The sequence below is a fragment of the Streptomyces sp. NPDC001941 genome, from assembly GCF_040296945.1.
Classification (GTDB): Bacteria; Actinomycetota; Actinomycetes; order Streptomycetales; family Streptomycetaceae; genus Streptomyces.
In genome coordinates, this window is record NZ_JBEOYE010000036.1 from 1 (window position 1) to 88,123 (window position 88,123).

Genomic DNA, 88,123 nt, shown 5'->3' on the forward strand with positions numbered 1-88,123 from the left:
GCCACGCGTCCCCTCCGCGTGGCGGCGGGCCCGTTCGCGCGTCCGCCGAGCCTTCGCTGTCGTGACCGCGAACGCGCGCCCGCGGCGGGCCGTGCGGCCGCATCCGCGACGGCACAAGCGCTTGCACGTGCCAGTTTCATGTGACCAAGAACGGATCGCGAATTTCCGTTTCTGCTTTTGCTCCCGCCTGACGATCAGTAGCCTCGGCTCGAACACTGGTCACACACACGGCCGCACGTCCGTGGCGACTTGTTGGAGACTGTGATGGACCGTCCGGCCTGGGCCCCGCCCGGCATCGACATATCGGTGCCCAGCGTGTCCCGCATCTACGACTACTACCTGGGCGGTTCGCACAACTTCGAGGTGGACCGGGAGGCGGCCCGCAGGGCCATGGAGTTCCTGCCCGGGCTCCCCAAGATCAGCCAGGCGAACCGGGCGTTCATGCGGCGCGCGGTCCGCCACGCGGTCGACCGGGGGATCACCCAGTTCCTCGACATCGGCTCGGGGATCCCCACCTTCGGCAACGTCCACGAGATCGCCCGCGCGGCCACCGAGGAGGCCCGCGTGGTCTACGTCGACCACGACCCGGTCGCCGTCGCCCACAGCCGCGCCGTCCTCGACGGCGACGACCGGACCGGCGTCCTCGCCGCCGACCTGCGCAAGGGCGCCCAGCTCCTGGAGACCCCGGAGGTCCGCCAACTCCTCGATCTCCAGAGGCCGGTGGCGCTCCTGCTGGTCGCCGTGCTTCACTTCCTGGAGGACGAGGACGAACCCCAGCGCGCCGTGGCGGAGTTGCGCGACGCGCTGGCACCCGGCAGCCTCGTCGTCGTCACCCACGCCTCGTACGAGGGGATCCCGCTGCCCGAGGAGCAGGCGGGAGGGGCCGTCGGGGTGTACAGGAACATCCGCAATCCGCTGGTGATGCGCACGCGCGAGGAGATCGCGCGTTTCTTCGAGGGATACGACATGGTGGAGCCCGGCCTGGTGTCCATGCCGCTCTGGCGGCCCGACACCCCCGCCGAGCAGGAAGATCCATATGCCTTCTCGGGCTTCGCAGGGGTGGGGCGCAAGGCGTGATGGCGCCGTCGCAGGCACCGGGTCCCGCGGGGGACCCGGACGGCCTTGAGGACAGACTCCGCCGGTTCGCGACCATCTGGAGCCGGGCGGTCTTCCCGGTGACGGCGACGTCGATGACCCGGCCGGAGGTCGAGCGGCACCTGCTGCCGCTGGCCCGGGAGCTGGGCGCCGCCCTGCACGCCCGGCCGTTCGACACCGCACCCGCCCAGCGGGCCGGCGCCGCCCTGGTCGCCGCGCACTGCACCGACCCGGAGGCACTGGCCCGTACCCTCGGCGTCGTCGAGTCCTACCTGGTGCTCTACCTCGGCGAGGGGACCACCGGCGCCGCCGGTCACGGCGCGGAGGAGCTGCGCGCCCGGTGCGCCCGGCTCCAGCACGCGCTGGCCGCCGGCTTCGCCCAGGCGCTGCGCGAGCGCACCCTGACCGAGCAGGAGGCCATAGCGCGCTCGGCGCTGGCCGCCCGCAGCGACGCCGAACGCGCCCTGCACGCCACCGAACAGCGATTTCGCGCCGTCTTCGAGGGCGCCGCGATCGGCATCGGCATCGCCGACCTGGACGGCAACGTCCTGGAGGTGAACGACACCCTCACCCGTATGTTCGGCGGCCTGGAGCACCACGTGCGCGGCCGCCGGGTCAGCGAGTGGGTGCACCCCGAGGACGCCCCGCAGGTGTGGAAGCTGTACGGGGAGCTGGTGCGCGGCGAGCGCGAGAGCTACCGGGTGGAGAAGCCGTACTACCGCGGCGACGGCACCGTCCTGTGGACCAACCTCTCCGTCTCCCTGCTGCGCGACGCCGAGGGCACCCCGCAGTACCAGCTCGCGCTCCTGGAGGACACCACTGAGCGCCGGCTGCTCAACCTGCGGCTGCGCTACGAGGCCACCCACGACGCGCTCACCGGGCTGCCCAACCGCACCCTGTTCTTCGAGCGCCTGGAGAAGACCCTCGCGGCCACCGACGGCTCCCGGTTCGCCCTGTGCTACCTGGACCTGGACGGCTTCAAGGCGATCAACGACAGCCTGGGCCACGCGGCCGGCGACCGGCTCCTGGTGGAGCTCGCCGACCGGCTGCAGAGCTGCGCCACCGGACCCGGCGAGATGGTGGCCCGGCTGGGCGGCGACGAGTTCGTCGCCCTGACCACCGGCCGCGACACCCGGCGTGCCGCCGACGCGCTCGCCCACCGCATCCTGTCCGCCCTGGCCGTCCCGGTCCGGCTGGACGGCCGCGAGCTCACCGTGCGCGGCAGCGTCGGCGTCGTCGAGGGCCCGGCCGGCGAGCGCACCCCCGCCGAGGTGCTGCGCAGCGCCGACATCACCATGTACCGGGCCAAGTCCCGCGGCGGCAACCGCTTCGAGCGGGCCGACCCCGAGGCCGACGCCCGCGCCATCACCCGGCACGGCCTGACCAACGCGCTGCCGGCCGCCCTGGAGCGCGGCGAGTTCTTCATCGAGTACCAGCCGCTGGTCCACCTCGACGACGGCAGCGTGCACGGCGCGGAGGCCCTGGTGCGCTGGTGCCACCCGCAGCACGGCGTCCTCGGCCCCGACCGGTTCATCCCGCTCGCCGAGCACACCGGGCTGATCGTGCCGCTGGGCCGCTGGGTGCTGGCCGAGGCGGTCCGCCAGGCCCGCTACTGGCAGCACCGGCACGCCGACGGCGGCCCGCTGCGGATCAACGTCAACCTCTCGCCGACCCAGCTGCACCACCCGGGCCTGGTCGCCGACACGGTCGAGGTGCTGGAGCGCTCCGGCCTGGAGCCCGGCGCGCTGTGCCTGGAGGTCACCGAGTCGGCGCTGATCGGCGCCGACGAGGACCTGCTCAAGCCGCTGCGCCAGCTCGCCGAGATGGGCGTCGACATAGCGCTGGACGACTTCGGCACGGGCTACTCCAACCTGGCCAACTTGCGCCGGCTGCCGGTCAGCGTGCTGAAGCTGGACCGTTCCTTCACCCAGGGCATGCAGCGCCACCCCTGCGACCCGGTCGACGTGAAGATCGTCGAGGGGATCGTGTCACTGGCCCACAGCCTGGAGCTGGCCGTCACGGTCGAGGGCGTGGAGACCGCCGCGCAGGCCGAGCAGCTGCGCGCGCTGGGCTGCGACACGGCCCAGGGCTGGTACTACGCCCGCCCGGGCGCCCCGGACCGCATCCACTCGCTGGTGCTGGCGGACGCGGTGTGATCAGGGCGCCGGGGAGGACGGGGCGGAGGGGCTCGCCGAGTCGGTCGGCTTGGGCGGTGGTGGCGCGGGCTCGGTCAGGCTGCTGGCCCAGGAGGTCGCGAGCACGGTGACCGCCGCGGCGACGGCCGCGACGAGCACCGTGCTCACCGGCGCGGCCAGCGAGGACAGGCGCCGGAAGTTGCGCACGTGCCCCCACAGCAGGTCCCCCTGGCGCACCAGCCGGACCTCCCAGTAGAGCCCGAGCCCCAGGGCCAGGAAGGCGCACTGGGCGACCATCAGCACCACGTACACCGCCGCCTGCCCGGCGGGCAGCTCCAGCTGGGGTGCCAGCAGCAGCGTCTGCAGCGGCGCGGCCACGGCGAACAGCGCCCCGGCCTTCCCGATCGGACCGCGCCCGCGCAGCCACGGGTACAGGTAGCCGTACGTGAATCCCAGTGCCACCCACAGCCCGGTCGCCGCCCCGGCGGCGGTGAGCGCTTCCGGGACGCCGCTGTAGGAGCGCCCGCGCCAGGCGGGCCAGGCCGTCCACGGCAGGGTGAGCAGGAAGCTCGCCGCCGCGGCGACGACCCCGTTGGCCCAGGCGGAGGAGCCCGCCGAGTTGCCGAGCGCCGTCCGGCGCAGGCGGGCGGTGGCCCGCGCCTCGTCGGCGACGGTGCCGGCGGAGAGGTCACGCCACTGCTGCTGCCAGGTCTGCGAGGTCAGGGACGCGTCGGCGAGGGTGCCGCGCGAGCCGGTGAGGAAGCGGTGGCGGCCCTCGGCGAACAGCAGGGTGCGGGCGAGGGACTGCACCAGCCGGGCGTGCGCGGCCCCGGACAGCGCGTGCAGCCGCCGGGCGCGGGCCTCGCGCCCGAGGGGCAGCAGCCAGAGCGGCCCGAGCCAGCCGAGGAGCAGGGCGGCGCTGGTGGTCCACTCCTCGATCCGCGCCGGGGTCCCGAACAGCGGCGCGAGCACGGCGAGCCAGACGAGCGCACAGCAGGCGGGCCGGACGGTCGGGTGCCAGAGGCGGGGCGTGCGGGCGGTGGAGCGCAGGTGGAGGAGCAGCAGGACGGTGGCGGTCAGCAGGCTGATCTGGAGGGCGGGGGCGAGGACGGCGAAGCCGGTGTCGGTGGAGATGGCAGGGGCGTTGCCGGTGAGCTGCGTGAGTACGTCGGCGGCGTGCGGTGGGTCGTAGCCGGGGTTGGCTTCCGGAGCGTTCCAGGGGACCAGCGCGGCTACCGTCGCGAGGGCCAGGAGACCGGCGACGGCGACGTGCGGGCGCCGGGTCCGGGGCGCGTAGCGGTAGGCGCTCAGCACCAGGAGCAGGGCCCAGGGCGCGAGGACCACGAAGGACAGGGGCCACAGGGTCGCGAGGGTCGCGAACGCGTAGTCGGCCCTGCCGGAGAGCGAGCTCGGTGTCGCCGGGACGTGGCCCAGGCACGTCGAGGCCGCGACCCAGGTGCCCGTCGCCACGGCCGCCGTCGTCGCCCACCGGCGGCCCGCCGGCCCGGTCAGGCGCAGCGCACGGGCCAGGACCGTCGCGCAGACCAGCGCCGAGACCAGGGTCAGCGCGATGGTCGCCGACCACTTCGGCCCACCCGTGACCCGTGCCAGGGCCGGCAGCACCACGGCGGGAGCGCCGACCAGCAGCAGCCGCGGCAGCGCTGAGGGGTGTCCGGTCCGGAGCCTGTCGTGCAGCGAGAGCACGACCACGGGCAGTGCGAACAGGGCGAGGCCGATGAGGACCTGGCCCACGCCCCTGAGGAACACCTCGTCGGACCAGGGGTCGATGTCCCTGGCGGGGGTCCCGCTCCAGCCGTTGGTGAACTTCACCAACAGCCTGCCCCAGTCGGACGGGTGCGCCAGGGTCCACAGGACGGCCAGCAGCGGCAGCACGAGGGCCGTCAGGGCCACGGACACCGTCCAGCGCCTCCGTACGGCAGCGGGGAAGGCCGCCCGGCAGCAGAGCACGAGCAGCGCCGCGGCGGTGCCGAACAGGCAGAGCAGGCCGAGCAGTACGGCCGTGCCCCGCACCTCGTCGGACCGGACCGTACGCGGAGTGCCGGTCATGTCGGGCTCCCGGCCGAGGGCGACCTTCGAGACGGCGGCCGGTCCGTTCGCAGGCACGGTGACTTCGTGCGCCGTCTGCCGCAGCGGCCGCCCCTCGACGCCGATGCTCCAGTTCGCGGGGACGGTGAACGTCCAGGTCCAGTCGCCGCCGAGCCAGGGAACGGAGTGGCCGTACTCGTCCCGCAGCCCCTTGGAGAGGCGGTAGGACCAGTTGCCGAGAGGCACTTCGCTCGCCTCGGCCTTCGCGGTCACGGTCACCAGGCCGTCGCGCGAGGCCTGGCTCAGCGTGCAGTGCCAAGGATTGAGGGACCTGAGCTTCAGCGTGGCTTCCCTGTCGAGGAGGTCGGGCGGCACCTCCCGGCCGGGCAGCAGTCGCGTGAGCGAGTGGATCAGGTACGGAGAGCGCCGGAGCCTGTCCGCCACGGGATCGGACGCGGCGAGCCGGAACCGGTACTCCACGGAGATCGCGACCGTCCACCGGCCGTCCTCGCGAAAGCGCACCCGCGTGCTGCCGGGACCGACGGTGCGGGGCATCAGCGCGTCGACGTACTCTTCCTCGGTCCGGACGACCTCGCTCTCGCTGGCGTCGTACGCGTACGGAGCCCGTGCGGCCGCCCGTGCGCTCTGCTCGTTCACCGCGTTCCGGGCGGTCCCCTGCCAGAAGATCCCCGTCGCGTTCGCCGCCACCACGACCCCGACGACGACCACCAGCAGCACCGGCCAGCGCCAGCCTCGCACCCCCGCCATGCGCACCCCCGCCCCCAATGTAGTTCCGGGGCCACTTCCCGCACAGGCGAACGGTGTTCACGCCCGCCGCAGCAGCAGCCTCATCAACTCCCGTGCCGCGCGCGGCGGGTCCACGTCGCTGCGGTGGGCCAGGGCGATGGTGCGGCGCAGGCCCGGGCGGGCCAGTGGGGTGACCCGGGTCTCGGGGCCCGAGCGGGCCGCCACCATGGCCGGGACCACCGCCAGGCCCAGGCCCGCGCGGACGAAGCCGAGGACGGCGTCCATCTCGCCGCCCTCCACCGTGAACGACGGCTCGAAGCCCTCCGCGCGGCACGCGGCGACCGTCAGCTCCCGCAGGTCGTAGCCGTGCCGGAACATCACCAGGGGCTGCTCGGCCAGGTCCGCGACCCGTACCGGTGAGGGCGGCGCGGGGGCGGCCGCCGAGGAGACCACCACCAGGTCCTCGTGCAGCAGCTCCACCGTGGTCAGGGCGGGGGAGGGGGTGGGCAGCGGGAGCACGACCAGGGCCAGGTCCAGCTGGCCGCGCGCCAGTTCGCGCACCAGGTCGTGCGAGCCGCCCTCCTCGATCAGCAGCCGGATGCCCGGGTGCAGGTCGTGGAAGGCGCGCAGCACGTCGGGCAGCAGGCCCGTGCACAGGCTGGGCGTCGCCCCGAGCCGCACCCGGCCCCGGCGCAGCTGGGCCAGCTCCTGCACCTCCAGGCGCGCGGTGTCGGCGTCGGCCAGGATGCGCCGGGCCAGCGGGAGCAGGGCCTCGCCCGCGTCGGTCAGCGCGATGTTGCCCCGGGCCCGGCTGAACAGGTCGGCGCCCAGCTCCTTCTCCAGGGCGCGGATCTGCTGCGACAGCGAGGGCTGCGCGACGTGGACGCGCTCGGCGGCCCGGGTGAAGTGGCGGGTCTCGGCGACCGCGACGAAGTAGAGGAGCTGGGTGAGCTGCACCCCACCACGATAGGCCATGCCTATCGAGATCAGCCGGATCATGTCTTGGACCTCTGGTGCCCTTCGGCCCTAGCGTCGGGGGCATGGCTCTGGCAACGCGCTCGGCACGACCGCGCACCGATCGGCGGCCCGGCGGCGGTCCCCGCGGCTTCTGGCACTCCACCCTCGGCAAGAAGACCGTGATGGCCCTCAGCGGGCTCGTCATGCTCGGCTACCTCTGCGCGCACGTCCTGGGCAACCTGAAGATCTTCTTCGGGCCCGAGGAGTTCAACGGCTACGCCCACTGGCTGCGCACCATGGGCGCCCCGGTGCTCCACCACTCCTGGGCCCTGTGGATCGTCCGCGTGCTGCTGGTCGCCGCCGTCGTCGCGCACGCCGTGTCCGCGTACCAGCTCAGCCGCCGCGACATCGGCGCGCGCCCGGTGAAGTACGTCCACCGGCGACGCGGCGCGAGCTACGCCACCCGCACCATGCGCTGGGGCGGGATCATCCTCGCGCTGTTCATCGTGTGGCACGTCCTGGACCTGACCACCGGCACCGTCCACCCGGGCGGCTTCGAGGAGGGCCGCCCCTACCAGAACGTCGTGGACACCTTCTCCACCTGGTACGGCAACGTGATCTACCTCGTCGCCATGGGCGCCGTCGGGCTGCACGTGCGCCACGGCTTCCGCGCCGCCGCCCAGACCCTCGGCGTGCGCAGCGCCGCCCGCGAGCGGGTCTGGAAGGTCACCGCCGACGTCCTCGCGCTGGTGCTGACCGCCGGATTCGTCTCCGTACCCCTCGCCGTGATGACTGGAGTGGTGGGCTGACATGAACAGCTACAGCGACTACACGACCGGGGAGCCGGTCACCGACACCAAGGCGCCCGCCGGGCCCGTCGCCGAGCGCTGGGACACCCGCCGCTTCGAGGCCAAGCTGGTCAACCCGGCCAACCGGCGGGGCCACACCGTCATCGTCGTCGGCACCGGCCTGGCCGGCGGCTCGGCCGGCGCCACCCTGGCCGAACAGGGCTACCACGTCGTCCAGTTCTGCTACCAGGACTCCCCGCGCCGCGCCCACTCCATCGCCGCGCAGGGCGGCATCAACGCCGCCAAGAACTACCGCAACGACGGCGACTCCGTGCACCGGCTCTTCTACGACACCGTCAAGGGCGGCGACTTCCGCGCCCGCGAGTCCAACGTGCACCGGCTCGCCCAGATCTCCGTCGAGATCATCGACCAGTGCGTCGCCCAGGGCGTCCCCTTCGCCCGTGAGTACGGCGGACTGCTCGACACCCGCTCCTTCGGCGGCGTCCAGGTCTCCCGCACCTTCTACGCCCGCGGCCAGACGGGCCAGCAGCTGCTGCTCGGCGCCTACCAGGCGCTGTCCCGGCAGATCGCCGCGGGGAACGTCGAACTGCACCCGCGCACCGAGATGCTCGACCTGGTCGTCATCGGCGGACGGGCCCGCGGGATCGTCGCCCGCGACCTGGTCACCGGGCGGATCGAGACCCACTTCGCGGACGCCGTCGTGCTCGCCACCGGCGGCTACGGCAACGTCTTCTACCTGTCCACCAACGCCATGAACTCCAACGCCACCGCCGTCTGGCGGGCCCACCGGCGCGGCGCCCTGTTCGCCAACCCCTGCTTCACCCAGATCCACCCCACCTGCATCCCGCGCACCGGCGACCACCAGTCCAAGCTGACCCTGATGAGCGAGTCGCTGCGCAACGACGGCCGCATCTGGGTGCCCAGGGCGCAGGGCGACACCCGCCGCGCCGCCGACATCCCCGAGGACGAGCGCGACTACTACCTGGAGCGGATCTACCCCTCGTTCGGCAACCTGGTGCCCCGCGACATCGCCTCGCGCGCCGCCAAGAACGTCTGCGACGAGGGCAGGGGAGTGGGCCCCGGCGGCCAGGGCGTCTACCTCGACTTCGCCGACGCCATCGCCCGGATGGGCCGTGCGGCCGTCGAGGCCAAGTACGGCAACCTCTTCGACATGTACCAGCGGATCACCGACGAGGACCCCTACGAGGTCCCGATGCGGATCTACCCCGCGGTGCACTACACGATGGGCGGACTCTGGGTCGACTACGACCTGGCGACCACCGTGCCCGGCCTGTTCGCGATCGGCGAGGCCAACTTCTCCGACCACGGCGCCAACCGGCTCGGCGCCTCCGCCCTGATGCAGGGCCTGGCCGACGGCTACTTCGTGCTGCCGTCCACCATCAACGACTTCCTGGCCCGCAACCCCCGCACCGACGAGGTCACCCCGGACCACCCGGAGGTCCAGGAGGTGCTCGCCGCCACCGAGGACCGGCTCAACCTGCTGCTCAGCGTGGACGGCGACCGCACCCCGGACTCCTTCCACCGCGAACTGGGCGAACTGATGTGGGAGTTCTGCGGCATGGCCCGCAGCGAGGAGGGCCTGCGCAAGGCGCTGGACCGCATCCCGCAGATCCGCGAGGAGTTCTGGCGCCGGATCAAGGTCCCCGGTACCGGCGAGGAGTTCAACCAGTCCCTGGAGAAGGCCAACCGGATGGTGGACTACCTGGAGCTCGCCGAGCTGATGTGCCTCGACGCGCTGCACCGCGCCGAGTCCTGCGGCGGCCACTTCCGCGAGGAGTCACAGACGCCCGACGGCGAGGCGGCCCGCCGGGACGTGGAGTTCTCCTACGCCGCCGCCTGGGAGTTCACCGGCGCGGCTCCCGTCCTCCACAAGGAGGAACTGCGCTTCGAGTACGTCCACCCCACCCAGCGGAGCTACGCATGAGGCTCACCCTGCGCGTCTGGCGCCAGAAGAACGCCGACGCCGACGGCGCCATGGAGACCTACCAGGTCGACGACGTCTCCCGGGACATGTCGTTCCTGGAGATGCTCGACACCCTCAACGAGGACCTGATCCTGCGCGGCGAGGACCCGGTCGCCTTCGACCACGACTGCCGCGAGGGCATCTGCGGCGCCTGCTCGCTCGTCATCAACGGCGACGCCCACGGCCCCGAGCGCACCACCACCTGCCAGCTGCACATGCGGTCCTTCTCCGACGGCGACACCATCGACGTCGAGCCCTGGCGCGCCGCCGCCTTCCCGGTCGTCAAGGACCTCGTCGTGGACCGCGGCGCGTTCGACCGGATCATCCAGGCCGGCGGGTACGTCTCGGTCAACACCGGCGCCGCGCCCGAGGCGCACGCCACCCCGGTGCCCAAGGCCGACGCCGACTTCGCCTTCGAGCACGCCGAGTGCATCGGCTGCGGCGCCTGCGTGGCCGCCTGCCCCAACGGCTCGGCGATGCTCTTCACCTCCGCCAAGGTCAACCACCTGGGCGTGCTGCCGCAGGGCGCCCCCGAGCGCGAGAGCCGGGTCCTGGACATGGTCGCCGCCATGGACGACGAGGGCTTCGGCGGCTGCACGCTGACCGGCGAGTGCGCGACCGCCTGCCCCAAGGGCATCCCGCTGCCCTCGATCGCGGCGATGAACAAGGAGTGGCTGCGGGCCCAGCGCAAGGAGCGCACGGCCGGCCGCTGAGAGACGGCCGCCCCACGAGGGGGCGGCGCGGCCCCGGTGGACGTGGTGCCCACCGGGGCCGTTCCCTCTTCCCGTACGTCCGGTACGTCCCGTGCGCTCAGGCCAGGCGCTGGGCGAGCCGGTCGCGGTAGTGGTCCACCACCACCGCCAGCATGATCACCCCACCGGTGATCATCTGCCGCTGGAAGTCCGAGACGCCCATCAGCAGCAGCCCGTTGGTCAGCACGCCCAGCAGGCAGGCGCCGAGCAGCGTGCCGATCATCGAGCCCTTGCCGCCGGACAGCGACGCGCCGCCGATCACCACCGCCGCGATGGCGCTCAGCTCGTAGCCGTTGCCCAGGATCGGCGAGGCGATGTTCAGCCGCGCCATGTACGTGACCGCGGCGATGCCCACCGCGAAACCGGCGATCACGAACACCGCCACCTTCACCACCGCCGTGCGGTGCCCGGACAGCCGTACCGCCTCCTCGTTGGAACCGATGGCGAACACCAGCCGGCCGAACACCGTGCGGGTCAGCACCAGATGGCCCACCGCCACCATCAGCAGGGCGATCCAGAACAGCGCGGGGATGCCCAGGAACGTCGACGTGCCGAACCGGCTGAAGCCCGCCGGGAAGTCGTACAGGGTCTTGGCGTCCGTGTAGTCGAGCGCCGCGCCGCGCGCCACGTTCAGCATGCCCAGCGTCACGATGAACGACGGCACCCGCCAGCGCTCGGACACGAACCCGTTGACCAGGCCGCAGGCCATCCCGACCCCGGCCGCGACCAGCACCGCCAGCGTCACCGCGACCGGCGTGGACAGGCTCGGCGAGGTCAGCACCTCGCCCGAGACCACCGCCGCCAGCGCCATCACCGACCCCACCGACAGGTCGATGCCGCCGACCAGGATGACGAACGTCATCCCCACCGCCAGCATGGTGTTCAGGGTGATCTCGGTGGCGATGTGCGTGAGGTTGCCGGAGGTGGCGAACTTCGGGGCCGCCAGGGTGAACGCGGCCACGAGCGCGAGCAGCGCGACCCCGATCCCGGCCTCGCCCATCGCCTGGCGGGCCAGCGAGCCGGTGGTGGAACGCGCCTTGAGGGGGAGCGTGGGGGCGGAGGTCATGCGCTGTCTTCCTCGTCTTCCTTCTTGCTCGTGTACGCCGAGTACGCCAGGGTCAGGATCCGGTTGCTGTCGAAGTCCGCGCGGGCCACCTCGCCCGCGATCCGGCCCCGGGAGAACACCAGGATCCGGTCGCAGATCCCCATCAGCTCCGGCAGGTCCGAGGAGACCACCAGGAGCGCCCTGCCCCCGGCCGCCAGGTCGACCAGCTGCTGGTGGATCTCGTAGCGCGCGCCCACGTCGATGCCGCGCGTCGGCTCGTCCACCACCAGCACGTCCGAGCCCGCGAGCAGCCAGCGGCCCAGCACCACCTTCTGCTGGTTGCCGCCCGAGAGCGCCCGCACCGGGGTGCGCACCCCGGGCGTGCGCACCCGCAGCCGCTCCACGAACCCGGCCGCCAGCTCCTCCTCGTGCCCGCGCCGCAGCCAGCCGGCGCGCGAGACCTGCCCCGTCGCGGCCAGCGACACGTTCGCCGCCACCGGCATGTCCAGGACCAGGCCCTGGCCCTTGCGGTCCTCGGTGAGCAGGCTGATCCCGTGCCGCACCGCGTCCCGCGGCCCGCGCACGCGCACCCGCTCGCCCTTGACGAACACCGCGCCGCCCGCGGGCCGGTCCGCGCCGAACAGCGCCCGGACCGTCTCGGTGCGGCCCGAGCCCACCAGGCCCGCCACGCCCACCACCTCGCCCGCGCGCAGCGCGAACGACACCGGGGCGCCGCCCGGCGGGCGCAGGCCCTCGGCGCGCAGCAGCTCGGGCCCCGGCGCGCGCTCCACGTGCGGCGGGTACTCGCTCTCCATGTCCCGGCCCACCATCAGCCGGATCACCTCGGCGGTGTCGGTCTCGGCGACCGGTTTGGTCACCACGTGGGCGCCGTTGCGGAACACCGTCATGCGGTCGGCGAGTTCGAAGACCTCCTCCAGGTGGTGCGAGATGTAGAGCACGGCCGTGCCGCGCGCGGCGAGCGCGCGCAGCAGGCCGAACAGGGTGCGGCTCTCGCGGGGCGTGAGCGTCGCCGTGGGCTCGTCCATGACCAGGACCCGGCAGTCCTGCCACAGCGTCCTGGCGATCTCCACCAGCTGCATCTGCGCGATGCCGAGCCGCTCCACCTTGGTGCCGGGGCGTACGTCGAGACCCACCTCGGCCAGCAACTCGGTGGCCCGGCGCTTCAGTTCACGGCGGTCGACGACGCCGAAGCGGCGCGGCAGGTGCTGCAGGAACAGGTTCTCCGCGACGGTCAGCTGGGGCACCAGGTTCAGCTCCTGGTGCACCACCTGCACCCCGGCGCGCATCGCGGCGGCGGCGTCGGCGGGCGCGTACCGCTCGCCCGCCAGGCGCAGCTCGCCGCGGTCGGGCGGCTGGATGCCCGCGAGGATCCTCACGAGCGTCGACTTGCCCGCGCCGTTCTCGCCGAGCAGCGCGTGGATCTCGCCAGGGACCAGTTCGAGGTGCACCCCGTCGAGGGCGCGCACGCCCGGGAACTCCTTCGTGACGCCGGTGACTTCGAGGACCGGGGCGGTGGGACCGGCCGGGGCGGTGGGGGCGGTGCCGTTCATGGTGCGCCCCGCTCAGCCCAGGTCGGCGGCGGTGACGACCTTGACGTCGGTCTTCACCCAGCCGCTGGGGGCTTCCCCCTTGATCGCCTTCATCGCCTGGTCGATGCCGTCCGCCGCCTGCTTCGCCGCGAACTGGTCGACCGTGGCGACGACCGCGCCGCTCTTCACGTACGGGCGGATCGCCTCGATGTTGTCGAAGGACGCCACCTTCACCGACGCCTTCTTCGCGGCGATCGCCTTCAGCGCGCCCAGCGCCATGGAGTCGTTGGAGGCCAGCACGCCCTTGACGCCGGGGTGGGTGGTGAGCAGGTTGGCCACCACGTTGTACGCCTCGTCGGTCTCCCAGTGCGCGGTCTTGGAGTCGACCACCTCCAGACCGCCCGCGGCGGCGGCGGCCTCGAAACCGGCCTTGCGCTGCTGTGCGTTGGCGGCGCCCGGGTTGCCCTCCAGGATCACCACCTCGGCGCCCTTGCCGAGCGCCTTGGCGAGCACCTCGCCGGACATCCTCGCCCCGGCCTCGTTGTCCGGGCCGACGAACGGCACCGTGAGGCCGGCGGACTTCAGGGCCGCGTCGTCCAGCTTGACGTCGATGTTGATGACCTTCAGGCCCGCCTTCCGGGCCCGCTGGAGCGGCGCCACCAGGGCCCGCGAGTCGGCGGGGGCGACCACCAGCGCGTCGGCCTGCTCGGTGACGCACCGGTTGATCGCGGCGACCTGGCCGTCGATGTCGGTCTCGTTCTGGATGCCGCTGGACTGCAGCTTCAGGTCGCCGCGCTCCTCGGCGTGCTGCTCGGCGCCCTTCTGCATCACCTGGAAGTACTCGTTGCCCAGCGACTTCATCACCAGGCAGACCGTGGGCTCGCCGCCCTTCGGCTTGGCGGCGGAGGCGCCGTCGCCCTCCTGCCCGCAGGCGGTGAGGGACGCGCCGAGGAGCAGCGCCAGGGCGCCGATCCCGGCGGGGACCTTGTGGTTGCCGTGCTTCATCTCGTACTGCCTTCCGGGGACGGGGAGTCGGGGGACTGCGGCGGTGGAGGGGAGACGGTGGGCGGCCCGGGGGCCGGGGCGGTTCACAGCCGGTCCGCCTCGGCCGGCGGGACGCCGCCCGCCGGGTCGGGGCAGCCGCAGGAGCCGCGGGCCAGCAGGGAGACCGGCAGCACGTCGCGGGTGGCCGGCGCGTGCGGGTCCTTGATCCGGGCCAGCAGCCGTTGTACGGCGGTGCGGCCCAGCTCCTCGAAGGGCTGGCGCATCGTGGAGAGGGCCGGGCTGGTGTACGCCCCGGCGGCGATCCCGTCGAAGGAGACCAGCGCCAGGTCGTCGGGGACCCGCACGCCCAGCTCGGTGGCGGCCCGCAGCACCCCGGCCGCCTGCTCGTCGGAGGTGACGAACAGGCCGTCCACCGAGCGGTCCCTGGACAGCAGGGCGAGGCCGGAGCGGTAGCCGTCGAGCCGGCCGAACGAGCCGTGCAGCAGCGGCGCCGCGTCCGGGCAGGCCTCCCAGCCGGTGCGCCCGCCGGAGCCGGTGCCCGCCTTCAGGCCCGCTTCGGTGAGCGCGGTGCGCCAGCCCGCCACGCGGTCCACGGTCGGGTGGATGCCCAGCGGCCCGGCGATGCAGCCGACCCGGCGGCGCCCGTGGGCGAGGAGGTGGCGGGTGGCCTCGCGGGCGCCCTGGGCGTTGTCGACGAGCACGTGCGAGGCCTGCGTGCCGTCCAGGGCCCGATCGAAGACCAGGCTCGGCACGCCGGAGCGGGACAGCTCGGCGCGCCAGGCGCGGTCGCCGTGGGCCGGTATCAGGACCAGGCCGTCGACCTGGCGGTCCACGAAGGTGCGGATGTAGCCCGCTTCGCGGCCCGGGTCGTCGACGGAGTTGCCGACGAGCAGGGTGTACCCGGAGGCCCAGGCGTTGTCCTCCAGCGAGCGGGCCAGCTCGGCGAAGAACGGGTTGGCCGCGTCCGGCACGACCAGGCCCAGGGTCATGGTCTGGTTCATGCGCAGCGACCTGGCCACCGCGTTGGGGCGGTAGTCCAGCTCGCGCACCGCCGCGAGCACCCGTTCCCGGGTGGCCGGCGCGACGGTGCGCGGGCCGTTGTTGAGCACGTAGCTGACGACCGACGGGGAGGTCCCCGCGAGCCGTGCCACGTCCTGCCGTGTTGCCATGTGTCCGGCTCCCGGGGGTCGTCACTCTCGCTCCGTGCTGCGCAACACGAGTTGGCAACTCGTGTTGCGACCGGATTATGAGAAGCAACTGCCGCAACCGCAAGGGGTCTTGGCGTCCCGGATCGCACGGTCAAGCGGGGTCAGGGCTTCCGCATCAGCCCCGTGTAGAGGTCCCAGAAGCGCTCGTTGCGCAGCTTGAGGACCAGGGTCGCGGGCCGGGTCCCCCTGGGGTTACGGGGCGGGGCGAACTCGTCCGTCCCGTAGCCGAGCGCGCGGCCGTAGTCGGGACCGAAGGCCGCGTCCACGTCCACGTACCGCGTCTCTGCCTTCGCCACCACCGACGGGTCCAGCAGGTACGCGGCCGTGATCGCGTCCCAGACGAACGTGCTGTGGCCCGGGTCCTTCTCGAAATCCGGCCCCTGGAGGTCCTTGAACATCCGCTTCACCGGCGTCTCGCGCCCCGCCACGATCGCGTCGTAGCGCGCCTTGGTGTACGGGACCGTCACCGCCACGTCGTCCGGCACGACGACCTGCTTCGCGAACGGCGTGCGCAGCGCGATCCGCGCCGACTCCGGGTCGAACCACCAGTTGAACTCGGCGGCGGGCGTGATGTTCCCCGGCTTGTCGAACGCCCCGCCCATGTACACCACCTGCTTCACCAGCGGCACGATCTCCGGGTGCGTGCGCACCGCGAGCGCCAGGTTGGTCGCGGGCCCGGCGGCCACCACCGTCACCTGGCGGGGGTAGCGCTTGACCTGCTCGACCAGGAAGTCGGCGGCGGCCTGCGCGCGCGGCCGGGTCCTCGGGTAGCCGCCGTAGGGCGGTTTGGCCAGCCGGTCGTACGAGGGCGGGCGCGGGGAGTCGAAGGCGCCGGCCCAGGGGGCCTTGCCGTACAGGGCGTTCTCGGCGTCGAGGCGCTCCTGGCGGCCGGGCATCAGCGGCTCCCCGGCACCCGGCACCACCGGCACGTCGGCGCGGCCGACCAGCTCCAGCTGGCGCAGGGCGTAGGCGGTGCCCTCCTCCACCCAGGTGTTGCCGCTGACCACGGTGACGCCCAGCAGGTCCACGCGGGGGTCGCGGGCGAGCATGAACATCGTGACGGCGTCGTCGTTCAACTCGCCCATGTCGGCGTCGAGGACGACCTTGAGCGGGCGGCTCGCGGCGGCGGGGGGCGGACCGGCCGGGACCGGGGCCGCGGCCGGGACGGCCAGGACGGTGGCCAGCAGGGCCACGAGTGCTCTCACGCGCATGTCACTCCTCTGGTAGGGGGTTGGGTGCGGAGTACGGGAGCGCGTGATTATGGGAAGCAACCCCGTCAACGACAAGGCCCTTCCGGTCAACTCCCCGGAGTGAGGGCCGCCACGTTTGCCGGAGCCGTGCGAAAGAATGTGCGGTGAAAGGGAGTTGGAGCAGCGGAATATTTCGCTCCATCGCGGTTTCAGCGAATCAGCAGAAAGATCAACTTTGTTCAACTCTGCACTTCGAATCGGGACATGTCCGCATCGCGGCCAACCAATGCGCCCCGATTTCCCCGCCGTTCGCACCTCCCGGTAGGCATGGCCAGGTCACGGCCGGTCACCCCGGCCGCGACCCCCACTCGACCACTCCACCCCGAAGGGTCCCTCCGCCATGCCCGAGATCACCCGCCGGCACGCGCTCTCCGCCGCCGCCGGAGCGGCCGCCGCCCTCACCGTCGCCGCCACCGCGAGCGGCGCGCACGCCGCCCCCCGCCCGCGCGCCGCGACCGGCGCGCCCGCGAGCTTCGACGAGGTCTTCCGGGGCCGCCGCATCCAGGGCGGCCCCGCCCACGGCGGCCACCACGGCGGCCACGGCGGCGGCTACACCGTCCTGATAGACGGCGCCGAGCTGCACACCATGCGCAACGCCGACTCCACCTGGATCAGCGTCGTCAACCACTACGAGGTGTTCGCGACCCCGCTCGCCCTCGCCCGGGCCGCCGTCGTCGAGCTCCAGGGCGCCCCCCTGGTCCCGCTCGCCATGCCCTGAGCCGCGCCCCCGACCACCCGGGCCCGCAGGGCCGTCGACCGCACCCGCCCCACCCGATCCGGAGCACCCGCACCATGACCGTACGCAAGAACCAGGCCCGCCTGACCGCCGAGGAGAAGCGCCGCCTCGTCGCCGCGCTCGTCGAGCTCAAGCGCGACGGACGCTACGACGCGTTCGTCACCACGCACAACGCCTTCATCATGAGCGACACCGACAGCGGCGACCGGGTCGGCCACCGCTCGCCCTCCTTCCTGCCCTGGCACCGCAGATTCCTCCTGCAGTTCGAGCAGGCCCTGCAATCCGTCGACGCCACCGTCACCCTGCCCTACTGGGACTGGACCGCCGACCGCACGGCCGCCTCCTCGCTGTGGGCCGCCGACTTCCTCGGCGGCACCGGCCGCAGCCGCGACGGGCAGGTCATGGACGGCGCGTTCGCCCAGGGCGGCGGCCGCTGGCCGATATCCGTACGCGTCGACGGGCGCGGCTACCTGCGCCGCAACCTGGGCGGCAACGGGCTCCAGCTGCCCACCCGCGCCGAGGCCGACTCCGTCCTGGCGATGGCCACCTACGACACCGCGCCCTGGAACAGCGCCTCCGACGGCTTCCGCAACCACCTGGAGGGCTGGCGCGGCGTCAACCTCCACAACCGCGTCCACGTCTGGGTCGGCGGCCAGATGTCCACCGGCGTCTCCCCGAACGACCCGGTCTTCTGGCTCCACCACGCCTTCGTCGACAAGCTCTGGGCCGACTGGCAGGCCCGCCACCCGGGCTCGCCGTACCTGCCCGGCGGCGGCACCCCGGACGTCGTGGACCTGCGCGAGACGATGCGCCCCTGGAACGACGTCACCCCAGCCGACATGCTCGACCACACGCGGCACTACACGTACGCGTAAGGGGTAGGCGTCACGCGGCCCGGGCAGCCCCTCCCCGCCGCCCGGGCCGCACCACGCCGGGCCTCAACTCCCCAGCGCCCGCGCCAGGTAAGGCGCCGTGCGGCTGTCCGCCGCGCCCGCCACCAGGGCCGGGGGACCCGCCGCCACGACCCGGCCGCCCTCGTCGCCGCCGCCCGGGCCCAGGTCCACCACCCAGTCCGCGCCCGCCACCACGTCCATGTCGTGCTCCACCACGACCACCGAGTGGCCCGCGTCCACCAGGCCGTGCAACTGCCGCATCAAGACCTCCACGTCGGCCGGGTGCAGGCCCGTCGTCGGCTCGTCCAGGACGTACAGCGTGTGCCCGCGCCGCAGCCGCTGGAGCTCCGTCGCCAGCTTGATGCGCTGCGCCTCGCCGCCCGACAGCTCGGTGGCGGGCTGCCCCAGCGTCAGGTAGCCGAGCCCGACGTCGAGCAGCGCCCGCAGCGCGCGCTCGGCGGCCGGGACGCCGGCGAAGAACTCCGCCGCCGCCTCCACCGTCAGCCCCAGCACCCCGGCGATGTCCAGCCCGTCCAGGCGCACCTGGAGGGTCTCCTCGTTGTAGCGCGCGCCGTGGCAGTCCGGGCAGGGCGTGTACGTGCTCGGCAGGAACAGCAGCTCCACCGAGACGAACCCCTCGCCCTGGCACGTCTCGCAGCGCCCGCCGGTGACGTTGAAGGAGAAGCGGCCCGCCTGGTAGCCGCGCGCCCGCGCCTCCTCCGTCTGCGCGAACAGCTTGCGCACCACGTCGAACAGACCGGTGTACGTCGCCAGGTTGGACCGGGGAGTCCTGCCGATCGGCTTCTGATCGACCGTCACCAGGCGCCGCACGCCCGGCAGTCCGTCCGTGATCTCACCGACGAGCGTCGACTTGCCCGAACCGGACACCCCGGTCACCGCCGTCAGCGCCCCCAGCGGCAGCTCCGCCTCGAGGCCGCGCAGGTTGTGCCTCTCCACCGGGCCCAGCTTCAGCCACCCCGACGGCTCGCGCACCGCCCGCGCGGGCGCGGGCCCGCGCCCGTACAGGAACCGCGCGGTCGCCGAACCCGCCACCTCGCCGAGGCCGTCGGGCGGCCCGCTGTACAGCACCTCGCCGCCGTGCACGCCCGCCCCCGGCCCCACGTCCACCAGCCAGTCCGCGCGGCGCACCACGTCCAGCTGATGCTCGACGACGAACACCGAGTTCCCCGCCGCCTTCAGCCGCTTCAGCACCACGAGCAGGGCCTCGGCGTCCGCCGGGTGCAGCCCCGCCGACGGCTCGTCGAGCACGTACACCACGCCGAACAGGCCCGCGCGCAGCTGGGTCGCAAGACGCAGCCGCTGCAGCTCACCCCCGGACAGCGTGGGCGTCGCCCGGTCCAGGCCCAGGTAGCCCAGGCCCAGCTCCGTCACCGTCGAGATCCGCGCCACCAGGTCCGCCGTGAGCACCCGGGCCGTCTCGCCGCCGCCCGCCCCGCGCTCCCGCAGCAGGTCCGCCAGCGCGGTCAGCGGCAGCGCCGCGAGCTCCGCGATCGTGCGGCCCGCGAAGGTCACCGCCAGCGCCTCCGCCCGCAGCCGCCCGCCCCCGCACTCCGGGCACGGCCCACTGCTCAGGAAGCGCTCCGCCTTCGCCCGCAGCGGCTGGCTCCTGGAGTCCGAGAAGGTGTGCATCACATAGCGCCTGGCGCTCATGTAGGTTCCCTGGTAGGGGCGTTGGATGCGCCCCGCCTCCCGGACCGGGTGGACCGTCACCACCGGCTGCTCGTCGGTGAACAGGATCCACGCGCGGTCCTCGGCCGCCAGCTCCCGCCAGGGCCGGTCCACGTCGTACCCCAGCGCGTCCAGCACGTCGCGCAGGTTCTTGCCCTGCCAGGCTCCGGGCCAGGCCGCGATCGCACCCTGACGGATCGACAACTCCGGGTCGGGCACGAGCAGTTCCTCGCTCGTGGTGTGCACGAGGCCAAGCCCGTGGCAGCCGGGGCAGGCGCCCGCGGCGGTGTTCGGCGAGAACGCGTCGGAGTCCAGGCGCGGCGCGCCCGCCGGGTAGTCGCCCGCCCGTGAGAACAGCATCCGCAGCGAGTTCGACAGCGTCGTCACCGTCCCCACCGAGGAGCGCGAGGACGGCGCCGAGCGGCGCTGCTCCAGCGAGACGGCCGGGGGCAGGCCGGTGATCTCGCCGACCTTCGGGGCGCCCACCTGGTGGATCAGGCGCCGCGCGTAGGGCGCCACCGACTCGAAGTAGCGCCGCTGGGCCTCCGCGTACACCGTCCCGAAGGCCAGCGAGGACTTCCCCGAGCCCGAGACGCCGGTGAACACCACCAGCGCGTCGCGCGGCACGTCGACGTCGACGCCCTTGAGGTTGTGCTCGCGCGCGTCGCGTACGCGCACGAAGCCGTCGGGGTGCTCAGCGGGGGAGGGACCGTCGTACATACCGGGCAGTCTAGGTGCCGGTCCCGTCATCCGGCCTGGTCAGCCCGGTGGGGCCCGGCCCTTCGCACCCGGCCCGGTCAGCTGCGCCTCGGCCCGGCGGGACGAGGACCGGCCGGGTCAGCTGCCGCTCAGCCCGGTGGCCCGGGCGAGGCGCCGGTAGGAGTCGAGCAGCGCGTCGCGGTCGTACGTGCTCGTCGTGACCAGGACCTCGTCCGCGCCCGTCTCCTTCACCGCCAGCTCCAGGGCCGCCGCCACCTGCTCCTCCGTGCCGTGCAGGTGGCCGCGGAGCCCGGCCTCGTACAGGTCCCGCTCCTTGCGGGTCATCTCCAGCGCCTCCACCCGCTCCCAGGCGGCCAGCGGCGGGAAGTCGCCCCGGGTGCGCGCGTACGCCCCGGCCCACGCCTCGCTCACCAGGAGCCGGCGGGCCTCCTCCTCGGTCGCCGCCACCGCGACCGTGCCCGCCACCACCACGTACGGCCGCTCCGCCCACGCGGAGGGCCGGAACGCCGTCCGGTAGCGCTCCACGGCGGCCAGCAGCTTCTCCCGGGAGCGCAGGTCGCCGATGACCAGCGGCAGCCCGGCCGCGGCGGCGATGTCCGCGCCCTCGCCGACCGCGAGGACGAACGGCGGCACCCGCAGCCCCTCGGCGGGCAGCGCGTGCACCCCGGAGCGGCCGGCCGCGAACCAGTCGAGGAGCTCGCCCAGCTGCCCGGCGAAGTCCCCGGCGTCGTGCTTGTCGCGCCCCAGCGCCCTGCGCACCCCGTCGGTGAACCCCACCGAGCGGCCCAGGCCCATGTCGATCCGCCCGGGGAACAGCGACTCCAGGACGCCGAACTGCTCGGCGACGACCAGCGGCTGGTGGTTGGGCAGCATCACCCCGCCGGTGCCGACCCGGATGCGGGAGGTCGCGGCGGCGACCGCCGCGGCCAGCACGGTGGGGGCGGAACCGGCGACCCCGGGCACGGAGTGGTGCTCGGACACCCAGAAGCGGTGGTAGCCGAGCGCCTCCACCTCGCGGGCCAGCCGCACGGTGTCGCGCAGCGCCTGCGGGCCGCCCGCGCCCTCGCGGACCCGGGAGCGGTCCAGGACGGAGATCGGGGTGGTGCCGTTCAGTGCGCTCACCCCTGGTGCAACACCGGCGGCGCCCGGAGATTCCCGCCGGACGGGAAAGCGCGGCCCGGCCTAGGCTGGTCGCGTGACCACCACCGACCGGCCGCTGGCCGTCTTCGACCTGGACGGGACCCTCGCGGACTCCGGCCACCGCCAGCACCACCTGGAGGGCGGCCGGCGCGACTGGAACGCCTTCTTCGCGGCGGCCCCCGAGGACCCGCCGCTCGCCGAGGGCGTCCGCAGGTGCCTGGAGGCGGCCGAGGAGTGCGAGGTCGTCTACCTGACCGGCCGCCCCGAGCGCTGCCGCCGGGACACCGGGGCGTGGCTGGCCGCCCAGGGGCTGCCGCGCGGGCGGATCTTCATGCGCGGCGACTCCGACCGTCGCCCGGCCCGGCTCACCAAGCTGGAGGTCCTGCGCCGGCTGGCCCGGGACCGCGAGGTGCGGATGCTGGTGGACGACGACGAACTCGTCTGCGACGCGGCCGAGCGGGCGGGCTACCGCGTGGTGCGGGCCCGCTGGACCGAGCGGTCGCCGACGCTGGAGCGGGCCCAGGAGGGGGAGGGGCGGACCTGACGACGGCCCGCCCCGTCCCCGTACGAGCACGGCCGCGCCGTCCCCGTACGCCCGGGGCTCAGGACTCGTCGTCGGTGTCCTCCAGCCTGAACCCGACCTTCATGCCGACCTGGTAGTGCTCCACCTGCCCGTCCACGATGTGCCCCCGGATCTGGCTGACCTCGAACCAGTCCAGGCCGCGCAGGGTGCGGGCGGCGCGCCCGATCCCGTTGCGGATGGCGTCGTCCAGGCCGGTCGTGGACGTGCCGACGATCTCGGTCACGCGGTACGTGTGGTTCGCCATGGGTGCCGCACTCCTCCCGGGCCGCGGGGCCCTCGTGCCGTCTCGCCTTCTCGGCGGGCTCCCTCCACCGTGCCCCACGGCGCCCCCGGGCGCGAGACGTCGTCCCGGGCGCCGCACGTTTCACGCCCCCACCGGCGCGTACCGCGGGTAAGCGGGCGCTCGGTTACCCGGCCCCGGCGGACCCGAAACATTCCGGGGGTTGACCGCTCCTTTGGTCCATACCAAACTCGGGGCGCATACCCGTGCGAACGCGGTTCGCTCCCCCCACATCGGGTCCGCCGTCCCCTGCCGATGTGCCGAAGGTGAACTCGTGAAGAACCGCTTCCTGGCCTGTACCGCGACCCTCGTGTCCGCCCTCGCCCTGAGCGGCTGCGGCCTCGTCCCCGGCGGATCGGCGCAGGACCGCACGGTCAGCGTCTGGCTGATGAAGGACAGCGTCTCCGAGGACTTCCTGAAGCGCTTCACCGAGGCGTACGAGAAGGAACACCCGGACATCGCGCTGAAGTTCACCTTCCAGGAGTGGACCGGCATCGGCGCCAAGGTGACCACCGCACTCAGGGGCGAGAACACCCCCGACCTGATCGAGGTCGGCAACACCCAGGTCGCCCAGTACGCCGAGACCGGCCGGCTCTACGACCTCACCCTGGAGTCGCTGCGCGACCTCGGCGCCAAGGACTGGCTGCCCGGCCTCGCCCAGCCCGGCAGCATCGACGGCGCGCAGTACGGCATCCCCTGGTACGCCGCCAACCGCGTCGTCATCTACAAGAAGGACCTGTTCGCCAAGGCCGGCATCACCGCCCTGCCCAAGACCCGCGCCCAGTGGCTCAAGGACACCGAGAAGCTCAACGGGTCCGGTTCCGAGGGCATCTACCTGGCGGGCCAGGACTGGTACACGCTCGCCGGGTTCGTCTGGGACGAGGGCGGCGAACTGGCCGTGGACAAGGGCGGCGTGTGGCAGGGCACGCTCGACAGCCCGGCCGCGCTGCGCGGCATGGACTACTACAAGGAGCTCCAGGAACTGGGCCGCGGACCGCGCGACGCCGACGAGATGACCCCGCCCCAGTCGGACGTCTTCGCCAAGCGCGACATCGCCCAGATCATCGCCACCCCCAGCATCGTCCCCGCCGTCCTCAAGGCCAACCCCGCGCTCAAGGACCAGCTGGGGTTCTTCGCCATCCCCGGCAAGAAGGCCGACCGGCCGTGCGCGGTGTTCACCGGCGGCTCCGACCTGATCGTCCCCGAGAAGGCGCGCAACCGCGGCGCCGCGGTGGAGGTCGTCAAGGCGCTCGCGGGCGAGAAGTGGCAGACGGAGCTGGCCCGTTCGATGAGCTACGTGCCCAACAAGACCACCCTGGCCCGCGTCGTGGAGGACGAGGAGGCCACCCGCGTGATGGCGGAGGGCGCGGTGTACGGTCAGGCGACGCCCAACTCCGCGCAGTGGGCCGAGGTCGAGGCCCAGAACCCGATCAAGCCGTACATGACGGCCGTGCTCAGGGGCGAGGACCCGAAGAAGGCGGCGAAGGCGGCCTCCGAGCGGATCACCTCCATGCTCCGGTAGTCACTCCGGGGGATCGGTCCCGCTCCGGGGGATCGGTCCGGGGCCGTCGTCCGCACGGGCCCCGGGTACGGACCCGGTCCGGGCCCGTCGTCCTCAAGGGCCCCCGGGTACCCGGCCATTCAGCAGGCCCACACCCGCCTGCCCCCGCACGGTCACGTCGAATCCAGCCGGTCACGGAAGAAACAAGGGGCCGGGCCGCCGCAGCCGCGGTCCGCCCCCTTCCGTACGGCAGAGGAGACCGCCATGACCGCCACCAGCGCCGCAGTCGCCCCCGAACCGCTCCCCGCCGCCACCGGGGCCCCCGGCCGGTACGTCGTCGGGCTCGCCCGCGACCAGGAGGACGTGCGCGCCGCCCAGCGGCTGCGCCACCTGGTCTTCGCCGGTGAGCTCGGCGCCCGCCTCGAAGGGCCCGAACCCGGCCTGGACGGCGACGCCTTCGACGCGTACTGCGACCACCTGCTGGTCCGCGAGGAGGCCACCGGGGAGGTCGTCGGCACCTACCGGCTGCTGCCGCCCGAGCGGGCCCGGGCCGCCGGACGCCTCTACTCCGAGGGCGAGTTCGACCTCTCCCGGCTGGACCCGATCCGCGACGACCTGGTCGAGGTCGGCCGCTCCTGCGTCCACCCGCTGCACCGCGACGGCGCCGTGATCTCGCTGATCTGGGCCGGCATCGCCCGCTACCTCACCAGCAGCGGCCACACCTGGCTGGCCGGCTGCTGCTCGATACCCCTGGCCGACGGCGGCGCCCTGGCCGCCGCCACCTGGGACACCGTGCGCGCCAAGCACCTGGCCCCCGAGGAGTACTGGGTCACCCCGCACAAGCTGTGGACCCCCGGCGCCGCCACCCGCCCCGCCGCCCGTACCGAACTCCCCCCGCTGCTGCGCGGCTACCTCAGGCTCGGCGCCTGGGTCTGCGGCGCGCCCGCCCACGACCCCGACTTCGGCGTCGCCGACCTCTACGTCCTGCTGTCGCTGCGCCGCACCAACCCCCGCTACCTGCGCCACTTCCTCTCGCTCGCCCCGGTGCGATGAGCACCGCCGCCTCCGCCTGGCTGCCCACCGCCCCCTGCACTCCCGAGCGCTGCGCCACCCGCCCCGGGCTCCGGGCCGCCGCAGCGCCGCGCACGGCCGCCCGGCTGCTCGCCGGCCTGCTCACGGTGCTCGCCGGGGTCCTGCTCACCCCGCTCGCCCCGCTGGCGGGCGCCGCCGTCCGCGCCCGGCTGACCCGGCTGTGGTGCCGCGCGGTGGTACGCGCCTTCGGCGTGCGCGTCCGGGTGGCCGGCGCGACCCTGGCCCCCGGCGCGTCGCTGGTGGTCGCCAACCACATCTCCTGGCTCGACATCCCGCTCGTCGCCTCGGTGCTGCCCGGCCGCATGCTCGCCAAGCGCGAGGTGCGCCGCTGGCCGCTGCTCGGGGCGCTGGCCGCCCGGGGCGGCACCGTCTTCCTCGACCGGGACCGGCTGCGCGCCCTGCCGGGGACGGTACGGGAGGTGGCCGACGCCCTGCGCGGCGGCTCCCGCGTCGTGGTCTTCCCCGAGGGCTCCACCTGGTGCGGGCGCGAGCAGGGGCGGTTCCGGCCCGCCGCCTTCCAGGCCGCCCTGGACGCGGGCGTGCCCGTACAGCCCGTACGCCTCGGCTACGCGCCCACCGGACCCGCCGCGTTCGTCGGGGACGACCCGCTGCTCGTCTCGCTGTGGCGGATCGCGGCGGCCCGCGGGCTCACCGCGGAGGTCCGGATCCTGCCGCCGGTCCCCGCGGGCCGCCACACCGACCGCCGCGCCCTCGCCCTGGAGGCGCAGACCGCGATCGCCCGGTCGGTGGACGGCCGGAGCGTGACCGCCGCGGCCCTGGACGCCCGGTCCGCGAGGGGCCGGTCCGTGAACGGCCGGAACGGGGCGGCCGCGCCCGTGCGCGCAACGGCCGCCCCCGTCCGCCCGCCCGCTCAGACCGCCGTGGCGAGCGACAGCGCGAACCGGCCCGCCGCGTCCGTCCACCAGTGCGTCAACTCAAGCCCCGCCGTGACCAGTTCGGTGCGCACCCCGTCCTGACGGAACTTCGCCGACACCTCCGTGCGCAGCTCCTCCCCGGCCTCGAACGGCACCACCAGGTCCAGGTCGGGGACCTTCAGGGTCAGCGCCTCGCGGGCCCGCAGCCGCATCTCGATCCACTCGTGCTCGCGGTCCCACACCGCCACGTGGTCGAAGTCGTCCGGGTCCACGTCGGCGTCCAGCTCCCGGGCCAGCACCGCGAGCACGTTCTTGTTGAACTCGGCGGTCACCCCCGCCGCGTCGTCGTACGCCGCGACGAGCTCCCGCTCGTCCTTCACCAGGTCGGTGCCGAGCAGCAGCGCGTCCCCGGGCGCGAGCAGCGCCCGCACCGAGTCGAGGAAGGCGGCCCGCTCGGGTGGCAGCAGGTTGCCGATCGTGCCGCCCAGGAACGCGACGAGCCGCGGCCCGGGCGTCCCGGGCAGGGCCAGGCCCCGGGTGAAGTCCGCCTCCAGGGCGTGCACGTGCAGGCCCGGCAGCTCGGCGGTGAGCGCCTCGCCGGCCAGCCGCAGCGCGCTGCGGCTGACGTCCACCGGGACGTACGCGTCGAGCCCGGGCAGCAGTGCGTCGATGAGGTGGCGGGTCTTCTCGGACGAGCCCGAGCCCAGCTCCACCAGGGTGCGGGCTCGGGTCGCGGCGGCGATCTCGGCCGCGCGCGCGATGAGGATCTCCCGCTCGGCGCGGGTCGGGTAGTACTCCGGCAGCCGGGTGATCTCCTCGAACAGCCGGCTGCCCCGGGCGTCGTAGAACCACTTGGGCGGCAGCTCCTTGGGGGTGCGGGTCAGTCCGTGCAGCACGTCGCTGCGCAGTTCGGCTCCGGCGGCGTCCTCGGGCAGGGTCCTGGTCAGCAGGAACGGGCTCACGCGGTGGGCTCCTTGAGCGGGGTCAGCAGGACGTCGGTGGGGGTGGCGGCGAGCAGGCTGCGGTCGGGCACCTCGCGCCAGTGCGGGTCGTCGTCGTAGGGCTCGGAGGCCACCACGGTGCTCCGGCCCGGCTGCGCCAGGTACCAGAGGGTGTCGCCCCAGGCGGTCGCGGCGATCGTCGTGCCGTCGGTGAGCAGCAGGTTCAGCCGCGAGCCCGGGGCCGCGGCGGCGACCTCGTGGACCGTGTCGGCCAGCGCCTGGCCCAGCTCGTCGCCGTCGCGCAGCCGGTGCAGCACCAGGGCCCACACCAGGGCCGCGTCGCAGCGCGCCTCCAGGGAGAGCAGCTCGGCGGCGGGCAGCGCGGCGGCCGGACCGGCCAGCGACCCGGGCCAGCCGCGCACCGCGCCGTTGTGGCTGAACAGCCAGGGCTCGGCGGCGAACGGCGCGGCGGCCGCTTCCGCGTCGGCGCCCGGGGCGGTGGCGTCGCGCACCGCGGCGAGCAGCGCGCCCGAGCGCACCACCCGGGCCAGGTCGGCGAAGGACGGGTCGGCCCAGATCGGTCCCGCGCGCCGGTAGCGGGCCGGGACCGGGTCGCCCTCGGCGTACCAGCCCACGCCGAAGCCGTCCGCGTTCACCGTCCCGTACCGCTGCGCGCGCGGCTCCCAGGACTGCCGGTACAGGCCGTGCGCGGGGCGCACCAGGACCTCCTCCAGGGCCACCGGCGGGCCGAGGAAGGCGAGGTGACGGCACATCAGGCGTCCCTCGCGGTGCGGAACCCGCTGAAGATCTGGCGGCGCACCGGGAGGTCCCAGTTGCGGAAGGTGCCCCGGCAGGCCACCGGGTCCACGGCGAAGGAGCCCCCGCGCAGCACCTTGTGGGCGGCGCCGAAGAACACCTCGGAGTACTCGCGGTAGGGGAACGCGGCGAAGCCCGGGTAGGGCAGGAAGTCGCTCGCGGTCCACTCCCACACGTCGCCCACCAGCTGGCGCACCCCGAAGGCCGAGGCGCCGTCGGGGTAGGCGCCCGCCGGGGCCGGGCGCAGGTGGCGCTGGCCCAGGTTGGCGTGGCGCGGCTCCGGGTCCGCGTCGCCCCAGGGGTAGCGGCGCGAGCGTCCGGTGGCCGGGTCGTGGCGGGCGGCCTTCTCCCACTCGGCCTCGCCGGGCAGCCGGCGCCCGGCCCAGCGGGCGTAGGCGTCCGCCTCGTACCAGCTGACGTGCAGTACCGGCTCGTCGTCCGGGACCGGCTCGGTCACCCCGAAGCGGCGGCGCAGCCACTGGCCGCCCTCGCGGTGCCAGAAGAGGGGCGCCCCGATCGAGTGGCGCCGCACGTGCTCCCAGCCCTCGGGCGCCCACCAGCGGGCGTCGCGGTAGCCGCCGTCGTCCACGAAGTGCCGGTAGCGGGCGTTGGTGACGGGCACGGTGTCGATCCAGAAGGCGGGCACCAGACGGGGGTGCGCCGGGCGTTCGTTGTCCAGGGCCCACGGCTCGGTGGAGGTGCCCATGGTGAACGGGCCGCCGGGCACCAGGACTTCGGCGGGCAGGCCGCTCGTGGAGCCGGGCGGTGGCGGCGGCGCGTGCAGCGCGGGCGCCCCCTCCCGCAACTGATGGGTGATCAGCATGGTCTCGTCGTGCTGCTGTTCGTGCTGGGCGACCATGCCGAAGGCGAAGCCCGCGTCGAGCAGCGGGTCCCCTTCGAGGGGTACGCCGTCGAGCACGTCGAGCACCCGCTCGCGCACCTCGCCGGCGTACGCGCGCGCCTGGACCGGGGAGAGCAGCGGCAGTGTGGGGCGAGTGGCGCGCGGGTGCGCGAACGCGTCGTACAGCGGGTCGATCTCGGGGCGCAGCGGCGTGCGGCCTCCGACGGCCCGCAGCAGCCACTGCTCCTCCTGGTTGCCGATGTGCGCCAGGTCCCACACCAGCGGGGACATCAACGGCGAGTGCTGTGCGGTGAGGTCGGGCTCGTCGACGCAGGAGGTGAGCAGGGCCGTGCGGGCGCGCGCCGTCGTGAGCGCGTCCAGGGCCCGTCGCCTGAGGCGTTCCGGGTCCTCGAAGGGGTCGGTCATGTGCGGGCGTCCTTCCCGGTGAAGGCGAGTTCCACGTCGTCCGCGGGGCAGCGGCCCTTGGCCACGTACTGGTCGTGGAACGCGGCCACCGCGTCCACCACGGACGGGGACGCGCCCACCCGGGGCAGCGCCTCGAGCGCGATGCCGAACGCGGCCAGGGCCGCGCCGTGCAGCTCGGGGTCGCGCACGCCGTGGCGGGCCGCGTCGATCCACAGCGGGTTGCGCGGCGCGGGCAGCGGACCCGCCCGCTCCGCCAGCGGCGCCACCACCCGCTGCACGGCCTCGGCCGCCTCCGGGTCGTCGAACAGCGCCGTGCACACGGCCAGCGGCACGATCCAGCCCTGCTCGCCCGGCTGGGCGTCGATCATGCGGAACTCCAGGTGGCCCCGGGGGCGCACCGGCGGGAAGAGCGTCGTGCGGTGGTACTCCAGGTCCTGCGCGGTGGGCGGCCGGGGCGCTCCGGTGCGGATCCACTGGCGGAACGTCAGGTCGTGCGGCACGTCCCAGGGGCCCTCGGGGGTGCGCACGCAGAGCACCGGGGAGTCCAGCACGTGCCGCGCCCAGGCGTCGCGCGGGTCGCCGGCGTCGGTCGGGGCCAGGGTGCGCACCGCGTCCAGCTCGGTCCAGATCAGCTGCCGGGTGGACCGCCAGCCGGTCCTCCTGCCCTCGTAGCAGGGGGAGTTGGCGAACGCGGCGACCAGCACGGCACCCAGCAGGTGCGCGGTGCGCCAGCGCTCGCGGAAGCCCAGCGGCCCGGGCCCGTCGTGCCCGGCGTCCAGGCAGACCTGCACCGAGGCCGAGTCGCACATCATCGCGAGACCGCTGGGGCCGGTGCGGCCGAAGTAGACCTGGAGGGCGTCGAACCGGCGGTCGCGCACGGCGCGGCGGCGCGGCGGGGACCAGGGGTCGACTCCGTAGCCGGAGAGCACCAGCCGGTGGGCGGCGAACTCGCGGCGCACCGCCCGCAGATCGGCGGTGACCTGGTCCACGCAGCTCATCAGCGAGGACGCGGGCGGCGAGCTGAGCTCGACCTGCCCGCCCGGCTCGATGGTGAGCGGGGAGTTCAGGGGGAGGGCGCGGGCCTTTCCGAAGGCCGCCCACAGGTGGTACGGGACGACGTTCCGCCGGGCGGAACGCGCGTCATGGACGATGAGTTCGACCTCGACGCCGACGGTGCCGGGCGGGCCGGTCTTGAAGCAGATACATCGCAGTAACTCCTCGGCCTCGTCCTCGCCGATGGGCGGGCCGTCCGGCCCGGGGACCTGGCTCGTCATGCGCGACCTCCCGTGGGGTGGTGGTGCGTCCGTCGTCCAGTAAGGCCACTCGGGCCGGTTCGCACAAGAGTGCGTCCCCGGCCGGGCCCCGGACCATGGTGCGGACCTGCGAAAAGCGTTTGCCATACGGCGTCCCTCGCACGCACGATCGAGCCATGAGCGCACGACTGCGAGGGATCGCGAAGGAGACCGAGGCCATCGTCGAGGCGGGACGCTACCGCGCCCCCGACGGGCGTTCGGTCTCGATCGAGGCCGCGCTCGCGACGCCCCTCACCGGTACCCGGATGTACGGGCCCGAACCGCTCGGCGTCACCCCCGCCACGGACCGCGCCACCGCCTTCGAGGTCACCGGCGAGTCCAGCCTGGAGGCCGCCCGCCGGCTCACCCTCGCCTCCGGCGCACCGGTCGCCGTGCTCAACTTCGCCTCCGCGCGCAACCCCGGCGGCGGCTACCTCAACGGCGCCCAGGCGCAGGAGGAGGCCCTGTGCCGGGCCTCCGCGCTCTACGCGGCCCTGCTGACGGCCCCGGAGTTCTACGCCCACCACCGCGCCGAGCGCGACGCGTTCTACACCGACCGGGTCGTGCACTGCCCGGCCGTCCCCGTCTTCCGCGACGACCGCGGCGCACTGCTCGCCCAGCCGTACGCGGTCGGCTTCCTCACCTCGCCCGCGCCCAACGCCGGGGTGATCGAGGCCCGTTCGCCGGAGCTCGCCGACCGGATACCCGCCGCGCTGGAGCGGCGGGCCGAGCGCGTCCTGGAGAGCGCCGTCGCCGAGGGCTACCGGCGCCTGGTGCTCGGCGCCTGGGGCTGCGGGGTGTTCCGCAACGACCCCGCCCGGGTCGCCGACGCCTTCCGCGCGCACCTGGCCGACGGGGGCCGCTTCGCCCGCCACTTCGACCAGGTGGTCTTCGCGGTCCTGGACCGCACCGCGCGCCAGGGCACGATCCAGGCCTTCCGGGAGGCGTTCGCGGACCTGGCGGCGTAGTCCGGAGCCCGTCGTCCGGACCGCACACCAGGGCCCGGACCGTACGAGAACCGTACGAGCAGGACCCGGACCGCCACACGAGGGAGCGTGAGGGCGCGCCCCGGACCGTCAAGGCCCCCGGGCGCGGACCTCACCGCCCCGGTCGTCGCGGCACGCTCAGCTCCACCCGTACCGCTCGCACAGCCGGCGCGTCACCAGGTCGAAGCGCCCCCGGTCCAGCGCGCACGCCTCGCGCCGCATGCCCGCCTCGTGCACCCGGAGCACCCGGTCCAGGTCCACCCACGACTCGCGCCCCGCCGTGTCCCACGGCCCGACCCCGATCGCCACCCACTCCCGGTCGTGGTCGTGCCGCTTGCTGGAGAGCTGCACGGCGAGCAGCGTGCCGCACTCCTCGCGCGCCACCACCAGCACCGGCCGGTCCTTGCCCCGTCCGTCCCGCTCCTCGAACGGCACCCAGGTGCTTGCAACAGGTGCAAGCGAGGTGATTGGGTCACAATGGGTGTTATGCACGAAGAGGAACCGAAAAAGGCCATATGGGGGATTCTGGCCCGCAAGTCGAAAGTCCTCTCCGATTCCGACAGGCGGCGGGAACAGTCCACGGACGCGCAGGTTGCGCAGGGTCGCCGAGCTGCGGAGCGAGAGGGGGCCGAGGTTCCGCCGGAATACATTTGGGTCGAGCTGGGGTCGGCGTACCGGGAACGGCAGCGCGACAAATTCGATGACGCGCTGGCCGCGCTGGCGGCGGGCATGATCGACACGCTTTGGTGCTTCGACATCTCGCGGTACAGCCGTAAGGGTGCGGATGACCTGTTGCGGGTGGTCAAGCGAGACGGTTCCGGCGGGCGCGTGATCTTCGATTACGAGGGTCTGGACAGCGCCAACCCGCGTGACCGCAAGTGGATCATCAACCGGGCTGAAGAGGCTCGGGAGTACAGCGAGAAGCTGTCGGCAAACGTCAGGAACACCAAGCGCGACCAGCGCGACAGGGGCATGTGGCTTTCGGCTCCGCCTTACGGCCTGGAGGTCGAGCCTAAGACGCGCAAGCTCCGCAGGGGCCGCACCGTCGCGCGACCGGCGACCGAGGAGCGGCCGGAGGTCCTCACGTGGGAAGTGGCCTACCGGATCATCGCGGAGGCCGCCGACGGCGGGCGGGACAACTCGCTACGGAAGATCGCCGAGCGGCTGACCGATGACGGCCTACCGGGCCCCGCCAATGTGCCCTGGGGTATCTCGTCCATTCACCGGATCATCAAGCACCCCGCGTACCAGGGGTGGCAGATCATCAGTCAGTGGCGCACCACCCAATACGTACTGCCCTACCGCAACGCGGCGGGCGAGCTGGTGCCTGTTATGGCGGCGGGCGAGGAACCGATCACCACGGAGGAGTTGGCCAAGCAGGCGCGACGGAACGTCAGCAACCGCAAGGACTCCATGCCCAACAAGTTCGCCGGAAAGCCGGGAACGGGGGATGGACACCTGCTGACGGGCCTTGCCCGCTGCTACGGCTGCTTCGGCGGCGCGTCCTGGACCTCTCTCGGATATGCGTGCTCCAAGCACCGCCGGACGCCCGGGGCGTGCCCGGAGCCCGCCTACCTGCGCGCCGCGCTGGTCGAGGAGTACGTAGTCGAGCAGTGGAAGACCCGGGTTGCGTCCATCGACATGACCGACGAGGCAGACGCCGAGCTGATTATGGCCATCACGGCCCGCTGGGCGGCCCTTCAGAACCCGGAGGAGACCGAGGAGGGCCGGGAGGCCCTGGAGGCTCTGAAGGCCGCTGAGGCGGCGCTGCAAGACCTCGTGGAAGGCCGGTACAAGCGCAAGGAGTTCGAGGGCCCCCTGCGGAAGCTGTACGCCCCGATGCTCAACGACGCAATGACGCTGGTGGAGGCCGCGAAGGAGGCGGCGGCCCCGTACGAGAAGGCGACCCCTGTAGCGCCATTCGTCGGCGACCGGACGCTAGTGGACGAGGCGTGGGACGCGGCCGACATGCCCACCCGGCAAGACCTGCTCCAGCTCGCCATCCGGGCAGTCGTCGTGCGCAAGCACCAGGGCGCACAGCCGACCATCCATGAGCCCCCGAAGGTTGCGGAGCGGACGACGATCTACTGGCACGACGACCCGATGCCGGAGGGGCTGGTCAAGGCTCTTGCGAGCCGCAGGGGCGGCCGGAAGCGCAAGCGGCTGGCGTGACCCGACAACTCGACGGCCCTCGTTCCAGCGCGGAGCGGGGGCCGTCGGCGTGCCTGGTGCGGCCCTATCCTTCGGGTTCGGCGTGGATGCCCCGCATGGTCTCGATCGTCGCGTTCATCAGCTCGATGTCCGCCTTCTTGATCCTGGCTTCCAACTCGCGCCGCGTCTCGGGGTCTTTGGTGTTGTCTAGCCGCTCCTGGAGCCGTTTGCGGAGCCCCTTCCACTGCCAGTAGGAGAGCCGGTCGTCGGCGTAACTGCGCACGGCGGCGATCAACGGGGGAAAGAACACGACGACGACGATCGATGACCAAATGACGATCTTCCCGCCCCAGTTGTCGGTACCGACGTTGAACCCGATGGTGGTCATCAGGACAGCGATACCGGCACTGCCGACGTCATCGACAGTGAGCGAGCGGGGCCGTACTCGCACCTTAGGGGGCATCGGGGCCCCCCTCTTGGTCCTTGACGGGCGGCGGCTTCTCGATGGATTTGATCTTTCGCTCGCGCTCCAGGACCCTCCGGATGATCTCCAGCGCAGGCACCAACGTCGCCACTGCGGCAAGCGTGGAAATCATCGCGGCAACGTACGTGCCCCACGACATAGACATACGGTCAGGCTAGGGCAGGCCAGCGGAGCGTAGGCGGAGTTCCGGATCTCAGCGAGGACGGCGGGTGTAGCTGGGCTCCTAGCTACGGCCAAGTAACCCCCTTCTGACCTGCAAGAGTGTAGGAGTGTAGGAAAACACCCACATTCCACAATCCCTATGGAGTCTCTAAGGGAAACCGGGATGTAGCTCATTTCCTACACTCCTACACCCGTACCGGGCACGGGAGTTGTACCCCGCTCCCACTTAACCCTTATGCAGCCCCTCGCGCGCGCGTGCGCGCCTATGCGACGCCCCGAGGGCCTGCGGCCCCCTCGTGCGTGGCTCCCGGCCGGAAACTCTCTCCTCCGCCCGGTTCTGAGCCCCGAGGGGGCTTGAACTTGTCGTACGGGGAAGGGGGTTCGCGTCATGCGCGGCAGCGACTATCACGCGCGCGCTGAACAGGCGCGGGCGCACCGTCGGCGACTGGCCATTCGTGAGCGGGCAGGGTTCCGCTGTGAGTGGCTGGACGACCCGGCCGACCCTTCCACCCGCTGTGCCGCAGCCGGTCCCCGTGTCGTGGGTGACCGGTGCTTGTGCCCGGCCCACGAGCGGGCGGCGAACGTCGCCCCCTGCAAGGGCTGTTGCCTGCACGGTTGAGGGTTCCCAACGGGGGAGGGGTCGAAGGACCCTTCGCCGGCGGGGCCGAAGGTCCCCCGCGGGGCCCGGTCCCTGGAGCCCCCGATCACCCCCTAGGCCCGAACAGGGCTGTACAGCAGCCTTCTTGGCGCTGTTGTGGTCCACGGGCACCGGAGGTGGTGGGGCATGGCGTGGGAAGGGTCGGACCGTGGCTCACGGCTCCCCCCGGACTGGCCCCTACTGAGGGCCCGCATCCTGGCGGCGGCCGACTACCGCTGTCAGTGGCTACGCGTCGACACGGGCGCACGCTGCGGCCGGTACGCGAACCAGTGCGACCACATCGAGCCGGGCGACAATCACGACCCTGCGAACTTGCAGGCTCTGTGCCAGTGGCACCACGCCCGTAAGTCCAGCGCTGAAGGTGCACGCGCCCGCAACGAGACGCGCGTCGTCAAGCAACGGGCAGCAGAGCTGAGCCCGTTCGAGCGCAGGGCCCAACGCGCGGCCCGCTGACGGCCCATCGCATGCCGTCCCGCGCCGCTGCAACGCTCGCTCGACGCAAGCAAGTTCATCTTGCATGCGCTCGACCGTGATGCGCAGCGCGCACGAGCGGCGATGCGCGGTTGGGGTGAAGGAGAACTCTCCGGGTGGCTTCAAGACCCCTGGGGGGTGACCCCCGATCGCTTCCAGCCCCACCCGGGGCCCAATAGCAAGCGGCCCTCTGTACGGGTCTGGGGGTTTGCCGGGCGGTCACCCCGGGGCCCCTTCTGGCCTTGCGCTGCCAGCTTCGTGCCCGCCAACTACCGGCGGAATTCCGCTGGCATACGCGCGCGCACACGCGAGGCAAGATCAACGGCGCACCGAGGGAGGTACCCGCCATGGCCGGGTACGGACCCCCGCCAAAAGACGAGAAGCACGGGCGAACCCCGAACCTCGGCAGCGCTGTTGAGCCTGCCGACGTCGAGGGAGTCCCGGCCCCGGAGCTGCCGACGCCCCGCAAGTGGCTGACGGCGACGCGGGATTGGTGGGCGGCGTGGGTGGACTCCCCGCAAGCCGCTGTTTTCCAGGTCACTGACTGGCAGCGCCTCCTCGCGCTGCTGCCGATGGTCGACGGCTACAACCGGCTCATGAGCAAGGCGGGGGCGGACCCTCGCGCGCTGCGGGCCGGGAAAGACGTACTCGGCGAGATCCGGCAGAACGAGAGCCTGTTGGGCGCGACGCACACGGACAGGCTCCGTGGGCGGCTGACGACCGGCCAGGCGACCGGGGCCCGCGCGGAGCGCGTGGCCGACCAGGGCGAGGCGGAGAACGTCGTCGCGCTCTTCGGGGGTGCTTGATGCACGTCGGCACTATCCCGGAGTTCAAGCCGCGCGAGACGCACCCCGAGAACTGGCCGAAGCTCGACCAGTCCATCGGGTACGCGGCCATCGCGTGGATGAACCGCTTCCTGATCCAACCGGACGGCGACCGGGCGGGCGAACCGCTCGAACCGACCGAGGAACAGCAGCACTTCATAGCCTGGTGGTACGCGTTCGACGCCGACGGGAAGTTCGCCTTCCGGCGGGCGGCGCTGCGCCGCTCCAAGGGTTGGGGTAAGGGCCCGTTCGCGGCGATGCTCGCCCTATTCGAGCTGTGCGGGCCGTGCCTGCCGGACCGGGTCGTCAAGACCTCGCTCGGCCTGGCGGTGGCCCTCGGTCGGGAGCACCCGGCCCCGCTGGTGCAGTTGGCGGCCGTCTCGTACTCGCAGACCGAGAACACGTTCGCGAGCATCCGGGGCATGGTGTCGCCGCTGCTGCGCGAGGCGTACGGAATCGACGACGGCGCGACGCGCATTCTGATGCGGCACCAGACCGGCCGCCGGGTGCGCAGAGGCAAGCTGGAGCCGGTAACCACGTCCTCAAGTTCCCTTGAGGGCAACCGAACGAGCTTCTTCATCCTGGATGAGCCTCACCACCTGGTGAAGGCCAACGGGGGGCACAAGCTGGCGGCTGTGCTGCGACGTAACGCTGCCAAGGTCAACGGCCGGGGCATCGAGACGACGAACGCGCACTCGCCGGGCGAGGAGTCCGTAGCGGAAGCGACGTATGAGGCGTACCTCAAAGTCGCTGCGGCGCGGGCTGGTCATGCCGGGTTGCTCTACTCGGCGTTGGAGGCTCCGCCGGATACGGACCTTGGCGACGAGGAGTCCGTACGGCGGGCGCTGGCGATCTGCTACCAGGGGTGCCCGTGGATCGACATTGATCGGCTGGTTGATGAGATCTACGACCCGGGCACGTCGGCGGACGAGGCGATGCGCTTCTACTTCAGTCGCGTTGTCGCCGCGTCGGATGCGTGGTTGGACCCGGCGGACGTTGATGCCGCCGTGGCGGTCGACCAGGAGCCGACCGAGGACGGCGGGATCGTGGCGCTCGGGTTCGACGGCTCCCGGGGCAGCGATGCAACGGCCCTGGTCGCCGTGGACGTCCTCTCAGGGCATGGCTGGACCCTTGGGGTCTGGCAGCGCCCGGACGGCCCGCAGGGGGACGGCTGGACGGTTCCGACCGAGGACATTGACCGTGTTGTGCGGTCGGCGTTCGACCGGTGGCGGGTGGCGGCGTTCTTCGCCGACTACGCGTTCTTCGAGTCGTACATCGACCGGTGGGCCGAGGACTTTCACGAGTCCCTATTCGTCAAGGCTGGGCCCGGCCACTCCGTCGCTTTCGACATGCGTCGCCGCATACGGGACTTCACCTATGCGGCCGAGTCGGCATGTGCGGCGTTCGAGGACAAGTCCCTATCGATCGCGGACGACCCGCATCTGATCACCCATCTGAAGAACGCGCGACGGCGGCCGAATGCCCACGGGGTGGGGTTCGGCAAGGAGTCGCGCGAGTCGCTGCGCAAGGTGGATTGCGCGGCTGCTCTGGTGCTGGCGCGTGAGGCCCGACGGCGGGCTATCGAGTCGGGCGTCATTGAGCGGTGGGTGTCGGAGCCGGGGATCGTCTACGGCTTCTGACCGGCGGTATTCCGCTGGTGCCCCAACTGAAAGGCCCCGCCCTGTGGGTGACGTTCGTTCTGCCCTGGCGGGCGCAATCGTTCAGCGCAAGCGTGAAATGCCGGAGCTGGTTCGTGTGGACCAGTACAACCGCGGAATCCAGGATCGGCCCTACATACCGAAGCGGGCGGAAGCCGAGTTCGGCGTGATGGTGTCCAAGTCGCTGGAGAACTGGCTGCCGTTGGTGGTGTCGACGGTCGCTCAGAACCTCATGGTGGAGGGCTACCGGCGGCCGGATGAGCCGGGCGACCTGGACCCGTGGCGGTACTGGACAGACAACCTCCTGGACTCCCGTCAGGCGCAAGTCCACCGCGCGGCACTGACGTTCGGCAAGGCGTACGTGTCCGTCCTCCCCGGCGACACCGGTCCGGCTATCCGGCCCATGTCGCCGCTGGCGGTCACGGGAGTGGCCGAGGACTCTGACGCTGAGTGGCTTGACCACGCGGTCAAGTTCCTCGGGCGGGCCAAGCGGGGTGACGACGACTACGACCGCTGGGAAGTCTGGGACGCCGAGGCTGTCTCGGAAGTCTGGGCGCTGGACGGCTCGGAGGAGCCGACCGACTGGGAGGTTGTCAAGTCCGAGCCCCACGGCATGGGCCGCTGTCCCGTGGTCCAGTTCCGGAACCGGTGGGCGGACGCGCCGAACACGATGCCGCACGAGCTGGGCGAGGTCGCCCCGCTGATGCCCATTCAGGACCGGATCAACTGCACGACGTTCGACATGCTCATTGCGCAGTCGTTCAGTGCCTTCCGGCAGCGCTGGGCGACGGGCATCGAGATTCCGAGGGATCCGAAGACGGGTCGGCCGGTTGAGACGTTCCAGGCTGCTGTCGACCGCGTTTGGGCCACGGGCAACAAGGACGTCAGGTTTGGCCAGTTCGATCAAACGGACCTCGGCGGCTACCTCAAGTCGCGTGAGGCTGCGGTCAAGTCGATGGCGGCAATCTCGCAGGTCCCGCCTCATTTTCTACTCGGCGGGATGGTCAACATCAGTGCGGACGCGCTGACGGCGGCCGAGAGCGGGCTTGCCCGGAAGACGCACGAGCGACAGACCATCTTCGGCGAGTCGTGGGGCCAGGTGCTCCGACTGGCGGCCTACGCGGTGGGCGACAAGGACGCGGCCGAGGACACAGAGGCGCGTGTCATCTGGCATGACGCGGAGGCTCGTTCGCTGGCGCAGACGACTGACGCTCTCGGCAAGCTCCACCAGATTCTTGGTGTTCCGGCCGAGGTGCTTTGGGAGCGGGTGCCGGGCGTGACGACGTTCGACGTCGAGCGCTGGAAGACGGTGCGCGCCGAGCAAACGGCGTACGACATCGCGGCCGGTGAACTCCTCCTCGGCGACGACCATTCGGGGCGGGTCGGCACTTCGCCGGCGGGGAGCGAACTGGCCCGTGAGGCAGCGTGATTGGGGCCGTGAGTCAGACGCGGGCGCAAGCCCTGACGGAGCTTCACGCCAAGGCGCAGGCGAAGCTGACGGGGAACGCCCTGCGTCGCCTGAACGCGGCGTGGGCGCGAACCCGCGTCGGCGACGCGCGGTCCGTGGCGCAGTTCTTCCGCTACGCCGAAGGGGTCATTGCAGACTCGTTCGTCATGTCCGGTGAGGCATCGGCGCGCTACTACCAGGAGCACCGCCGGGCGCTCCTCGGTGAGGCGCTGTTCCAGTCGGCAGAGGACGCGTACGCGCAGGCGCGGCGGTTGGAGTCCGCGTCGGCGCAGAGTCGGGCCGGGAAGCTGTCTGCGCGGGCGCAGAGGTACGTACGGGACCTGCGGGCGGCGGGTGTCCCTGAGGCGCAGATTCGGCGGCTGGTCGGCTCCCGCGTGCTGGGTGAGGCGTCGAGGCTGGTGCAGATGGGCGGGCGTGACGCGCTGGCCTACTTCATCAACTCAGACCCGAAGGTTCTCGGGTACCAGCGGCGGGCGTCAGCCAAGTGCTGTGCCTTCTGCGCCATGTTGGCGAGTCGTCCGAACCTCTACAAGACGGCCCGGTCGGCGGGTGCTGGCGCGTCCGTCGGTGGACGCACGTTCAAGGCCGGTCCCACGGCCGTTGGCGGGCCGGAGGCGGCCCCCTGGCACAACAACTGCCGCTGCGTGGCTGTGCCGGTCTACAGCCGCACACAGCGACCCCCGCGCAACTCCGCCAAGTACAAGCGGATGTGGGACCGGGGCGAGATCGAAATCAGGGTGTCGGCAGACGGCACGTCATACCCCGTGTTCAAACCCAAGGAGAGTGGCGCGTGAGCGCAGAGCAGGTGACCCCCGAGGCGGGAGAGGCCCCGGAGGAGCAGAACCCCAACGAGCCCGAGCAGCAGCGGAATTCCGCTGGTGAGGCGGAGTCTCCCGACCCGAACGCGGCGGAACTGGCCGCGCTGCGGGCGCGGCTCGCCGAGGCCGCGCCGATCCTCCAGGCGCACAAGGATGCCGAGGAGGCGCAGAAGACCGAAGCGCAGCGGCTCCGTGAGGCCCTGGAGGCGGCCGAGCGTGAGCGCGACGAGGCCCGTCGGGTCGTCGTCCGTGCCGAGGTTGCCGAGGAGACGGGCCTTACGGGCGACGTGGTGGCGCTCCTTCATGGGGCCACCAAGGACGAACTCCTCGCTGCGGCCAAGACCGTTGCGGAGCAGTCCCAGAAGCGGGGTGGTGGGCTTCCGTCGAGGCCCCGCGCGAATCTCAAGACCGGTCAGGAAGTGGCGGGTGAGCCGGAGGTCACTGACCCGCTCAAGCTCGCCGCTGCGATCAAGCGGCGACTGTCCTACTGACGGCCGCTCAACTACTAGGAAAGGTGCCGCATGCAGGCTACCGAAAAGGGCATTCTCAAGCCCGAAAAGTGGGCGGGCCAGTCTCTCGGGCTGCTCGCTGACGAACTGCTCCTCGCTGGCCTGGTGTCCCGTGACGCGGGCTCCAACTTCACGGGCGCGGCTGGCGACACGGTCAACATCAAGCGCCCGACCAAGCTCAAGGCGCGCGGCCAGTCGATTGACGAGAACCGCAAGGGTACGGCGATCACTGAAGACCGCCTCGCCGAGTGGAAGATCTCCATCAAGCTGACCGACGAGGTGTACAGCGCGGTCAAGCTGACCTCGGCCGAACTGACCCTGGACGTCGAGAACTACGGCGCTCAGGTCATCTCCCCGCAGACCTCGGCGGTCGCCGACGACATCGAGCAGCGGCTTGCCAAGACCTTCGACGCGGTGGCGTCCGTCGAGAAGATCGACGAGGCGAAGATCGGCACCGAAGAGGCGGGCCGCGAGGTCCGGCGCGTGATGATCCAGCTCCGCAAGAAGCTGAACGACGAGGGTGTCCCGGCTGCGGGCCGAAACCTGGTGATCGGCACCGAGGTTGAGGCCGCGATCCTCGGGGACGACCACCTGACCAAGGTCAACGAGTCGGGTACCGGCGAGACCCTGCGCAACGCCACGATTGGCAACCTGTACGGCTTCCGCATCGTCGTGTCGCAGCACGTCGACCCGAAGCGCATGGTTGCGTACCACCCGACCGCCTTCATGCTCGTGACGCGCGCCCCGGCGATTCCGTCCGGCGGCCCGGTCGGCTCTACGTCCAGCTTCGGCGGCGTCGCGCTGACCGTCCAGAAGGACTACAACCCGACGTCCCGGTCTGAGCGTTCGATCATCAACACTTTCACCGGCATCAACGAGGTCAAGGACATCCCGAAGGCCGCGTACAAGACCCTGACCGGCAACGAGACGTTCGAGGCGCTTGAGGGCAAGGCCAAGCAGATTCGCGCTGTCGCCGCGACCATCGGCGCGAAGGCCAAGTAGGGGCTCCCGTGGCTGAGTCTCTGGTCTCCGTCGAGGAGTTCGAGGCCCGGCGGGTTGAGCCGTTCACCGAAGAGGCCCGCAAGCGCGCGGACTTGCTCCTGACTGACGCATCCGAGCTGGTGCGCGAAGCAGTGCCCGCGGCCGATCTGACGCGGGCGAACTGCCCGTTCACGGTGCGGGTGCTGATCATGCGGCTCGCGGGCCGTGCGATCGACAACCCCACAGGGGTGGCGTCCGAGTCCGTTGGTGACTACTCGTACCGCGTCGCGCGGCAGTACACGAACGGGCTCTTCCTCGCACCGGACGAAGTGACGGCGCTGGAGAAGGCTGTCGGTGTCTCGCCGCTGGTCATGGCCCCCGTGGGGGTCGGCTACGACGACGAGGTGTTCCGCCGGTTCTCGCCGATCGGGACGACCAACGCGGACGGGGTGACCTGGATCAAGTGAACCTCGCCGGAATGCTGGTCGACGCGGTCACGGTCGCCCGTCGACGGGAGAAGGGCAAGGACCGGTACGGCGCTCCGTCGTACGAGTGGGTCAAGGACCCAAGTCCCGTGCGCGGGCGGCTGATCTACCCGTCATCGCGCGAGGAGAACACCCGCCGCGACGCACAGGTTGAGGCGGCGTTCGTCGTGCTCGACCCCCGGGCCGCAGTCGACGGCCGGTGTCGGCTCCATCTAGCAGGACATGCCCAGCCGTTCGAGGTCGACGGGGCCCCGCTTCCGCAGCGGACCCGCTCCGGCTGGGTCCACCACCTTCGCGTGAAGGTGCGACGAGTGGAGGGGTAGTTGGCGACTCGCGTCGTTCTCGACCGAGCTGCAATCGAGCAGCTTTCGGACTCGGACATGGTCCGATCGATGCTCAGGGTCAAGGGGCGGGCGGCTGCGTCGGCGGCGGCCAGGCGCTCGCCGGTCCGTACGGGGGACTTCCGGCGGGCCGGGTTCAAGGTGTCGGTGAAGAAGCGCTCGACGCGCGAGGGGCGGTATCTGACGGCCCGTGTCCTGGCGAAGGACAAGGCGGCGAACGTCATCGTCCTCGGGTCGTCCAAGTCGCGCCGGAAGCGGCACCAGGTCTTCAACGTCGGGGACTTCTCGTGAGCCTGCCGGTGGTCATCTTCCCGGACGTCGAGGCACTGACCCTGTCCCATCTGCGGACGGTCCTGCCGGAGTTCGCGGGCGGCGTCGAGCTGCCTTCTGACTGGACGCCGACCAAGGGTCGGGTGTTCGTCACGGTCGAGCGCAACGGCGGCGTCACGAAGTGGCCCGTGCTCGACCAGGCCGTGTTGGCGCTCTACGCGTACGGCGCTGACCGGGCCGAGGCGCTGGACCGCCTCTCTGAAGTCATTGGCCACATCTTCGCGATGCCGGGGGCGGCTCGCGGTGTGGCCCGTACGTACACGATCGCGGGCATCCAGTTCACGCCCGACCCTCTCACTGACGCGCCGCGTTGGTACGCGTCGGTCGGTGTGGCTGTGCGCCCGAAGTAGTTGGAAAGGGCCGCACGTTGGCTACCAAGCAGGATTACAACAAGGATGCGGTGACCGTTGCGTCGGTCGGCCGGATCTACGTCGCCACGGAGGCAGATGGCGCAGCGTTCGCGGGAGTCGAGGACCTGACGGCGGAAGACTCCAAGTGGACTTCCCTCGGTCTGTTCGACGCCGAGACGGGCGTTGAGCACGCCTTCGAGGAAGAGACACAGGACATCAAGTCCTGGCAGCAGGGCACCGTTCGGACCATCGTTACGTCCCGTGACCTCACGCTGAAGTTCTCGGCGCTGGAGACGAGTCCGCGCACCCTGGAGCTGTTCTACGGCCTTGCGCCGGGCTCGATTCAGGACGGTGCGTCGTTCGAGTGGCGCATCGGTGCTGCGGCCAAGCGCGAGCGATTCGCGGCCGTCATGGTGCTGGAGGACGGTGACACGGTGATCACGTGCCATCTGAAGTCGGCGCAGGTGTCGGAGGTTGAGGCCCCGAAGTTCACCGCGTCCAACGCCGTCATGTGGGGCATGACCGTCAAGGCCCTCGGCTCGGAGTACGAGACCGGCAAGGGCTCGGACCTCGCTGCCTGGAAGTTCGAGAAGGGCGGCACCTCGGGAAACGCGTAAAGCCCGCACGACCTACAAACGTGCGGGCGACGCGCCCCGACATTGCCAACCAGCACCCGTGGAACGTAGACGTCTCGTGGGACTGGCAACCCGGCATCGTCTACCACGTGTTCACGTGGAAGCACGGCGGCCAGCCTGAAGAGGAGCCTGACGACCGCGTAGACACGATGCGGGACCCCGTGACGGTCTCGCTCGACGAGAACGAGGGCCCCGGGGAGTTCCACGTCGGCGTCAAGGCCGTTCGCGTCGGCGAGACGCTGGCGTCCGACATGGCGGAAGCGTCCCTCGTGACGCTGCCGTGGCCCCGAGAGGGCGAGTAAGGCAAGGGCGGGCGCTGCGAGTTGCGGCGTCCGCCTTTCCCGCGGTGGGACCAAGGTCCCGCCGGCGGAGAGGACCAACGTCCCCCGCGGAGAGAGTACGACTTCCGGAGCCGTCCTAGGTGGGGGCGGCTCCGGCGAACCACCTACCCACCAATGGAGATTGAGCATGAGCAAGCCCAACAAGTCCCGCATGAAGCTGGCCACCCTCCGCGCCCGCGCGGCCGAGAACGCCTGTGCGGCGATCGAGTTCGAGGGCGTGGACGGCGTCGAGTACTCCATCCCGGCCCCCCAGTTCTGGCCCGACTCCGCCCATGAGGCGGCGGCCCGCGAGGACGTGCCGGGCCTCGGCCGGGCCCTCCTCGCCGACCAGTACGAGCATTTCACCAAGGGCGGCGGCCGGTCCGCTGACCTCATGCTGGTCGTGCAGGAGTACGCCGAGCAGCAGGGCGTGACCGTGGGGGAATCCGAGGGCTCGCAGAGCTGATCGAGTCGCGCGGCGACGACCTGGACGCGGACTTCCAGCGCTTCTACGGCCTGGACGTCCGCGACGTGGGGTCGCCCTCGCTGACGTGGGGGCGCTTCGCGAGTCTCGTCGAAAGGTTGCCGGTCGAGGGCGCGTTCGTACGGGCGCAGCTCTCGCCGGACGAGGTCATCTGGTCGTCGCTGGACTCCCAGCTCGGTGCGAGCACCGTGGAAAACCTCCGCGTGACGAACTACCTCCTGGGCGCGCTGCTGTGCGCTCACGGAGCCAAGGAGAACCCCGTTCCGGAGCCTGAGCCGATCTACCGGCCGGGCGTCGAGCGGCGGCAACAGAAGCAATCTCAGGGACTGTTGTCGCTCGCTGAACGCATGGGTGCGACACGTCCCCGCATCACGTAGGGGGGTGTCGATGGCGGGTGCAATGAAGGTGGGCACCGCCTTTATCGATCTTCAGGCGCGCGGCGACAAGCTGTTCTCGCAGATCACGACGGCCGCGAACGCAGCCTCGCTGCGGGCCGGTAGGGACCTGAACGCTGGGGTCACGCAGGGGCTTTCCGGCGTGAGTGCGGCGGTGGCCCGGTCGGGCGTGCAGATCGGAGCCATGGGCAACTCGGTTGCCCGTACCGGCGAGCAGATCCGGTCGGCAGGCCAGCGCTTCCAGTCATGGGCGGCCCCGGCCGCTGCTGCGGCATCGTCCATGCGCCCGCTGGTCCTGGGCGTCACTGCCCTCGGCGTCGGTGTGGTCAAGACGGGCATGGACTTCGACACCGCCATGGCGAAGCTGATTGGTGTCACGGGGGCACCTGCCCGCGAGATCGCGGCACTTGAGGCCAAGGCCCGCGAGCTGGGCGCGACGACGAAGTTCTCGGCCACCCAAGCAGCCGACGGCATGGGCTTCCTGGCCATGGCCGGTATGAAGACGAACGAGATTCTGGCGGTCACGCCGAGGATGCTCGACCTCGCGTCGGCGGCGAACATGGACCTGGCCCGCACGTCGGACGTCGTCACCAACGTGATGTCCGGCATGGGCCTAGGGGTCGACCAGGCGGGCCGGGCGGTCGACGTCATGGCCGCTGCGGCGACCCGGGGCAACGTCGACATTGAGATGTTGGGCCAGTCGTTCAAGTACGTCGGCCCGGTCGCCAAGTCCTTCGGCATGTCGCTGGAAGAGGCGGCGGCCTCCATGGCTGTCCTCGGCGACAACGGCATTCAGGCCGACATGGCGGGCACGGCCCTTCGGGGCATGCTCACGCGCTTGAACGACACGTCGGGCAAGGCGCAGAAGATCGCCAAGAAGTACGGGATCGAACTCAGCGACCAGAACGGCAAGTTCATCGGGCTGACCGCGTCGGTCAACGAGTTCGCCAAGGCGGGCGTGACGACGTCGGACGTGATGACGGCGTTCGGCCAGCGCGCCGGACCGGCGTTCCTGGCGCTGATGGGCGACGCGTCGCGGGAGAAGTTGAACCGCCTCAACGGCGAGATGCTGAAGTCCGAGGGCGCGGCCCGCCGGATGGCGCAGGCGTACGAGGAGAGCGCTAAGGGCCAGCTGCTCACGTTCCTCTCGGCGGTCCAGGAGCTTGGCCTCAAGCTCTGGGACGGCGGCCTACGCGACGCCTTCAACGGTTTGATGCGTGGGCTCACGAGCCTCGCTCGCTGGTTCGGCACTCTGCCGAACGGGGTGCTTCAGACGGTGGCGGCAGTCGCCGGTCTGACCGTGGGACTCTCGGGTCTCCTCTGGACCGTCGGCAAGGCTGGCGGGCTGCTGAGGGGCTTCGGCTCGACGGTCGTAGCGGGCGGCGCTGCCGTGTCTCGCTTCGGCGGTGCAATCGCGGGCGGCGCGTCCGGATTCGCTCGCTTCCGCCAGGGGCTCACGAACAGCTCGTCGGCGTTCTCGGCGTTCGGCGGGACTGCTGGCAGGGCCGGTCAGACCGTGGGACGGGCGACAAGGGGCATGAGCGCCGCTGTGGCGGCCTCTGGGGGCGGCTTCCGAGGGTTCTTCCGGGTGGTGGGCCGTGGGTTCGTCACAGCGGCTCGTACGGCCGTCACGCAGGCTGTCCGGATCGCGGGCGCAGTGCTCACGGCCATGGGTCCGATCGGATGGGCCATCGCGGCGATCGTCGCCGTGGTGGCGGCGTTCAAGAACTGGGACAAGATCAAGGAATGGGCGGCCAAGGCGTGGTCGTGGATCGCTGATCTTGGAAAGAAGATCTGGGAGTTCGCCCAGCGCATTCCCGAGTACCTGGCGCAGGCTGGCGACTGGATCGTCCGGACGGTGTCCGAGTGGGGCCCGAAGATCTGGAGTTGGGTCAAGGACGCTGCTGCGGCAGCGCCCCTGAAGCTCGCTCAGTGGTCCGTCGCCCTGCGGGCCGGGCTGCTGGCGATCGGCCGCCGTATCGGCGAGTTCGTCGCCGACTGGGCACCGCGCGTCTGGGAGTGGCTGAAGGCCGCTGCGGCGGCGGCCCCGGGGAAGCTTGCCCAGTTCGGCGAGTGGGTCAGGGGCGGCCTCGCGTCCATCGGAGGCAGGATCGCTGAATGGGTGGGGGAGTGGGCCCCCAAGGCGTGGGACTGGTTGGTCAAGGTCCGTGCCGAGGCTCCGGGCAAGATCGCCGAGTGGGGCCGCTCGATCTGGGACGGACTCGGCCGGATCGCGGATGAGATCGGCGACAAGCTGTCCGAGTGGCACGAGCGGATTCGGTCGACACTTGAGCGGGCTAAGCCGATCATCGTCGCGAAGATCGGCGAGTGGAAAGACGCGGCCATTCGCAAGATCCGTGAGTGGGCGCAGTCGGCCCCCGAGGCGATCGGCCAGTTCACGCAGAAGCTCACCGACAAGCTTCGCGAGTGGGCGGACAAGATCCCCGGCATCGTGCAGGGTTGGGCCGATCGGCTCGTCGAGTGGCTGAAGAAGCTTCCCGAGACCATCAAGGGTTGGTTTGCTGGCGGTGACGCCGAGAGCGCCGGTAAGGACGGCGGGCGGCTGACCGGTGGCGGCATCGTCGAGGGTGCGGCCGACGGCGTGCGTGAGAACCGGCAGAGCATCGTTTCGGCGCTGCTCGACATCGGTTGGGAGCTGGTCAAGGCTCTCGCGCAGGTTGGTATGGAGCTGGCGGCGCAGATGCCGGGCATCATGTTCCGGCTCGCGGGCTCGCTGTTGTCGGCAGGTGCTCAGCTTGTCGGCACGTTCACCCGGGTTGCCTTCGAGGCTGGTTGGGGATTCGTCCGCACGCTGGGCGAGTACCTGATGGGCCTCCCCGCACGGATCGCCGGCTGGCTGGGCGGCATGGTGATATCGGCGGCCGAACCTCTCGGTCGGTGGGTCTCCGAAGCGGCCCGCAAGGCGGGGGAGTTCGTGGGCCGGATCGTGGGGTGGGTCACCCAACTGCCGGGACGCATCGCGGGCTTCCTGTCCCGGATGGCGTCGAGCGCTGCAACGACCCTTTCCCGCTGGGTCTCTGACGCGGCCTCCAAGGCCGGTCAGTTCCTCTCGCGAGTTGCCTCCTATGTGGGGCAGCTTCCCGGGCGCATCGCGGGCTTTCTGTCCCGGATGGCTTCCTCGGCGGCGTCGACCCTCGGCCGGTGGGTGTCCTCGGGCGCGCAGTCGGCCAGCCAGTTCCTTTCGCGGGTGGCGTCATACGTGGCGCAGCTACCCGGCCGAATCCTCGGGATTCTCGGGCGGCTTCCGGGTATGGCGCTGAACGCGGGCCGGAACATGATCAGCGCCATGATCCGGGGCATCAACTCCATGGTGGGCTCCCTCATGAGCCGTGCGAGCAGCATCGTTCGCAACGTGGCCAGCAAGCTGAACCCGGCCAACTGGTTCAGCCCAGGATCCCCGGTCGACTGGCTTGAGGGGGCGGACGGTGGACTGGTGCCCCCGGGCCCGGCTCCGGAGGTGCAGGCGGCCCCGCCGGTCGCGTACGCGGCCGCTGGCCCCTCCCTGGTGGATGCGGTCGGCGGCGTGGGTTCGGGCCTGTCGCGGTCGGTCGGCGCTGGTCTGTCGGCCGCGATGGTGGCCCCGCTGACGGCTCTTGAGCGGTCGGCGAAGCACCGGCGGAATTCCGCTGGTGAGCGGCCGGTCAACAACATCACGGTGAACGCGAACACGAATGCGGACGCGGCCGACATCGGTCGTGACGTGGCGTGGGCGCTGCGGACTAGTGGGAGGTAGGCGGGTGCTCGCACCGAGGAGCCGCGAAGAGCTTCGGAATCTGGCGGCCATGCGTTCGGCGCGGCTCCCGTGGGCTGATCAGCCGTGGACGCTGACCTATGGGGGAGTGCTCCTTGGTGGGGCATCCCCCCTGGTTCTGAGTGAGGTTGAGGGTCTGGCGGCGATGCCGGACGTCAAGGACTTCGACCTAGAGCTGATCGGGTTGGACGGGCTTCGGCCGGGCCGGGACTACATGAGGGGCCGCACGGTCACCATGTCGTTCCAGGTGCTCGCGGACAGCTCCGAACACTTGGATCTGGTCATGGGCGAAGTCATGGCGGCCTTCTCGCACTCCCGCGAGGAACGACCGATGCGCTTCAAGTTCCCGGGAGTTGCCCAGGGGGCGACAGCGGAAATCCGCGGGCGTGTCCGGAAGCGGTCGGCGGTCATGGACGACATGTACGGGGTGTACGTGCCGACCGTCGACGTGCAGTTCGAGTGCACGAGCCCGTACGTGCAAGGCGTCGGCAAGATCCGGCGGCGGCTGGAGACGCTGACGAACTACCGTCGCGGCGGAACGGAGTTCAGTGACTCACTCGGGCTCCCCGTGATGCCGCTGGCCATCCCTGACAACGGGGGTGGCGAGGGGTATGAGACGGCGTGGGTCACGAACGGCTCGTTGGAGCCGTGTGACTTGACGGTGGTCATCAACGGCCCGGTGGCTGGCCCGAGGGTGCGTGCGCGCCGTGAGGCGGAGACCCCGGGCGGCCAGCCGTGGGAGGGCATTGCGGGCGTCGCCGACGACGTCGAGGTGCAGAGCGGGGAGCGGGTCGAGTTCACGTTCCCCCATGCCGACGGTGTCGAGCCGTCCGCTGCCCATATCCGGCTCGACGGCGGGCGGCATCCGCTGACGGTGACGGGCAGCTCGCCGACGCTGGCGGCCGGTCGCTCGTACGAAATCACGGCGGAGTACGCCAAGTCATCAAGTCAGGCTGCGCCCGCCGGGTACGTCGAGTGGCAGCCGGGAAGGTACGTGTGAGTACGACAGTCTCGTTCCAGGACGGGTCTAGCTACCCGGCCGAGGTGTGGCGGCGCATGTTCGGGTCGATGCAGGACTACGCCGTTGGCGTGGACTCCGCCGACTCGTTCAGTGTCACGATTCAGGGCACTGACGCGTACGTGTCGGCCGGTCGTGGCTGGGTTCGGGATACGCGTGGCGGCGTGTACTGGATCGAGTCGGACGCCCCCGCCCGTGTGCCGCTGACGGACAACCAGGGCTGGTTGGTCGCGCAGGTCTTCGAGAAGAAGGACGGCAACACGGTCAACGATCTGGTGTTCCGGCGCGTCGACAAGCTGGCGACGGCTCCGCGCGCGCTCGCGCTCGGGTACTACTCGCGCAGCGAAGGCCAGCCGTTCAAGTGGGCCGACCATCGTTTCGTGCGCCCGGGCGACGCCGCGAACAGGCTCCTGAATCAGTACCTGTTGACCCGTACGGGACCGGCTGCAGCCCGGGTGCCGGACGAGCGTGACGCAGAAGTCTTCCGTGCCGGTACGCAGTACACGGACATGCGGACGGGCGTGCGCTACGTGCGCCAGGACGACGGCAACTGGTTCCGCGACGGGAACCGAATCCACGTCAAGGACAGTCCTGCGGCACCAGCTGGTGTTCCGGCGGGTGACCTCCTGGTGCGCACGGACGTCATGAAGCTCTACGAGATGCAGGGGGCGGCGTGGGTTGAGGTCGGCACGATCCGGGGTGACCAGGGCCCGCCGGGCACTCTGGAGCTGAACTCCGGCGGCATGGTGAAGGGGTCGTTCGCCGTGGAGGCCCCGCTAGGCGGCGCGGACCTGTTCAAGGTCCAGACGGCTACTGACTGGGTTGTCGGAGTCGACGGCAAGGGCGCGCTGAACTCCCACTTCGGCATCGTCGCGCAGTGCGGCGACGGCGTGGCGCGCCCGCTGGTCGTCCAGAAGAGTGACGGCACGTCGGCGCTGGAGGTGCGGTCGACGGGCGCGGTCGAGCTGCCGACGGGCAACCTGTACGCCACCCGGAACGTGCGCCTGGGCGATGCCAACGACGAGTTTGGCGGGGGCTCTAACGTCCTCGCACTGGCGAACAGCCCCAAGGTGCCCACGGGGGCCGTGAAAGGCGGCGTGGGGCTGTTCGCGCGCTCCGGCGAGCTGTTCGTCCGTACGGCATCGGGCGAGAAGAAGGTTGGGGACAGTGACATGCTCCTCGTCGGCGACGGTCCGCCGTCCCCGGTCACCTTCTATGCGCCGGAAGTTGAGGACGCCGAGAGCTTGCCGGTCGTTGAGGGCGAGGACCAGGAGGAGGACCTTGGGCCCTTCGCCGGCGGGGCCGAAGGTCCCTCCGCGGGGGAGGTCCCCCATGTCGGTTGAGACGGGCGCAACTTACTCCGATCGGCGTACGGGCAAGCTCTACTCGCTGTCGCCCAAGGGCACGTGGGACGACCAGGCTCGAACTCCCGTGGCGCGGACGGCGTGGGCGTCGGGGGCGATCGCTCTCCCGCCCGGCGCGGGTTCGTCGGGCAACTCGGACGTGAAGCCGTACGCGCTGATGTCGTTCGGGGCGGTCGGCTACCCGCGCGTTCTCCTGGCGGTGGCTCAGGTCCACGTCGAGGGGAAGCAGGCGTGGAACGCGACCTACTGCCATGTGGCCGTTGGGCTGGACGGTGAGGCCCCGACGGTGCGCGCGAACGCTATCCGTGAGGTGACGGCGGGCTACATCGCGGGCAACGGCACGGACGGCGGGTCGGCCGTCTCGTACGCGATGGACATCCCGGCTGGGAAGTCGGTCCAGGTCGCCGCGAACGTCTCGCTGACTGCCGTCACGGCCGCACCCGGCCCCAACGTGAACACGAGCCGCGACCGGACGTTTCTGACCGCGACTCTCTACCCTGCGAGGTGACTTCGTGCCCAACCCTGGTGCGCGCTACGTAGACCGGCAGACCTGCAACCGCTACTACGCCAACCCGGCGGGGATGTGGCAACCGGTCAGCTACACCAACGGCGCGGAGCTTTACGGCTACGACCTGGCGGTCGACCGTGAACTGACGGCGGCCCACATGGACAAGTGGACGAACCTCATGAACACGGCGTGGATACCTCCGGCCCCGTACGCGCGGGTGGCGGTCATCCGCGCCGGGTACCACGCGGCCGGTTGGGGCGGGACCGTCGTGGAGTCGGCCGGAATCGCGCTGGCCGACCAGTACGAGGGCGGGGCGGCAACGGCGCGAACCGAGCTCTGGCGTCAGTGCTATTGGGTGTCAGGGGCGGGAGCTGAGATCGCGTCGTCGTGGCAGATCAGCGCCAACAGCAAGCCGGTACGGCTCGTACTGCAAGCCAACTTCCTGAAGAACCCCGGCATTGGGTCGCTGCCTGCCGGGTTCGTGTACCGGGTGGCCAAGGGCACGACCACGTACCTGCGTGTGTCGCTGCACGAGCTGAAGGGGTGAGCATGGCTGCGGAGGCAGGGGCAACGTACTTCGACCGCAAGGCGGGTGTGGAGTACGTCAAGCGGGCTGACGGCACATGGGTGCCGGTACAGGCGCAGCGGGGTGCGCAGTGGTTCGAGATCAAGGCCAATGCCGGATACCGCATTTCGAGCGAGTATCCGGCTAAGGCGGTCATCGCGTCGGGTGTGGTTCCGGCGGTGGCCTGGCCCCGGATACTTGAGATCAACGCGAAGTACTCCGCGCCGCGCGAGGCGGGAACGGGGCTGCCGAGCAAGGGATCGGTGGCGATTCTGGCGGCGGTAGTCGACGGGGTGGAAACCAAGTTGGGCACGACGGACCAACCGCCGCCGTGGAACAACCGCATCTACGGGCAGGTGAACGCCGCGTTCCTCCTGGCGGCCGGTAAGGCGGCGACGATCCGGTTCGAGGGTGCGCTAGTTGGCGGATCGGGCCAGCGGTTCACGTGGGACGGCCGTATCGGGTCGTACGTGCGAGTGGCGGCCCTGCCACTCGTGTAGGCAAGGGAGTTGAGGGCACCAGCGGAATTCCGCCGGTGCCCTCTGGTGTGGAGTGGTGCATGCAGGACGATTACCCGCTCACCTGGGCGTACCGGGTGCTGCTCTGGAAGTACTGGCCGCTGGCCAATCCGGATGCGGCGGCATTTCAGCAGCGACCGGGTTCGATTGCGGGTGCTGGTGACAACCCGCCGCCGAACAAGACGTTCATCCCGGCTGCCGTGTCTGTGACGTACACGCTGGACGCGCCCGCGCAGGCGTCCGTGACGCTCTCGCTCGACGAGGTGCTGAAGGCCGCGCCGGACTTCGAGCCGTACAAGTACTGCTTTGCGGTGGCCCGGGTGCTCGACCGGGGCGCGCCGATCACTGACCAGTACGTCGAGGATGAGTCCATGTCGACGACTGTTCCGGGGTCTTCGCCGATCATCTTCGGGGGGCCGGTCTGGAACGCTCAGGCGGGAATTGTGGACCGGACGCTCACGCTCGACGGTCGCGACTTCCTGTCGTTCTACGAGCGCCGGTTGGCGTCACGGGGAGGGCAGTTCCAGACCATTGACCGCAAGCCCTCGGTGCTCCTCCAGGAGATGTTCGACGACGCGAACGCGAACTGGGGGATCGGCACGCTTTACAGCCTCGCCGACGGGCCCAAGCACCCGACGTGGCGGTACCGCAAGTACATGCGCTTTCAGGAGACGTTGGCTCAGAAGGCGTACGCCATGGCGGACATGCCGGGGGATGAGGGCTACTACCTGCGCTGCAAGGCGTTCGTCTCGCCAGGCAAGTTCGATGGCGACGCGACGAGTTGGAACCTGCCCATCCTGCGACACGTCGTCATCGCGACCGGGACCCGCAAGCCGGAATGGCTGAACGGGCGGACGGGAACGAGCAAGGACGTTGAACTCACAGCCGGTCGGAACTGCGAGATCACAGACGTGCACGTGGACGGCACCGGCTACTCCTCGGTGGGTTACGTGATCGGGGAGCGGCCCGCCGACGAACTGTCGGACCCGACGTACGTGCGGTGGGACAACGACGACCAGAAGGCCGTGTTGCCCATCCAGGACACCATCGTGAACGCGCAGACGGGCAAGTCGGATGCGGACATGAAACGGCTGGCGCGTCAGGCGGTGTCGTTCGGCCGGGACGCGACGATCACGCCGAAGGTGGTGACGTACCCGCGCATGTTCCTGCCGGAGATCCTTGACCCGAACACCGGCCGAAACAAGGTGAAGCTGACGGCCCGTGGCGAGCACGCGATCGGCGGTGCTGCCCAGTGGGGCGCGCTGGACAAGGCCCCGTACGTGATCGTTCAGGCCAAGCTTCAGGTGATGCATGACGGCAGCGACCGGATGGAGCTGGAGTTGGCCCAAGAGTCCAAGTTCCTGACCGCGCCCGGAAAGGCAGCCTGATGGCCGACTACCGCTTGTTCGACCCGGACTTGGGCCGCTACTTGCGACATCTGGAAGAGCGCATCGCGCTGCTCGAATCGCGTTGGGATACGCCCCCGTCTGCCAAGTCGGCGGCCCTGGCGGCGAGCGCTCCGCGGGTCGCCCGCGTCTCGCTGGTGAAGCGTTCGGGCGTGCCTACTGGGAGCCGTCGGCCGGACGGCCGGATCACGAACATCCCTGAGGGCATGTGGCCCTGAGTTGAAACCCACATCGGCCCCCGTCAGTTGGCGGGGGCTTTCGCATGAGAGGACGCATGGCAACCAACACCGAGACCCTGTTCAGCGAGGCACGCAAGCACATCGGGTACGCGCCCGGCCGTCGGCAGCCAACGAAGTTCGGTCGCTGGTACCGAGACACGATTGCCCGCGACGGGCAGTCGTATTGGGTCGCTGCGGCGTGGTGCCAGATGTTCGTGTCGTACGTCGCGTACGTGACCGGGAACCGGGACGTCATCCCGATGACGGCGAGCTGCGGGAGCTGCACGAGCTGGTTCAAGTCGCGCGGCCGGTTCGGCTCGACGCCGCGCGTCGGCGCGCTGGTCATGTTCGGCGCTGGCGGCGGTGACCACGTCGGCTTCGTCGAGTCGTTCACGGCAAAGACCATCACGACGATTGAGGGCAACACGAACCCTGCGGGCAACATCGCGTCGGGCATGGGCTGCTACCGCAAGACGCACTCGCGCTCTTCGAGCTGGATTCACGGCTACTGCTACCCCAACTACTCGGGCACCAGCGGAATTCCGCCGGTGGTTCCGTCGACGGGCGGTGTTGTGACGGTGGACGGTCTCCGCTACGGGTCGGGGGCCAAGGGGGCGCACATCACCGAGCTTGGCCACCTGCTCGTGCGCGCCGGTTGCGGCCGGTACAAGCAGGGTCCCGGCCCGTCGTGGGGCGAGGCCGACCGGGCGTCGTACGAGGCGTGGCAGCGGAAGTGCGGGTTCTCCGGCCGTGACGCCGACGGCATCCCGGGGCCGACCACGCTGCGGAAGCTCAAGGCGACGTACGGCGCGAAGGCGCGCGTGCACACGGTCGTTCGGGGCGACACCCTCGGCGGCATCGCGAAGCGCTACGGGCTGACGCTGGCGCAACTCCTCGCGCGGAACCCCGGCATCAAGAACGCGAACGTGATCACGATCGGCCAGAAGGTGAGCGTGTAGTGGGCGAGCGTGAGCGGGACCCCCTCGGCGTCACCATCGGCACGCGCGAGATCTATGACGCGGTGGTTGGCCTGCGCGACGACGTGCGGTCGCTGACGCACGAACACGCGATGACGCGGCGCGAACTGGCTGACCATGAGGCCCGCTTGCGCGCGATCGAACGGTACAAGTACGCCGTGCCGCTGACTGGCGTTACCGCCGTCGGCGGCGCGGTGGCCGCTCTCATAGCGGCCTTTGGGAAGGGGTAGACGTTGGACCTGGTGGAAGTTCGCGGGCGGGTGTTCGCGCCGGACGGCGGCCCGGTGCCCGGCACCATTTCGTTCTATGTGCCAGCGGGAGCGTTCATCCCCGGTGGCTACTTGGGGCCTCGGGAGTTTACGGCGAAGGTGGACGACGACGGCCGGTTCGCGGCGCAGCTGCTGCCTGGTGACCTTGTCGGCTCGAACCCCCAGGAGTGGGCTTACTCCGTCGTGCTGCGGTTGGAGGGGTGTGACCCGAAGCGGTTCATGTCGTTCGTGTCGCGGAAGTACGCGCCGGACGGCGTCGATTTCTTCGACACGGTGAACTCCGACCCGCTCAACCCCAACTTTCTTCCGGTGCACGGTCGGGACGGCGAGCGCGGGCCGAAGGGTGACCCGGGCGAGAAGGGCGACCCCGGCGGCCCGCCCGGCCCGGAGGGGAAGCAGGGCCCGCAGGGGCCCGCTGGAGAGCCCGGGAAGGACGGGGCGGAGGGAAAGCCCGGCCTGGCCGGTACCGACGGCCAGAGGGGCCCCGAGGGCCCTCCCGGGGCCGACGGGGCACCAGGACGTGACGGGCGAGACGGAACGGACGGCGCACGAGGACCTGAAGGGTCGCAGGGGCCACGCGGGTTGGACGGCCCGCAGGGCACCGAAGGCGTACAGGGACCTCGGGGTGACCAGGGTCCCGCCGGCGAACGGGGCGAGCGCGGCGAGAAGGGCGACCAAGGGCCTCCGGGAGTAACGGACTTGGTGAGCTACCAGGGGCCCGCGGCTCTCAACTGGAAGCCGGAGTGGGGCGATTTCCGAAACCAGAACCTCACCCTTGCGGTTGTGGGCCGCCCTACCGACAGTTCGCTTTTCCAGGTCTACTCACACGACGGCAACACTGCCTTCCAGGTGAACGCGCACGGCGAGTTCGTGGCGTGGAACGCGGCCAAGCTGCGGGACCTGCGCATCATGGACGCCGCGAGCGGTGCGGGCGACAAGGTGACGTTCACGAACGTGCCCGCCGACTTCAACGAGCAGCCCCCGCCGGGCTCCATCTACGTGTACGCCAAGGACGGGCACTTGATGGTGCACACCGAGCGGGATGGTGTGGTGCCGGTCAGCGAGATGCTGTGTGACATGAAGGAAGGCACTGGCGTCGTGCCGGACGACTGCCGCGAAGCCGAGGGCAAGTTGGCAGCGCTTGAGGCGCGCGTGACCGAGCTGGCGGCGCGCCCGGTCGTCCACGTCGGCCAGGAGCCGCCCGCCAACCCTCGTGCTGGTGACGTGTGGGTGGCCCTGTGAAGGCCCTTCGCGTCCACTCCGCCGGGGCGTGGGCCGACGCTGCCCACATCCGCCGGTACGACGGCGGCCGGTGGGTTGAGGTTGAGCTGACGCCCGAGCCCGTGACCGGTGACGGCCCGCTACCGGCACCGACCGGGCTCACGGGCAAGAAGGACTCGCCCCTCTGGGGAGAGCACACGTTCACCTGGGACCCCGTGCCCGGCGCGACCGGCTATGCGGTGGCATGGTCCGACGCACTCACCGGCTCCGTCGAGACGACCGAGGCAACGCACCGCGTCCGGGGCGGACTCGACTGGGGCCGGAGCTTGACTGTGACGGTGTGTGCCCTCGGCCCCGGCGGCAAGGGGGCTCCGGCAACGGTGACCATCAAGAACGGATAGGTGGATGGATCTCAAGAACAACCCGGTGCTTGTCCGGGCCCTGGTCGTGGCGGTGTTCGCCTCCCTCGCCGGTTGGTTCCCGGCGCTCGCCGAGGTGCAGCACAGCGAACCGATAGTCGGCGGCGTGGTCGCCCTGGTGGTGCTCCTCGCCGGTTGGGACGTCCGGCGGAAGGTGACGCCGACTGAGGCGGCCGAAGCGGACGCGGAGCGCGCTCACGCGCAGGGGCGCGCACGCGGCAAGGCCGAGTGCTGCGATCACCCGCACGCCGACGACTCACGCCCGATCGATCTGCGGTCACGGAAGGACCGGGCCCGAATCGGCGAGTAGTACCCACCTCCCACTCACCCCGGTCGCAAGGGACGGCGACGAAGGGAGGCGGGGTGCGAGGAGTCGGCATCATCGGCCGGGCCCGCAGCGGCAAGGACGCCATTGCGGCTCGGCTGGTCAAGGAGCACGGCTACCGGCGGAGGGCGCTGGCAGACCCGTTGAAGCGCATGGCGCTGGACGTTGACCCTGTGGTCGGCTACGAGCCGGGGCACTTCGGTGCGCTGCCAGTGCGCCTTACGGCTGCGGTAGATCGTTGGGGCTGGGATGGGGTGAAGTCGCGATACCCCGAGGGTCGCCGGTTTCTGCAACGCCTCGGCACCGAGGGTGTTCGGCGTCAGTGTGGCGCTGACTTCTGGGTGCAACGGCTGCTTGATGACATCGAGAACGAACCGCGTGCGTGGGCTTACGAGCCTCCCCCCGTCGTGGTGCCGGACGTGCGCTTTGAGAACGAGGCGCGGACGCTCCGGGAAGCCGGTTTCGAGCTGTGGTTCGTTGACCGGCCGGGAGTCGTTGGCGATGGACACGTGTCCGAGAAGCTGGGCCCGGACCTGGCCCGGTTCGTGCTGCACAACGACGGCGCGGTAACTGACCTTCACCGCAAGGTGGATTCACTGATGACAAAGGACAACTGACATGCGCACAAAGCTGATTCGCACCCTCGGTGGTTACACCCGCACGGAGCACCGTGACGCACTCGCGGAAGCGGGCGCTCTGGACATGCCGCCGTACGAGACGGCGACCGACCGCAAGGCGCGTGCCGCCGAGGAGCTGGCCGCGCTCGACCGCGTCCGCGCCGAGGTGCCCGGGTTCCGGGACGGTATCCCGTCCATCAACCACGCCGTGAGCGTGTGACTCTTCGCCCCTGGTGGCTGGCCTCTGGCCGGTCGCCGGGGGCCTTTTTTCGTTCCCTCGGGACTTTGGTCACCAGCGGAATTCCGCTTGTCGAGTTCCGATGGATTGGGCCCTGCTGCCGGGGTACGGTGACGTCGAACCGCCGGGCATTCGGCCGGGGGTGGTGGACGCACGGCAAGGAACAGCGCATGTGGTACGGGAAGACCAGGACGGGCCGCGTCGAGCACTTCGGCGCGAGCCTTGCAGATGACAACGCCATAGAAGCCGGGAATGCTCTATGCGGTAAGCATCTGCCGGTGTCGGACCGTACGGATGTGCTGGGCGTGGTGAAGGTGGGCAAGCCGGTCCGGGTGCCCTCTTGCAAGGCGTGTGCGGTCAAGTTCAGAGACGGGAAGTACGCCGAGGTGCTGGCGGACTTCGTTCAGAAAGAGGCAGACATGGCGACGGCGAAGAAGGCCACGGCGGCGAAGAAGCCCACGGCCGCCCCGAAGAGCACGGCAGCGAAGAAGACCACGGCCAGCAAGTCGGCTGCGGCCGACCCTGCGAAGGCTTTGGAGCAGGTCCGCACCTTCGTCGAGGGCATGGAGGCCGACGGGTACAAGGGCGACGCGGACGCGGACGCCAAGACCGCCGAAGCCTTGATTCGGAAGATCGAGACGAAGGAGCGCGCGGGCTTCCGGACCCGTGTGAAGGCTGCTGTAGCGGCGGCCAAGGAGCGGCGGTCGACGGCGGTTGTGAGCAAGGAGACGACGGACCTCTCCGGGCTTGAGAACGCCGACAAGCTGATCAAGGAAGTCGGCGCAAAGGTCAAGGCGACCGGCGACGGGTTCGTCAAGGCCACGGCGACGGCTTACGAGGTGGCGCAAGCGCAGATCTTCGTGGCCATGCAGATGACCGACAAGAACGGCCGCATGGACTGGAACCTCGCTAGCGGCGGGTCCAAGGAGTTCTCGAACAGGGCGTACGCCGCCGGTGGCTACAGCCTGGAAGGCGTCGAGGAGGGCACCCCGGAGCACACGCGTGCGTACGCGGTGCAGCAGCAGGTTAAGCGTGCTCGCTCTCAGGCCCGCGTCGACATCATCCGGGCGCTGGACGCGACCGAGGAGTCTGAGCTTCACCCGCAGGTGAAGGAGGCCATTGCGGCCTATCCGGAGCTTCGCCCGTCGGCCGCCGTGTTCAAGCACTTCGACCTTCCCTCGGAGTCCGAGGGCGAGAAGAAGGCGTTGGCGCAGCGCACCGCCCGCGCTCTGTCCAAGGCGAAGGACGCGACGAACAAGGCCCTTGAGTCGGCTAAGGCTGCCTCTTCGTCCGACTCGGCCCGCTCTCAGCGTGCCAAGGAAGTCGTGGACAGTGCGGTTCAGGTGGCTGACGCGCTGCCCATCGACTTCTACGACGACATCGAGGGCGACGACCTGAAGAAGGTCCTGGCGGAGATCGCCAAGCTTGAGAAGTGGATTTCGGACGTCAAGGCGAAGCTTCAGGCGTAGACAGCCCTGTGCAGGCCCCGTTTCCCCACGGTGGGGGAGCGGGGCCCCTGAGCGTTGGGAGGGGCGTACATGCCCGCTAGAGAGGCCGAGAGGCCGGAAGAGCTGTACGACGTCCGTTGGGAACTGACGATGGACGGAGACGCGCAGGCCACGGCCGAGATTCTGCCGTCCGGCGGGGCGGCTGAGGCGGTCGGCTGGATGCGCGCGACGAACGAAGGCGGGTTCGAGGTGAGCGCTAGCGGCACCGGGTGGGTCCGTGTCAGCAACGTCGCGGCGGGTGTCGTGTTCGTGCACGGCTACCTTGCCGGGTGGGCGGCGGCCGAGGAGGACGCCGTCACCCCCTAGGAAGCCACACACGGCCGCCTGACGGCCGAACCCCCGCCCCCGGGTGTCCACGGACCCCGGGGGCTTTTTCGTGCCCGGAAACGGGCGCATGTCCCGCGGGGGACCTTCGACTCCGCCGGCGGGGGGCCAAGGTCCCGCCGCGGTGGACCGTTCGTCACCGAGCTGGCGGCCGTCGGCGGCGACGACCAGGCCCGCGCGAAGCGCTGGGCGGCAGCGAGAGAGACGGGGTGTAGGAGTGTAGGAAATGACCTGCATCCCACATTCCCTATGGAGTCTCTAAGGGATTGCCGGAAGCCCTGGTTTTCCTACACTCCTACACCGCACCGGCCGCTGTACCCCGCCCCCACTTGACCCCTCTGCAAGGCACGACGCCGACAGAGAGGGCAGCATGGCGAAGATCGCGACCATCAAGCGCGGGGGCTCCCGCCTCTACGTCTCGCCGACGGACCCCGGGGTCAAGTACCCGGGCGTGACCTCGGTAGTTGGGATGCTCCCCAAAGGCTTCCTGAGCTTCTGGTCAGCAAAGCTGGTCGCTGAAGAGGCAGTTGTGAACCTGCCTCACGTGCTGGGCATCGCCATGCGCGACCAGGACGCGGCTGTCGACTACCTCAAGCGCACCCCGAGCCGGTTCACGGCCAAGGCCGCCGATCTCGGCTCCGACGCACACGACCTCATGGAGCGCATGGCGCGCGGTGAGGACGTCCGCCGGACGCATCCCGACCTTGAGCCCCACCGGCAGAACTTCGCGGAGTTCCTGGACCGCTATCAGCCCGAGTTCCTGTCGCTGGAACAGGTGGCCTGGTCGGACACCCACCGCTATGCGGGCTCGTACGACTGGATCGCCCGCATCGTGATCGATGGCGTGCCAGAGATCGTCATGGGCGACAACAAGACCACGCGCAGCGGCATTCACGAGGACGTGGCTATCCAGCTCGCCGCCTACCGGTTCGCCGACCGGTACATGGACGGCGCTACCGGCGAAGAGGTGACCACGGTCAAGCCGTCGGACATCACCGGCGCTGCTGTCTTCCACTCACGCCCCGAGGGCTGGCGCTTTACTCCGGTGCGCGCTGACGAAGAGGTGTTCGGCGTGTTCCGAACCCTTCGTCAGGTCTTCGACTGGGACCGCGAGATGAAGAAGACGGTCATCGGCGACGACCTTCACAACACGCAGGTTGTGACGGGCACGGAGCGCCGGAAGCGCTGACGGGCTGTACCCCGCCCCCACTCAACCCCTTCGACGGAGGACGCGGCGACAAGCCGCCGAGCCGCGCTGACGCGCGCCCCTCTCGTCTCACCCCCCATTTCACAGCAGCTCTAAGGGAGTTCACATTGGCACGCCTGCGTATCTTCGACACCGATCCGGACGCGAAGCCGAAGCAGAAGTTCACCAACGACACGGTGGGCCGGTTCCGTTCGGGTCGGATGGTCGGAACGCGGCCTGAGTCGCTGAGCGAGTGGCGAGTCACGTCGGGTGACCCGCAGGTTGCCGCTGCGGTGGCGGAGCTGTACGGCGGCAAGCCGGAGGAGTGGGAGACCACTTCCGAGGACGCCATGGAGGTACTGACCGACGCCGACTCGGTGAAGGTCATCATCGACGGTACGAGCGCGATCCGTTCGCGCATGGTGCTGTGGGGCCGACAGGGGCCCATCCATGAGTGTGACGGGGTCTCGTTCCTCGGTCCCGAGGAGGACAAGGGCAAGCCGTGCGGCTGCCCCGAGCTGCTGGCGGACCGCAAGGCGGCGGCCAAGTCCGGCCGAGGCCCGGCCCCGTCCATCGAGATCCGGTTCCGGCTGGCCGACGATCCGGACCTCGGCATCTTCCGGTTCGTCAGTGGCAGTTGGGAACTGGTCAAGGTGCTTCACGAGCTGGAAGACAAGCTCGACCGCGTCGGCGAACCGGCGCTCTGCACGCTGCGCCTGGAGCTGGTCGAGTTCCAGACCAAGAGCGGCATTGACGTGGCGTACCGCAAGCCGGTCGTGGACGTGCACAAGGCGTACGGCAAGGCGATAGCTGACGACCCGTACACGTCTGAGCCCCCTTTCTAGGCAGCGCAGTTGTGGGGGCCACCGGCGGAACTTCCGCTGGCGGCCCCCTTGTTCAAGGAGAGACACATGTCCAACGCGTTCATTCCGGGTGACCTGCTGGCCGACCTGGGGGCTGTTCCCCCTCGTCCTCACCCATCGACCGGTACGGGGAATGGTGCGGCGAAGCTCAACGACGCGAAGGTTCGGGCCATTCGGGTTGCTGCTGGCGCTGGCGCGAACCTCGCGCACCTGGCGACGGCGTTCGGAATCTCAGTGCGGACCGCGCGGCACATCGTCGAGGGCACCAGTTGGAGGCACGTCCGGTGAGGGCGTCCGAGCTGTACCGGGCTCTCGGCAAGCTCGCTGGTGACCCTGAGGTGTACGTACCCGACCCGGGGTGCGGCTGCTGTGGCGCGGGCGTCGTGCGGACGGTGAGTCTCGATCACGACTACGTGGACTTCGCCGAGGGTCGCAAGGGGTGGGTGCTCCGGTGAACTACACGGTGCACAGCGGGCATTGCCCGCCGCTGGGGAACATCCGGCAGATGGGTCCGGGTGACGTGCTCGCCATCTTCGGCGACGCCGTCGACCGGGAGGACTGGCCGAAGGTGTGGGAGGCGGCCGGTGTCGCCTTCAACCGGGGCGCGTGCGTCTTCCGGGCGGGTGCTCGTGGCTAACCCGAGCAAGGCCAAGGGCACGGCGTGGGAGTCGAGTTGCAGGGACTACCTGAACGACGGCCTACCTCACTACATCCCCCGGTCGTACCGAGTGACCCGCAACGTGCAAATGGGCGCGGCTGACGTCGGCGACCTAGACGCGTGGCCGTTCGCGGGCGAGTGCAAGGCCGTCAAGTCGTACGACCTGGCGGCCTTTGTCATGCAGGCCAATCGCGAGGCGGAGAACGCCGACGTGCCGTTCGGTGTGGCCCTGATCAAGCGCCCCCGCAAGGGAGTTGCCGACGGCTACGCCGTCATGGACATCGCCACATTCCGCCGGGTCAGGGCCCGGCTTCTGGGGGTGGAAGACCCCGAAGGATAAGAGAGAGACGCACGGATGAACATGGACACCCTGATGACCCGGCTCGCTGCGGACAATGAGCGCATGGCCGTGCCGGATGGCGTGGTGGTGAAGTGCCGAGCGCACGCGGACTCTAAGCCTTCGCTCGTGCTGATCCACCACGAGAACGGCAAGGTTGGGGTGACGTGCCGGGCCGGTTGTACGGCGCGGGCGGTAGTTGAGGCGTCGGGCCTGTCCATGGCAGATCTGTTCAATGTGTCGCCGGGGGAGGGTGGTTACACCGCTGCGGCGGAGAAGCCCGCCCCGGTCGGCGTCGCGCAGGTGGCGGCGCTGCGTGTGTGGCTTGACGGCCTTGCGGATCTGGACGCGACGTCGGCGGCCGAGAAGTACGCGGAGCGCCGGTTCGGGCTGTCTGTCGACCAGTTCGCCCGTCTCGGCCTTGCCGGGTACGGGGTGCGCGGCGGTCAGCCGGAGTTCATATCCGACACGTTCGCCCGGTACCCGCGCATGGTGGTGCCGTTCGCCGACTTCCGGGGCGTGTGTCGTGGTGCTCAGGGCCGGGACTTGTCCGGCCGGTGCCCTGCGCGTTGGGTGTCCCTGGAGAACGACGGCGGCACATGGTCCAAGTACGCGTACCTTCAGGCTGGTTCCGGGTTCGACACGGTCTTGGTGTGTGAGGGCCCCGGTGACGCGCTCACGGCCGTGGGTGCCGGGTATGACGCGGTCGCCGTCCGAGGGGCGGGGTTGGCGAAGAACGCCGAACTCCTCGCCGAGTTGGTGACCGGGCTCCGTGGTCGCGATGTGGTGATCGCTGGCGACCGGGACCGGTCTGGCCGGGCGTTCACCGAGGCCCTGTCGGCGGCGTTGGTCACCGACGGCGGCACTGCGGTTCGCGTCCTCGAAATCCCTTACGAGGGTTGGGACTTGACCGACTGGCGTGAGGATGATCCTGCGTCGTTCGTGTCGGCGCTGCACCGCGCTGTGCGGTCGGCGGCCGAGGTTGAGCACCAGCGGAATTCCGCCGGAGATATGGAGTCGTGGACCGGGGCTGTAGCAGTCGACTCCGGCGCGGGCCAGGAGGCGGCCCGCATGCTCGACAAGCTGATTGACCAGTACGGCGACTCTGACGCCATGAACGCTCACGCGTTGGTGGCGTGGACGTCGGGCCGAATCAAGTTCGCGCCGGGGCTCGGGTTCTATGTGTGGACGGGCCGAGTGTGGAAGCAGTCGCGGGTGAAGGTGCGGCAGGAGATCCACCGCATGGGCGCGGCCTTGATGGTGGCGGGCAAGCCGGACAAGGCGAAGCCGTTCACGATGACAACGCGAATCGACAACCTGCTGACCGAGCTTGAGTCGGTTCCCAACGTCCACGTGAGCGCTGACGAGTTCGACGCGCGGCCGGACCTGTTGTCGTTCGAGAACGGGACGGTGGACCTGCGGACGGGGCAGCTTCGGGAGCACCGGAAGGAGGACATGCTTACGGTGTGCCTGCCGGTGCGATATGACCCGCTGGCGAAGGCCCCACGCTGGGAAGCGTTCCTGCGTGAGATCTTCCCCGCGTTCCCTGAGCTGGTGCCGTACATGCAGCGCATGTGCGGGTACGGCATCACCGGCCACACGTCCGAACAGTGCTTCATGGTGGCGTGGGGTAAGGGTGCCAACGGCAAGTCGGTGCTCCTCGACACGCTGACCGAGGTGTTCGGGCAGATCACGAAGACGACCCCGTTCGCGACGTTCGAGGAGAAGGGGTCGGGCGGCATCCCGAACGACATTGCCGCACTGCGTGGGGCGCGGTTGGTCATGGCGTCCGAGGGTGAAGCCGGAAAGGCCATGTCCGAGGCGGTGTTGAAGCGGGTCACGGGCAAGGACAAGATCACTGCGCGGTTCCTCCGGCAAGAGTTCTTCACCTTCGCCCCGACGTTCCTGATCATGCTTGCGACGAACCACCGCCCCAACTTCCGGGGACAGGATGAGGGCTTGTGGCGGCGCGTCAAGATGGTGCCGTTTCAGCGCTACTTCGCCCCGCATGAGCGTGACTACGGGCTCGCTGACAGGCTCCTCGCCGAGGCGGACGGCATAGTCGCGTGGACGGTGCGCGGTGCGGTCGAGTGGTTCCGTGGCGGGCTACAGGACCCGGAGTGCGTGAAGGACGCCACGGCGAACTACCGGGAGACGAGTGACCAACTCTGGGGGTTCTTCCCGGGCGTGTTGGAGCGCGGATCTGACGGCGACACGGTGCCCGGCACGGATGCGTTCAACCACTACCGGGACTGGTGCGAGGCCGAGAACCTGCCCGCGAAGGAGCAGTGGACGCGCAAAGCGTTCTACGCCGCCATGGAGGAGAGAGGCGTTCCGCGTAAGCGGGCCAAGGCCGGAATGGTTCTGGTCGGCGTGCGGGTTGCGGGCCCGTCGCCGGACGGTCCCGGGATCTTTGGGGGCGACTAGCGGCTCCCGGGACCTTGGGCCCTTCGCCGGCGGGGCCGAAGGTCCCCCGCGGTAGCAGAGCAGTACCCGAGGGGGTCACCAGCGGAAGTTCCGCAGGTGGCCCCCTTTCGCATGCACGAAGAGAGGCACGGCCGTTGAGGTTTCATCAGTACCGCATTGCCGGGGAGCCGGTGACGGTCCATGTCGTCGAGAATGCTGACGACTGCGAGACGTTCAAGGACTGGGCGCGCGAGAAGTGGCGGCGCGGGCTGCCGGTGGCTTTCGACCAGGAGACGACCGGGCTCGACATCTACGCGCCCGGCTACCGGTGTCGACTTGCCCAGTTCGGCGACGAGACGACGGCGTACGTGCTGCCGGTCGAGCTGGGGGAGCCGTTCCGGGACACGGTCCGGTCGGCGCTGCGAAACCTGCCGGAACTAGTTATCCACAACGCCCCCTTCGACTGGCTCGTTGCCGACCGGCACCTAGGCGTGACGCTGGAGCACCTTTACCCGCGCACGGTGGACACGAAGATCCTGGCGACCCTGATTGACCCGAGACAGGTGTCAGAAGGGGGAGTGGGGACGGGCCTCAAGCCGCTTGCGGCGGCGCTGATTGACCCGGACGCCCCGGACACGCAAGAAGGGCTGACGGCCGTGTTCCGGTCGTTGAAGCTGACGAAGGCGACCGGATGGGCTGGTGTCCGGCTGGATCACCCCACGTACGAGCTGTATGCGGGTCTCGATGTGCTGCTGACGTCGCGACTCCTCGGCATCCTGCGTGGCAAGCATGCTCAGTACGGCATACGCCCGGCCCTGGTGGAGTACGAGCACCGGATCGCCATGATCTGTGCGTCCATGCAGCGTGTCGGCATGGTGTTGGACGTGCCGTACGCGCAGGGGCTCGACGGCGAGTTGGCCGAGGAGGCCGAGAAGAACGCGGCGCTCGCGACGCGGTACGGCGTGGAGAACGTGAACAGCACTCGCCAGGTGGCCGAGGCGCTGGCGGGTATGGGGGAGGTCTTGACCGAGCGGACGGCGTCCGGCGCGGTCAAGGTCGACAAGGCAGTCATGCTGGCGCTGGCCGACCGTGACTTGCGGTGGGAACGCACAGACGTGCGGACTCCTAACCCGCTGGCCGAGGCAGTGCTACGGAGCAAGCGCGCGGGCAAGTGGCGGTCGGCGTACGCCTCCACGTTCCTTGAGACGGTGGACGCTGGCGGCCGGGTGCACCCCACGCTGAGCGCACTTCAGGCACGGACAGGCCGGATGTCCATCGCGCGGCCCGCGCTTCAAACACTTCCGTCCTCCGACCAGATGATCCGGCGGGCGCTGCTCGCCGACGAGGGTCACGTCATCTGCTCGACCGACTTTCAGGCGGTAGAGCTTCGCGTGTTGGCGGCGCTGGCGGACGTTCGTCGGATGAAGGCAGCGATTGCGGCCGGGGAGGACTTGCACGGCTACACGGCGTCGCTGGTGTACGGACCGGGCTACACGCCGACGCACCGGAAGATCTGCAAGGGTCTGGGCTTCGGCAAGGTGTACGGCGGCGGGGCGGAGACCATCGCTCGCCAGACGGGAGCGCCGTACGACGAGGTCGTCTCCGCACTCCGCGCGTATGACCGGGTGTATCCGGAGGTCAAGCGGGCGTCGTCTGCGTGGCAGCGTGAGGCGCGTGGAAACGGCTACGTGACCGAGACGGTTACCGGCCGGAGGCTTCCGCTCGACCGGGACCGGACATACGCCGTCGTGAACTACCAGGTGCAGAGCGCTGCCCGCGATGTGCTGGGGCAAGCCTTGGTGAACATGCATGACGCGGACCTCCTGCCGTACCTCCGCCTCCCGATTCACGACGAGGTGGTGTGCAGCTTCCCGCGCGAGGACGCCGCCGAGCTGGCGCGCGAGGTTGAGCGCTGCATGACGTTCGACCTGTACGGCGTCCCGATCACGGCCGAGGCTGAGATTGGCGGGCGAAGCTGGGGGAGCCTGTACGGCTCCGACTACTGACGGAGGTGATCGGGCGTGGCGGTGAAGACGTGCCCCGACTGTGGCGACCTGTTGCCGCTCGCCCGGTTCCCCCGGCATGCCCGGAGCGCGGACGGCCGTACGACCCGCTGTCGCGTCTGCACGGCGGCCCGGAGGAAAGCGGCCCGCGACCCTGCGAGGGAGCGTGAGCGGCGCTTGTGGGCCGTCTACGGCATCACGGGGGCGGAGTACCGGGCCATGGGGGCCCGGCAGCGCTGGCGGTGCCTGGTGTGCGGTGAGAGGGCCCCCGAAGGGGTTCGCCTGGTGGTGGATCACGATCACGTCACGGGGCATGTGCGGGGGCTGCTGCACTCGGAGTGCAATGCGGCGTTGGGCCTCCTCGGCGACGATCCGGCCACGCTTGAGCGCGCCGCACGCTACGTGTCGCTGGCTCGTGACCTGCGGTCGCAGGTCGAGGGGGCCGCCACGTGACGTGTCCCACGTCTGTCACGCGGGGGTCACCGGCGGAACTTCCGCTGGTGACCTCGTGCGACCTGAGGATGAGCCCAGGTCAGCACCGTGATCGCAACGTAAGCGCTCCGGACTCAACCGGACCATGGCCTACCCCCGGCCGGGACCTAAGGCCCTTTGCGCTCGTTTTACCCCTCGTGCAAGCTCTGACCCCGTAAGCGAAGAGCGAGCAGGAAGGAGGGTCCCGGGGTGTTGCCCATGGCTACCGCGAAGCATCGATTCCGGCCCGGGACTCTCGCGTCTCGTAAGACTTCCATCACTGCCCGTAGCTGGGCGTATGTGCATGCCGCGCCGGTCCGAAACCGGGGCATTCATGAGGCGTGCTCTCTGTGGTCGCTCTCGCGTGAGGAGCGTCGCGCGGTGGCGCGCGGCCTCATGATCGCCGCTGACTGGGCGTGGGTGCCGGGCATGAACCGGCATCGCGTCAGCATCGCCGCTATTTGCGGTGCCCCCCGGCTGACGGTGCAGCTCTTCAAGAAGGCGCGCGGCGTCCAGCGGCACGCCACCTATCCGAACGACCCGACCCCCACGCCGTAGCGCGTAGGGGCTTTCCTGTGCCCGCCTCCGGTGAGACCGGCTAGGCGACGGCTCTAGCACCCCTGCGCCCAAACGCGGCGCAGGGGCTTTTTCGTACCTACACGACCCCCGCCCGGCCAACCCGCCGATCGGGGGTCTTGTCATGCCCTCTTTCGCCCTCTGTGGCCGGTGCTCGGGGTCTGTACCCCCCTCCCACTCACCCCCCACGAGAACGCACAGTACAGAGGAGCACGACCCCCCATGAGCACCATCACGGACACCCGGATCACTGCTGCCCAAAACGGGGACGCGGACGCCGCAGAGTTCATACTCAGCGAGCTTGACGGGGCCGCTAAGGCCCTCTCGTGGGGGCGGGTGAAGGGGCTTCCGGTCGACGCGGGCGCGTTCCGGGATGACCTGACTCAGACGGCGCGGGTCGCCTTCTGGTGCGCGCTCCAGGACTGGGACGTGCAGGCCGACAATGCGGCCTCCTTCGAGTCGTACGCGTTCCAGCGGGCCAAGCTCGACGTGGCGGCGGCGACCTTCGCGGAGCTGGCCCCGGGCGTGAACGCGACCGAGGCGGGCCGCTACGCGGCGGCCCTCGGCCGGAACGATGGCGACCACGACCAGGCGGCGGCCGAACTCCAGGCCAAGGGGCGCATGAGCCTGTCTCTGGCGGGGGAGTACCGGGACGCGCTTGCCGGGTCTGAGCGAATAGACGCCGACCCGGACGCGTACAAGACGATGGCCGGTGCAGACTCGGCCGCGACGTCGGCCGACCGGTGGGCCGAGACTCAGGGCGAGTTGCCGGATCACATGCTGTACCCGCTGGATCTGTCGCGGGACGCGGTTCGCTGCAAGGGCGTACGGACGACCGGCAAGGGCGCTCAGAAGGGCGTCAAGCGCCGGGACCGCGTGAACCACGACCAGCCCATCGGGCAGGGCAAGGGCGCTTCCTGGAAGGAAGCCGGGGCTCTGGTCGACCGTGCCGCCGACGCCGACATGGCGGAGCGGTCGACGGCCGTCGGTGAGGTCATCGCGGAGCGCGTGCGGGCCGTGCTGACGGAGACGGAGCGCGAGACGGTGGCGCTGGCGTACGGCGAGTGCTTCGCGGTGAACGAGGGTTCCGGCAAGGGAACGCCGGACCTGTGCGCGGTGGCGGAGCGCATGGGCAAGACCCGCAACACCGTGAGCGTCACCCTCAAGCGGGCGCGCACCAAGCTGCGCAAGGCCCGTGAGGCGGGCGAGATCTGAACCACGCAGTTTCGGGGGCCGATTGGACGACCCGGCCCCGCAACACCACACCCCCTACGGAGAGATGACGCATGGTCACGTACAGCACCGCCACCGGATACATGATCGAGGTCACGAGCACGAGTGACGGCCGCTCAGACATCCACGTGCGGAACTCGACGGGCCGGACGGTCGCGACGGTCGTCGTGACCCCCGTTGAGGCGGCGGGCCTTCTGGGGGGCCTGAGTTGAGCCGGTACCTGACACCGGAGGACGCCGCCCTTGCCGGGGCAAGCGTGCTCGACGGCCCGGACTGGGCCGCGTGGGACGACGACCAGGACGACACTGCCGACGCCTACGCGTGCGGCGAGTAGCACCGAGCAGAGGAGAGAGACATGCAGGACCGTACGGAGACGAAGGCAGTGCGGAACGTTCAGGTGGGCTCGGTGACGGGCATCGTGAGCGACCGGGAGCCGTACACCGTGCGTCTCCTGGCGTCGTCGACCGGCGGCGGCGCGCGGCTCTCGGTCGCGGACATGCGGGCGCTGGCGAAGTGGCTGACGGGCAAGGCCAATGCTGCCGAGGCGGACAGGGCGGCGGAGGAGCAGAAGAACCTTGAGGCGCGCATGCGCGTACAGCGCGATCTCTACGGCGCGCACAACCTGCTTCGCCGGTAACGACGAGTACCCCAGGAGGGGGCCACTAGCGGAACATCCGCCGGTGGCCCCCTCTTTCTGCTGCACCACAGAGGGAGAGAGCGCATGACTGTGTACCGCTACACCTGCAAGGACAACGCCGACGACTTCCTGACCGCCAGGCTGGACAGCGAGGGTGAGATCTGCCTGACCATCACGGAGTTGGGGCGAACGCCGAGGATCGTCTACCTGTCGGCGGATGACACGGCGCGACTGGCGCGAGACCTTGACGCGCTCAGCGCTGAGCAGGACTCGCCCATGCTGGCCGCGCTGCGCGAGGAGGAGCGGGCGGAGAACGCCCGACAGTTCGACGACATCACGACGGCGCTGAACCGCGAAGGGCTGGCGCTAGAGCGCGACGTGACGCCGCCTCAGGCTCCGCCGGCGGTTGAGGCTTCGCCGTCCGACACCCAGTCACTTCTGGTTGTCGGCACGGTAGTTGCCGAGCCGGACATTCCCGCGGTGGATCCTCCGGTGGGGGAATTCGAGGAGGCGGCGCACGCGGCGGGCATGCTCGGGATGGAGCGGGCGGCCGACGACGCCGAGCACCAGGTGCAGACAGCCCCGGTCCCGTTCGCTGTGACGTCGATGCCAGCGCCAGGTACGGAGGTTGCAGAGCGCGCGTACCTGCGGGCGGTCGAGCTGCTGCGGCAAGGCAAGCACCCGTACACGCACGGGGCGGCGCTGGAACTGGCCCGGTACCTGAATGAGTCCGGTTCGGTTGCGTGAGATCTGACCCCCGCCGCCTGGCGGGTGGCACGTGAGGGGGTCCCAGTGCGGGGCCCCCTCTTTCTGTTTGGAGGTAGGGCGATGCCAACACATCGCAAGGTGGCGGCGGTTGTCCTCGGCGCGGTTCTTCCGGGTGCGGCGGTGAGTGCGGCTCACGCCGTGTCGCCGGTAGACGGGACGATCACGACCCCGTTTGGGCAGGCCGGACACATGTGGTCGAGCGGCAAGCACACGGGGGTTGACTTCGCTGTGCCGGTCGGCACGCCGGTCAAGGCCGCCGCGTCTGGCGTGGTCATCAAGTCGGGCCCCGGCGGAGCGTACGGCAACGAGCTGGTCATCAAGCACGACAACGGGCAGTACACGCAGTACGCGCACCTGTCGGCGTTCCGGGTGCACCAGGGCGCGCACGTGGCGGGTGGCGATGTCGTCGCGCTGTCCGGTAACACGGGCAACTCGACGGGCCCACACTTGCACTTCGAGCTTCGGACCGGACCCGGCTACGGGACGGCGATTGATCCGGCTCCGCTCCTGGGGAAGACCGTGCGACCGGCGACCCCTGCGCCGTCGGCGGGCGGCCGGTACACGGTCAAGACCGGTGACACCCTCGGCGACATCGCACGGCAGGTGCTCGGGGACAAGTCGCAGTGGCGGAAGCTGTACGACGCTAACCGGGACAGGGTGGCGGACCCGAACCTGATATATCCGGGGCAGGTGCTCCGGATCCCGGCGGGGGAGGGGGCGACGGCTCCGGCCCCTCGGCCGAAGCCTGCCATTCCGTCGCCGGACAAGCCGATCACGGGCTCGGTGAAGGAGCGGGCGGCGGCGGTCGCGGCCAGCCTTGGCAAGGGCGCGGGCGAGATAGCGGCCATGGTGCAGATCATCGAGCGCGAGTCGAGCTGGAACCCGCGTGCCGTGAACCCGAGTTCGGGTGCGTGCGGGCTCGTGCAGTCGCTCCCGTGCTCCAAGTTGCCTCAGGGGGTGGGTACTTCGGTCGAGGGTCAGATCCGATGGTTCTTCAACTACGTCGACCAGCGGTACGGCTCCGCGCGGCAGGCCCTCGCGTTCTGGAATGCCAACAAGTGGTACTAACCGTGACGTTGGTCACCTAAGGAACCTTTCACCCTCTGTGTTCGTTCGCGGGGCGGGGGGTGAAAGGGAGACGGGCATGGAGCCAAGGTCAATCGAGGAGCGCACCCTCGCTGCGAAGGATGCGCGCCGCGCGATGCGGCAGGCTGCTGGATCGCACCGCGCTGCGGGGCGGGGGCAGTCGCACGCCGACTATGCGGCGGCCGAGGAGAAGCGCGACGCCGACGTCCAGGCGTGGCGCGATCATCGGTCGGCAGTGAAGGAGCGCAAGGCGGGCAAGCGGCGCGGCTGGTTCGCCTTCTGGTGGAGCGGCTGACCTGCGCACTGGCGGAACTTCCGCCGGTGGTTTGCGCCACCAGGCCCCGGCCACTCTCAGGAGTGGTCGGGGCCCTTTTTCGTTGCTGGCGGTCACCCGTACGGCCCCCTCCCGGTTTCGGGAGGGGGTCTTTTTTGCGTTGCTGGCGGCATGGCGAGACATGACGTAGAAGTGCGCCTGTTCGTGTCGCTTACGCACGGGGAGCACTGGACGCTGTTGTGGTTGTACGGCATGGGGGTTCCGGGCATCCTCCGGGACTCCGTGCAGGACGTGGGGGAGGTGGAGGCGCTGATAGCCACCTACCGCCGGATCATGGCCGTGCGGGCCGCTGAGATGCGCAGCGTGAACCCGACGGATCGGAGTCACGCCCGTGTGCGAATGGTGGTTCGGCTGGCTTCCACGGGCCGCCTGGTGGCGTTCTCTGAGTTCCGGTGGGTGGTGGACCGGTTCGTCGACTCGGGGTTGCACTGGGTCGCAAACACGCTCAACTCCCGTACTTAGCCTAACTAATGACCCGTTGATCGGCGAAAAGCCCTCTTGTGCTGGCGAGTTGTAAGGACAAAGCTCGTGCAACCAGTGCAACCGACTCGGCAACGGGAGTGGACATGGCTCTAAGGTTCATCGGGATCATCTCGAACACGCCGACCGAAGAATCCCCGACGATCTGGCTCGACGAGGAGACCGGCGACCTGCTCATCCAGTCGTACAAGGCGACGCCGGAGGAGGTGAAGGCGTGCCAGAAGGTGGGCTCGATTCCGGGTCACTCGACGGACGTTCCGGATCACGAGACGATCATCAGGCTTCCTGCGGAGATGAGGAAGTTCATCCTGCAACTGGAAGGTGGTAGCGGTGACGCACCCCGTACGTGAGTGGCTCGCCAAGGCGCAGCACTCCGCCGTGCATCTGGAGATGCGCGACGGCTACACCCCAGACGACGCCGAGTTCGCCCGCTGGCGCGCGGGGCACCGGTACCACGGTTCCCCAGCCAACCTGCCGGACTGGTGGGGGGAGTGGCACGACGTGGTGCAGGGCATGACGTCTCGCGGTGTAGTGATGCGACGGGCCCGGATTGTGTCGGAGCCGGTCACGGAGTACATCCGGTACGAGCACGACATGACGTTCGCCAACGTCGCGGCGGGCGAGCTGGTTCGTTGGCTGCCCCGTCGGCAGGCTGCTGACATTGCGCTGCCTGGTACCGACTTCTGGATGTTCGACGGTGTGGCAGTGCTCTTCACCTTCTTTTCCGGTGTCGGCGACGTGGTGGACCGGGAGCTGAGCACCGACCCCGTCATTCTGAACATGGTGAACTCGGCGTTCGAAGCCGTGTGGCGGCGGGCCATCCCGCACGAGGAGTACAGGCCCCACTGATCCATGGCTGTCTCACCATCCTCGAATGCCCAGCAGGCCCGGCAGGCTCTCGCGAAGCGACTCGCAGATCTCTGCCGGGATGCTGGGCTCAACGGCCAAGACATGGCCGACCGTTGCGGCTGGCACCGCTCCAAGTCGTCACGGATCATGAATGGCCGGACGCCGCCGTCGGCCGACGACATCCGGGCGTGGTGCCGGGCGTGCGGCGCAGAGGACCAGACAGAGGACCTGGTGGCCTCCCTGCGGGCCGCTGACGGCATGTGGGTGGACTGGCGTCGGATGGAGCGCACCGGCCTGCGACGCGCCCAGGAGGCGGTGTTGCCGCTGTTCGAGCGGACCCGCTGGTTTCGCTCGTACTCGCCCAGCTTCGTACCGGGCCTGCTTCAGACGCGCGACTACACCGGAGCTGTGCTGCGGGCGACGCAGCGACGGCGAGTCCTGATCGATGACGTGGACGAAGCGGTCGCCGTCCGCATGGCCCGGCAGCAAATCCTTCACCAGGGCGGGCGCTTCGCGTTCCTCGCCGAGGAGTCCGTACTGCGCAACGGCCTCGGCGGTAGGGAAGTGCAGCGCGAGCAACTGGAGCACCTGCTAGCGGCTGGCGCGCTGCCCAGCGTGAGCCTCGGCATCGTGCCCACACGAACCGACCGGACGCGCATGCCCACTGAGGGGTTCTACATGTTCGACTCCGCGCAGGTGAACGTCGAGATGGTCTCGGGCTACCTCACACTGGTGCAGCCCAGCGAAGTGCGCGCGTACGCCGACACGTTCACGATGCTGGGCGACATGGCCGTCTTCGGGGCCGGGGCCCAAGCATTGATCGGGCGCGCGCTGGACGACCTGCGCTAATTCGCGTGCAACATCGTGCACGCGAAGGGGTTTCGTCGCCTCTCAGTCCCTAGCGTTGTTCCCACGGACGCGACGAAAGGGCGGCGAGGCTATGGGCAGCGTGGGCAGAGCGAGCGACGTGGAACCGGTGCCGCACACGTGCCCTGAGAGCTCGTACGTGGGTCAGGTGCTGCGCGACACCGAGACCCGACGGCTAGGCGTGGTCGTGAAGATCGTCGAGCAGGACTGGGTGATGCTTGCCCGGGATGGCGTCCGGGACTGGCTCGCACACCGAGACGAAGTGCTCTACCCGACGCGCGCAGAGGTGGTGCAGTTCCTCGCGGCGCGGGTACGGGCGGACCGCGACGCGCATAGTCGGCGAGCCAGTCTCTCGTCAGGCTGGCCGAAAGGCCGCCCCACGTGCTTCCCGTGGGCGTGATGCCCGGTGGGTGCTGTTGAGGCACACGCCAATGAGGCTGCACTCCCCGTGTGGTGGACGCCGGGCCCCGCGCCGACCGGGGCCTACCACTGCGCGGCGTGCCGAGTGCTGCGCAGGCAGCGCAGCGCCGCACGGGGGGTGCTCTCCAACGACCCGGAGGACCAGCGGGCATGGGCCGACATGGCGGCGTCGAACGTCGGGCTGGCCGCGCACCCCGATCACACCGCCGACCGCGCAGGGGGCGGGCGAGGCGTGACGCGGTCGCGGTGACTGGCACGGCCGCGCTGGGCCTGGTCGCCCTCGCGGTCGTCGTGGCCCGTGGCTGGGCCGCCTAAGACTCCTGACCCCCGGTAAGGCCCGTACAGGCCCGCCCCTGCTACGGATGGCATGGCGGGCGCGGCGACGGTCCCGTCCCGGCCGGGGGTCAGGTTCCAACTTCCTTTGCCCGAAAGGGTGAGGGGACCTTGGACCCTCCGCCGGCGAAGGCGAAAGTCCCACCGCGGGGGTCGGACCGACAACGGAGGTACCAACATGACGCGGCACACGCTGAGTTCGACGCCGGGCGAGCCGGACGGCAACCCGGACACGCTGCCCGGCCAGCCGTGGGAGCCGGACCCCGGGCCGCCGCCGAGCCCTGACGGCGGACCCCGGTTCGTTGACCGCGCACTGGGGAGCCTGTGAACGTGAGCGAGACGCAGGCGTGGGCCGAACTGCGCGAGTTACTGCGCGAACAAGGCTCACTGTCGGAGGACTGGGCGCAGGCGTTCACCGACGTTCCCCGGTCGCCGTTCCTGCCTGACCTGATCTGGCCGTACGACATGGCAACCGGCGACGCGACGCCCGTCCGATGGTCGGAGGACCCGGAGACGTGGGCGAAGTACGCCAACGCCAACGGCCCGATCGTGACGCAGTGGGACGACGGCGACCACGACGGCGACACCCCGGGGTGGTCGTCGTCCAGCTCGGCATCGATGCCCAGCGTGGTGTTCTCGATGCTTCGGGACCTGGACTTGAGGCCCGGTCAGAACGTGTTGGAGATCGGCACGGGGACGGGTTGGAGCGCTGCTCTGATGACGCAGCGCGTCGGCTGCGACCGGGTGACGACGATCGAGGTTGACGACCAGGTCGCCGACCGGGCCAAGACGGCGCTCCTCCAGTTCGGGACGCCCGTCAACGTGATCGCTGGCGACGGGGCACAGGGGTATCCCGAAGGGGCCCCGTACGACCGGGTGATCGCCACTTGCGGGCTCCGGACGATCCCGTACGCGTGGGTGGAGCAGTGCGCCACTGGCGGGGTGATCGTCGCCCCGTGGGGGACGCACTTCACCAACGGGGACGCCGTGGCGCGGCTGGTCGTCGCCGACGACGGCAAGAGCGCGTCCGGCTGGTTCACGGGGGCGGTGGAGTTCATGAAGCTGCGCGCGCAACGCCGCCCGCCTCTGGTGCACGGGGACTACACCCGGAACGGCGGCCTGGACGCTGCCGAGAAATCGACGACCACGTTGACCGAGGGGGAGTTCCTGGCCCCCCGGTTCAGCGCGCAGACGTTCGCCCTCGGGCTTGCCGTGCCCCACTGTGTGCGCGTCGTCGCCGACAAGCGCAACGGTGCGCAACCCGTGTGGCTGTACGAACTGGGCGGCGAGTCGTGGGCGTGCGTGATGTTCGACGAGGACAGTGACGCCCGGGTGTGGCAGTTCGGGCCCCGTCGGTTGTGGGACGAGTCGGAGGCCGCCTACCGCTGGTGGGACGCGCAGGGGCGTCCGGGGTTCGACCGGTTCGGCTTGACCGTGGACAGTGACGGCGAGCGGGCTTGGCTGGACGCGCCAGACGGACCGGTTCCCACACACATGGCCGCTTGATACGTTCCGAACCTGCCCCGACCTGCGCTCACCCCCGTGCGCGGGTCGGGGCTCTCGTATGCTCTGGCCAAGAGCACTGGGAGGGCGGGCAGACATGCGGCGGGTTCCGAAGGCGTGGGACGCACGGGTAACGGACGTCATCGGTCTGTACAGCGGTCACACGCTCCTGCGGTCGGAGATCCAATCTCCCGAGACCTATCGCGGACGACTCGTCGACGTGGAGCTGAACCGTGACCAGCTGGCGAGCCTTATCGAGGCGTTGCAGACGCGCTTGACCGTGCTCGACGAGGAAGCGGCCCGCGCGGGGACCGTCCCGGAGCCGGACGCGGACGCGGCGGCCGAGACTCTGTTCCCTGTCGACGACCAGGAGTCCGTGTCGCTGATCCGCGAGAGAAGCGGCGAGTGGTTCTGGGCAAAGATCTTGAGCGATGCCGCGATGCGGCCGACGCAGCAGGTGACGGGGCACGGTAAGGCCCTGGCCAAGATGCACGCGTCCCGGCTGCTGTTCCGGCTCGACCTGGCAGGGGAGCCACGACCGTTCTACTTCCTGTCGCCGAACGGGCGCGAACAGGCAGAGGTGCAGCTCAAGAGGCAGGGGCTCACGCCGCCGGAGTATGTCCCGGTGCCGGGCGTCCCGTCGCCGTTCTTCCCGCCGCTCCCCGACGAGGAGGAGGCCCCTGCGCCGGTCGCTGCCAGCGAGCCGACCCCGGCCCCGCAACCGACTCCCCGGCGCGCACCGGATGACGGCCCCGCCATGTGGCTTGAGTGGTGCTTCCGCGCGGGCGCTGAAGAGGCGTGGGGCGACGCAGAGGTGTCCGGCCCCCAGGAGGCCCGGGAGGTGCTCTACGAGGCGCTCACGGAGCATCTGGTGCCCACGGAGGTCGACGCTCGTACCGACTTGTGGCCCCCTCTCGGGGCATGGGTGGTGACCACTGCGGCCCGTCACGTGAAGCGGGGGAAGGCGTGCGACTACACGTCGCCGCTGATCTCTGTCCGGGCTGACGCCGTCCTTTAGGCACCCCGTATTCACGGGGGAATTCCGGCCATCTACTATTCGATCATGGCTTTTCATCTAACTGAGCGTCAGGCCGTTTACGCGGCGGCGAAGTGCCAGGCTTACGGCACGAAATGCATTGCCATGCCGGTGGGGGATGTCGGGGGGCCGTGGGCGGTCTACCGGGACGCGGACCGGGCGGTCGACATGACGGCCGAGGCGGTCGACCTGGTGGCGTCGGCGTACGCGTTCAGCTAGGCCATGGGGCGTCGGCCCGGCCCTGAGGGAGTAAGTGCAGGTCAGCCGTAGGTATCACCTGTATCGTGGACTCACGTCCACACGATCTCGCCCGGGTCCGGGTCGCCGTCGCGGCAGGGGGCGTACGAGGTGTGCACCGGGCCCACCTCGCGGGGCTCGGCCTCGGTTGTCGCCGTCGGCCCCGAGCTGCCCGGCAGCTCGTCCTCGTACCCGTGGCCCGCGTGCGTCTGGTAGGTCGTCATCGGCCCACCGTAGGACCTGGACGGCCCACTCCGCAGAGCGGCACGGCCGATCGGGCGCCACCCTCGGAACATGATCAAGACGATCCGCACGCGCGTCGCCCTGACCGCCCTGGCCGCCCTCGCGGCGGCCGCGCTCCCGCTGCCCGCCGCCGCCGACTTCGGCCCCGCCGCCCCGGTGGGACCCCGCACCACCTCCGCCTGGCTGCCCTACTGGGACCAGGACAACGCCTACCGCGACGCCCTGCGCCACGCCGACCAGCTGCACACCGTCAGCCCGTTCTGGTACCAGGCCGTCTCGGCCGACCGGATCGACGCCCACCCGGGAGCGGGGGAGCGGCGCGTCGTGGACGGCCTGCACCAGGCCGGGATCAAGGTGGTGCCCACCGTCATGGAGTCCATGGCCCCCGGCTCCCTCGCCGCGATCGTCACCAGCCCCGCGCTGCGGGCGCGGCACGCCGCCGCGCTGCTGCGCCTCGCCTCCACCCGGGGCTACGACGGACTCGACCTGGACTACGAGTCGATCGCCCCCACCGGGGACGCCGACTACCGCGCGGTGCGCGCCGGTTACGCGGCCCTGGTCACCGACGTGTGCGCCCGGCTGCACCGGATCCGCCGCAGCTGCGTCATCACCGTCTCCCCGCAGACCGCCGCCACCGGCCGGGTCTGGGACTACCCCGCGCTGGCCCGCGCCGCCGACCGGCTGCGGATCATGGCGTACAACCTCCACTGGGCGGGCGGCGAACCCGGCCCGCTGGCGAGCACCGCCTGGTACGAGGAGGTCCTGTCCCGCGCCACCGCGCTGGTGCCGCGCGAGCGCCTCGAACTGGCGCTGCCCGCCTACGGCTGGGACTGGGGCAAGGGGACGAAGACCCGCCACGTGACGTGGAAGGAGGCCGAGGCGCTGCGCACCGCCCGCAAGGCGCCCTACCGGCTCGACCCGGTCTCCGGCACGCCGCACTTCACCTACCGCGAGGGGAAGGTGCGGCGCGAGGTCTGGTACCAGGACGCCCGCGGCACCGCCGAGCACCTCAAGGTGCTGCGCCGCCACGGAGTGGCCAACACCTCGCTGTGGGCCCTCGGCTTCGAGGACCCGAAGCTGTGGGACGTACTGAAGAAGGGCTGACACGACGTCAGTGAGCGTGATGCGTACGTCTCGACGTCGCGAGCGCGGTGCGTCCGTGGACCGGCGGCTCGGCGCGTACGCGGATCGGGCCGGGCGAGTGGCGGCTCGCCCGGCCCGTGGTCGCCGCTCGCGGAGCACCCTCATACTCCGGAGGGCTCCCGGGCCCGGCCGCCGGCGCGGGAGAGGCGTGCGAAGTGCCGGCGTCCGGACGGGCGGGGGAGGGATCTCCGGGGCCCGGCCGCGAGAGGGGGTCAGGTCCTCTCCGCGGCCGGGCCCCGAAGGGTCTCGGGAACGGCCTGGCGGTCCGTCAGACCCAGCCGTCCAGCGACGCCATGAAGCCGTCGAAGTCGTCGCGGTGGATGGTGTGCCCCGCGCCCTTGACCGTACGGACCTCGAAGCCGCGCCGCTCGAGCTCCGCCGCGATGTCCGGCGTGATCAGGAAGCTCGGGTCGGCGATCTGCACCAGCGAGGGCACCACGGGCGCCGCCGGGAGCAGGTCCCCGCCGCCCGCGTCCGCCAGGCCGAGCGCCGAGCGCTCGTCCCAGGCACTGAGGGTCTTCAGCTCGATCTCGACGTCCTCCTGCTCCCAGCGCGGGTTGAGCCCCTCGATCTGCTCCCGGGTCGCCTTCTTGAACTCCACGAACATCTGCGGGTCGAAGCCGCTGTCCAGCGCCCCCAGGTTCCACGCGGGGTCGGAGTAGACGGCGCGCCCGGGCGCCAGGCGCTCGGCCGCCAGCGACAGCGTCAGGCCGCCCAGCGAGTGGCCTATGGCCAGGTCGGCGCCGGTGGGCAGGGTCTCGACGACGTCGTCGGCGAACTCGGCCGGGGTGTAGGAGTCGGTGTGCGCGCTGGCGCCGTGGCCGCGCAGGTCGACGCCGATGACGCGGTAGCCCTTGGCGGCGAGCGCGGGGCCGACCCGGCGCCAGGTGCGGTGGTCGGCCATCGCGCCGTGGATGAGGAGGGCGAGGCGGTCTCCGTCGCCCCAGGTGTGGGTGTTCAGTCGCACGGTGGTGCCTTTCGCTGCGGTGGTGCGGACGGGGGTGTGGCAGTGGTCGGGTGCGGGCCCGCGGGCCCGGCCGGCGCGGTCGTCAGCGGACGGTGCGGATCGGCTTCACCGACAGGGCGCCGAGGACCGACAGGGCGGCGCCGACGAAGAACAGCGCGGTGTAGCCGCCGCTCGCCTTGACCACCATGCCCGCCACGAAGGGGGCGACGATCTGCGGGCCCGCGTTGGCGATGTTCAGTACGCCCATGTCGCGGGCGGCGTCCTCCGAGCGCGGCAGCACCATGGTGACCAGGGCGGTGTCGACGGCCATGTAGCAGCCGAAGCCGAGGCCGTTCAGGGCGGCGAAGACCAGCATGGCCGTCCAGCTGGTGGAGAGGGCCGGGAAGATCATCGCGCAGGCCGCGAACATCGCCGAGACGGCGACGAAGAGCTTGCGGCGGTCGTACTTGTCGGAGAGCCAGCCGCCCAGGACGGTGGAGATGACCGAGCCCGCCGAGTTCACCAGGGTCAGGATCGCCACGCCCGTCTCCGGCTTGAGGCCGGCGGGCAGGTCGGTGTGGTCCTGGAGGATGTACAGCTGGTAGCTGAGGACCGCGAAGTAGCCCAGGACCAGCAGGGCGCGCCCGAAGAAGGCCCATCTGAAGTCGTGGTTGCCCAGGGCGCTGGTGAACGCGGCGAGCTGCTTGCGCAGCGGCAGCGGCGCCTTGGCGGGCATCCGCTCCTCGCGGGCGAAGGTGGTGAAGACCAGCGCGGCTCCCGCGACCAGCGCGCCGAAGATCAGGTAGCCGGTGCGGTAGCTGTCGGAGAACGCGGCGCCGATCAGGGCGCCCGCGGTGGAGCCGAGCGGTATGCCCAGGCCCACGGCGGCCGAGGCCTTGCCGCGCTGCTCGACCGGGATGCGGTCGGGGACGACCGAGGTCAGGGCGGCCTGGTAGACGTTCATCGCGGCCTGCGTGAGGCACCAGCCGATGGTGACCAGCAGGATCGAGTTGACGCTGCCCAGCAGGGCCACGGTGAACAGGGCCGCGATGCCGCCGCCCAGGATCCACGGGTTGCGGCGCCCGGAGCGGTCGGAGAGGGCGCCCGCGACCGGGTTGAAGACGGTCGCGAAGATCGACGAGATGCCGGCGACCAGCGCCAGGTTGTCGACCTTGTTCGCGGGGTCGATGTGCTCGATCTGGAGCGCGAGGAGCACGCCGCCGGTGCCGAGGTACAGCGTGAACATCGCGAAGTTCCCCATGAGGAGCAGGGGAAGCAGGCCCCGAGTGGGGCGGGGGGCCGGGACGGAGGCGGATCCGGACGTTCCGGTGCCGGTTCCGGGGGAGGAAAGGGCCACGCTGCCCTCCAGGGCATGAGGGGTCGCCGCTGACGGCTCCACGACGGTGTGAAGGAACGGTCATGACACGTGGGTGTCGCTGACCTGACATCTAGCTGACACGTGTAAATGACTCGTGTAAACACTGTGTAGCACTCGATTCAGGCCATCCGCCAGACCCCGGAACGGATTGGTCTGGAAAGATGCGGAGAGCGATGAGCCAGACACCGAAGCAGTCAGCCGAACGTCCCGTCCCGACGAGCGCCGACGTGGCCCGCCTCGCGGGTGTCTCCCGCGCCACGGTCAGTTACGTACTGAACAACACCCAGGCCGTACGGATCAGCGAGCCCACCCGGCAGCGCGTCCGGGAGGCGGCCGAGGAGCTCGGCTACGTCCCGCACGCCGCCGCCCGCAGCCTGCGCGCGGGGCACAGCCGCATGGTCCTGCTGCCCAGCGCCCACGTCCCGGTGGGCCCGCTCTACAGCGCCTTCTTCAACGAGCTCCAGTGGGCGCTGCGCCGACTGGACTACACGGTCGTCCAGTACGGCAGCCTCGGCCTCAGCGGCGACCAGGCCGCCCGCGCCTGGGCCGAGCTGCGCCCGGTCGCGGTGGTCTCCGTCGGCAGCTTCGGGCTCACCCCGCAGGGCGTGGAGGTCCTCAAGCGCTCCGGCGCCCGGGCCGTGATCACCCTGGGCCCGGACCACGTCGAGGGCGCCCACGCCCTGGTCCAGGACCAGCGCGAGGTCGGCGTGGTGGCCGGCACCCACCTGGTGGAGCGCGGCCACCGGCGCATCGGCGTGGTGCTGCCCGCCGAGCCGGGCCTGGGCATGTTCGCCGACCCGCGCCTGGAGGGCGTGCGCCTCGTCGCGGACGGGGCGGGCGCCGAGGTGGTGCCGCTGGAGCTGGCCTACACGGAGGAGTCCGCCGCCGCCCTCGCCGGGCGCTGGCGCGGGCTCGGCCTGGACGCGGTGTTCGCGTACAACGACGAGTACGCGATGCTCCTGATGCGGGCGCTCCAGGACGAGGGCGTCGACGTGCCCGGCGAGACCGCGGTGATGGGCGCCGACGACCTCCTGCTGGCCCGGCTGCTGCGGCCGAGGCTCAGCTCGGTGCGCATCGACATGGAGGCCGGGACCGTGCTCGCGGAGCTGATCGACCGGCTGGTGCGCGACGCGGACGGCGAGCTGGAGCGCCACGACCTGATGAGCGCCGTGGCGGTGGTGCGCGAGTCGACGTGAGCGCGGGGCGGCGGGTCCGGGGCGGGTGGGGTCGTTCCCGAGCCGACCGGGCCGGCTTCGGGGTCGGACGGGCCGTTTGACGTGCACGGCGGGCCCGGCGGATCTAGCGTCGCTTCCATGAACACAGCGAGCAACGCACCGCAGCGCTTCGAGGTCCTGCTGGTCCCCGAGCACGTCAAGGACCGCGGCGACGCGTCCGTCGCGGACAGCGCCGTCCGCTCCGGGGTGGTCAGCGCCACCGGGGAGACGGGCGCCTCCGGCTACCCGCGCTACACCGGCGAGGGCCTGGAGGCGGACATCGACCCGGCCACCCGCACCGTCGAGGCGCTCCTGGTGGATGGCGCCGAACTGGACTACGGGCTCACCGCCCTGGTGACCGACGTCCGCGCCTGACGGTCCGGCAACTCTCCTTTCCCGGTAGGCAGTTGGCTCACCGGGGTGCGGCGGCGGCGCGGGCGCGTGGTTACCATGGTCCGCGTTCGGCCGGGCGATCATGCGTTCGGGCGGCGCGCCGGGGCTCCGGCGCGCCCCGACTCGCCCCGCACCCAAGGGACTTCGCCCTCCCGCAGGGCGAGTGAGCGACTGGAGAGCCCCATGCCCCTGCTCGACCCCAAGACGTGGCAGCCCGTCAGGCTCACCGGGGGTGGGGCGGACGTCGTCGAGCCCGCCACCGGCGAGGCGCTCGGCCGCATCGCGCTCGCGGGCGCCGACGACGTCGGCGCCGCCTGCGGGGCCGCCGCCCGGGCGTGGGGCGGGTGGGCGGCCACCCCGTACGTCGCGCGGGCGGCCGTGCTGCGCCGGGCCGGCGACCTGTTCGCCGAGCACGCCGACGAGCTGCGCGAGTGGCTGGTGCGGGAGTCAGGATCGGTGCCGGGCAAGGCGGACTTCGAGCTGCACGTGGCGGCCCAGGAGTGCTACGAGGCGGCGGCCCTGGCCTCCCGCCCGCAGGGCCAGGTGCTCCCCAGCGAGGCGCCCCGGCTCTCCTACACCCGGCGCGTCCCGGTCGGCGTGACCGGGGTGATCGCCCCCTTCAACGCGCCGCTGATCCTCTCCATCCGCTCGGTGGCCCCCGCCCTCGCGCTCGGCAACGCGGTCGTGCTCAAGCCCGACCCGCGCACCGCCGTCTGCGGCGGCCTGGCCCTGGCCGCGGTGTTCGCCGAGGCGGGGCTGCCCGAGGGGCTGCTCCAGGTGCTGCCCGGCGGGGCCGACACCGGCCGGGCGCTCGTCGCCGACCCGCGCGTGCCGGTCGTCTCCTTCACCGGATCCACCGCCGCGGGCCGGGCGGTCGGGGAACTGGCGGGCCGTCACCTCAAGCGCGTACACCTGGAGTTGGGCGGCAACTCGGCGCTCGTGGTGCTCGAGGACGCCGACGTGGAAGCGGCCGTGGCGCAGGCGACCTGGGGCTCGTTCTTCCACCAGGGCCAGATCTGCATGACCACCGGGCGCCACCTGGTGCACGCCTCGCTCTACGACGCCTACGTCGAACTCCTCGCCCAGCGGGCGGACTCACTGGCCGTCGGCGACCCGCACCGCGAGCGGGTCCACCTCGGCCCGCTCATCGACCACGGCCAACTGGCCAAGGTCCACGGCCTCGTGGAGGCCAGCACCGCGCAGGGCGCCAAGCTCGCCGCGGGCGGCACCCACCGCGGCCTCTGCTACCGGCCGACGGTCCTGGCCCAGGCCGACGACCGCACCCCGGCCTACGCGGAGGAGGTCTTCGGACCGGTCGCCCCGGTCCGGTCCTTCCACACGGCCGAGGAGGCGGTGGCGCTCGCCTCGGCCGGTCCGTACGGCCTCTCGCTCGGCATCGTGACCCGCGACGCCGCGCTGGGCCTGGAGCTCGCCGACCGGATCCCGACCGGCATCGCCCACGTCAACGACCAGACGGTCAACGACGAGGCGGTGGCGCCCTTCGGCGGGGTCGCGGCGTCCGGCACCGGCGCGCGGTTCGGCGGGGAGGCCAATCTGGAGGCCTTCACCGACCTGCGCTGGACGACGGTACGCCGCGAACCCGCCGGGCACCCCTTCTAGAGGTGCGGCTCAGGCCCCGGCCTGCGCCTCGCCGTCGCCCTCGGCCTTCGCCTGGGCCTCGGCGACCGACTTGCGCACCTCGTCCATGTCCAGGCCGCGCGCCTGTCCGATGACGTCCTCAAGGACCGGCTCGGGCAGCGCGCCGGGCTGGGCGAAGACCGCCACGTTGTCCCGGACGATCATCAGCGTCGGGATGGAGCGGATGTCGAAGGCCGCCGCGAGCTCCTGCTGCGCCTCGGTGTCCACCTTGGCGAAGACCAGGTCGGGGTGGCGCTCGGAGGCGCTCTCGTAGACGGGGGCGAACTGACGGCACGGACCGCACCAGGACGCCCAGAAGTCGATCAGGACGAAGTCGTTGTCGGTCACGACCTGATCGAAGTTCTCCTTGGTCAGCTCGACTGTGCTCATTCTGGGTCCCTCTCGCGGGTCGTCTTACCGGCTCGCCCCGCACAACCGCGCGCGGGGACGTCCTATTCCGTTCGTCCCCCGCCTGCCCGTGTGGCCCCGGCCCACACGTACCACCAGACTGTCACCCATGACACAGCAGGCGGAGTACGACGTGGTGGTGCTGGGCGCGGGCCCGGTCGGGGAGAACGTGGCGGACCGGGTGCGGGCCGCGGGCCTGAGCGCGGCCGTGGTGGAGGGCGAACTGGTCGGCGGCGAGTGCTCGTACTGGGCGTGCATGCCCAGCAAGGCGCTGCTGCGCCCGGCGATCGCCCGCGCCGACGCCCGCCGGGTGCCCGGGCTGCGGCAGCTCGTCGGCGGCGACCTCGACGCGGCGGCCGTCCTGGCCCACCGCGACGACTACGCCTCCCACTGGAAGGACGACGGCCAGGTCGGCTGGCTGGAGTCGATCGGCGCCGACCTGGTCCGCGGCCACGGCCGCCTCACCGGCACCCGCACCGTCACGGTCACCGGGCCCGGCGGCGAGGAGCGGGTCCTCACCGCGCGGCACGCCGTCGCCGTGTGCACCGGCAGCCGCGCCGTGCTGCCCGACCTGCCGGGCCTGGCCGACGCACGGCCGTGGACCAGCCGCGAGGCCACCAGCGCCCCGGCCGTCCCCGGCCGCCTGGTCGTGGTCGGCGGCGGCGTGGTCGGCGTGGAGATGGCGACCGCCTGGCAGGCCCTGGGCTCCCGGGTGACCCTGCTGGTACGCGGCGGGGGCCTGCTGCCCAGGATGGAGCCGTTCGTCGGCGAGCACGTCGCCGAGGCCCTGTCGGAGGCGGGCGCCGACGTCCGTACCGGCGTCTCGGTCACCGCCGTGGAGCGCCCCGGCGGCACCGGCCCCGTCACCGTCGTCCTCGACGGCGGCGAGCGGATCGAGACGGACGAGGTCCTCTTCGCCACCGGGCGCGCCGCCCGCACCGAGGACATCGGCCTGGACTCCGTCGGCCTGGAGCCCGGCGCCTGGCTCACCGTCGACGACAGCTGCCGGGTCGAGGGCAGCGACTGGCTGTACGCCGTCGGCGACGTCAACCACCGGGCCCTGCTCACCCACCAGGGCAAGTACCAGGCGCGCGTCGCGGGCGACGCCATCGCCGCCCGCGCCCAGGGCGCCCCGGCCCTGGACACCGGCCGCTGGGGCGCGCACGCGGCCACCGCCGACCACGACGCCGTCCCGCAGGTCGTCTTCACCGACCCCGAGTGCGCCTCGGTCGGCCTCACCCTCGCCGAGGCGGAGGCCAAGGGCGCGCGGGTGCGGGCGGTCGACCACGACCTGGCCGCGGTCGCGGGCTCCGGCCTGTACGCCGACGGCTACCGGGGCCGCGCCCGCATGGTGGTGGACCTGGACCGCGAGGTGCTGCTCGGGGTCACCTTCGTGGGCCCGGCGGTCGGCGAGATGCTGCACTCGGCGACCATCGCGGTGGCGGGCGAGGTACCGCTGGGCCGCCTGTGGCACGCGGTCCCGTCCTACCCGACGATCAGCGAGGTGTGGCTGCGGCTGCTGGAGGCGTACCGGGGCTGAACCCCGCCCGCCCGGCCGGAACCGGCGTCCGCGCCCGCACGTCGTACCACTGACGGCACGGTGCGACGAGGGGAGTCACGGGTGGGCGCGGGCGTGCGGATCGACGGGGACGTACTGGTACTGGCCGACGGCGTGCGGGTGAGCTTCATCCGCACGCTGCGGCTGCCGGAGCAGGGGACGCATCCGCTCCCGCCCGGCCTGGGGTCCTTCCCGCTGCGGCGGGTGGAGGACCACGCGGACACCGTCCCCGCGTCCTGGCTGGCGCGCGGCGGCGTGCTGCTGCCGATGTACCTGCGCGAGGCGATGTGGCTGCGCTTCCAGTCGCCCGAGCCCGCCGCGCTCCAGGTCGGCGTCGGCAAGGTGTGCGCGGTGTCGGGCAAGCCGTGGAGCGCGCGCCTGGCGCGCGACCCGCAGAACTACGTCGTGCTGCCGCGCCAGCCCTGGCTGGACGGGATCAACTCCGGCACGGGCACGGTGCGCCAGTTCGTCGCCGTGCCGCTCGGCCTGGGCGCCACGGTGGAGGGCCAGGTCACCGGCGAGGAGACCTGGGGCGGGGTGCAGCTCCAGGCGTTCACGCTGGGTCCCGAGCCGCTGCGGGCGTGGCGGCGCGAGCAGGAGCTGCTGCGCGCGGAGGCACTCGCCGCCCGCCGCAGGGCCCCGGGGACGGCGGGGGTTCCTCGCCCGTGATGCGGCGCCAGTCCGGCGGCGTCACCAGGTGGACGAAGACCCGTCCCGCGGGCTCGTCCGCCCAG

92 protein-coding genes and 3 pseudogenes are annotated in these 88,123 nt (G+C 71.0%); 74 read left to right on the forward strand and 21 right to left on the reverse strand.

Features of this window, described 5'->3' with window-relative positions:
* The first annotated feature begins 264 nt into the window (after positions 1-264).
* Together ABT160_RS23315 and ABT160_RS23320 are read left to right on the forward strand one after the other, a co-directional pair.
* Positions 265-1,077 (forward strand): SAM-dependent methyltransferase, encoded by an 813-nt coding sequence (locus ABT160_RS23315; protein WP_351649681.1) that lies wholly within the window; start codon positions 265-267, stop codon positions 1,075-1,077.
* Positions 1,077-3,251, forward strand: coding sequence for a putative bifunctional diguanylate cyclase/phosphodiesterase (locus tag ABT160_RS23320; protein WP_351649682.1), 2,175 nt, complete (start codon positions 1,077-1,079; stop codon positions 3,249-3,251). Before ABT160_RS23315 ends, ABT160_RS23320 begins: the two co-directional genes overlap by 1 nt.
* Here the strand turns inward: ABT160_RS23320 and ABT160_RS23325 are convergent, their stop codons facing one another.
* Together ABT160_RS23325 and ABT160_RS23330 are read right to left on the reverse strand one after the other, a co-directional pair.
* On the reverse strand, positions 3,252-6,044 hold the full coding sequence (locus ABT160_RS23325; protein ID WP_351649683.1) for a hypothetical protein: 2,793 nt from the start codon (positions 6,042-6,044) through the stop codon (positions 3,252-3,254).
* 57 nt (positions 6,045-6,101) lie between these two features.
* Entirely contained in the window at positions 6,102-7,022 is a 921-nt protein-coding gene (locus tag ABT160_RS23330; RefSeq protein WP_351649684.1) for a LysR family transcriptional regulator, read from the reverse strand.
* Positions 7,023-7,063: 41 nt separating this feature from the next.
* Between ABT160_RS23330 and ABT160_RS23335 the strand changes: the two genes are divergently transcribed.
* Genes ABT160_RS23335 through ABT160_RS23345 form a run of 3 tightly spaced genes read left to right on the forward strand, consistent with a single transcriptional unit; the run spans position 7,064 to position 10,486 of the window.
* Positions 7,064-7,789, forward strand: coding sequence for a succinate dehydrogenase (locus ABT160_RS23335; protein WP_351649685.1), 726 nt, complete (start codon positions 7,064-7,066; stop codon positions 7,787-7,789).
* A gap of 1 nt (position 7,790) precedes the next feature.
* Positions 7,791-9,734 (forward strand): fumarate reductase/succinate dehydrogenase flavoprotein subunit, encoded by a 1,944-nt coding sequence (locus tag ABT160_RS23340; protein WP_351649686.1) that lies wholly within the window; start codon positions 7,791-7,793, stop codon positions 9,732-9,734.
* Entirely contained in the window at positions 9,731-10,486 is a 756-nt protein-coding gene (locus tag ABT160_RS23345; protein WP_351649687.1) for a succinate dehydrogenase/fumarate reductase iron-sulfur subunit, read from the forward strand. Before ABT160_RS23340 ends, ABT160_RS23345 begins: the two co-directional genes overlap by 4 nt.
* A 97-nt stretch (positions 10,487-10,583) precedes the next feature.
* On the opposite strand, the gene ABT160_RS23350 is transcribed toward ABT160_RS23345, so the two are convergent.
* From ABT160_RS23350 to ABT160_RS23370, 5 genes are all read right to left on the reverse strand, one after another.
* Positions 10,584-11,591: an ABC transporter permease gene (locus ABT160_RS23350; RefSeq protein ID WP_351649688.1), complete on the reverse strand. Its 1,008-nt coding sequence runs from the start codon at positions 11,589-11,591 to the stop codon at positions 10,584-10,586.
* Positions 11,588-13,141: a sugar ABC transporter ATP-binding protein gene (locus ABT160_RS23355; RefSeq protein ID WP_351649689.1), complete on the reverse strand. Its 1,554-nt coding sequence runs from the start codon at positions 13,139-13,141 to the stop codon at positions 11,588-11,590. Before ABT160_RS23355 ends, ABT160_RS23350 begins: the two co-directional genes overlap by 4 nt.
* A gap of 12 nt (positions 13,142-13,153) precedes the next feature.
* The gene (locus ABT160_RS23360) at positions 13,154-14,125 is read right to left on the reverse strand and encodes a sugar ABC transporter substrate-binding protein (protein ID WP_351649690.1); all 972 of its coding nucleotides are present in this window, start codon (positions 14,123-14,125) and stop codon (positions 13,154-13,156) included.
* Between the two features lie 83 nt (positions 14,126-14,208).
* Complete coding sequence (locus tag ABT160_RS23365; protein WP_351649691.1) at positions 14,209-15,294, reverse strand: LacI family DNA-binding transcriptional regulator; 1,086 nt, start codon at positions 15,292-15,294, stop codon at positions 14,209-14,211.
* Positions 15,295-15,434: 140 nt separating this feature from the next.
* Positions 15,435-16,538 carry a nucleoside hydrolase gene (locus ABT160_RS23370; protein WP_351649692.1) on the reverse strand — a complete coding sequence of 368 codons (1,104 nt, stop codon included), beginning with the start codon at positions 16,536-16,538 and terminating at the stop codon, positions 15,435-15,437.
* Between the two features lie 385 nt (positions 16,539-16,923).
* On the opposite strand from ABT160_RS23370, the gene melC1 reads away from it, so the two are divergent.
* Positions 16,924-17,301, forward strand: a complete 378-nt coding sequence (gene melC1 / locus ABT160_RS23375) for an apotyrosinase chaperone MelC1 (RefSeq protein ID WP_351649693.1) — start codon at positions 16,924-16,926, stop codon at positions 17,299-17,301.
* 74 nt (positions 17,302-17,375) lie between these two features.
* Complete coding sequence (melC2, locus tag ABT160_RS23380) at positions 17,376-18,194, forward strand: tyrosinase MelC2 (protein ID WP_351649694.1); 819 nt, start codon at positions 17,376-17,378, stop codon at positions 18,192-18,194.
* A gap of 63 nt (positions 18,195-18,257) precedes the next feature.
* Here the strand turns inward: melC2 and ABT160_RS23385 are convergent, their stop codons facing one another.
* Positions 18,258-20,621, reverse strand: a complete 2,364-nt coding sequence (locus ABT160_RS23385; protein WP_351649695.1) for an ATP-binding cassette domain-containing protein — start codon at positions 20,619-20,621, stop codon at positions 18,258-18,260.
* Between the two features lie 117 nt (positions 20,622-20,738).
* On the reverse strand, positions 20,739-21,743 hold the full coding sequence (locus ABT160_RS23390) for an MsnO8 family LLM class oxidoreductase (RefSeq protein ID WP_351649696.1): 1,005 nt from the start codon (positions 21,741-21,743) through the stop codon (positions 20,739-20,741).
* A gap of 73 nt (positions 21,744-21,816) precedes the next feature.
* Here ABT160_RS23390 and ABT160_RS23395 point away from each other — a divergent pair, with 73 nt between their 5' ends.
* Complete coding sequence (locus ABT160_RS23395) at positions 21,817-22,305, forward strand: phosphatase domain-containing protein (RefSeq protein WP_351649697.1); 489 nt, start codon at positions 21,817-21,819, stop codon at positions 22,303-22,305.
* Positions 22,306-22,363: 58 nt separating this feature from the next.
* Here the strand turns inward: ABT160_RS23395 and ABT160_RS23400 are convergent, their stop codons facing one another.
* Entirely contained in the window at positions 22,364-22,588 is a 225-nt protein-coding gene (locus tag ABT160_RS23400; protein WP_351649698.1) for a dodecin, read from the reverse strand.
* Positions 22,589-22,898: 310 nt separating this feature from the next.
* Between ABT160_RS23400 and ABT160_RS23405 the strand changes: the two genes are divergently transcribed.
* From ABT160_RS23405 to ABT160_RS23415, 3 genes are all read left to right on the forward strand, one after another.
* Complete coding sequence (locus ABT160_RS23405; RefSeq protein ID WP_351649699.1) at positions 22,899-24,146, forward strand: extracellular solute-binding protein; 1,248 nt, start codon at positions 22,899-22,901, stop codon at positions 24,144-24,146.
* Positions 24,147-24,389: 243 nt separating this feature from the next.
* Complete coding sequence (locus tag ABT160_RS23410; RefSeq protein WP_351649700.1) at positions 24,390-25,178, forward strand: GNAT family N-acetyltransferase; 789 nt, start codon at positions 24,390-24,392, stop codon at positions 25,176-25,178.
* Positions 25,175-26,194: a lysophospholipid acyltransferase family protein gene (locus ABT160_RS23415; RefSeq protein ID WP_351649701.1), complete on the forward strand. Its 1,020-nt coding sequence runs from the start codon at positions 25,175-25,177 to the stop codon at positions 26,192-26,194. The genes ABT160_RS23410 and ABT160_RS23415 overlap by 4 nt, the downstream gene beginning before the upstream one ends.
* Here the strand turns inward: ABT160_RS23415 and egtD are convergent.
* Genes egtD through egtA form a run of 4 tightly spaced genes read right to left on the reverse strand, consistent with a single transcriptional unit; the run spans position 26,089 to position 30,390 of the window.
* On the reverse strand, positions 26,089-27,054 hold the full coding sequence (gene egtD, locus ABT160_RS23420) for an L-histidine N(alpha)-methyltransferase (RefSeq protein WP_351649702.1): 966 nt from the start codon (positions 27,052-27,054) through the stop codon (positions 26,089-26,091). The two genes, ABT160_RS23415 and egtD, sit on opposite strands and share 106 nt — an antisense overlap.
* Positions 27,051-27,806 (reverse strand): ergothioneine biosynthesis protein EgtC, encoded by a 756-nt coding sequence (gene egtC / locus ABT160_RS23425; protein ID WP_351649703.1) that lies wholly within the window; start codon positions 27,804-27,806, stop codon positions 27,051-27,053. Before egtC ends, egtD begins: the two co-directional genes overlap by 4 nt.
* Positions 27,806-29,116 carry an ergothioneine biosynthesis protein EgtB gene (gene egtB / locus ABT160_RS23430; RefSeq protein ID WP_351649704.1) on the reverse strand — a complete coding sequence of 437 codons (1,311 nt, stop codon included), beginning with the start codon at positions 29,114-29,116 and terminating at the stop codon, positions 27,806-27,808. The genes egtC and egtB overlap by 1 nt, the downstream gene beginning before the upstream one ends.
* Positions 29,113-30,390 carry an ergothioneine biosynthesis glutamate--cysteine ligase EgtA gene (gene egtA / locus ABT160_RS23435; protein WP_351649705.1) on the reverse strand — a complete coding sequence of 426 codons (1,278 nt, stop codon included), beginning with the start codon at positions 30,388-30,390 and terminating at the stop codon, positions 29,113-29,115. Before egtA ends, egtB begins: the two co-directional genes overlap by 4 nt.
* 155 nt (positions 30,391-30,545) lie before the next feature.
* On the opposite strand from egtA, the gene ABT160_RS23440 reads away from it, so the two are divergent.
* A complete protein-coding gene (locus ABT160_RS23440; protein WP_351649706.1) occupies positions 30,546-31,376 on the forward strand; it encodes a TIGR02452 family protein in 831 nt (276 codons plus the stop codon).
* A gap of 156 nt (positions 31,377-31,532) precedes the next feature.
* Here ABT160_RS23440 and ABT160_RS23445 read toward each other — a convergent pair.
* A pseudogene (locus ABT160_RS23445) lies at positions 31,533-31,835 on the reverse strand (type II toxin-antitoxin system PemK/MazF family toxin); the annotation flags it as partial.
* Positions 31,836-31,880: 45 nt separating this feature from the next.
* Here ABT160_RS23445 and ABT160_RS23450 point away from each other — a divergent pair.
* On the forward strand, positions 31,881-33,566 hold the full coding sequence (locus ABT160_RS23450; protein WP_351649707.1) for a recombinase family protein: 1,686 nt from the start codon (positions 31,881-31,883) through the stop codon (positions 33,564-33,566).
* A 64-nt stretch (positions 33,567-33,630) separates the two neighbouring features.
* Here ABT160_RS23450 and ABT160_RS23455 read toward each other — a convergent pair whose 3' ends face one another.
* Both ABT160_RS23455 and ABT160_RS23460 read right to left on the reverse strand, forming a co-directional pair.
* Positions 33,631-33,933 (reverse strand): hypothetical protein, encoded by a 303-nt coding sequence (locus ABT160_RS23455; protein ID WP_351649708.1) that lies wholly within the window; start codon positions 33,931-33,933, stop codon positions 33,631-33,633.
* 64 nt (positions 33,934-33,997) lie between these two features.
* Positions 33,998-34,141: a hypothetical protein gene (locus ABT160_RS23460; RefSeq protein ID WP_351649709.1), complete on the reverse strand. Its 144-nt coding sequence runs from the start codon at positions 34,139-34,141 to the stop codon at positions 33,998-34,000.
* Positions 34,142-35,667: 1,526 nt separating this feature from the next.
* On the opposite strand from ABT160_RS23460, the gene ABT160_RS23465 reads away from it, so the two are divergent.
* From ABT160_RS23465 to ABT160_RS23735, 55 genes are all read left to right on the forward strand, one after another.
* Positions 35,668-36,126 (forward strand): phage terminase small subunit, encoded by a 459-nt coding sequence (locus ABT160_RS23465; protein WP_502984287.1) that lies wholly within the window; start codon positions 35,668-35,670, stop codon positions 36,124-36,126.
* Positions 36,126-37,784: a terminase large subunit domain-containing protein gene (locus ABT160_RS23470; RefSeq protein WP_351649711.1), complete on the forward strand. Its 1,659-nt coding sequence runs from the start codon at positions 36,126-36,128 to the stop codon at positions 37,782-37,784. Before ABT160_RS23465 ends, ABT160_RS23470 begins: the two co-directional genes overlap by 1 nt.
* A 115-nt stretch (positions 37,785-37,899) precedes the next feature.
* Positions 37,900-39,231: a phage portal protein gene (locus tag ABT160_RS23475; RefSeq protein WP_351649712.1), complete on the forward strand. Its 1,332-nt coding sequence runs from the start codon at positions 37,900-37,902 to the stop codon at positions 39,229-39,231.
* Between the two features lie 8 nt (positions 39,232-39,239).
* Entirely contained in the window at positions 39,240-40,064 is an 825-nt protein-coding gene (locus ABT160_RS23480; protein WP_351649713.1) for a VG15 protein, read from the forward strand.
* Positions 40,061-40,579, forward strand: coding sequence for a hypothetical protein (locus tag ABT160_RS23485; protein ID WP_351649714.1), 519 nt, complete (start codon positions 40,061-40,063; stop codon positions 40,577-40,579). Before ABT160_RS23480 ends, ABT160_RS23485 begins: the two co-directional genes overlap by 4 nt.
* A 30-nt stretch (positions 40,580-40,609) precedes the next feature.
* Positions 40,610-41,599, forward strand: a complete 990-nt coding sequence (locus ABT160_RS23490) for a major capsid protein (protein WP_351649715.1) — start codon at positions 40,610-40,612, stop codon at positions 41,597-41,599.
* Between the two features lie 8 nt (positions 41,600-41,607).
* Positions 41,608-42,045: a hypothetical protein gene (locus ABT160_RS23495; RefSeq protein WP_351649716.1), complete on the forward strand. Its 438-nt coding sequence runs from the start codon at positions 41,608-41,610 to the stop codon at positions 42,043-42,045.
* The gene (locus ABT160_RS23500) at positions 42,042-42,386 is read left to right on the forward strand and encodes a hypothetical protein (RefSeq protein ID WP_351649717.1); all 345 of its coding nucleotides are present in this window, start codon (positions 42,042-42,044) and stop codon (positions 42,384-42,386) included. Before ABT160_RS23495 ends, ABT160_RS23500 begins: the two co-directional genes overlap by 4 nt.
* A gap of 69 nt (positions 42,387-42,455) precedes the next feature.
* Complete coding sequence (locus ABT160_RS23505) at positions 42,456-42,695, forward strand: hypothetical protein (protein ID WP_351649718.1); 240 nt, start codon at positions 42,456-42,458, stop codon at positions 42,693-42,695.
* The gene (locus ABT160_RS23510; RefSeq protein WP_351649719.1) at positions 42,692-43,084 is read left to right on the forward strand and encodes a hypothetical protein; all 393 of its coding nucleotides are present in this window, start codon (positions 42,692-42,694) and stop codon (positions 43,082-43,084) included. Before ABT160_RS23505 ends, ABT160_RS23510 begins: the two co-directional genes overlap by 4 nt.
* A 17-nt stretch (positions 43,085-43,101) precedes the next feature.
* Positions 43,102-43,701, forward strand: coding sequence for a phage tail tube protein (locus ABT160_RS23515; protein WP_351649720.1), 600 nt, complete (start codon positions 43,102-43,104; stop codon positions 43,699-43,701).
* Between the two features lie 20 nt (positions 43,702-43,721).
* Positions 43,722-44,021: a hypothetical protein gene (locus ABT160_RS23520; protein WP_351649721.1), complete on the forward strand. Its 300-nt coding sequence runs from the start codon at positions 43,722-43,724 to the stop codon at positions 44,019-44,021.
* A 166-nt stretch (positions 44,022-44,187) separates the two neighbouring features.
* Positions 44,188-44,505 (forward strand): hypothetical protein, encoded by a 318-nt coding sequence (locus tag ABT160_RS23525; protein ID WP_351649722.1) that lies wholly within the window; start codon positions 44,188-44,190, stop codon positions 44,503-44,505.
* Between the two features lie 116 nt (positions 44,506-44,621).
* A complete protein-coding gene (locus ABT160_RS23530) occupies positions 44,622-44,900 on the forward strand; it encodes a hypothetical protein (RefSeq protein ID WP_351649723.1) in 279 nt (92 codons plus the stop codon).
* A gap of 22 nt (positions 44,901-44,922) precedes the next feature.
* A complete protein-coding gene (locus tag ABT160_RS23535; protein WP_351649724.1) occupies positions 44,923-48,672 on the forward strand; it encodes a phage tail tape measure protein in 3,750 nt (1,249 codons plus the stop codon).
* A 4-nt stretch (positions 48,673-48,676) separates the two neighbouring features.
* Positions 48,677-49,690, forward strand: coding sequence for a phage tail family protein (locus ABT160_RS23540; RefSeq protein WP_351649725.1), 1,014 nt, complete (start codon positions 48,677-48,679; stop codon positions 49,688-49,690).
* Between the two features lie 68 nt (positions 49,691-49,758).
* Positions 49,759-51,051 (forward strand): hypothetical protein, encoded by a 1,293-nt coding sequence (locus tag ABT160_RS23545; protein WP_351649726.1) that lies wholly within the window; start codon positions 49,759-49,761, stop codon positions 51,049-51,051.
* Complete coding sequence (locus ABT160_RS23550) at positions 51,041-51,580, forward strand: hypothetical protein (protein ID WP_351649727.1); 540 nt, start codon at positions 51,041-51,043, stop codon at positions 51,578-51,580. The genes ABT160_RS23545 and ABT160_RS23550 overlap by 11 nt, the downstream gene beginning before the upstream one ends.
* A 4-nt stretch (positions 51,581-51,584) precedes the next feature.
* Positions 51,585-52,127 carry a hypothetical protein gene (locus ABT160_RS23555; protein ID WP_351649728.1) on the forward strand — a complete coding sequence of 181 codons (543 nt, stop codon included), beginning with the start codon at positions 51,585-51,587 and terminating at the stop codon, positions 52,125-52,127.
* A 2-nt stretch (positions 52,128-52,129) separates the two neighbouring features.
* Positions 52,130-52,645 carry a hypothetical protein gene (locus tag ABT160_RS23560; protein ID WP_351649729.1) on the forward strand — a complete coding sequence of 172 codons (516 nt, stop codon included), beginning with the start codon at positions 52,130-52,132 and terminating at the stop codon, positions 52,643-52,645.
* A gap of 59 nt (positions 52,646-52,704) precedes the next feature.
* Positions 52,705-54,051, forward strand: coding sequence for a hypothetical protein (locus ABT160_RS23565; RefSeq protein ID WP_351649730.1), 1,347 nt, complete (start codon positions 52,705-52,707; stop codon positions 54,049-54,051).
* A complete protein-coding gene (locus ABT160_RS23570; protein WP_351649731.1) occupies positions 54,051-54,287 on the forward strand; it encodes a hypothetical protein in 237 nt (78 codons plus the stop codon). The genes ABT160_RS23565 and ABT160_RS23570 overlap by 1 nt, the downstream gene beginning before the upstream one ends.
* A gap of 56 nt (positions 54,288-54,343) precedes the next feature.
* Positions 54,344-55,246, forward strand: a complete 903-nt coding sequence (locus ABT160_RS23575) for a peptidoglycan-binding protein (RefSeq protein ID WP_351649732.1) — start codon at positions 54,344-54,346, stop codon at positions 55,244-55,246.
* Positions 55,246-55,494 carry a hypothetical protein gene (locus ABT160_RS23580; protein WP_351649733.1) on the forward strand — a complete coding sequence of 83 codons (249 nt, stop codon included), beginning with the start codon at positions 55,246-55,248 and terminating at the stop codon, positions 55,492-55,494. Before ABT160_RS23575 ends, ABT160_RS23580 begins: the two co-directional genes overlap by 1 nt.
* 3 nt (positions 55,495-55,497) lie before the next feature.
* Positions 55,498-56,775, forward strand: coding sequence for a collagen-like domain-containing protein (locus ABT160_RS23585; protein WP_351649734.1), 1,278 nt, complete (start codon positions 55,498-55,500; stop codon positions 56,773-56,775).
* A complete protein-coding gene (locus ABT160_RS23590) occupies positions 56,772-57,155 on the forward strand; it encodes a hypothetical protein (protein ID WP_351649735.1) in 384 nt (127 codons plus the stop codon). The genes ABT160_RS23585 and ABT160_RS23590 overlap by 4 nt, the downstream gene beginning before the upstream one ends.
* A gap of 4 nt (positions 57,156-57,159) precedes the next feature.
* On the forward strand, positions 57,160-57,483 hold the full coding sequence (locus tag ABT160_RS23595; protein WP_351649736.1) for a hypothetical protein: 324 nt from the start codon (positions 57,160-57,162) through the stop codon (positions 57,481-57,483).
* 53 nt (positions 57,484-57,536) lie between these two features.
* Complete coding sequence (locus tag ABT160_RS23600) at positions 57,537-58,115, forward strand: deoxynucleotide monophosphate kinase family protein (RefSeq protein WP_351649737.1); 579 nt, start codon at positions 57,537-57,539, stop codon at positions 58,113-58,115.
* 1 nt (position 58,116) lies between these two features.
* A complete protein-coding gene (locus ABT160_RS23605) occupies positions 58,117-58,335 on the forward strand; it encodes a hypothetical protein (protein ID WP_351649738.1) in 219 nt (72 codons plus the stop codon).
* 188 nt (positions 58,336-58,523) lie between these two features.
* The gene (locus ABT160_RS23610) at positions 58,524-59,822 is read left to right on the forward strand and encodes a hypothetical protein (protein WP_351649739.1); all 1,299 of its coding nucleotides are present in this window, start codon (positions 58,524-58,526) and stop codon (positions 59,820-59,822) included.
* A 69-nt stretch (positions 59,823-59,891) separates the two neighbouring features.
* Positions 59,892-60,167: a hypothetical protein gene (locus ABT160_RS23615; protein WP_351649740.1), complete on the forward strand. Its 276-nt coding sequence runs from the start codon at positions 59,892-59,894 to the stop codon at positions 60,165-60,167.
* A 388-nt stretch (positions 60,168-60,555) separates the two neighbouring features.
* Entirely contained in the window at positions 60,556-61,374 is an 819-nt protein-coding gene (locus tag ABT160_RS23620; protein WP_351649741.1) for a hypothetical protein, read from the forward strand.
* A 125-nt stretch (positions 61,375-61,499) separates the two neighbouring features.
* Positions 61,500-62,216, forward strand: a complete 717-nt coding sequence (locus ABT160_RS23625; protein WP_351649742.1) for a recombination directionality factor — start codon at positions 61,500-61,502, stop codon at positions 62,214-62,216.
* 66 nt (positions 62,217-62,282) lie between these two features.
* Positions 62,283-62,522, forward strand: coding sequence for a hypothetical protein (locus ABT160_RS23630; protein ID WP_351649743.1), 240 nt, complete (start codon positions 62,283-62,285; stop codon positions 62,520-62,522).
* Between the two features lie 217 nt (positions 62,523-62,739).
* On the forward strand, positions 62,740-62,871 hold the full coding sequence (locus tag ABT160_RS23635) for a hypothetical protein (protein WP_351649744.1): 132 nt from the start codon (positions 62,740-62,742) through the stop codon (positions 62,869-62,871).
* Between the two features lie 91 nt (positions 62,872-62,962).
* Positions 62,963-63,232 (forward strand): hypothetical protein, encoded by a 270-nt coding sequence (locus tag ABT160_RS23640; protein WP_351649745.1) that lies wholly within the window; start codon positions 62,963-62,965, stop codon positions 63,230-63,232.
* 15 nt (positions 63,233-63,247) lie between these two features.
* Complete coding sequence (locus ABT160_RS23645) at positions 63,248-65,656, forward strand: phage/plasmid primase, P4 family (RefSeq protein WP_351649746.1); 2,409 nt, start codon at positions 63,248-63,250, stop codon at positions 65,654-65,656.
* A 170-nt stretch (positions 65,657-65,826) separates the two neighbouring features.
* Positions 65,827-67,641 (forward strand): DNA polymerase, encoded by a 1,815-nt coding sequence (locus ABT160_RS23650; protein ID WP_351649747.1) that lies wholly within the window; start codon positions 65,827-65,829, stop codon positions 67,639-67,641.
* A 21-nt stretch (positions 67,642-67,662) separates the two neighbouring features.
* Positions 67,663-68,091 carry an endonuclease VII domain-containing protein gene (locus tag ABT160_RS23655; RefSeq protein ID WP_351649773.1) on the forward strand — a complete coding sequence of 143 codons (429 nt, stop codon included), beginning with the start codon at positions 67,663-67,665 and terminating at the stop codon, positions 68,089-68,091.
* Between the two features lie 399 nt (positions 68,092-68,490).
* The gene (locus tag ABT160_RS23660; RefSeq protein ID WP_351649748.1) at positions 68,491-68,667 is read left to right on the forward strand and encodes a hypothetical protein; all 177 of its coding nucleotides are present in this window, start codon (positions 68,491-68,493) and stop codon (positions 68,665-68,667) included.
* 240 nt (positions 68,668-68,907) lie between these two features.
* Positions 68,908-69,900: a sigma-70 RNA polymerase sigma factor region 4 domain-containing protein gene (locus tag ABT160_RS23665; protein ID WP_351649749.1), complete on the forward strand. Its 993-nt coding sequence runs from the start codon at positions 68,908-68,910 to the stop codon at positions 69,898-69,900.
* 226 nt (positions 69,901-70,126) lie between these two features.
* Positions 70,127-70,252 (forward strand): hypothetical protein, encoded by a 126-nt coding sequence (locus tag ABT160_RS23670; RefSeq protein WP_351649751.1) that lies wholly within the window; start codon positions 70,127-70,129, stop codon positions 70,250-70,252.
* 21 nt (positions 70,253-70,273) lie between these two features.
* On the forward strand, positions 70,274-70,555 hold the full coding sequence (locus tag ABT160_RS23675) for a hypothetical protein (protein WP_351649752.1): 282 nt from the start codon (positions 70,274-70,276) through the stop codon (positions 70,553-70,555).
* Positions 70,556-70,639: 84 nt separating this feature from the next.
* Positions 70,640-71,302: a hypothetical protein gene (locus ABT160_RS23680; RefSeq protein ID WP_351649753.1), complete on the forward strand. Its 663-nt coding sequence runs from the start codon at positions 70,640-70,642 to the stop codon at positions 71,300-71,302.
* Between the two features lie 81 nt (positions 71,303-71,383).
* Positions 71,384-72,391, forward strand: coding sequence for an aggregation-promoting factor C-terminal-like domain-containing protein (locus ABT160_RS23685; RefSeq protein ID WP_351649754.1), 1,008 nt, complete (start codon positions 71,384-71,386; stop codon positions 72,389-72,391).
* 76 nt (positions 72,392-72,467) lie between these two features.
* Positions 72,468-72,704, forward strand: coding sequence for a hypothetical protein (locus ABT160_RS23690; RefSeq protein WP_351649755.1), 237 nt, complete (start codon positions 72,468-72,470; stop codon positions 72,702-72,704).
* Positions 72,705-72,875: 171 nt separating this feature from the next.
* A complete protein-coding gene (locus tag ABT160_RS23695) occupies positions 72,876-73,205 on the forward strand; it encodes a hypothetical protein (protein ID WP_351649756.1) in 330 nt (109 codons plus the stop codon).
* 104 nt (positions 73,206-73,309) lie between these two features.
* Positions 73,310-73,573: a hypothetical protein gene (locus ABT160_RS23700; RefSeq protein WP_351649757.1), complete on the forward strand. Its 264-nt coding sequence runs from the start codon at positions 73,310-73,312 to the stop codon at positions 73,571-73,573.
* Positions 73,554-74,072, forward strand: coding sequence for a DUF6879 family protein (locus ABT160_RS23705; RefSeq protein ID WP_351649758.1), 519 nt, complete (start codon positions 73,554-73,556; stop codon positions 74,070-74,072). The genes ABT160_RS23700 and ABT160_RS23705 overlap by 20 nt, the downstream gene beginning before the upstream one ends.
* Positions 74,073-74,075: 3 nt before the next feature.
* A complete protein-coding gene (locus ABT160_RS23710) occupies positions 74,076-74,921 on the forward strand; it encodes a helix-turn-helix domain-containing protein (protein ID WP_351649759.1) in 846 nt (281 codons plus the stop codon).
* Between the two features lie 166 nt (positions 74,922-75,087).
* Positions 75,088-75,339 carry a hypothetical protein gene (locus ABT160_RS23715; protein ID WP_351649760.1) on the forward strand — a complete coding sequence of 84 codons (252 nt, stop codon included), beginning with the start codon at positions 75,088-75,090 and terminating at the stop codon, positions 75,337-75,339.
* Between the two features lie 531 nt (positions 75,340-75,870).
* A complete protein-coding gene (locus ABT160_RS23720; protein WP_351649761.1) occupies positions 75,871-76,020 on the forward strand; it encodes a hypothetical protein in 150 nt (49 codons plus the stop codon).
* 2 nt (positions 76,021-76,022) lie between these two features.
* Positions 76,023-77,198 carry a methyltransferase domain-containing protein gene (locus ABT160_RS23725; protein WP_351649762.1) on the forward strand — a complete coding sequence of 392 codons (1,176 nt, stop codon included), beginning with the start codon at positions 76,023-76,025 and terminating at the stop codon, positions 77,196-77,198.
* A 94-nt stretch (positions 77,199-77,292) separates the two neighbouring features.
* Positions 77,293-78,213, forward strand: coding sequence for a hypothetical protein (locus ABT160_RS23730; RefSeq protein ID WP_351649763.1), 921 nt, complete (start codon positions 77,293-77,295; stop codon positions 78,211-78,213).
* Between the two features lie 45 nt (positions 78,214-78,258).
* On the forward strand, positions 78,259-78,450 hold the full coding sequence (locus ABT160_RS23735; RefSeq protein WP_351649764.1) for a hypothetical protein: 192 nt from the start codon (positions 78,259-78,261) through the stop codon (positions 78,448-78,450).
* A 74-nt stretch (positions 78,451-78,524) separates the two neighbouring features.
* Here the strand turns inward: ABT160_RS23735 and ABT160_RS23740 are convergent.
* Positions 78,525-78,692 (reverse strand): annotated as a pseudogene (locus ABT160_RS23740) (type II toxin-antitoxin system PemK/MazF family toxin); the annotation flags it as partial.
* Positions 78,693-78,762: 70 nt separating this feature from the next.
* Between ABT160_RS23740 and ABT160_RS23745 the strand changes: the two are divergent.
* Positions 78,763-79,815 carry a glycosyl hydrolase family 18 protein gene (locus tag ABT160_RS23745; protein WP_351649765.1) on the forward strand — a complete coding sequence of 351 codons (1,053 nt, stop codon included), beginning with the start codon at positions 78,763-78,765 and terminating at the stop codon, positions 79,813-79,815.
* A gap of 307 nt (positions 79,816-80,122) precedes the next feature.
* Here the strand turns inward: ABT160_RS23745 and ABT160_RS23750 are convergent, their stop codons facing one another.
* Together ABT160_RS23750 and ABT160_RS23755 are read right to left on the reverse strand one after the other, a co-directional pair.
* The gene (locus ABT160_RS23750; protein ID WP_351649766.1) at positions 80,123-80,821 is read right to left on the reverse strand and encodes an alpha/beta fold hydrolase; all 699 of its coding nucleotides are present in this window, start codon (positions 80,819-80,821) and stop codon (positions 80,123-80,125) included.
* Between the two features lie 82 nt (positions 80,822-80,903).
* Positions 80,904-82,061, reverse strand: a complete 1,158-nt coding sequence (locus ABT160_RS23755; protein ID WP_351649767.1) for an MFS transporter — start codon at positions 82,059-82,061, stop codon at positions 80,904-80,906.
* Between the two features lie 290 nt (positions 82,062-82,351).
* Between ABT160_RS23755 and ABT160_RS23760 the strand changes: the two genes are divergently transcribed.
* From ABT160_RS23760 to ABT160_RS23770, 3 genes are all read left to right on the forward strand, one after another.
* Positions 82,352-83,374: a LacI family DNA-binding transcriptional regulator gene (locus ABT160_RS23760; RefSeq protein ID WP_351649768.1), complete on the forward strand. Its 1,023-nt coding sequence runs from the start codon at positions 82,352-82,354 to the stop codon at positions 83,372-83,374.
* A gap of 117 nt (positions 83,375-83,491) precedes the next feature.
* Positions 83,492-83,767, forward strand: coding sequence for a hypothetical protein (locus tag ABT160_RS23765; RefSeq protein WP_351649769.1), 276 nt, complete (start codon positions 83,492-83,494; stop codon positions 83,765-83,767).
* A 201-nt stretch (positions 83,768-83,968) separates the two neighbouring features.
* Positions 83,969-85,405, forward strand: a complete 1,437-nt coding sequence (locus tag ABT160_RS23770; RefSeq protein WP_351649770.1) for a benzaldehyde dehydrogenase — start codon at positions 83,969-83,971, stop codon at positions 85,403-85,405.
* Positions 85,406-85,414: 9 nt separating this feature from the next.
* Here ABT160_RS23770 and trxA read toward each other — a convergent pair whose 3' ends face one another.
* Complete coding sequence (gene trxA / locus ABT160_RS23775) at positions 85,415-85,813, reverse strand: thioredoxin (protein ID WP_351649771.1); 399 nt, start codon at positions 85,811-85,813, stop codon at positions 85,415-85,417.
* 127 nt (positions 85,814-85,940) lie between these two features.
* On the opposite strand from trxA, the gene ABT160_RS23780 reads away from it, so the two are divergent.
* Positions 85,941-87,371, forward strand: a complete 1,431-nt coding sequence (locus ABT160_RS23780; protein ID WP_351649772.1) for a dihydrolipoyl dehydrogenase family protein — start codon at positions 85,941-85,943, stop codon at positions 87,369-87,371.
* Between the two features lie 81 nt (positions 87,372-87,452).
* Positions 87,453-88,055: pseudogene (locus tag ABT160_RS23785) on the forward strand (hypothetical protein); the annotation flags it as partial.
* Between the last annotated feature and the right edge of the window lie 68 nt (positions 88,056-88,123).

Bases quoted from the DNA above. Each gene is read 5' to 3' on its own strand.
- ABT160_RS23315 (WP_351649681.1), top strand. From the start codon at position 265: ATGGACCGTCCGGCCTGGGCCCCGCCCGGCATCGACATATCGGTGCCC.
- ABT160_RS23320 (WP_351649682.1), top strand. From the start codon at position 1,077: ATGGCGCCGTCGCAGGCACCGGGTCCCGCGGGGGACCCGGACGGCCTT.
- ABT160_RS23325 (WP_351649683.1), bottom strand. From the start codon at position 6,044: ATGGCGGGGGTGCGAGGCTGGCGCTGGCCGGTGCTGCTGGTGGTCGTC.
- ABT160_RS23330 (WP_351649684.1), bottom strand. From the start codon at position 7,022: ATGATCCGGCTGATCTCGATAGGCATGGCCTATCGTGGTGGGGTGCAG.
- ABT160_RS23335 (WP_351649685.1), top strand. From the start codon at position 7,064: ATGGCTCTGGCAACGCGCTCGGCACGACCGCGCACCGATCGGCGGCCC.
- ABT160_RS23340 (WP_351649686.1), top strand. From the start codon at position 7,791: ATGAACAGCTACAGCGACTACACGACCGGGGAGCCGGTCACCGACACC.
- ABT160_RS23345 (WP_351649687.1), top strand. From the start codon at position 9,731: ATGAGGCTCACCCTGCGCGTCTGGCGCCAGAAGAACGCCGACGCCGAC.
- ABT160_RS23350 (WP_351649688.1), bottom strand. From the start codon at position 11,591: ATGACCTCCGCCCCCACGCTCCCCCTCAAGGCGCGTTCCACCACCGGC.
- ABT160_RS23355 (WP_351649689.1), bottom strand. From the start codon at position 13,141: ATGAACGGCACCGCCCCCACCGCCCCGGCCGGTCCCACCGCCCCGGTC.
- ABT160_RS23360 (WP_351649690.1), bottom strand. From the start codon at position 14,125: ATGAAGCACGGCAACCACAAGGTCCCCGCCGGGATCGGCGCCCTGGCG.
- ABT160_RS23365 (WP_351649691.1), bottom strand. From the start codon at position 15,294: ATGGCAACACGGCAGGACGTGGCACGGCTCGCGGGGACCTCCCCGTCG.
- melC1 (WP_351649693.1), top strand. From the start codon at position 16,924: ATGCCCGAGATCACCCGCCGGCACGCGCTCTCCGCCGCCGCCGGAGCG.
- melC2 (WP_351649694.1), top strand. From the start codon at position 17,376: ATGACCGTACGCAAGAACCAGGCCCGCCTGACCGCCGAGGAGAAGCGC.
- ABT160_RS23385 (WP_351649695.1), bottom strand. From the start codon at position 20,621: ATGTACGACGGTCCCTCCCCCGCTGAGCACCCCGACGGCTTCGTGCGC.
- ABT160_RS23400 (WP_351649698.1), bottom strand. From the start codon at position 22,588: ATGGCGAACCACACGTACCGCGTGACCGAGATCGTCGGCACGTCCACG.
- ABT160_RS23410 (WP_351649700.1), top strand. From the start codon at position 24,390: ATGACCGCCACCAGCGCCGCAGTCGCCCCCGAACCGCTCCCCGCCGCC.
- ABT160_RS23415 (WP_351649701.1), top strand. From the start codon at position 25,175: ATGAGCACCGCCGCCTCCGCCTGGCTGCCCACCGCCCCCTGCACTCCC.
- egtC (WP_351649703.1), bottom strand. From the start codon at position 27,806: ATGTGCCGTCACCTCGCCTTCCTCGGCCCGCCGGTGGCCCTGGAGGAG.
- egtB (WP_351649704.1), bottom strand. From the start codon at position 29,116: ATGACCGACCCCTTCGAGGACCCGGAACGCCTCAGGCGACGGGCCCTG.
- egtA (WP_351649705.1), bottom strand. From the start codon at position 30,390: ATGACGAGCCAGGTCCCCGGGCCGGACGGCCCGCCCATCGGCGAGGAC.
- ABT160_RS23440 (WP_351649706.1), top strand. From the start codon at position 30,546: ATGAGCGCACGACTGCGAGGGATCGCGAAGGAGACCGAGGCCATCGTC.
- ABT160_RS23450 (WP_351649707.1), top strand. From the start codon at position 31,881: ATGCACGAAGAGGAACCGAAAAAGGCCATATGGGGGATTCTGGCCCGC.
- ABT160_RS23455 (WP_351649708.1), bottom strand. From the start codon at position 33,933: ATGACCACCATCGGGTTCAACGTCGGTACCGACAACTGGGGCGGGAAG.
- ABT160_RS23460 (WP_351649709.1), bottom strand. From the start codon at position 34,141: ATGATTTCCACGCTTGCCGCAGTGGCGACGTTGGTGCCTGCGCTGGAG.
- ABT160_RS23465 (WP_502984287.1), top strand. From the start codon at position 35,668: ATGGCCGGGTACGGACCCCCGCCAAAAGACGAGAAGCACGGGCGAACC.
- ABT160_RS23470 (WP_351649711.1), top strand. From the start codon at position 36,126: ATGCACGTCGGCACTATCCCGGAGTTCAAGCCGCGCGAGACGCACCCC.
- ABT160_RS23490 (WP_351649715.1), top strand. From the start codon at position 40,610: ATGCAGGCTACCGAAAAGGGCATTCTCAAGCCCGAAAAGTGGGCGGGC.
- ABT160_RS23505 (WP_351649718.1), top strand. From the start codon at position 42,456: ATGCTCAGGGTCAAGGGGCGGGCGGCTGCGTCGGCGGCGGCCAGGCGC.
- ABT160_RS23525 (WP_351649722.1), top strand. From the start codon at position 44,188: ATGAGCAAGCCCAACAAGTCCCGCATGAAGCTGGCCACCCTCCGCGCC.
- ABT160_RS23535 (WP_351649724.1), top strand. From the start codon at position 44,923: ATGAAGGTGGGCACCGCCTTTATCGATCTTCAGGCGCGCGGCGACAAG.
- ABT160_RS23545 (WP_351649726.1), top strand. From the start codon at position 49,759: ATGCAGGACTACGCCGTTGGCGTGGACTCCGCCGACTCGTTCAGTGTC.
- ABT160_RS23550 (WP_351649727.1), top strand. From the start codon at position 51,041: ATGTCGGTTGAGACGGGCGCAACTTACTCCGATCGGCGTACGGGCAAG.
- ABT160_RS23560 (WP_351649729.1), top strand. From the start codon at position 52,130: ATGGCTGCGGAGGCAGGGGCAACGTACTTCGACCGCAAGGCGGGTGTG.
- ABT160_RS23565 (WP_351649730.1), top strand. From the start codon at position 52,705: ATGCAGGACGATTACCCGCTCACCTGGGCGTACCGGGTGCTGCTCTGG.
- ABT160_RS23570 (WP_351649731.1), top strand. From the start codon at position 54,051: ATGGCCGACTACCGCTTGTTCGACCCGGACTTGGGCCGCTACTTGCGA.
- ABT160_RS23575 (WP_351649732.1), top strand. From the start codon at position 54,344: ATGGCAACCAACACCGAGACCCTGTTCAGCGAGGCACGCAAGCACATC.
- ABT160_RS23595 (WP_351649736.1), top strand. From the start codon at position 57,160: ATGGATCTCAAGAACAACCCGGTGCTTGTCCGGGCCCTGGTCGTGGCG.
- ABT160_RS23605 (WP_351649738.1), top strand. From the start codon at position 58,117: ATGCGCACAAAGCTGATTCGCACCCTCGGTGGTTACACCCGCACGGAG.
- ABT160_RS23610 (WP_351649739.1), top strand. From the start codon at position 58,524: ATGTGGTACGGGAAGACCAGGACGGGCCGCGTCGAGCACTTCGGCGCG.
- ABT160_RS23615 (WP_351649740.1), top strand. From the start codon at position 59,892: ATGCCCGCTAGAGAGGCCGAGAGGCCGGAAGAGCTGTACGACGTCCGT.
- ABT160_RS23620 (WP_351649741.1), top strand. From the start codon at position 60,556: ATGGCGAAGATCGCGACCATCAAGCGCGGGGGCTCCCGCCTCTACGTC.
- ABT160_RS23630 (WP_351649743.1), top strand. From the start codon at position 62,283: ATGTCCAACGCGTTCATTCCGGGTGACCTGCTGGCCGACCTGGGGGCT.
- ABT160_RS23635 (WP_351649744.1), top strand. From the start codon at position 62,740: ATGGGTCCGGGTGACGTGCTCGCCATCTTCGGCGACGCCGTCGACCGG.
- ABT160_RS23645 (WP_351649746.1), top strand. From the start codon at position 63,248: ATGAACATGGACACCCTGATGACCCGGCTCGCTGCGGACAATGAGCGC.
- ABT160_RS23665 (WP_351649749.1), top strand. From the start codon at position 68,908: ATGAGCACCATCACGGACACCCGGATCACTGCTGCCCAAAACGGGGAC.
- ABT160_RS23675 (WP_351649752.1), top strand. From the start codon at position 70,274: ATGCAGGACCGTACGGAGACGAAGGCAGTGCGGAACGTTCAGGTGGGC.
- ABT160_RS23680 (WP_351649753.1), top strand. From the start codon at position 70,640: ATGACTGTGTACCGCTACACCTGCAAGGACAACGCCGACGACTTCCTG.
- ABT160_RS23685 (WP_351649754.1), top strand. From the start codon at position 71,384: ATGCCAACACATCGCAAGGTGGCGGCGGTTGTCCTCGGCGCGGTTCTT.
- ABT160_RS23690 (WP_351649755.1), top strand. From the start codon at position 72,468: ATGGAGCCAAGGTCAATCGAGGAGCGCACCCTCGCTGCGAAGGATGCG.
- ABT160_RS23700 (WP_351649757.1), top strand. From the start codon at position 73,310: ATGGCTCTAAGGTTCATCGGGATCATCTCGAACACGCCGACCGAAGAA.
- ABT160_RS23710 (WP_351649759.1), top strand. From the start codon at position 74,076: ATGGCTGTCTCACCATCCTCGAATGCCCAGCAGGCCCGGCAGGCTCTC.
- ABT160_RS23720 (WP_351649761.1), top strand. From the start codon at position 75,871: ATGACGCGGCACACGCTGAGTTCGACGCCGGGCGAGCCGGACGGCAAC.
- ABT160_RS23730 (WP_351649763.1), top strand. From the start codon at position 77,293: ATGCGGCGGGTTCCGAAGGCGTGGGACGCACGGGTAACGGACGTCATC.
- ABT160_RS23735 (WP_351649764.1), top strand. From the start codon at position 78,259: ATGGCTTTTCATCTAACTGAGCGTCAGGCCGTTTACGCGGCGGCGAAG.
- ABT160_RS23745 (WP_351649765.1), top strand. From the start codon at position 78,763: ATGATCAAGACGATCCGCACGCGCGTCGCCCTGACCGCCCTGGCCGCC.
- ABT160_RS23755 (WP_351649767.1), bottom strand. From the start codon at position 82,061: ATGGGGAACTTCGCGATGTTCACGCTGTACCTCGGCACCGGCGGCGTG.
- ABT160_RS23760 (WP_351649768.1), top strand. From the start codon at position 82,352: ATGAGCCAGACACCGAAGCAGTCAGCCGAACGTCCCGTCCCGACGAGC.
- ABT160_RS23765 (WP_351649769.1), top strand. From the start codon at position 83,492: ATGAACACAGCGAGCAACGCACCGCAGCGCTTCGAGGTCCTGCTGGTC.
- ABT160_RS23770 (WP_351649770.1), top strand. From the start codon at position 83,969: ATGCCCCTGCTCGACCCCAAGACGTGGCAGCCCGTCAGGCTCACCGGG.
- trxA (WP_351649771.1), bottom strand. From the start codon at position 85,813: ATGAGCACAGTCGAGCTGACCAAGGAGAACTTCGATCAGGTCGTGACC.
- ABT160_RS23780 (WP_351649772.1), top strand. From the start codon at position 85,941: ATGACACAGCAGGCGGAGTACGACGTGGTGGTGCTGGGCGCGGGCCCG.